Below are 113,675 nucleotides of genomic sequence, written 5' to 3'. Positions count from 1 at the left end.
CCGCGAGCGACGCCGTGTCCGTTCCGGGGGCGGGGGCCGATCTGCTGGCCGCGTTGCTGGACGGGATGGACGCGGCGCTGTGCGCGTTCGACGCCGACGGGACGGTCACGCACTGGAACCGGGAGGCGGAGCGGATTCTCGGCTGGTCGGCGGGGGAGGCCGTCGGGCGGCGGGGGTTCGAGGGGTGGGCGGCGCGGAGCGCGGACGCCGAGGAGACGCTCGGGCGGCTGATGGGGGCCATGAAGGGGCCCGGGCGGCAGGTCCACGAGTTCGTGCTGCTGCGGAAGGACGGCGGGCGGGTCCTCGTGCGGAGCCAGGCCGCCGGGGTGCGGGGCGCGGACGGCGGCCCGGCCGGGGTGTACTGCGCGTTCAGCGAGGTGCACGTACAGCTGGATCTGGAGCGGTCGGTCGCGCTGAGCGAGGCGCTGTTCGAGGACGCGTCGTGGGGGGTCGTGCTCGTCGACGCCGATCTGCGGCCGGCCGTCGTCAACGGCCACGCCGCCCGCGCCCTCGGGGCCGGGCGTACGGCCCTGCTCGGGCGGCCCCTCGGGGACGTCGTCGTGCAGGGGGTGGAGGAGCTGGAGGCCGCCCTCCAGCACGTGCTCGCGGAGGGCTCGCCGGCCTCGCCCGCCGAGGTCTGGGTGACGCTGCGGACGGCCGCGGGGGAGCGCCGCCGGTGCTGGCGCAGCGGCTTCCTGCGGCTGTCGTCGCCGATGGCGGAGGAGCCGGTGCCGCTGGGCGTGGCCTGGCTGTTCCAGGACGTCACGGAGGAGCGGCTCGCGGCGCGCGAGGCGGACCGGCTGCGGTTCCGGTGGAGCCAGCTGCACCGGGCGGGCGCGGCGGTCGCGGAGTGCGAGGACCCGGCGGAGGCCGCGGCGCTCCTGCTCGACTTCGCCCTGGCCGGGTTCGCCGACCACGCCCTGGTGGACCGCCCGGCGGGGGAGCGGCGGCTCACGCGGACCCTGGCCACCCCGGCGGGCGCCGCCCCCGGCCCGTCCTCGCCCGTCGTGGGCGGCGGCATCCCGCTGCGGTACGGGCCCCGGCATCCGGCGCTCCAGGCCTGGGACCGCATCGGCACGGTCCGGGCGAGCGCGGGCCGGACCGCCGAGGTGTGGGCGGAGGCCCACCAGTGGCCGGGGGACGCGGCGCATGCCCTGTGCGTGGTCCTGCGCTCCCGGGGCCGGACCCTCGGCGTCCTGACGTTCCTGCGGGCCGCCTGCCGCAAGCCCTTCGAGCGGGAGGACGTGGTGTACGCGGAGGCCGTGGCGTCCCGGGTGGCGGCGGAGCTGGACCTCGCCGACGCGGACGCCCGCTAGCACCCCCGTACACCCACTTTTTTGTGGGTACTTGTCCGCCGTCCCGGCCCCGGGAGAGGCTGAGGGCGAGCCCGGGGCGGAGAGGGGAGCGGCGGGGGCTCAGGAGGCGGTCCGCGCCTCCGTCAGCCGGTCGAGCCGGCGGTGGCCCCATTCCGACAAGGGGCCGAGCACGTCGGAGAGTTCGCGTCCGAACTCCGTGAGGGAGTAGACGGTCTTCGGCGGCACCACGTCGTGCACCTCGCGGTGGACGAGGCCGTCCGTCTCCATCTCCCGCAGCGCCTGGGTCAGCATCTTCTCGCTGATCCCGGGGATCTTGCGGCGCAGTTCGCCGGGCCGGTGAGGGCCCGACTCCAGCAGCCACAGCAGCCAGGTCTTCCACTTGCCGTCGATCACGGCGATCGCGGCGGACACCCCGCAGAGGTTCGTGTCCTGGGCCCGGAGGCGTGTCATGCGTGTCCCTCTCCGTCGTCGGTCATCTCTTTCCAACCCACGTATGTGCAAGGGAGTTCCGCCATGTCTTCTTCCAGCGACCAGGCCTCCGTCACCGTTCTCGGCCTCGGGCCCATGGGGCGTGCGCTCGCCGGCGCGTTCCTCGACGCCGGCGTCCGGACCACCGTGTGGAACCGGACCCCGGGCCGGGAGGGCGACCTCGTCGAGCGGGGAGCGGTCTCGGCGGCGAGCGCCGGGGAGGCGGTCGCGGCGAGTCCGCTCACGGTGATCTGCCTGGTCAACTACGACGCCGCGGACTCCGTGCTCAGGGACCCGGCCGTCACGGACGCGCTCAAGGGCCGGACCGTGGTCAACCTGAGCGCCGACGTCCCGGACCGGGCCCGCGACACCGGCCGCTGGGCGGCCGGGCACGGCATCGGCTACCTGGACGGCGCGATCATGACGCCGACCCCGACGATCGGGACGCCCGCCGGGGTGTTCCTGCACAGCGGCCCCGAGTCGCTGTACGGCGAGCACCGGGCGGTGCTCGACGCGCTCGGCGGCTCCCACACGCACCTCGGCGGGGACATCGGCCGGGCCGCCGCCTACGACGTCGCGCTGCTCGACATCTTCTGGACGTCGATGACGGGGTACGTGCACGCCCTCGCGCTGGCCCGCGCGGAGGGGATCTCGGCGCGGGAGCTCGCGCCGTTCGCCCAGGGCATCGGGGCGATCCTGCCGCCCCTGTTCCGGGAGTGGGCGGAGGACGTGGACGGCGGCTCGTACTCGGGCGAGGGCAATCCGCTCACCTCGGCCCTGTCGACGATGACCCACGTCGTGCATGCCGCCGAGGCGCACGGCGTCGACGCGAGCGTCATGCGCGCGGCGGAGACGTTGGCCCGCCGCGCGGTGGACCGGGGCCACGGGGCGGACGGCTTCACGCGGGTGACGCGGGTGATGGAGCGCGGCTGACGGGTGGCGGGTGACGGCTGACGGCTGGCGGGTGACGGGCGACGGGTGACGGGCGACGGGTGACGGAAAGGGGGCCGACAGCGTCGGGTCAGCGCCGGTAGAAGATCCGGTCGCCGTACTCCGTCATCACGCGGCCGTTCCACTCGTGCCCGCCGTCGACGTTGCCCGAGCGCAGCAGCGGCGGTTCGACGCCGAGGCGGACGAGTTCCTCGGCGGCGGCGGCCATCGTGGCCTGCATGAGGGCGCTGGTGACGACGGTGGAGGCGGGGGCGAAGGGGGCCTCGATGCCCTCGTGGGTGAGTTCGGCGTCGCCGATGGCGATCTTCGAGTCGAGGACGATGTCGCAGTGGTCCTTGAGGTACGTCCCCGAGACGTGCCGGGACTTGGTCTCGGTGGCGTACGCCACGGAGGTGACGCCGATGACGGTGAGGCCGAGCGCGCGGGCGTTCATGGCCATCTCGACGGGCAGGGCGTTGCGCCCGGAGAGGGAGATGATGATCAGGACGTCGCCGGCCTTGGCGGGGGAGGAGTCGAGGACCGCTCCGGCGAGGCCGTCGACGCGCTCCAGGGCGGAGCCGAGGGTGGCCGGCATGACGTCGACGCCGACGACGCCGGGGACGGCGAGCAGGTTCATCAGGGCGAGGCCGCCGGCCCGGTAGACGACGTCCTGCGCGGCGAGCGAGGAGTGTCCGGCGCCGAAGGCGAAGAGCCGGTTGCCGTTCGCGACGGCCTCGGCGATGGCCCTGCCCGCGGCGGCGATCTCGGTGGCGTCCCCGTCGCGCACCTCCTTGAGCAGGCCGATCGCGGCGTCGAAGAACTGTCCGGCCAGCTTGCTCTCGCCCATCGCGGCGGCTCCTTCTCGTCCTCGTGGTCGCCGATCACGGTGCGGTCTGGACCATTGCTCTGTCAATAGGGTCTCACCGGGCGCGGCCCGGTTGTCGGTCCGATGCGTCAGAATTGGGGCAGGGCCAGCGCACGACTCATCGAGGGGCACGTATGTCCGGACTGATCGACACTACGGAGATGTATCTCCGCACCATCCTCGAGCTTGAGGAAGAAGGTGTGGTCCCCATGCGTGCCCGGATCGCCGAGCGGCTCGACCAGAGCGGGCCGACGGTGAGCCAGACGGTGGCCCGGATGGAGCGCGACGGTCTGGTGGCCGTGGCGAGTGACCGCCACCTGGAGCTCACGGACGAGGGCAGGCGCCTCGCCACCCGGGTGATGCGCAAGCACCGCCTGGCCGAGTGCCTGCTCGTCGACGTGATCGGCCTGGAGTGGGAGCAGGTCCACGCCGAGGCGTGCCGCTGGGAGCACGTGATGAGCGAGGCCGTGGAGCGGCGGGTCCTGGAGCTGCTGCGCCACCCGACGGAGTCGCCGTACGGGAACCCGATCCCGGGCCTGGACGAGCTGGGCGAGAAGGCGGAGCCCGAGGCCTTCCTCGACGACTCGATGGTGTCCCTCGCCGACCTGGACGCGAGCGGCGGCAAGACGGTGATCGTGCGCCGGATCGGCGAGCCGATCCAGACGGACGCCCAGCTGATGTACACGCTGCGGAGGGCGGGCGTGCAGCCCGGCTCGGTGGTGTCGGTGTCGGAGTCGCCGGGCGGTGTCCTGGTGGGCAGCAGCGGCGAGGCCGCGGAGCTGGACTCGGAGGTCGCGGCGCACGTGTTCGTCGCGAAGCGCTGAGCTCCGCTCGTACGTGACGGGGGCGCCCCGTCGGTCGCTCCGGCGACCGGCGGGGCGCACCGTTTTACGCCGGAATCGCCACGCCCGCGCCCTTGCCGTGCCACGCTGGTGGGAGCGGGGCGATGAGCGGCTGCGGGGGTGGGGCCATGAGGGCTACGGGCGACAGAGGGCCCCGGCGCCTTCCGGCGCCGGGGCCTGTCCTCCCCTGTGCTGACCTGGAGCCCCGAGCTCTCAAGGTCATTCCCCTCGGACCGTTTTTCCCCGAGCGGTCCGCCTCCCGCTCAAGATCTCCCCTCGGCAGCGCGCGTCAATCCTTGAGCCCTGTCACTCGAACGAGGGGTGTTGTGTGGCAGGAGCGCATTTTCGAATGCGAGTTCGATAGTCTGGCGAGGTTCGACGGAAAAGAGGGGGTGCCGGATCCATGGCGCGACGACTCGACGTCACCGGGGCCGACGGCGTCCGGCTGACGGCCTGGGAGCACACGATTCCGGACCGCGAAGCTCCGGACCACGCGGCTCCGGCGGGCCGTACGGCTCCGTCAGGCCGTACGGCCTGGGGCGACACGCCCTCCGGCCGCACGGCCAGGGACCGCACCGCCGTGCCCGGGATCGTCCCGCAGCCCGGCCCCGAAACCGCCGCGCGCCCCGAAACCGCCGCGCGTCCCGGCGGCCGGTCCGTCCCCCGTCCTGTACGGGCCCCGCAGCCGCCCCGGTCCCCGCAAGCGCCTCCGGATTCGGGGGTGTTACTCCTCCACGGGCTGATGGGCCACGCCGGCCACTGGGCGCCCGCCGTCCGCCACCTCACCGGCGGCCACCGGATCGTCGCCCTCGACCAGCGCGGGCACGGCGCGAGCGAGAAGCCCGCCGCCGGCCCCTTCACCCGCGAGGCGTACGTGGCGGACGCCGCCGCCGTCGTCGAGCAGCTCGGTCTCGGCCCGGTGACCCTCGTCGGCCACTCCATGGGCGCCCTGACCGCCTGGCAGCTGGCCGCCGAGCGCCCGGACCTCGTCCGCGCCCTCGTCATCTGCGACATGCGGGCCTCGGCCCTGGGCGCGGCCTCGCAGCGCGCCTGGCAGGACTGGTTCCGCGGCTGGCCCGCGCCCTTCCCGTCCCTGGAGGCCGTCCACCGCTGGTTCGGCGACGAGGACCCCTGGGTGGAGACGCCGAACCCGGCGCGGGGCGCGTTCTTCGCCGAGGTGATGGCCGAGCACCCCGACGGCTGGCGCCCGGTGTTCGACCCGGAGCAGATGCTGACCTCCCGCGAGACCTGGGTCCACGACGCCCACTGGGACTCCCTCGCCCAGGTCCGCTGCCCCACCCTCGTGGTCCGCGGCCTCGACGGCGAGCTGGGCCGCGCGGAGGCCCAGGAGATGGTCCGGGTCCTGCCCCACGGGGCGTACGCGGAGATCCCCGACGCGGGCCACCTCCTCCACTACACCCACCCGGAGGCCTGGAGCGAAGCCGTGGAGCCCTTCCTGAACGGGGTGCTGACGCCCTGACGGCAGGTCCGGAAGGGGGCCGTCCGGCGGAACCGCCCCCTCCGATGACAGGAGGAAGCCCGCAGGGTACGGTCCCTCTCGCGGCGCGTCCGAGCTCATCTCCGCGCCGCCTCTTGGAGGGATTGAATGCGCACATCTCTGCTGCGGCGCGCGGTCGCGGCGGCCGCGACGCTGGGGCTCACCTCGCTCGGCCTCCTGGGCGCGAGCGTGGCGCCGGCGCAGGCCGCTGTCAGCGACTGCCCGGCCGGCTACTTCTGTGCCTGGAAGACCGACAACGGCACCGGCACCATGTACAAGACGAACGTGAACACGGCGACGCTCGGGAGCTGGGACAACACGTTCCGCTCGGTCGTCAACCGCACGAGCAGGATCGCCTGCCTGTACGAGGACGCCGGCTACGGCGACTCGGGCGCCGTCTACTCGATGCCCTCGGACCCGGCGGGCACCGAGTGGGGCGGCCCCGGCACCAACTCGGTCAGCTCGCTGAAGTTCGTACCGACCGAGCGCGAGTGCGTCCTGCCCGCGTACCCGGAGTGGCATGCGTCCACCGCGCCCAAGGCGGCGGGCTTCGGCGACCTGAACGCCGACAGGAAGTCGGACGTCCTCGTCCGCGACACGGCCGGGCGCCTGTGGTTCCTGCCCGGCGACGGCTCCGGCAAGCTCGTCGGCTCGGGCGGCTGGAACGGCATGAACGCCCTCACCCGGCACGGCGACTTCACCGGCGACGGCCGCGAGGACCTCATCGCCCGCGAGTCCGCCACGGGCAAGCTGTGGCTGTACCCGGGGACGGGCACGGGCGCCGTCGGCACCCGCAAGCTCATCGGCAGCGGCGGCTGGAACGCCATGGACAAGCTCACCGCCTTCGGCGACCTGACCGGCGACGGCCGCTCGGACCTCCTCGCGGTCGAGAAGTCCACGGGCAGGCTGTGGCTGTACCCGGGCACCTCGACGGGCACCGTCGGCGCCCGCAAGCTGATCGGCTCGGGCGGCTGGAACGCCATGAACGCCCTGGTCGGCGCCGGTGACCTCAACGGCGACAACCGCGCCGACCTGGTCGCCCGCGAGGGCTCCACGGGCAAGCTCTGGTTCTACCCGGGCACCCCGGCCGGCGGCGTCGGCTCGCGCGTCCTGATCGGCAGCGGCGGCTGGAACGTCATGGCGACGTTCCTCTCGGTCGGCGACTACAACGCCGACGGCCGCAACGACCTCGCGACGATCACCAACGCCGACTACGTCTCCTCGGCGTGCCGTGGCGTGGGCTGCCTCGTCCTCTACACGGGCAAGGGGACGGGCGCGTACAACGCGGGCGTCCTGGAGGACGGCGACTGGTGGGGTCTGAACGGCGCGTTCTGATCCGTACCGGATGAGTGCGCGAGGGCCTCCACCCCGACGGGTGGAGGCCCTTCGCGTGCCCGGCGGGGGCGGCGGGCGGGTCAGGCCACGGCGAGCCGGTCCACCAGCAGTTCCACCCCCCGCTCGGTGTCCTCCCTCGGCAGCCGTCCGGCCCGGGTCAGGGTGGCGAGGCCGTGCAGGGCCGCCCAGAACACCTCCGTGAACAGTCCCGGCTGGACACCGTCCCCGGCGACCTCGCCGAGGGTCTCCAGGAGGGCGGCGAAGGCGTCCTTCAGCGGCTCCGGGGTCTCCTCGTCCGCGAAGGCCAGGCCGCCGTCGAGCTGGAACATGGCGTCGTAGACCGCCGGGTGGCGCTCCGCGAAGTCGAGGTAGGCGCGGGCGAGGGCGGTGACGCGGGCGTGCGGTCCGTCCACGGCGGAGGCCGTGGCCCGCAGCGTCGCGGCCATCTCGGCGGCGCCTTCGAGGGCGACGGCGCCGATGATCTCGCGCTTGCCGCGGAAGTGGCTGTAGAGGACGGGCTGGCTGTATTCGATGCGCTCGGCGAGCCGGCGGGTGGTGACCGCGTCCCAGCCCTGCTGCTCGGCGAGTTCGCGGGCTGTCGCCACGATGAGTCGCTCGCGCTCCACCCGTTCGCGCTGCTTGCGTTCCTGTACCGACATGGCTGGATGCTAGCACTGCTAGACAATCGAGCGATAGCAGTGCTAGCTTTGCATCATTGGCTAGCGGCGCTAGATTCCCGAGGGGTCATCATGCTCGACGCACTCCAGGTCCTCACCACCGTGGCGGTCGGTCTGATGGTGGGGGTGGAGTTCTCCGTCTCCTTCGTCGTCAACCCGATCCTCGACGCCCTCCCCGGCGACAGCGGCCAACTCGGCCGCGCCCACGGAGGCCGGATGCTGGGTGCCGTGATGCCGGTCTGGTACGTCGCCTCGCTCGTCCTCGTCGCGATCTGGGCCGTCACCGGACGGCAGGACCAGGGCGCCGGCCTCGTCGTCGCCGCCGGAGCGCTGCTGATCCTCAGCGTGGTCATGTCGCTGCTGCTGCTCGTCCCGATCAACAACCGGAACAAGACGTGGACCCCCGAGAACCGGCCCGCCGACTGGAAGGAGCAGGTGAAGCGCTGGGACCGTTTCCACTACGCCCGCGTGGCCGTCATCATCGGCGCCTTCACCCTGCTGGTCACCGCCCTCGTCTGAACCGACGGGCCGCCCCGGTCGGAGCTCGCCCGCCGGCAGACGGGTGGGGCGGCCGCCCGGGACTTCGGCCGGCTCGGCGACGCGGCATCCGCGCGTCCCGGGGAACACCGGTCACCGGCTCAGGCGCCACACCCGGTCCTCGCCCGTCTCCCCAGGGGCGGTGGGCTCGTGGGGGCGGCGGAGGTGGTCGGTGAAGCCGAGGCGGGAGGGGACGGCGGCGCTGGAGTGGTTGGCGGCGTCGTGGACGATCTCGACGGCCGTGACGTCGGGGAGGCGGAAGGCCTGGTCGACGAGGGCGCGGGCGGCGCGGGTCGCGAGACCGCGGCCGGTGGCGGAGGGGTGGAGCCAGTAGCCGATCTCGAGCGTGCCGTCCGGGGTGTCGTCGTGGCGGTGCAGCCCGCAGGAGCCGACGAGGGCCCCGTCGAGCACGATCGCGTAGCTGTACGACGCGCCGCTCGCCCACAGCGCCGCCCGGCCGACGAGGAAGGCGGCGGTGCTCTCCCGGCTGTGCTCGGCGACCCACGGCATCCACGGGCGCAGGTGCTCCACCGACTCGTCGACCGTCCGGAAGTACTCCGGGAGGTCCGCCTCCCCTTCGAACGCGCGCAGCGTCAGCCCGCCGTCGAGCTCGATGCGGACCTCGGGGGCGGGCCGGGGCGGGGTCGGGGTCTGCGAAGGGGTCATGCGGGGAGGATCGTCCGTGTCGGTCACGGCGGGCAAGGGAATTCCGGGGCCGAGGGGATTCCGGTGCGCTGCCGCCTCCGCGCGTACGCTGCGAGCCGGTCGACGATGTGGGGGGACGCCGTGGAGATCGACGAGAGCCTCGTACGGGACCTGCTCCGGGACCAGCACCCGGACCTGGCGGAGCTGCCGGTCCGGGAGGTGCCGGGGGGCTGGGACAACCGGATGTGGCGGCTCGGCGAGGAGCTGGCGGTACGGATGCCCCGTACCGAACGGGCGCCGGAGCTGCTCCGCAAGGAGTACCGCTGGCTGCCCGCCCTGGCGCCGCTGCTCCCGCTGCCCGTGCCCGTCCCCGTACGCGCCGGGGAGCCGTCCGCGCGGTTCCCCCGGACCTGGGCGGTCGTCCGCTGGGTGCGGGGCGGGCCGGGTGACGTCACGCCCGTCACGCGCGGCGACCACGCGGCCGACGCCCTGGCGGGCTTCCTGCGGGCGCTCCACCGGGAGGCGCCCCCGGAGGCGCCCGCCAACCCGGACCGGGGCGTGCCCCTGGGGGAGTTCGCGGCGCGGACGGCGGGGTTCGAGGAGGGGCTCGCGCTGCTCGCCGAGCACGCCGACCCCGTGGCCGTACGGAGGACGTGGGAGGACGCACTCGCGGCCCCCGGCCGGCAGGGCCCGCCGCTGTGGCTGCACGGGGACCTGCACCCGGCGAACGTCGTCGTCGCGGACGGCACCCTCGCCGGAGTGGTGGACTTCGGCGAGGTCTGCGCGGGCGACCCGGCGACGGACCTCTCGGCGGCGTGGCTGCTGCTGCCGGAAGGGGCGGCCGCGCGGTTCTTCCGTACGTACGCGCGCGTGGACCCCGCCACCGTGCGCCGCGCCCGGGGCTGGGCCCTGCTCCGCGCGGCCGGACTCGTCGCCATCGGCCGCGCGGGCGACCGGGGCCTCCCGGGCGGCAAGCCGACCTGGGGGCCGGCCGGCCGCGCCGCCCTCGCGCGCGTGCTGGGGGAACCTATCCCTTGCTGACCGCCGCCAGGATCTCCGGCAGGCGCCCCGCCGCGCGCGGGGCCGCGATCTTGAGGCCCGCGAGGGTCAGGAGCGCGCCGTAGAGGGCTCCGGCCGGGAGGAGGAGCCACAGCAGGGACCGCTGGTCCGCGAGGTGGAGGTAGACCGTCGCGGCGATCAGCGGGGAGCAGAGGAGACCGGCCGTGAGCATGCCGCCCATGATCGAGATCCAGGCCAGGCCGCCCTGCCCCGGCGCGACGTTCTTGTAGCCGCTGTCCTGGGGGATCGAGTACGGGAAGCTCGCCGAGGTCACCGCGCCCGTGCCGACCATCGCGCCGAGCAGGCCGAGCGCCAGGCCGAGGGCCTCGGGGAGCTGGGACCAGGCGTCGAGCACGCCGGCGGTCACGGCCGTCACGAGCACCGTGAACGGCAGCGTGACCATGAGCAGGGCCTGGGTCCGCGACCGGAGTTCGGCGTAGGCGTCGGCGGGCGTCGAGATCGTCTGGGCGACCATCCAGAAGGCCGAGCCGTCCTGCCCGAACTGGTTGTACATCAGCATGCCGAGCATCCCGGAGGCGAAGACGGCGAAGTAGACCGAGCCTCCGCCCTGGATGGCGTTGAAGAGGGGGACGATCAGGCCGACGGCGAGCGAGGTCACCCAGGACGCCTTCGTCTTCGGGTCGCGCCAGATGTAGCGGAGGCTGCGCTCCATGACGGCGCCGGTCCGTCCGCCCGGCAGGATCCGGGCGAGCAGCCCCGAGCCCGCCTTGTCGGGGGTGCCCGCGTCCGGGGCCGCGCCGATCGTGGAGCCGTCCGGCTCGACCATCAGCCGCACCAGGCTCCGCTGCCACCAGTACAGGAGCGCCACGAGGGCCGCCGCCGTCAGCAGCAGCCGGGCCGCCGCCACCGCGTAGTCGCCGCGGCTCGCGGAGTCGACCGCGCCGATCGCGGCGGCCGGCGGCAGCCAGCCGACGACGGCCGTGGCCGGTTCGAGGGGGCCGAGGCCGCCGGCCTGGCCGAGGCGCTGGGCGGCGAAGTTCACGAACTGCATGCCGACCGCGACGACCAGACCGCTCAGCAGGGCCAGGTCCCGGCCCTTGCGGGAGGTGAGGAGCCGGATGTTCGCGGCGGCCACGGCCCGGGACAGCGCCACGCACGTCACCGCCGTGAGCGGGACGGCGAGGACGGCGAGGACGGTGCCGGCGGCGCCGTGCGCGACGGCCAGGGCGGCGCCCACGAGGAGGGCGGAGGTGAGGACGGGGCCGACGCCCACGAGGGAGGCCACGAGCAGCGCCCGGACCAGCGGCCGGGGCCGGAGCGGCAGCATCACGAGCCGCGAGGGGTCGAGGGTCTCGTCGCCGCTCGGGATGAACAGCGGCATGACCGTCCAGGCCAGGGCGAGCGCCCCGGTGAGGAGGATCGCGACGGTGGCGGCGTGTGCGTGGCCCCGCAGGAGGACGAGGGCCAGCACGAGACCGGCGGCGAAGACGGCGCCGAAGAAGATCGACGCGAGGAACGCGGCGGTCCGTCCGCCGGACTGTCGCAGTCCGTTCTTCAGGAGCGACAGCTTGAGCCGGACGAAGACGGACGTGAGGGACGGCGGTACGGGGGTGGTGGCGGCGCTCATCGCTGCGTACCGCCCTTACCCGTAGCGCCCGTGCCCGTACCGCCCGTGCCGCCCGGACCGGTCGCCCCGCCGCCCAGCCAGTCCAGCGAGTCCCCGGCCGCCGCGCGGCCGTTCGCGCCGACGAGCTCCAGGAACGCCTCCTGGAGCGAGGACGCCGAGCCCCGGACCTCGGCCAGCGGGCCCTGCGCGCGGATCCGGCCGGCCGCCATGACGGCGACCCAGTCGCAGAGGGACTCGACGAGCTCCATGACGTGGCTGGAGAAGACGACGGTCGCGCCGGAGGAGGTGTACCGCTCCAGGACGCCCCGGATGGTCTGGGCGGAGACCGGGTCGACGCCCTCGAAGGGCTCGTCGAGGAAGAGGACCTCGGGGTTGTGGAGGAGCGCGGCCGCGAGGCCGATCTTCTTCCGCATGCCGGTCGAGTAGTCGATGACCAGCTTGTTCTGCGAGCCGGTCAGGTCGAGCACGTCGAGGAGCTGCGCGGCCCGCTTGTCGACCTCGGCGCCGGGCAGTCCGCGCAGCCGGCCGGTGTAGGCGAGGAGTTCGCGGCCCGAGAGGCGCTCGAAGAGCCGCAGGCCCTCCGGCAGGATGCCGATGCGGGCCTTGACCTGGGCGACGGACTCCGGGTCGGCCCACACGTCGTGCCCGGCGACGAGGATCCGCCCCTGGTCGGGCCGGAGCAGGCCGGTGATCATGGAGAGCGTGGTGGTCTTGCCGGCGCCGTTGGGCCCGACGAGCCCGATGAACTTCCCCGCGGGCAGGACGAGGTCGATCCCGTTCACCGCGATCTGCTGGCCGAAGCGCTTCCACAGCCCCTCGATGCGCACGGCGGGCGCCGCACCGTCGCCCGGTGCGGCGCCCGCCGTGTCGAACGCCCCGTCAAATGCCTGGTCAGGCATGTTCCGTCAACCCTTCGATGGTCCCCGTAATGCTTACGGGGGCCACCCTACGGGCGGAACCGGCCAGGGCTCCCGGTCAGTTCGTCCGGTTCCTCGCCTCGGCCGCCTCCCGGCCGCACGCGTACGCGAGGGCGCTGATCAGCTCCTCCGCGTCCGGCAGCCAGCGGTTCGCGGGGGTGGGACGCCTGGCCCACTGCACCGCGCCGAAGCCGCCGACCCGGGTGGGCGGGGCCGCCACGTAGTGGCCCTCGCCGCGCGTGACGAGGTCGATGGAGGCGGGGGCCCAGCCGAGCTTGCGGACGAGGTCGGGCACCTTGGTCGCGGCACCGGGCAGGACGAAGAAGTACATGCGGCGGTCCGGGGTGCAGGTCACCGGGCCCAGCGTCAGCTCCATGCGCTCCATGCGGGCGAGCGCCAGGAAACCGGCGGTCTCCGGCACCTCGATCGCGTCGAAGGTCCGGCCGGTCGGCAGCAGGATCGAGGCCTTCGGGGTCTTGGACCACATCCGGCGCGCCCCGACGCCGCTGCCGGTCGCCTGGGTCGACCAGTCGGGCCTGACCGCGTGGGCGCCGGGCACGGCGCACGCGTCCGCTCCGCAGGAGCAGCGCTCCCTGCCCTCGACGACTTCCAGCCAGGTCCCGGGAAACACGTCCCAGTGCCGCTCTTCCGCATACCGCACGGCGCTGTCGAGCAGCTGCTCGCCCCGCTGCTTGGGGATCTGTGCGGCTTCCGTGACTCCCATGGTCTCTTCCACGGAGAGCACAACTGCCCCCGCCACCTGGGGTTACGGGCGTGGCGGTGGCCGTGTTGACGCATCGATCCTGCACGCGGGGCGCATGGATGCACTCGCGGGGGCGCGCGGCGGGCAGGGGAGCGGGGGCGGGTACGGAGAGAAGGGGGCGCCGGTGGCGGGGGCTCGATCCTCGCGGCCGACGTGTCCGGTTTCGCGTGTTCACATCTGCATTGACCGGATATCAGCCGGGCATTGATCAGTTCTCTCGTGATCACCGCACGGCCACAGGGGGTACTCATGGCAGCCAGGCCACTCGTTCCGCGTCAGCTCAACGAACGGCTCCAGGCGCTCATCCAGGAGGCCGGCTGCTCCAACGCCGGCCTCGCCCGCAGGGTCAACATGGTCGGCGCGGAGCGCGGCCTCGACCTGCGCTACGACAAGACGTCGGTGGCGCGCTGGCTGCGCGGGCAGCAGCCGCGCGGCCGGGCGCCCGGGATCATCGCGGAGGCCCTCGGCCGCAAGCTGGGCCGTACGGTCACGATCGACGAGGTCGGCATGGCCAACGGCCGGAACCTCGCAGCCGGGGTGGGCCTCCAGTTCGCGCCGACCGTGCCCGGGGCGATCGAGCAGGTCTGCGAGCTGTGGCGCAGCGACGTCGGGCGCCGGGACTTCCTGAGCGGCTCGGCGGTCGCGGCCTCGGCCCTCGTCGAGCCCAGCCGGGACTGGCTGATCACGGGCCCCGACGCGCACGTGGCGCGGATGGCGGGCGCGCGCGTCGGGGTCGCGGACGTGGCGGCCGTACGGGAGATGACGGCGGCGCTCGTCGACCTCGACCGGCGCTTCGGCAGCGGGCACGTCCGGCCGGTGGTCGTGCACTACCTCAACAGCGTGGTGTCGGGGATGCTGTCCGGCTCGTACCGGGAGGCGATCGGCCGGCAGCTGTTCGGGGCGGTCGCCCGGCTCACCGAGCTCGCCGGGTACATGGCGGTGGACACCGGTGAACCGGGGCTCGCGCAGCGGTACTACATCCAGGCGCTGCGGCTCGCGCAGGCGGCGGGGGACCGGGGGTACGGCGGCTACGTCCTCGCCGCGTCGATGAGCCACCTCGCCGCGCAGCTCGGCAACCCGCGGGAGATCGCCCAGTTGGCGCGGGCGGCGCAGGAGGGGGCGCGCGGGAAGGTGCCGCCGCGCGCGGAGGCGATGTTCCTCGCGGCGGAGGCGCGCGGGCACGCGCTGATGGGAGACGTGCCCGCCTTCGAGTCGGCGGCCGGCCGTGCCGTACGGGCCCTCGACCGGGCCGATCCGGAGGCGGGCGACGACCCGGCGTGGATCGCCCACTTCGACGCGGCCTACCTCGCGGACGAACTGGCGCACTGCTACCGGGACCTGGGGCAGGCGGAGGCGGCGGCGCGGGCGGCCGAGGAGTCGATCGCCGGCCACCCGGAGTCGCGGGCGCGGCGGCGCGCGATCGGCCTCGCGCTGCTCGCCTCGGCGCAGGTCCAGCAGCGGGAGGTGGAGCAGGCCTGCCGCACGGGCACGCGGGCGCTCGAACTGCTCGGCACGCTGCGGTCGTCGCGGGGCGCGGAGTACCTGGACGACCTGCGGGAGCGCCTGGAGCCGTACGCGGGGGAGGCGGTGGTGCGGGAGTTCGGCGCGCGGATGGAGCTGTACGCGGCCTGACGTGTCAACCGTGTAATGGGTCTCACACGTGTGTGCGGAGGTCTGGGCGCACCCGGTAGCGTGAGCCGACGATTCCGTAGGTTGGTCCATCAGTGGGAGTCCCGGTGACGCAGAACGGACAGGGTCCGGAGCATGGCGGCGGTCAGCCGTGGGGCGGCGCCTGGGGCCCCGCAGGTGGTCAGCCGGGAGGGCAGCCGCTGCCGCCCGCGCAGCCGCTGCCCCCGGAGGCGCCGCAGGGCGCCGCCGACATGCAGTCCACCCAGTACCTGCCGCCGATACCCCCGCAGCAGGCCCCGCCGCAGCCCGGCTACGGCTATCCCGGCCCCGGTGCCGCCGACATGCAGGCGACCCAGCACATGGCCCCGGTCCCGGGCGGGATGCCGCCGGCGCAGGGGATGCCGCCGCAGCAGCCCGGAACGCCCCCGCAGCCGGGAATGCCGCCGCAGCAGCCGGGGATGCCTCCGGCGCAGGCCGCCCCGCAGCCGGGGTACGGCTACCCCGGTCCCGGCGCCCCGGCCGCCCCGCAGCCCGGCTACGGCTACCCGGGCCCCGCCGCCCCGGCCGCCGCCGACATGCAGGCCACCCAGCACATGGCCCCGGTGCCGCCGCAGCAGGGCGGGGGCTCCGACACCCAGTTCCTCGGCACGGGCCCGCTCGCCCACCAGGGGCCCGCCCCGGCCGGCGCCTCGGACGCGACCCAGTACATCGCCCCCGTGCCGGCGCAGGCGCCCGGTGAGCGGCAGCCGCCCGCCGAGTTCGACAACCTCTTCCGTACGGAGACCCCGCGGGCGCCCCAGCAGCCGCACGCGCCGCAGGGCTACCAGCAGCCGGGCCCGGCCCCGTACCAGCAGCAGCACCAGCCTCCGCAGCCCCCGCAGCAGCAGTACGGCGGCTTCCAGGACGCCTACTACGAGGAGGAGCCCGAGCCGCGCCGCAAGTCGCCGGTCGCGCTGATCGCCGCCGTCGTCGTCGGCTGCGCGGTCGTCGGCCTCGGCGCCGGGGCGCTGCTCAGCGGCGGGGACGACGAGAAGGACCCCAAGGCCGGGGGCCAGAACGTCGCGGCGAGCTCCGCCGCGCCGTCCGCCTCGGCGGAGCAGCCCTCGGAGAAGCCCGCCGACCCGGCGGAGCCGCAGGCGCAGGAGCTCAGCAAGCTGCTCGCGACCAGCAGCAGCAGCCGCCAGACGGTGATCGACTCGGTCGCGTCCATCGACCGCTGCAAGAACCTCGACCAGGCCGCGACCGACCTGCGGGGCGCCGCCGAGCAGCGCCGGGGCCTGATCACCAAGCTCCAGGCGCTGTCGGTCGACAAGATCCCGGACAACGCGGCGCTGTCGGCGGCGCTCACCAAGGCCTGGCAGGCCTCGGCCGCCGCCGACGACCACTACGCGGCCTGGGCCGACCAGATGAAGGGCAAGAAGGCCTGCAAGGGCGGCCACGCCCGCTCCACCAGCCAGAAGGCCGCGGCGAACCAGAAGAGCGGCGAGGCCACCGCGGCCAAGAAGACGGCGGCCGGGCTGTGGAACCCGACCGCCGCGAAGTACGGCCTGGAGAAGCGGGAGTGGACGGAGCTCTGAGCGGGCCTACGGGGCGCTGAGGACGGTCTCGCCGACGTCGACGAAACCGGGCTTCTGCGCCACCAGCCGCCCCTCGCGGACCACCTGGAACGTCACCTCGTGGTTGACGATCCGGGTGAAGCCGGGGGCACCGAGCAGGTCGTCGTACTTCCAGCGCAGGCTGGGGGTGAGGCCGCCGGTGTCGATCCGCTCGCCCTGGTCGAGGGCGTGGCTGATCTGGTCGGCGGTGATGTCGTCCCGGTGGAGCGCCTCGACGACCTCCTTGAGGACCGTGTACGCGATCCAGGTGGTCTGGACGCCGGTGTCGGCCGGGTCGACGCGGTTGTCGGCGAAGGCGTACTTCTGGATCACCTCGCGCATCGGCGCCCAGCTCTTGTCGGCCGCCTCGGGGTACCAGCCGGTGACGTACGCGCCCTCGAAGGGGCTGTGGGGGCCGCCGGTGCGGTCGATGACGGGCTGGTCGACGCTGCCGAGGACCGAGGAGATCCGGACGCCGTTCTTGCCGCGCTTCCCCTCCTGCTCCTCCGGGAGGCGCCGGAAGGAGTCGAAGAAGGTCTGGGTGCGCTCGCCGAGGACGGCGGTCACGCAGCCCTTCTCGCCGCCGGCCCGCTTGCGGGCGCGCCCGGCCTGCTGGCTGTACTCGGCGGCGTCCTCCAGGGCCGGGATGTCGATGGCGCTGCGGTGACTGGCTTTGCGCAGGCCGGAGTTGAGGAGCTCGGGGAGCTTGTCCCCGGCGGTGGTGTCGGGGCGGACGAGGGAGACCCGCTCGCAGGAGTCGGCCAGCTGCATGCCGTGCCCGGCGACGAGCGAGGCCACCCCGCCGTTGACGGGGTAGGAGATCGGGCTGGTGAACTCGTCCTCCGCGATGCCGTAGCCGCCGATGTACGGGATGCCCGCGGCTTCCAGCGGGGCCATGAAGGCGCGGCCGTTCTGGCTGTAGGAGCCGACGACGGCCACCGCGTTCTCGCGCACCGCGCGGCGGGCGCAGGCGGCGGCGCCGGTGCTGGTGTTCTGTTCGTTGCAGGTGAGGACGCGCAGCTCGTGCCCGTCGATGCCGCCCTGCGCGTTCACCCATCGGGCGTACGTCTGCGCCATGGCGGGCATTCCGGGCATGTTGGTCGCCCGGGTCTGGTCGGGGGCCCAGGTCATCACCGTGACGGGCTCCCTGGAGCCCCCCGTGGCACCAGGGAGCACGCCACAGCCGGTGAGCAGCGACGCTCCGGCCGCCGCGGTGGTCACGTACGCGAGGAGTGGGGTCAGTCGCCTACCGGTCATGGACACGCACGTTTCCGCCTCACGGGTAACGCGGGAGTGAGCGAGGCTCAACGAAGGGTGACGTGAAGGTGAATTACGGGGGTCGGCGTCCGGATGGGGAGGGTGCGACTCCGCTTGTCGGACGGGGAACGTACGATCGAAACGTGTCCAGTCCCGCCCCCAGTCCCGCCTCCGGTTCGGTGAACTCTTCCCGTCGCGGCCGTCGCTCCTCCACCATGGGCGGCATGCCGCTCAACGACATGCCGTGGTGGCGCTGGCGCAGCAACGTGCGCTCGGCGCTGCACATGCTCTCCGACCCCGTCTTCCACGAGACCGCCTGGCTGACCGGCCAGGAGGGGTACGGCGACGTCACCGACGCCGTCTACCGCCTCGTCGAGGACACCTGGCTCGACAACTGGTCCGCCGAGAAGTACGTCGGCTCGATCTTCCGCGACACCGCCGAGGCCGCCCTCGTCGACGTCGCCGTCCTCCGCGTCCTGCGCATCATGCACCAGGTCGGCCCGGACGCCCCCGTCTCCGCCTACCTCCAGCACCCCGGCTGGCCCGAGGCCGTCCGCGCCGCCCGCGAGGCCCACGTACGCCTCTCCCAGGCCGACGGCGAGGACCCCGACACGCCCCCGCGCTCCCTCGACGTGCTCCGCATCATGACGCGGTCCTGAGCCGTTCCGTCCGTCTGCCGGACGGGGGGACCGCCCGGCGGGGCGCTTGTGGCAGGCTGTCGGGATGACCGACCAGTACGTCCTCACCATCTCGTGCCCCGACAAGCAGGGCATCGTGCATGCGGTGTCGAGCTACCTCTTCATCACCGGGTGCAACATCGAGGACAGCCAGCAGTTCGGAGACCGTGACACCGGTCTCTTCTTCATGCGGGTCCACTTCTCGGCCGAGGCGCCGGTGACCGTCGACAAGCTCCGGGCGAGCTTCGCGGCCGTCGGGGACTCCTTCGGGATGGACTGGCAGATCAACAGGGCCGACCAGCCGATGCGGGTCGTCCTGATGGTCTCCAAGTTCGGCCACTGCCTGAACGACCTGCTGTTCCGCTCGCGGATCGGCGCGCTGCCGGTGGAGATCGTCGCGGTCGTCTCCAACCACCGGGACTTCGAGGAGCTGGTGGGCTCGTACGGGATCCCCTTCCGGCACATCCCCGTCACCAAGGAGAACAAGCCGGAGGCCGAGGCGGAGCTCCTGGAGCTGGTGCGGGAGCAGGACGTCGAGCTGGTCGTCCTCGCCCGCTACATGCAGGTCCTCTCCGACGACCTCTGCAAGGCCCTGTCCGGGCGGATCATCAACATCCACCACTCCTTCCTGCCGAGCTTCAAGGGCGCCAAGCCCTACCACCAGGCGCACGCCCGCGGCGTGAAGCTCATCGGCGCCACCGCGCACTACGTGACCGCCGACCTCGACGAGGGCCCGATCATCGAGCAGGAGGTCGAGCGGGTGGGCCACGAGGTGACCCCGGACCAGCTGGTGGCGATCGGCCGCGACGTCGAATGCCAGGCCCTCGCCCGCGCCGTCAAGTGGCACGCGGAACGCCGCATCCTCCTGAACGGCCGCCGCACGGTCGTCTTCGCGTAGAGCCTGCCGCCGCCGACCGCTCCGGCGCCCGACCCGGCGTGTGATCCGGATCACCGGAACCCGGGGCGTCCGGCGGACAAGGCAGGTCGTGGACTCATCACTGCACGCCCGGATACGCGCGGGGGACCCCGAGGCGTTCCGGGAACTCTTCCGCGACCACGCGCCCCTGGTCCATCGGCACGCCGTCCGCGTGAGCGGCGACCGGGGGCTCGCCGAGGACGTCGTCTCGCTCACCTTCCTGGAGGCGTGGCGCCTGCGCGAGCGGCTCCTCGACCACGAGGCCGGCCCGCGCCCCTGGCTCATGGGCATCGCCGTCAACGTGCTGCGCAACACGCGCCGCGCCGCGCGCCGCCACCAGGCGGCCCTCGCGCGCCTGCCGGCCCGGCACCCCGTCCCCGACTTCGCCGAGGAACTCGCCGGACGCCTGGCCGACGCCGAGCAGCTCGCCGCCGTCCAGCGCGCCCTGAAGAAGCTGCGCCGCAGCGAGCGCGAGGTGTTCACCCTGTGCGTCTGGTCCGACCTGGGGTACGCCGAGGCCGCCGCCGCGCTCGGCGTCCCCGTCGGCACCGTACGGTCGCGGCTCTCCCGCGCCCGCGCACGGCTGCGCGGACTCGCCGAAGACGAACTGCGGAAGAACCGCGCGCCGTGGAGGAACCGCGAGTCGCAGACGGGACCCGAGCCCGGGGGAAAGGACAGGGAACCGCTTCCGCGCCCCGGACAAGTACCGGGCGGCCGCACTTCCGCGGCCCGGTCGTACGAGCCGCACGAGGAGGAGACGTACAGATGATCCGCATGTTCGGGAAGCGGACCGAGCCCCTGGACCGCACGGAGCTCGCCCGGCTGCTGCCGGCCCCGTCGACCCCCGCGATGCCCTCCGGCCGTCAGTCGCAGCTGGAGGAGCACCTGTTGAGCGAGATCCGCACCCCCGCACCCGCCCCCGAGGCCCCCGCGCGGCCGGTCCGGCGCGCCCTGCTGATCGGCGTCCCGGTCACCGCCGCCGCGCTCACCGCCGCCCTCGCGGTCGGCACGCTGACCGGCGGCGGCACCGACGCACCGCCCACGGCCGCCTCCCCGGTGGAGGCGCCGGTCGTCCGGATCGAGGAGGGCAGCACCGTCCAGCTCGCCTCGACCGTCCAGCGGATCGCCGCCGCCGCGAGCGCGCAGCGGATCCCGGAGCCGAAGCCCGGCCAGTACGTCTACATCAAGAGCAAGGTCTCCTTCCTGACGTCCATGTTCAACGGCGACACCAACGAGTCCCGGACGTGGGTGCAGCCGCTGCACCAGCGCGAGGTCTGGAAGTCCCCCGACGGACGCGAGGGCTGGCTCGACGAGCCCGGCTACCAGCCGGCCGGCGGGATCACCCTCGACCTGGACGGCGGGCAGGAAGCCCTGCCGTACCTGACCTACGACTGGGTCAGGAAGCAGCCGGCCGACCCCGACCGGCTCCTCGCCGCCATCCGCGCCACCGCCACCGACGGCGGCTCGCACGACCGCGACCAGCAGACGTTCGAGGCCATCGAGGAGATCATCAACGAGCAGCTCGTCCCGGCCCCGACCGCCGCCGCGCTCTACCGCGCCGCGGCGAAGATCCCCGGTGTGTCCGTCGTCTCCCACTCCCAGGACGCCGCCGGCCGCACCGGTCTCGCCCTGGCCCGGCTGGACGAGCAGAGCGGCGAGCGCACCGAGCTGATCTTCGACCGCAAGACCTTCGTCTACCTCGGCAGCCGTGGCGTCCAGGTCAAGCCGTCCGGCGACGTCGCGCCCGGCACGGTCGTCGAGCGCACCGCCGTCCTGGAGCGGGCCGTCGTCGACGCCCGGAAGGAGCGGCCCGGAAGGAGCGGGACCGGGACCGCCTGAGCGGGGTCGCGGGAACAGCGGGGTACGGCCGGGAACGACCGGTCGTACCCCGTACGCCGTTACAGGCGGCTCAGGGACGCCGCGGCCGACAGGACGTCCCTGATGGCCTCGCGGTCGCCGTCCTGGCCCGCGGCCGCCTCCTCCGGTGTGATGTGGCCGGCCACCAGTTGGCAGAACTCGACCCCGTCCATGGCGACCTGGGCGACCGCGCGGTCCGGCGAGCCGACGGCGGCGGGGGAGTCCAGGGCGATGTACCAGTGGCCGCCGCCCGCGCCCTCCACCTCCAGGTGGAGCGAGCGGCCCGGCGCGCCCGCGGTGACGAGTTCCCGGGCGGGGGCGGCCAGGCCCGTGCGGCGGCGGTTGGCGAGGGCTCCGGGGAGCAGGCGGGCCGCGAGGTCGATCATGTCGTGGAGGTGGGTGCCGCTGGGCGGCGCGTACGGGTAGGCCACCGCCGTCGCGATGTCGTCCGCGTGCAGCCAGCACTCGAAGGCCCGCTCCAGGAGGGAGTCCCGGAGCGGGAGGGAGAAGCACTTGTAGGTGACCGTCAGGTCGGCCACGCTCCGGCCCGCGAACGCGGCCGTCCGGACCAGCGTGTGCGACTGGTTCCGCCAGGGCTCCCGGATGGAGCGGTTCGGCGGCCGGTCCAGGGCCGCCCAGAACGCTTCGGTCCGTTCCGTCGGGGACAGTTCCGGCACGTCCGCGCCGAGCGGGTCCTCCAGGCCGAGGGCCGTCGACACCAGGCCGTCCACCGCCATGAGGTGGCCGATGACCGAGGCGACGGTGGCCTTGCGGCGCACCGTGCGGTCCTCCTCGTACCACTTGAGCCGTACCGGCGCGTGCCACTCGGACTCGCCGATGTCCCGGAGCAGCGCGTCGAGCCGGGCGGTCTCCGCGTCGTACGGCGTGACCCAGTCGGGGACGGGGATGCGGGCGGGGCGGCGGCCCAGGCAGGTCTCCAGGACCCGGGAGCGCAGCAGCGGGTCGAGGTCCAGGTCGCGGTCCTCGTGGAGGAGGGTGACGGCGTCGCGGAGCCGGAGGGCCTCGTCCGCGCAGGGGGCGCAGGTGGTGAGGTGGTTCTCGACGGCCGCGGTCTCGCCGGCGGAGCACGCCGAAAGCGCCCAGGCCCCGAGCAGGGACTTGAGCACGTTGTGGGTGAGGACCGGTACCTCCGGTTCCTCCGCCGCCGCTTCCATCTCCTCCTTTTCCGTCTCCTCCTTCGGTGGTTCCGCCGGTCGTGCCGTCAGGTCCGCGTGGTCGTCGGCCGCCTTGCGCGGCCCCGGTATCCAGGGGGCGCGGGCGACGTCCTCCGGCTCGCCGGTCGCCTCGCTCACGGCGTCCGTCCGTAGCCGTTCGCGGAGGAGAGCAGCTGGAGTCCGAGCCGGAGGCGCCGGCGGGCCTCGTCCTCGGTGACGCCGAGGTCGGCGGCGGTCTGGCGGTAGTCGCGCCGCTGGAAGTACGCCAGTTCGAGCGCGGCCCGCAGGGGTGCGGGCATGGACGTCACGATGTAGTCGGCGCGGGCCGCGACCCAGGCCCGGCGGACCTTCTGCTCCAGCTCCTCGGCGGAGCCGATCCCCGTCTCCTCGTACGCCGTGGCCTCGGTCTGCCGCAGCCGCTGCACGGCCTGCCGCTGGGTCAGCCGGGCGACCCACGCGCGCATGCTGCCCTGCTTCGGGTCGTACGAGTCGGGGTTCTCCCAGATGTGGCCGAAGACCTCGCGGGTGACCTGGTCGGCCGCCGCGTCGTCGTCGAGGACCCGGTGGGCGAGGCTGTGCACGAGGGAGGCGAACCGGTCGTAGAACTCGCCGAGGGCAGCGGCCTCCCCGCGCGCCAGCCGCTGCTGCATCCTGCGGTCCCAGCGCCGTGGTGTCTCCATCGCCATGCGGCTCTCCGCCCCTTCCCGGACACCGGATCCCCGGTCCCGGCACACCGGTTCTCCTCCAAAGTAATGCGCCGATCCGACAACTCACGCCTGTTTGCCGCAAGTGCGACCTTGACGCGGATGTGGATGGTAAGGAAAGCGTCACCCTCGGGCCAGGGGGTTTCGGGCGGGCGTGGCGGGGCAGGCGCCCGTCCGTGACGACGATCGAGGTCGACGAGGACGCGTACGGCTCCTGGACGGTGTTCCACGTCCGGGGGGAACTGGACCTGGTCACCTCCCCCCGGATACGCCGCCGCGTCCACGAGGCCGTGGCGGGCGGCCGCCGCGACCTGGTGATCGACCTGTCCGCCGTGCGGTTCTGCGACTCCAGCGGCGTCGGCGTGCTGATCGCCTCCCGTCGGCTGCTCCGCTCCTGCGGCGGCCGGCTCCGCCTGATCCTTCCCGAGGACTCCGGCACCCGGGACGGTCACGTCGGACGGGTGCTCTCCGCGCTCGGCGTCCGGCGCCTCTTCGACGTGTACGAGGACGTGCCGGGGGCCCTCACGGAGCCGCCGGGGATCCTCCCGGAGCAGCCGGGTCCCCTCACGGAGCCGTCGTACCGAAACGCTCCCTGAGCCTGTACTTGAGGACCTTCCGCAGGGTCTCGTTGCGGGGCAGGGCCTCCACCACCTCCAGCTGCTCCGGCAGCTTGTGGACGGAGAGCCCGGCCGCCCGCAGGAAGGCCGTGACCCGCGGGAGGTCCAGCGGGGCGGCGCCCGGGGGCTGTTCGACGACGGCGCAGACGCGTTCGCCGCGCTCGGCGTCCGGGAGGCCTATGACGGCCGCGTCGCCCACGTCCGGGTGCGTGTGGAGGAGGTCCTCGATCTCCTTGGCCGAGATGTTCTCTCCCTTGCGGATGATGATGTCCTTGACGCGGCCGGTGAGGACGAGGTGGCCGCTCGGCGTGAGGTGCCCGACGTCGCCGGTGATGAGGAAGCCGTCCTCGTCGAAGGCGGCGGCCGTCTGCGCCGGGTCGAGGTAGCCCCGGCAGACGGCCTCGCCGCGGAGCCGGACCTCGCCGTCGCCGGTGATGCGGATCTCCATGCCGGCGGGCGGGCGGCCCTCGGTCGTGGCGAGGTTCTCCTCGGTGTCGTCGGGGGCGCCCATCGTGATCATGGGGACCTCGGTCATGCCGTACCCGTGGGTGAGTTGGCAGCCCAGCTCCTCGCGCACCGCGTGGTAGATCTCGGGCGGCTTGGGCGCCCCGCCGCCCGCGAGCAGGCGCAGGGTGGGGATGACGGGCTTCCCCGGCTGCTTGCGCTGCTCGGCGAGGAACATCGAGTAGAAGGCGGTGGAGCCGCCGGCGACGGTCACGCCGTGCCGGTTGTACGCGTCGAGGGCCTCCGGCAGCGCGAACTGTTCGAACATCACGGCGGGGAACCCGTACAGCAGGAGCATCACCGTGTAGTCGGGCCCGGCGATGTGCGCGTACGGGAAGGCCATCGAGCCGACGTCCTCGGCCGTGAGGTGCAGGGCGTGGGCGAGGCAGGAGCCGCCGGCGAGGAGCGAGCGGTCGGTGTGCAGGACGCCCTTGGGGTCGGAGGTGGTCCCCGAGGTCCAGTAGATCCAGCGGACGTCCGTGCCGGAGGCGGGGGGCGGGGGCAGGACGGCCGGGTCGCCGTCGGGCAGGCCCTCCGGGGAGTACGCCTCGAAGATCCCGCGCGCGCCGAGCCTCCGGGCCATCTCCGCATGGTCGAATCCGCGCCAGATCCCGGGGACCGCGAAGTACTCGGCCTTCGACTCGCGCAGCGCGAAGCCGACCTCCTTGTCGCGGTAGAAGGGGATCACCGGGGACTGCACGGCGCCGATGCGGGCGAGCGCGAAGGTGAGCACCGCGGTCTCGATGCGGGTGGGCAGCTGCCAGGCGACGACCGTGCCGGGGCGCACGCCCATCCCGTACAGCCCGGCGGCGCAGCGCTCGGCGCGCTCGCGCAGGCCCCCGAAGGTGAGGACGCGGTCGTCCTGGAGGAGGACGGGCCGGTCGGGGGTGAGGGCGGCGCGGCGCTCGACGAGCTCCCAGAGCGTGCGGGACTCGCCCAGGGCGTGCGCGGTCTCGCCGGGAGTGCGTGCGGTTTCGCCGGGAGTGCGTGCGGTCTCGTTCATCCCGTACTCCTCATGGCTGACGTTCCGTCAGATGGTGCGGTGAGCGTAGAGGTCCGGCGCTTGTCGGTCCAGGGGTCCGGGGCTAGCCTGATGCCGTCAGATCTGACGGGTCATCAGAAACGGGAGAAGGCTCCATGACGGAACTGCCCCGCATCATCAGCGTCGACGACCACGTGATCGAGCCCGCGCACCTCTTCGAGACCTGGCTCCCGAAGAAGTACCGGGATCGCGGACCCCGGCCCCTCACGGCCGGCATCGGAGAGCTCGCCTACGTCGGTGGCAAGTACCAGATCACGATGGACCCCGAAGGGCCGCCCACCGACTGGTGGATCTACGAGGACCTCAAGTTCCCGTACAAGCGCAACATCGCCGCCGTCGGCTTCGACCGCGACGACATGACCCTGGAGGGGATCACCAGGGAGGAGATGCGCCGGGGCTGCTGGGACCCGAAGGCCCGCCTCGCCGACATGGACCTCAACCACGTCGAGGCCTCCCTCTGCTTCCCCACCTTCCCCCGCTTCTGCGGACAGACCTTCGCCGAGGCGCACGACAAGGAGGTCGCCCTCGCCTGCGTCCGCGCCTACAACGACTGGATGGTCGAGGAGTGGTGCGGCGACAGCGGCGGCCGGCTGATCCCGCTGTGCATCATCCCGCTCTGGGACATCGACCTGGCCGTCGCCGAGATCCGGCGCAACGCCGCCCGGGGGGTGAAGGCGGTGACCTTCTCCGAGATCCCCACCCATCTGGGGCTCCCGTCGATCCACTCCGGCTACTGGGACCCGTTCTTCGCCGTCTGCCAGGAGACCGGGACGGTGGTGAACATGCACATCGGCTCCAGCAGCCAGATGCCGGCCGCGTCCCCGGACGCCCCGCCCGCCGTCCAGGCCTCGCTGAGCTTCAACAACGCGATGGCATCGATGATGGACTTCCTCTTCAGCGGGGTGCTGGTGAAGTTCCCCCGGCTGAAGCTGGCGTACAGCGAGGGCCAGATGGGCTGGATCCCGTACGCCCTCGAACGCGCCGACGACGTCTGGGAGGAGCACCGGGCGTGGGGCGGCGTCCGCGACCTCATCCCCGAACCCCCGTCCACGTACTACTACCGGCAGATCTACTGCTGCTTCTTCCGCGACAAGCACGGCATCGCCTCGCTCGACGTGGTCGGCCGGGACAACGCCACCTTCGAGACCGACTACCCGCACGTCGACTCGACCTTCCCGCACACCAAGGAGGTCGCCCTCGACCACGTCCGGGGCCTCGACGACGAGACGGTCTACAAGCTGATGCGGGGCAACGCCATCCGCATGCTGGATCTGGGGATCGTCTGATGGACCTCTCCTGCACGGACGAGGAGGAGGCCTACCGGGCTCGTCTGCGCGAGTGGCTCGCCGCCACCCTGCCCGGCCTTCCCGAGCGGCCCGACCCGCTCGACTGGCCCGCGCGCCGCGCCTACGACTGCGGCTGGCAGCGCCGCCTGTACGACGCCGGATACGCCGACACCCACTGGGACGCCTCCCCGACCCAGCGCCTCGTCTTCCTGGAGGAGACCGAACTCGCCGGCGCCCCCTACGTCGGCGCCAACTTCGTCGGCCTCCTCCACGCCGGACCCACCATCGCCGCCGAGGGCACGGAGGAGCAGCGCGCACGGTGGCTGCCGCCGATCCTGCGCGGCGACGAGGTCTGGTGCCAGGGCTTCAGCGAGCCCGACGCCGGCTCCGACCTCGCCTCCCTGCGGACGAGGGCCGTACGGGACGGGGACGCGTACGTCGTCACCGGACAGAAGATCTGGACCTCGCATGCCGAGGTCGCCGACTGGTGCGAGCTGCTGGTGCGGACGGACCCGGACGCCGTCTCGAAGCACAGGGGCATCACCTGGCTCGCCATGCCCATGGACGCCCCCGGCATCACCGTACGGCCGCTGCGCACCCTCGCCGGGTCCACCGAGTTCGCCGAGGTCTTCCTCGACGAGGTGCGGGTGCCGGTGTCCCACCGGGTCGGCGAGGAGAACGACGGCTGGCGCGTCACCATGGTGACCCTGTCCTTCGAGCGCGGCACCGCGTTCGTCGGCGAGGTCGTCGCATGCCGCCGGCTGCTCGGCGAACTCGCCCGTACGGCCCGGAAGAACGGCACCTGGGACGATCCCGTCCTGCGACGTCGGCTCGGCAGGCTCTCCGCCGAGTTCCAGGCGCTGTGGCGGCTCACGCAGGCCAACGTCAGCGAGGCCCAGGCGACGGGCGGGGTGCCGGGGGCGGGCGGTTCCGTCTTCAAGCTGCACTACTCGCATGCCCGCCAGGAGCTGTACGACGCGGCCGCCGCCGTCCTCGGGCCCGACGCGCTCGACCTCGGGCGCGACTGGACCCTCGACCGGCTGTCCTCGCTCTCGTACACGATCGCGGCCGGCACCTCCCAGATCCAGCGCAACATCGTCGCCGAGCGCATCCTCGGCCTGCCGAAGGGGCGGTGAGCTTCTCATGGACTTCCGGCTCACGGAGGACCAGCGGGCGCTGCGGCGGGGGGTACGGGAGCTGCTCGCGCGGCTCTTCGACCGGGAGGCGCTGCGGGCCGCGGTCGATGCCCGCTCCCTGGACAGGGACCTGTGGCGGGAGCTGGGTGCCGCCGGGTTCTTCGCGCTGCGGCTCCCCGAGGCGGAGGGGGGCGTCGGGCTCGGGCTGCCCGAGGCGGTGCTCGTCTTCGAGGAGGCGGGGAGGGTGTTGCTGCCGGGGCCGTTGGTTTCCACGCACTTGGCGGCGGGGACCGTGCCGGGGGCGGCGGAGGGGGCTGTCGTGGTGACCGGTGCCTCGGAGGGGCTTGTTCCTTGGCTGGACGAGGCCGATGTGGTGGTCGGTGACGTGTCGGGCGCGGTCCCGGTGCGGTCGGTCGATCCGCTCACGCCGCTCCATCGGTTGCCCGGCACCGGGGGTCGTGCCCACCCGTTCCTCCCCCAAGGACTTCGTCCAGGGGGGACCCCCGCCGCGGAACGATTGCCCACGACGGCAGTGCTGCTCACCGCCGCCGAGCAAGTGGGCAGCGCCGGGGCCACCACCGACATGGCCGTCTCCCACGCCCGTACGCGCGAGCAGTTCGGGCAGGTCGTCGGGGGGTTTCAGGCCGTCAAGCACCTGTGTGCCGGGATGTTGGTGCGGACCGAGCTCGCGCGGGCGGCGGTGTGGGCCGCCGCGGTCACGGGGGAGGCCGTCGAGATCGCGGGGGCGAAGCTGTTGGCGGACGAGGCGGCGACGCGCAACGCGAGGGACTGTCTGCAGGTGCACGGGGGGATGGGGTTCACCTGGGAGGCGGACGTGCATCTGCATCTGAAGCGGGCGTGGGTGCGGGCGGAGCTGGGGATGACCGTGAGTCAGGCGGAGGAGGCCGTGGCGGCGGCGCTGTAGCGCAGCGCGCGCGGCGGGTCACGGAATGTTGATATCGGGTTGTGTCCTTCGGCGGGGCCGTCACGGCCCGGAGTCGGCCCCCGCCTCCGGTACGCTCCGTGGGATGCGAGTGCTGATTGGCCCGGATCGTCCCGGTGTCGCCCCTGCGGCGGCCCCGCGGCCGGGGATGCCCGCCGCTCGCGCCCGGCGTTCGACTACCCGCAGCGTGCGTCGCACAGTATGGACCATGCGTACTCCTTCGCGCTGGAATATGCCCGAAGCGCTTGTTGCGGTGACTGTACGTCAACCATGCTGTCCCATAAGGGAATCACGTTCCGTAAAGGTGTGTCCGCCGGTTCGGATGGTGTGAGCGGTGCAGGTGCTTCAGGTGCAGTTGGAGGTCGGGCCGGACCCGGCCGAGGTGGGACGAGCCCGGAGGTGGGCCCGCTCGCGGCTCGCCGGGTCGGGCATACGGGATGACGAGCCGCTCGCCGAGACGCTGGTGCTCCTCATCTCCGAGCTCGTGACCAACGCCGTGGTGCACACGGGCTGCCCGGCCGTCCTGCGGATGCTGTTCGCCGCGGGGGGCGGGGTGCGGGTCGAGGTGGCCGACACGAGCGCCTGCCCGCCGCAGCCCCGGCACGCGGAGGGCGACGACACCAACGGGCGCGGCCTGGAGCTGGTCGACGGCCTCGCGGACCGGTGGGGCTGGCAGCCGGAGGGCGTCGGCAAGAGCATCTGGTGCGAGGTGGACCCGGTGGCGCCCGCGTCCGCCGTGTCGTCCCTGTCGCCCGCTCGGGTGCGCTGTTGACGATTCGTTCCGTTTTGCCCACTCTGGGGTGAGCGATTCGTGGCGAGCGAGGGGAGCCGAGGGCCGTGTGTCCTCGGCATGTGCGGGTCGCGGCCGGGTGGCGGCGGGCCGTGCCGTGCTCGGGGCGCGCGCGAGCGCGCCGCCGCCCGAAGAAGCGTCAGAGGACGGCCACCGGTGCCACCGGGGTGCCCGTGCCGCCGACGAAGGGCTCGGGCATCGCGGAGAGCAGGAAGGCGTGGCGCCCTTCCTGCGCACAGGCTGTGGACAGGCCCTCCAGGTTCCAGTTCTGTCCCTGGAGCATCCCCATCTCGACCAGGTGGAGGGCGTGTACGGGCAGCCAGAGGTCCTCGATCTCGGGCGGGAAGATCTCGAAGGTGAGCGTGTCGTTGGCGACGGCCGCGACGTCGTGCGCGTGGAACCACTCCGGCGTACGGACCGAGAGGCCCGGTGACGGGAACGCGTAACCGTGCTTGTCCCCGGCCAGGTACACCTGCATCTGCCCGGTCCGTACGAGGACGATGTCCCCGGACCGCACGGTCACCCCGCCGAACTCCGCCGCCTCGTCGAGGTCCTCGGGGGTGACGGCGTGGTCGCCGGGCAGCCGGTCGACGCCCTTCGCCGCCGCCACGTCGAGGAGCACCCCGCGGCTGACGATGTGGCGGGCCGTGTGGATGCCGCTGAACTCGGAGCGGCCGTGCGGGGTGATGGTGGCGGCGGGGCGGCCGTTGTAGATGCGGCCCGAGTGGGAGACGTGCGTGAGGGCGTCCCAGTGGGTGCCGGCCTGGAGGCCGAGGGTCACGGCGTCGTCGCTGGTGGCGACCGTGCCGGGGCCGAAGAGCTCCTGGTTGACCTGGACCATGGTGTGGAGCGGGTTGACCCGCCCGGGGATCATGCCCGTCTGCACTCCGTCCTGCTTGAGGTCGACGGCGAGGGGGACGCGGCGGCCGCTGCGGACGGTGGCGACGGCCTCCCGCACGACCTCGTCGGTGACGAGGTTGAGCGTGCCGATCTCGTCGTCCTGGCCCCAACGGCCCCAGTTGTTGACGCGCTTGGCGATCTCGTGGAAGGCGGGAGGAAGAGACATCGGGGCCTCCGGGGTCTTGTTTTCCGGTATCTGACGGACCGTAGAATCCTGACGACGAACGAATCTAACGGACCGTCAGAAAGTGCGGGAAGGGGCCGGGCGTGGGGAACTTCTTGGCTGGCAAGGTCATCGCCGTGACGGGGGCGGGGCGCGGCATCGGCCGCGCCGTCGCCCTCGCCTGCGCGGCGGAGGGCGCGAAGGTCGTCGTCAACGACTACGGGGTGTCGATCGAGGGCGGCGAGCCGACCTCGGAGGTCGCCGCCTCGGTCGTGAAGGAGATCGAGGCGGCGGGCGGGACGGCCGTCGCCGTCGCGGACGACATCTCCACCATGGCGGGCGGGGCGAGGGTCGTCGAGACAGCCCTCGGCGCGTACGGGCGGATCGACGGGGTCGTCTGCGTCGCCGGCATCCTGCGCGAACGGATGCTCTTCAACATGTCCGAGGAGGAGTGGGACCCCGTCGTCGCCACCCACCTGAAGGGCACCTTCACCGTCTTCCGGGCGGCCTCGGCCGTCATGCGCAAGCAGGGCACCGGGACGCTCATCGGCTTCACGAGCGGCAACCACCAGGGGTCCGTCGCCCAGGCCAACTACTCGGCGGCGAAGGGCGGGATCATCTCGCTCGTACGGTCGGCGGCCCTCGGCCTCCACAAGTACGGCGTCACCGCCAACGCGGTCGCGCCCGTGGCCCGTACCCGCATGTCCGCGAACGTCCCCATGGAGCTCAAGGAGATCGGCGAACCGGAGGACGTGGCGGCGCTCGTCGTCTACCTGCTGTCCGACCGGGCCCGCGCGGAGAAGATCACCGGCCAGGTGTACACGATCGCCGGACCCAAGATCGCCGTCTGGGCGCAGCCCCGGGAGCTGCGGGCCGGATACGCCGAGGGCGGCGCCTGGACGCCCGAGCGCATCGCGGACTTCCTGCCCGGCACGGTGGGGACGGACCCGATGCCGATGCTGGCGATGCTGGAGGAGATGGCGAGGGCGGCCGCCGCCGGCGAACGCCCCAACACCGGCCGGGGGAGCGGATCATGAGGGGCGTCGTCTTCGACGGGAAGCAGGTCCAGGTCGTCGACGACCTGGAGGTACGGGACCCGGGCCCGGGGGAGGTGCTCGTCGGGATCGCCGCCGCCGGGCTCTGCCACAGCGACCTGTCCGTCATCGACGGGACCATCCCCTTCCCCCCGCCCGTCGTCCTCGGCCACGAGGGCGCCGGGGTCGTCGAGGCCGTGGGCCCCGGCGTCGTCCACGTCGTCCCCGGCGACCACGTCGCCCTGTCCACCCTCGCGAACTGCGGCGCCTGCGCCGACTGCGACCGGGGCCGTCCGACGATGTGCCGCAAGGCCATCGGGATGCCGGGCCGGCCCTTCTCCCGGGGAGGGCAGCCGCTCTTCCAGTTCGCCTCCAACTCGTCCTTCGCCGAGCGGACCGTCGTCAAGGCCGTCCAGGCCGTGAAGATCCCGAAGGACATCCCGCTGACCTCAGCCGCCCTCATGGGCTGCGGCGTCCTCACCGGCGTCGGAGCCGTACTGAACCGCGCGAAGGTCGGCCGCGGCGAGACCGTCGTCGTCATCGGCACCGGCGGCATCGGCCTCAACGTCCTCCAGGGCGCCCGCATCGCCGGCGCCCTCACGATCGTCGCCGTCGACACCAACCCGGACAAGGAGGCGGTGGCCCGGCAGTTCGGGGCCAGCCACTTCCTGACCTCCGCGGACGGGGTGCGGGAGATCCTCCCCACCGGCGCCGACCACGTCTTCGAATGCGTCGGCCACACCGGCCTCGTCCGCACCGCCGTCGACCTCCTCGACCGGCACGGCCAGGCCGTCCTGCTCGGCATGACCGCCCCCAAGGCCGAAGCGACCTTCCTCCCGGCCGCGATGTTCCTCGACAAGTCCATCCTGGGCTGCCGCTACGGCTCCTCCCGCCCCCAGAAGGACATCGCCCTCTACGCCGACCTGTACCTCTCCGGGGCCCTGCTCCTCGACGAGCTGGTGACCGCGACGTATCCGGTGGAGGAGTTCGCGCGGGCGGCGGAGGACGCGGAGGGGGGGAAGGTGGCGCGGGGGGTGCTGACGTTCTGAGGGGTACGGCTAATCCGCTGGGAGCCGGTGTCACCAGCGGGTTACCGTCCCGGGCATGTCCTACCGCGAGCTCGCCACCCGTCCCGTCCTCGCCTGGTGCGCCGTCACCGTCGCCAGTCGGCTGCCCGTCGCCATGGCGCCGCTCGCGCTCGTGTTCCTCGTGCGCGAGCGGCCAGGCGGGTACACGCTCGGGGCGGTGCTCGCCGCCGCGTACGTCCTGGGGGAGATCGTCGCCGCGCCCGTCCTCGGCATGCGGCTCGACGCCGAGCGGGCCCGGCCGCAGCTCGCCGCCGGACTCGCGGTCGGGGCAGCCGGGTTCGCCGGGCTCGGGCTCGCGCCCGGTGCCCACCCCGCAGTCCTCGCCGTGCTCGCGTTCCTCGCGGGCGCGGCCCCGGGCGCCGTGCCCGGCGGACAGCGGGCCCTGCTCACCAGCCTCGTCCCGGAGGGGGCCGTCACCCAGGCCATGAGCATGGAGTCGGTGCTGGTCTTCGGGATCTGGGCGGCCGCGCCCGCGCTCACCACGGGCCTGGCGCTCGGCGTCGCCCCCGCCGGACCGCTGCTGCTCCAGGGCGCCCTGATGGGGATCGCGGTCGCCGGGCTGTGGACGCTGCCGGCCGGCTGGCGGAAGGCCGCCGAGGAGGACGGGGCCTCCGTGCGGCGGGCGCTGCTGCGGGCCTGGCCGGTGTACGTCCTCGGGGCCGCCGGCCTGACCCTGCTCGCGCTCGCCGAACTGATCCTGCCCGCGCTCCTCGAACAGCGGGGGATCGACCTCGGCTGGGCGGGGCCGCTGCTCGCCGGGTTCTCGATCGGATCGGCGGCCGGAGCGTTCGTGTACGGCCTCCGGGGCCGCTGGCCCGGCCCGCTGGCCGTGCAGTCCCTGGTCCTCGTCCTCGCGGTGGCCTCGGGGGTCGCCCTCGTCGCCGTCCTGCCCTGGGCGGCGGCCATCGCGATCGCCCTGGTCCTCGCCGGCCTCGTCCAGGCCCCCGCCGGCCTCACCCGGAACCTGGCCCTGCGCGAGCTGCTGCCACCGGGCGCGCTCGCCGCCGGCTACTCGGTCATGTACGCCGCGGTGGGCGCCGGTTACGCGGCCAGCGGCACCCTCGCCGGCGGGCTGCTCAAGGTGGTCGCCCCGTCGACGGCGATCCTCTGCGGGGTGGGCCTGACGGTGCTGCTCGCGGTGGTGGGGGCGGTGGGGGAGCGACGGCTGACCCGACGGACGCACGCGTCTCAGGGCCCTCAGGACCCTCAGGCCGAGCCCGCCCCCGTCGACGTGCGGAAGGTGCGGCGGTAGGACGTCGGGGTCACCCCGATCGCGGACATGAGGTGGACCCGTAGGGACTGGGCCGTGCCGAAGCCGGCGTCCTGGGCGACGCGGTCGACGGGGAGGGAGGTGGATTCCAGGAGGTGGCGGGCGCGTTCGACGCGCTGTTGGGTGAGCCATTGGCCGGGGCTGATGCCGACCTCGTCGCGGAAGCGGCGCGTGAAGGTCCGTACGCTCATGGCCTCCTGGTCGGCGAGGTCCCGGAGCTGGATGGGTTCGTGGAGGTGGGCGAGGGCCCAGGCGCGCGCGGCGGTGGTGGTGTGGGTGCCGGTCTCCGGGAGGGGCCGCTCGATGTACTGGGCCTGGCCGCCGTCCCGGTGGGGCGGTACGACGGTCCGGCGGGCGACGTCGTTGGCGACGGCCGTGCCGTGGTCGCGGCGCACGATGTGCAGGCACAGGTCGAGCCCGGCGGCCACCCCGGCCGAGGTGAGGACGTCGCCGTCGTCGATGAAGAGGACGTCCGCGTCGACCCGTACGCGCGGGAAGAGGCGCTGGAAGTGCTCGGCGGAGGCCCAGTGCGTGGTGGCCGGGCGCCCGTCGAGGAAGCCGGCGGCGGCGAGCACGTACCCGCCGGTGCAGATGGAGACGAGCCGGGTGCCGGGCCGGATGTGCGCGAGCGCGGCGGCCAGCTCCTCGGGGAGCCTGCCCTCGTCGTAGACGGGACCGAGCTCGTACGAGGCGGGCACGACGACCGTGTCGGCGGTGGCGAGCGCCTCCGGGCCGTGCTCGACGTGGATCGCGAAGTCGGCGTCCGTCTGCACCGGCCCGGCGACCGGGGCGCAGGTCGCGATCTCGTACAGCGGCCGTCCCCCGGCGTCCTTCGCGCGGCCGAAGATGCGGTGCGGGATGCCCAGCTCGAAGGGGAGGAGGCCGGGCAGGGCGAGAACGGCGACGCGGTGCGGCGACGGCGGCACGGGCGGCTCTCCCTCCGTAAATCGGTGGTGGTCCAGACCACCTGCTGGTAGCTCTACTTGTCCGTGACGGACAACACGTACAAGTCTGAGGCCGCCGGGCGGATTCCCGCCCCGGTTGCGCCGCCCGTACAGCAGCCGCCCGCGCTGTGGAACCGTAACTTCCGGCTCTTCTTCGTCGCCCGGGGCGTCGCCGTCTTCGGCGAGGGCATGGTCCCGGTTGCCTTCGCCGCCGGACTCCTCGGGGCCGGCCACCCCGGCTCCACCGTCGGCTACGCGCTCGGCGGCTGGACCGCCGCCTTCGCGTGCTTCGTGCTCTTCGGCGGCGTCCTCGCCGACCGGTTCACCGCCCGCCGCATGATGATCCTCGCCGACCTCCTGCGGCTGCCCGGCGCCGCCGTCCTCGCCGTCTCCTTCACCCTCGGCAGCCCGCCGCTCTGGGCCGTCTACGCCCTGTCCGTGCTCAGCGGGATCGGCGCCGCCCTCTTCCAGCCGGGCGTCGCCTCCACCATCCCCCGCATCGCCCCCGACGTGCAGCGCGCCAACGCCGTCCTGCGGGTCGTCGAGGCCCTCATGACCATGGCGGGCCCGGCCGCGGCGGGCCTGCTGGTGGCCGTGTGGAACGCGGGCGCGGCCTTCGCCGTCAACGGCGTCACCTTCGCGGTCAGCGCCGTCTGCTTCCTCCTGATACGCCTCGTCCCGATCCCCTCCGACACGGCCCGGCGCGACTCCCTCGCCACCGAACTCGTCGGCGGCTGGCGGGAGTTCCGGTCCCGGAGCTGGCTCTGGGGCGTCATCTCCATCTGGACGGTGTACGGGCTGACCGTCGCCGGGCCCATGGTCCCGCTCACGGCGAGCCTGGTCACCGAGGAGCACGGCTCGGCCGCGTACGGGGTGCTCATGGCCGTCAACGGCGCGGGCAGCGCCGTCGGCGGCCTCCTCGCGATCCGGCTGCGCCCGCGCCGCCCCCTCGCGGCGGGCGCGGTGGCGCTGACCGGCCTGCCCGTGAACCTGTTCCTGCTCGGGACGGGCGCGCCGGTGGCGGTGCTCGGCGCGGGCCAGTTCATCGGCGGGGCGGCCTTCGCCTTCTGGCTGGTGATGTGGTCGACCTCGGTCCAGACGCACGTGCCGCAGGAGGCCCTGAACCGGATGCATGCGTACGACGTGGCCGGCTCGCTCCTGATGATGGGCGTCGGCCGCACCCTGTCGGGCCCGGTGGCGGCGGCGGTCGGCACGGAGACGGTGCTGCTCACGGGGGCGGGGATCGCGGTGCTCGTGGTGACGGCGCTGCTGCTGGCGCGACCGATCAGGACGCTGCCCCGCGCGGCATAGCGGGGCATGGCCCGATCTGTTGGAAACCTGTCATCCGGGCCAATGGCGGGGCGGGGGCCGGGGCCGGGATGCTCGATGGCATGGCCCAGACAACCGAGGCGGGTACGCGTACACCCGCAGCACAGTCCCGTACCCCCCGTGTCCACCGCGCCTGGTTCGTCGCGGCGGTCACCTTCGTCACGATCATCGGCGCCGCGGCCTTCGCCTCCCTGCCGGGCCTGCTCATCGAGCCGCTGCACGAGGAGTTCGACTGGTCGCGGGGGACGATCGGCTTCGCCGTCTCGGTGAACCTCGCCCTGTACGGCCTGACGGCGCCGTTCGCCGCCGCCCTCATGGACCGCTTCGGCATCCGCAGGGTGGTGGCGGTGGCCCTGACGATCATCTCGGCGGGCTCGCTGCTCACGGTGTGGATGACGGCCGCCTGGCAGCTCGTCCTCTACTGGGGCGTCCTCGTCGGCCTCGGCAGCGGCTCCATGGCCCTCGCCTTCGCCGCGACGGTCACGAACCGCTGGTTCGTGGCCCGGAGGGGCCTGGTCACGGGCATCCTCACGGCGGCCGGAGCCTCGGGCCAGCTGATCTTCCTGCCCCTGCTCTCCTGGCTGGTCGAACACCACGGCTGGCGCCCCGCCGCCGTGACGGTCTCCCTGGCCGCCCTCACCGTCGTCCCCTTCGTCTGGCTCCTCCTCCGCGACCACCCGGCGGACGTCCGCCTCGCCCCGTACGGCGGCGAGTACACCGAGAAGCCGGCCCCGGTCACGGGCGCGGCGCGGCGTGCGGTCACCGTCCTCCTCCGCGCGGCCCGCACGGGCCCGTTCTGGCTCCTCGCCGGCTCCTTCGCGATCTGCGGCGCCTCCACGAACGGCCTGGTCAAGACGCACTTCGTACCGGCGGCCCACGACCACGGCATGCCGGTGACGGCCGCGGCCGGACTCCTCGCGGTCATCGGCGTCTTCGACGTCGTCGGCACGATCGCCTCGGGCTGGTTCACGGACCGCTTCTCGCCGCGCCGCCTGCTGGCGGTCTACTACGCGCTGCGGGGGGTCTCGCTGCTGTTCCTCCCCATGCTCCTGGCCCCGTCGGTCCACCCCCCGATGCTCTTCTTCATCGTCTTCTACGGCCTCGACTGGGTCGCCACCGTCCCGCCGACCATCGCCCTCTGCCGCGAGCACTACGGCGCCGACTCCGCCATCGTCTTCGGCTGGGTCCTCGCCTCCCACCAGGTCGGCGCCGCCGCCGTCGCCTTCGCGGGCGGCGTCGCCCGCGACGTCTTCGGCACCTACGACGTCGTCTGGTACGCCTCGGGCGCCCTGTGCGCGGCCGCCGCCCTGATGGCCCTGGTCATCAGCCGACCCCGGACGGAGGCGCCGTCCCTGGCAGGAGCATGATGACCGTCAGGGGGTGATCGCGATGAGCGGTCCTGACAACGGGCGGAGCCTTGCCCGAATGCTGCGGGTCTCGATGCTCGCGCTGTTCCTGGAGGCGGCGTTCGCCGCGGTGCTCGTGGTGATGTCCGGGTCGGTGCTCGGCTCGGCGCTCGACGAGGCCTGGCGACCGGAGCCGGGCACGGAGGGCCTCAGCGGCTGGAGCCTCATGATGCTCCCGCTCCTGCCGCCGCTCCTGCTCCTGCTCACCGCCGCCGTCTCCGCCTCGCTCGTCCTGCCGGCGGTCCTGCTCGGCGAGGACCTGGCCCGCCGCCTCGGAGGCCGTCCGCTCGCCTGGCAGCTGCTCCTCTCCGCCGCCGCCGGAGCCCTCCTCCTGCCCCTCGCGGGCTGGCCGGGCTGGCTCGCGGGCGCCGCCTGCCTCGCCCTGGCCGCCCTGCTCACCCGGCCCGCCCGCCGCGGCTACTTCGTCTCCCTGCTCCTGTGGGGCACGGTCGCGGTCCTGACCGCGTTCCTGCTGGGCGGCGCGGGCGTCTACACGGGCGTCATCGGCGCCTGACCGGGCCCGGGCGCGGCCCGTCACGGGGTCGGTGGGGTGACTACTCGCTGAAGCGGCCGAAGCGGCCGCGGTAGAACAGGAGGGGTTCGCTTTCCTCCTCCGCGCCCAGGTGCTCGACCCGGCCCACCACGATCAGGTGGTCGCCGCCCGTGTGGACCGCGGTGATCGTGCAGTCGATCCAGGCGGGCGCGCCGGCGAGGCGCGGGGAGCCGGTGGCGGGGGCGGGGGACCAGTCCACGCCGGTGAACTTGTCGGCGCCGCTCACGGCGAAGGAGCGGCACAGGGCGCCCTGGTCGGCGCCGAGGACGTTGACGCAGAAGGTCCCGGCGGCCGCGATGCGGGGCCAGGTCGTCGAGGTCCGGGCGACCATGAAGGCGACCAGGGGCGGGTCGAGGGAGAGGGAGGCGAAGGACTGGCAGGCGAAGCCGGTCGGTCCGTCCGCGTCGAGCGCCGTCATGATCGTGACGCCGCTGGCGAAGTGCCCGAGGACGCGGCGGAACTCGCCGTGGTCGACGGGGGCCCGCTCGTCGTCCCCGACCGCGCGCAGCGCCGGCCGGGGCAGTGGTTCGACGGCCGTCGGTGAACCGGCCGCTCTCAGGTGTCGGACGGCGGTGGCCGCCATCCCCGCGTGTCCCATCACACCGTCCATTGAAACTGACGGTTCGTCAGATGGGAAGCCTTCGGGGACGACGGCCACCGGCTCCCGCTATCCGGCGACCACCACCGTCGCCCGGGTCCACGCGACGCCCGCCGTGTGCCCGGTCCGGTAGGCCGTCACCCGGACGGTGATCCTCAGCCCGCGCTGGGCCTTCGTCAGCAGGAACGTCGACTTCGTCGCCCCGCTGATCGCCCGCCCGTTCGCGTACCACTGATACGCGTACGAGCTCGGCGCCGGCGTCCACGTCCCCCGGTTCAGGGTGAGCGTCCGCCCGACCCGTACCGTGCCGGTGACGTACGGAGCGGCCGTCGCCTTCGGCGCGAGCCCCACGGCGACGGTGACGCCCGCCGTCGTGTACGCCCCGCTCAGGTGCCCGGTCCGCAGCGCGGTCACGGTCACCGTCAGCTTCTTGCCGAGCGTGGCGGCGACGGGCACGTACGAGGCCCCCGTCGCGCCCGGGACCGCCACGCCGTTCGCCCGCCACTGGTAGGCGTACGAGGTCGGCGCGGGCGACCAGGTCCCGACGGCAGCCGTCACCTTGCCGCCGACCCGCGCGGTCCCGGAGACGTACGGAACCTTGGTGGGCTTGGGCGCGACGCCCTTCACCACCACGGCGGCACTGGTCGCGGTGACGACCGGATGTCCGGTCTTGCGGGCGGTCACGGCCACGGAGAGCTGCTTGCCCTGGAGGGTGGAGGGGATCGTGTACGTGGAGGCGGTGGCCCCGGCGAGGGCGACGCCGTCGGCCCGCCACTGGTACGCGTACGACTCGGCCGAGGGCGTCCACGAACCGGTGGTCGCCGTCACCTTCCCGCCGACGACGGCGGTGCCGCTCACGGTGGGGGCGGTGGTGGCGCGGAGGGGGGCGACGACGGTGAAGGTGCCCTTGTCGTACTCCCAGCCGTTGTGGGTGAACACGCTCAGGCCGCGCGCGCCGAGGCTCACGCCCGTCAGGTCGAGGGCCGCCGTCAGGCTGTGCCGGTCAGGAGCGACCGACACGGTCGTGGACCGGCGCCACTTGCCGTCCTGGCCGAGGACGGCCACCTGGTCGTTCTCGTGCAGAGCGGTACCGGTGAGCGTGACGGTGATCTTCCCCGCGCCACCCGTGGTGGGGCTCACGGTGCCGATGGCCGGCTTCTCGGTGCCGCAGTACGTGTCGGTGCACGCGGCCGTGACCCGCACGGCCGTGGACGCCTGCGCGGGCTGCGCCGGGAGCCCGATGACGAGCGTCGACGGACGGGAGACCCGTGGGGAGGAGGACCCCGACACGGAGCAGCGGTACTTGTCGCCCTCGCTCGTGTACGACCCGCGGCAGGTGTTCACGGAACTCGACTCGGCGTAGAGCACGGGAGTCGGGGACTGCTCGAAGGAACCCTCCGGCGTGAACGCCAGGTCGAAGTCGTCGCCGCCCGCGGTGGGCAGCACCGCGCAGATCGCGGTGTGCTCCTCGCTCAGGGTGCCGACGAGCGGCCCGAAGCCGTAGCTGACGTTCGGGACCTTGACGCACTCGGGCGCCGGACCGGCCGCCGTGCCGATGCGCAGCGCGTCGAACCGGTAGGTGGGCGCGGTCGCCCAGTCCGTCCTGATGAGCACCTGGTAGGCGGTGGAGCCGGTGACGGCGCAGCCCGGGTCGTAGGGGCCGCAGACGGCCTCGCCGTTCGCGTCGTACGCGAAGAACTGCGCCCTGCCCTGCGCGTCGCGCAGGCCGAGGTGCAGGGTGTCCCCGGCGTCGGCCGTCGTCACGCGCAGGCACAGGAACGTGTCGTTCGCGGGCATGGCGCCGCCGGTGGACGGGCCTCCGACGGCCGTGGCCGGGGTCGTGACGCAGCCGCGCGTGGTGGCGCCGAGGTCGTGACGGGCCACCGTGCGGGTGGTGCCCCAGTACGTGCCGGAGAGCAGGACCGTGTGCGCGAGTCCGGGAGTGAGGGCGCACGAGGTCCACCCGCCGGACGTCATGAAGCAGACCCGCTCCCCGGTCTCGTCGAAGACCGACAGCTTTCCGGACCAGTGGGACGGGCCGAACTCGATGAGCTCACCGGCCGTGTGGTCGTCGGCGGGGATCGAGAGGCACTGTGCGAAGTCCCCCTGCCCGATGGTGACCTGCGCCCGCGGGCTGTCGGCGGTGAAGTCGCCCGCCGGGAGCACCGGGCAGGAGCTCTCGCCGTCGGTGCGCTGGAACGCGACGTGGTACGTGCCCGTCATGGTCGGGGAGCCGATGGGCGTGCCGTTCATGGTGACCAGGGCGCGGTACGGAGCGGGGCCGGTCAGCACGCACACCCCCGCCTCCGCGCTCTCGGAGGCGCAGATCTGCCGGCCCGTCGCGTCCACGACCGTCGCTTCGGGGTACGGCGTGGAGCTGCCGTACGCCTTCAGCGCGGCCAGGTGGGCGCCGGAGGGCAGCGGCAGGGTCAGGCAGTCGACCTCGCCGGCTGCGTCGAACGTGCCGTTCGTGTTCGCGCCCATGGCGGCGGTGGCACAGCCCGCGAGGGAGGAGCGGTCGAGGATCAGGACCGGCTTCTCCGTGACCACGGTGTAGCGGGTCCCGGCGGTGAGGGAGCAGGTGCTCGCCCACGCCTCGCAGGCCGTGCGGCCGTCGGGGGCGTACACGGTGAGCCGCCGCGCCCAGGTGCCGTCGGTGTCGTAGACGTCGTGCGGGGCCGTGGCGGTGGGGGTGAAGGTCGCGCACGCGGATCCCGGCGAGGCGGTGGGGGCCGAGCCGAAGGCGTGGACCGCCAGGGCGGTGCATCCCGCGGGGTCGGAGAGGCGGCGGATCTTCTGGGTGTACGCGACGGGGTAGGCCGAGTCGTCGGTCCGCACCTCGGTCAGCACCCGGTAGGGGCCCTGTCCGGGGAGGACGCAGCCCGTCGAGTCGTCCGGGTTGAACTGGGGGCAGATCTGCTCCCCGCTCGCGTCGGTGATCCAGGAGTACGTCCAGCGACCGGCCTCGGCCTTGGTGTCGACGGTGATGCGCTCGCCCGGCAGGCCGGTGAAGTTCTGGCAGAGCAGGGCGAACCGGTTCGACGCCGTTCCCGTGACGGGCTCCGCGTCGTAACGGGTGCTCACCTCGGTGCCGCAGGCCGCCGTCGCCGCGAGCGGCGTGACGGCGAACGCGGCCGAGGCCCGGCTCGTGCCGCCGTTGGTGAGTCGAAGGGTGAACGTGCCCGCGTGGCCCGGTCGGCACCAGTCGTTCGCGTAGGTGCGCCGGTTGAAGCAGTCGAGCGGCGTCTCGCCGTCGTAGAGCTTGGCCTGCATGCTGCCGGCCCCGTCGTGGCGCAGCAGGTGCGGACCCGGACGCTCCACCGTGACCGTGAAGCAGGCGGTGCCGTTCGGCTCCAGGGAGACCCGTCCGATCGCGTCCCCGGGATCGCCGCCCAGCGGGGCGAGAGGCAGGGCCGGGCAGGAGTCGGCAGTGGGTTCCGTCGGGGTCGGCGTCGGGTCGACCGTCGGGGTCGGCGCGGGTGTCGGGTCCGTCGTGGGTTCCGGCGTCGGGTCCGTCGTCGGCTCGGACGCCGACGAGGGCGCCGACGAGGACACAGACGAGGGCGGCGACGCCGCCAGCGCCGTGCCCGTCGGGAGCAGGGGGCCCAGGAGGGCCGTCAGCAGGGTGGGGACCAGAAGAAGGGATCTTCCGGATCTTCGTGATTTTTCGCGCGAGCGCGCGGAGTTGAGCATTCCGTTCCCCCCGGAGCGGCAGTGTGTGGCATATGCGGCTCACACCCTAGGGCCCCGGTACGACACGTTCCGCTACCGCCCCTCGTACCGCGCCTCCCGCCGCTCCACGAAGCTCGCCACGCCCTCCTGGGCGTCCCGCGTCGTCATGTTGATCTCCTGGGCCGTCGCCTCCGCCGCGAAGGCGACGGAGCGGTCCACGTCGAGGGAGGCGTTGACCAGCTGTTTCGTGAGGGTCAGGGCGCGGGTCGGGCCCTGGGCGAGGCGTTCGGCCCACTCGCGGGCCGTCTTCGCCAGCTCGTCGGAGGGGACGACACGGTTCACGAGGCCCATGGCGAGGGCCTCCGTGGCGGGCAGGGCGTCGCCGAAGAACATCAACTCCTTGGTCCGCTGGGGGCCGATCAGGCGGGGGAGGAGGTACGCCCCGCCGCCGTCCGGGACCAGCCCCCGCCGGACGAAGACCTCGATGAAGCGGGCGGAGTCGGCGGCGAGGACCAGGTCGCAGGCGAAGGCGAGGTGGGCGCCGATGCCGGCGGCCGTGCCGTTCACCGCGGCGATGACCGGCTTCTCGCAGTCCAGTACGGCGGAGACGAAGCGCTGGGCGCCGAGGCGGATCATGCGGGAGACGTCGCCCGCGACCCGGTCGCCGGTGGACGGGGCGCCCCGCAGGTCGGCGCCGGCGCAGAAGCCGCGTCCGGTGGCGGTGAGGACGACGCAGCGGACGGCCGGGTCGGCGGAGGCCTCGTCCAGGAGGCGGATGATCTGCTCGCGCTGGTCCCAGGTGACCGCGTTCATGGCCTCGGGGCGGTTGAGGGTGATCCAGGAGACGCCGTTGTCGAGGGAGTGGAGGACGTCGGGCACGGGGACTCCTATCGGCAGACGGCCAGCGCGTCCAGGGCCACCGCGCCCTGTCCGCGCGGCAGCACCATCAGCGGGTTGATGTCCAGTTCGGCGAGGTCGCCGTCGAGTTCGAGGGCCATCCGCTGGACGCGGAGCACGACCTCGACGAGGGCGTCGACGTCGGCGGGCGGGGCGCCCCGTACGCCGTCGAGGAGGGCGCGGCCGCGGAGTTCGTCGAGCATGGAGCGGGCCTCGCGTTCGCCGAAGGGCGGGACGCGGACGGCGGTGTCGTCGAGGACCTCCACCAGCACCCCTCCCAGGCCTACCGTGACCGTGGGGCCGAAGAGTTCGTCGTGGGTGACGCCGACGACCATCTCGACGCCGCGGCCGACCATCTGGCAGACGAGGATGCCGTCGAGGTCCACCGACTCGTACCGGGCGATGTCCGTCAGCTCGCGGTAGGTGTCGCGGACCTGGCTGGCCGAGGTCAGGCCGACCTTCACCAGGCCCAGTTCCGTCTTGTGGGCGAGCTGGGCGCCCGAGGCCTTCATCACCACCGGGTAGCCCACGAGCCCCGCGGCCCGCACGGCCGCCGCCGCGCTGGTCACGAGCTGCTCGCGCGGCACCCGTATCCCGTACGCCCGCAGCAGCTGCTTCGCCGCGTGCTCGCTGAGCCGCCGGCCGGGCCGCACGAGGGCCTGGGCCTTGCGGAGGGAGGGGGAGGGGGTGCGGGGGGCCTCGTCGAAGGGGGAGCGGTAGGAGGCGGTGAAGCGGTGGTGGTCGAGGTAGGCCTTCACGGCGCCGATGCAGTTGGCGAAGGTGCGGAAGGTGGCGACGCGGGAGGAGCCGAGGAGGGTCGTGCGGTAGGCGTCCTCGGTGCCGACCGGGGAGCCCCAGACGACGCACACCAGTTTGTCCGTGGCCTCGGCGGCGTCGACGAGGTCCTGGGCGAGCTTGTCGCTCATCGGGGGGAAGGGGCCGGTGATGGGACAGATGAGGACCCCGACGGACGGGTCGGCGAGGATCGCGTCGATGATCTTCCGGCCGCGCCAGTCGCCCACCGGGTGCCCGCCGTTGTCGACGGGGTTGGCGACGTTCAGGTACTCCGGGATCCACTGGTGGAGCTCGTCCTGCTTGGCCTGCGGGAGTTCCGGCAGGGAGAGGCCCGCCGCCGTCGCCAGGTCGGCGAAGTGGGCTCCCGTGCCGCCGGAGATGGAGTACACGACGACGCCCTCGGCGAGCGGCTTGCGCGCGCGGGCGAGGAGGGCGGAGGTGTCCTGGAGCTGGTCGAGCCCGTCGACCCGGATCACCCCGTACTGCCGCATGGCCGCGTCGACGACCCGGTCGGCGCCGGTGAGCTTGCCGGTGTGGGAGGCGGCGGTACGGGCCCCGGTCTCGGTCCTCCCCACCTTCACGGCGACCACGGGCACGCCCTGGCGTGCGGCCCGGTCGGCGGCGAGGAGGAAGGACCGGCCGTCCTTGAGCCCCTCCACGTAGCAGGCGATGGCCCCGACCTCGGGGCGGCCGGCGAAGTACGAGAGGAAGTCGGCGGTCTCCAGGTCGGCCTCGTTGCCGGTGGGCGCCCAGTGGGAGAGGCGGACGCCGAGCTCCTGGAGGGTGAAGACGGGCCGTCCCTGGTGGCCGGACTGGGTGATGAGGGCGATGGCGGGGCCTTCGAGGTCCTCGCGGAAGCGCTCGAAGGCGTTGAGGTTGGTGTTGGGGCCGAGGAGGCGGAGCCCGGAGCGGCGCACGGCGGCGGCGAGCCGTTCCTGCGCGGCGGCGCCGCTCTCCCCGGTCTCGGCGAAGCCGGAGGCGAAGGCGACGGCGAACCGCACCTTGGTCTCGGCGAGTTCCTCGATCACCGGCAGGGGGTCGGCGACGAGGAGGACGGCGAGGTCGACGGGTTCGGCGAGCGCCCGGACGGACGGCACGCAGTCGATCCCGAAGACGCTCGTACGGGTCGGGTGCACGGGCACGAGCCGCGCCCCGACCCGCTCCGCCCAGGCGAGCAGCTGCCGCGTGATCCCGGTGTTGGGCCGCCCCTCGGTGTCGGAGGCCCCGATCACCGCGACGGACTCCGGCCGGAAGAACCGGTCCAGGTCGGGCACGGGCAGGTGCAGCGGCCGCCCGCTGACGTCCCGGTCGCCCGCGACGGCGGTGACGCCGTGCACGGCGTCCCTGGGTTCCTCCCCGCAGGCGACCACGCGGGCGCGGAGATCGGTGGTGAAGGTGCCGTGAGTCGATCCGAGCATCGTTCCGCTCCGCCCTTTCCGCCCATGACTTTTTACTGACGCATAGTCAGATTACAGAACTGACGCTCAGTCAGGAATGGGTGGACGGGGATCGGATCGGTCGGCTCCCCCCGGGGCGGGGTCGGAGGCGTCCGGTCGGTTCCCCCGGGGCGGGGTCGGAGGCGTCCGGTCAGTTCCCCCGGGGTGAGGCCGCAGGCGTCCCGCGGTCCGCCCGCGCGATCCGGCGCGCGATCTTCTCCGCGTCCCTCGCCATCTCGCGGAACATCCCGCTGATGGGGTTCGTGAAGCCCGTGAAGTACAGGCCCGGGGCCTCGCGCGGGCTGCGGGCGCCGTGCGCCACCGGCAGGCCGCGGGGGTCGAGGACGTTCAGGTGGCCGAGGAGGGGTTCGAGGGCGCGGCGGTAGCCGGTGGCGGCGATGACGGTGTCGGGGGTGATGCGGGTGCCGTCGGCGAGGAGGACCTCGTCGGCCTCGAAGCCTTCGACGGCGGCGACGATCTCGACCTTGCCGGCGCGGAGGGCGTCGATCAGGCCGACGTCCTGGACGGGGACGGCGCCCTCGCGCTGGCGGGTGGCGAGGCCCTTGTCGGGGCGGGGGAGGCCGTAGGGGGTGAGGTCGGGGGCGGCGAAGCGGGCGAGGAGGGCGCCCAGGCGGTCGACCACCGCCACGGGGAGCCGCCGGACGAGGATGCCGGAGCGCTGGGCGGGCCAGCCGAGGGTGGTGCGGCGGACGATGTGGGGGACGGTGCGGACCGCGAGCCGCACGCGGGCGGCCCCGCCGCCGGCGAGGTCGGCGGCGATCTCGGCGCCGGTGTTGCCGATGCCGACGACGAGGACGTCCTTGCCCTCGTACGGCCCGGGGGAGCGGTACGCGCGCGCGTGGACGAGCCGTTCGCCGTACGCGTCGAGGCCGGGCCACTCGGGCAGGTGCGGGGTGTGGTTGTAGCCGGTGGCCACGACGACCGCGCGGCCGGTGAGCCGGCGCCCGCCGGTGGCGTGCAGGATCCAGTCCGCGCCGGACCGCTCGACGCGGTGGACCTCGACCCCGGTCACGATCTCCAGCTCGTGCTTCTCCGCGTACGTCTCCAGGTAGCGGACGACGTCGGCGCGGGCGACCCAGCGGCCGAAGGAGCGGGGCATCTTCAGTCCGGGGAGGGCGGAGAGCCGCCGGGTGGTGTGCAGCCGCAGCCGGTCGTAGTGCGCGCGCCAGGAGGCGCCGATGGCCTCGGACTTCTCCAGGACGACGGCCCGGACGCCCCGCGCGCGCAGGGCGGCGGCGACGGCGAGTCCGCCGGGTCCGCCACCGATGACGTACACGGGGTGGACGGGAGGTGCGGGAGAAGTGGTGACCATGAACGCTGAGCGTAATGACGTGTACACGCAGTGGGTCTCGGTCATGAGGGGATTTCGGTTGCGAATCGGTCACGCGGGCCGGGGCCTTGCGGCGGAGCCCGGTCTGCGCTGAACTGACGTACCGTCAGATCCCCTCGTCGAGAGGACGCGCATGCAGACCGTCTGGCTCACCGGCGCCGAATGGCTCGCCGTCCTCCGCATCGGCCTCGGCCTGTGGTGGCTGGAGAGCTGGCGCCACAAGGACAAGAAGGGCTGGTTCGAACGCGGCACCGGCATCGCCTGGGCCGCGGACGTCGCCGGCAAGCACCGGTGGGCGGCCGTGAAGAGCGGCTTCGACACCGTCGTCGCCCCGCGCCCCAAGCTCATGGCGTACGTCGTCGTCTACGCCGAACTCGCCCTCGGCCTCGGCCTGGTCACCGGCCTCCTCACCCCCGTCGCCCTCGTCGGCGGCCTCCTCCTCAACCTCCTCTACCTCGTCCTGATGATCCACGACTGGGCCGAGCAGGGGCAGAACGCGATGATGGCGCTCATCTCCCTCGTCGCCCTCCTCGCCATGTCCTGGCAGACCTGGTCCCTCGACTCCGCGATCGGACTCTTCTGATGACGGCCACCCCGGCGAACCTCCCCGACATCGATTCGTTCACCCGCCCCTACTGGGACGCCGCCGCGGACGGACACCTGCTGCTCCGCCACTGCGCCGCCTGCGACCGCGCCCACCACTACCCGCGCGAGTTCTGCCCGCACTGCTGGGGCGAGGACGTCGAGTGGCGGCGGGCGAGCGGCCGCGCGACCCTCTACACCTGGTCGGTCGTCCACCGGAACGACCTCCCGCCCTTCGGCGAGCGCGTCCCGTACGTCGCGGCCGTCGTCGACCTCGCCGAGGGGCCGCGCATGATGACGGAGGTCGTGGGCGTGGCGGAGGGCGACCTGCGGATCGGGATGGAGCTGCGGGTCGCCTTCCGCCGGGACGGGGACGTGACGGTCCCCGTCTTCGGGGTCTAGAGGGCCGGGATGTTCCGCCAGAGCTGGCTGGAGTCGGAACCGCAGGCGTAGTCCATCGCGAACGAACCGGCCGTCAGGCACTGCCCGTCACTCATGTTCTTGAAGGTCCGGCCGGAGGACGAGGAGGAGACGACCTTCCAGGACTGGAGGCTCGCTCCGTTGCAGGCGGCGGTCGTCACCGTGGTGTTGCCCGCGGGCTGGAGGCAGCGGCCGGACTTCTTGTTGACCAGGCGGAAGGTGCCGTTCGCGCCGGACACGTAGGTCCAGGAGAACCGGTAGGCGGTGCCGTTGCTGCCCTGGGAGCCGCACTCGGCCGTGGTGACGAGATCGCCGAAGCCCGCGTTGTACTCCGCCAGGCAGTTGCCGGTGTTCGCGTTCTCCAGGGAGTACGTGCCCGAGGGCGCCGACGTGGTGGGCGGCGGGGGCGCGGGCCTGGTGGTCGTCGGCCGCGGGGCGGGCTGCTGGGGCGTCGACCCGCCGGAGGAGCCGGAGGTGGAGCCGGAGCCGGAGGTGGAGCCGCCGGAGGAGCCGGACCCGGACCCGCCGGAGGTGGTCGTGCTCGAACCGCCCCCGCCGGTGGAGGAGCCCCCGCCGGCGACGGAGCCGCCGCCGCCCGTGGCGGCCGGGGGCGGGGCGCCGGGCGACGGCTTCCCCGACGGCTTGGCGGACGGCTTCGCCGAGGGCTTCGCCGACGGCGTCCCCGTCGTCCCGGTCGCCGGCGGTACGGAGGCGGGCTGCGAGGCCACCGTGGACGGAGACGACGCGGGCGGGCTCGCTCCCAGGTGGCCGACGTACGGACTGAGGGCGACGGTCAGCGTGGTGCCGGTCGCCACGACGACGGGCACGGCGAGCACCACGAACCTGTTCCGCCGCCACCGGGGCTTCTCGGGGACGGCCTGACCGGTGACGGCCAGGGGGTCCGGGGAGCCGGTCGCGGGCTCCTTCGGGGCCTGCGGGGTCAGCGGGGCCGTCGCCACGTCCTGCGCCGGGTCCGTCCGCTCCAGCTCCGCGAGCTGCTCGGCGGTGGGCGCCCCGGCGGCGAAGGCGGCCCGCTCGGCGATCCGCCCGGCGACGGCCTCGGGCCAGACGGCACCCGCCGCCCGCTCCTCGGCGAGCGCGACGAGCTCCTCGGCCGTCGGCCGGTCCGCCGGATCCTTGGCGAGGCACTTCCGTACGAGCTCCGCGAGCGCGGGGTCGCCGTCCGCGAGCCGCCCGAAGTCGGGCTCGCCGTGGACGACCCGGTAGAGCAGGTCGGGCCCGGAACCGTCCCCGAACGGAGGCCGCCCGTTCGCCGCGTACAGCAGCAGGCTGCCCAGGGCGAACACGTCGGCGGCGCCGGTCAGCCGCCGGTCGGCGACGGCCTGCTCGGGCGCCATGTAGGCGGGGGTGCCGATGACCATGCCGGTCTTGGTCAGCCGGCTCTGGTCGGCCGCGCGGGCCACGCCGAAGTCGATGAGGGAGAGGCCGCCGCCGGTCAGCATCACGTTCGACGGCTTGAGGTCGCGGTGCACCATGTCGGCGCCGTGCACCACCCGCAGCCCGGCCGCCGCCTCCCGGAGCAGCCGCCACAGGGCGTCGCCGGTCAGCGGGCCGCCGTTGAGGCGGATGGCCTCGTTGAGGGTGATGCCGGGGATGAACTCGGTCGCGAACCACGGCGGCTTCGCCGTGCGGTCGCTCGCGAGGAGCTTGGTGTTGGCCCCGGCGGGCAGCCGGGCCAGGTTGTCGAGCTCGTGCCCGAAGTGGCTGAGGAAGTCGGCGTCCTCGGCGAGCACGGGAAGCACCCGCTTCACCGCCGCGAACTTCCCGGGCACGGCCCCCAGGTAGACCCGCCCCATGCCGCCGGACCCGAGCACCCCGAGGAGCCGGAACGCCCCGATCTGCCGGGGGTCGCCCGGCTCAAGGGGCATTGCCCCGCTGCCGCTCAAACTGTCCGAAGTGGATCGGTCTTCCGGTTCCCCCTGCATGGGCCACACAGTAGCCGAGCGGGTTTGCGATCTGAATGGAGGCCAAGTGCCCGTTTCCAAGCCGTGGTTGGGGCGCTGCGGGCCATGAGGGAAAAACCGGTTGGAGGGCCGGGGCGACCGCTGCTACTTTTCGGACAGCCGTGCAAGAGAACCTGGAGGTGGTACCCGTGAACACATCGACGACATGGGTGCTCCTCTCCGAGGTCACGGTCGGGCGGTAGGTCGTCGCCCGGGAGCGCCGTTTTCGAGCATTCCCGAAAGGCATGACCATGCACTTCACCTCTGAGCAGCGTCTCGACGGCGACGTCCTTGAGCGCGCGTTCACCCTCGGCGACGCCTCCGACACCCCCGACGCCTCCGGCATCCCCGGCATCCCCGGCATCCTGTGGACGCCCGCGTCCGCCTCCGCAGCCGCCCCCGTGCCGCTGATCCTGATCTGCCCCCCTCCGCTCGGACTGGACAGGGTGTACCCCCGGCTGGCGGGGCGGGCCCGGTACTACGCGGCGGAGCACGGCTTCGCCTCGGCGACCATCGAGCTCCCCGGGAGCGGCGAACGCCCCCGGTGGGAGGAGGCCGAGCAGGCGCGCGCCGAGATGCGCCGGGTGCTGGAGGCCGGGGAGCCGGTCACCGACGAGATCATCGACCGCGTCGTCCTCCCGCTGGTCGAGAGGGCGGTGCCGGAATGGCGGGCCGCCCTGGACACCTTCCTCTCCCTGCCCGAGATCGACGGCCCGGTCGGGTACGAGGGCGGGATCATCTCCATCGGCGTCCGCCTGGCGCGGGTCGAACCGCGCATCAAGGCCGCCGGCCTCTACGCCGGGAGCTTCATCCCGCGCGCCGTGTTCGAGGAGGCCCGCCAGGTCACCGTCCCGCTGCACGTCCTGCTCCAGTGGGACGACGAGGTCAACGACCGGCAGGCGTCCCTGGACCTCTTCGACGCCTTCGCCTCGAAGGAGAAGACGCTCCACGCCAACACGGGCGGCCACGCCGGCGTCCCGCAGTTCGAGCTCGCCCCCGGAGCCGGGTTCTTCGCCCGGCACCTGAAGTAGGACCGGCGGCGGACGCCGCCCCGGCCGGCACCACCGCCGGCCGGGGCGGGTCGGGTCACGGCGCCCAGGGCGCCGACAGCAGCTCGGCCACACTCCGCCGCCCCCGCCCCTCGGGCGCCTCCTCGGCCGCCCTCCCCAGCGCGACCATGGAGACGATCGCCCACCCGGGGTTCGGGTCCAGCTCCTTCGTCAGGCCCTCCATGTCGAAGGCCCGGAACTGGTGCGCGGACAGCCCCGACGCCTGCGCCTGTACGGTCATGTGGGCGACGGCCTGGCCGAGGTCGTAGTCGGAGAACTCCGAGTACTGCAGCTCCGTGTCGTCGACATGACGTCGCGTCAACGTGACGACCAGCAGTCCCGCGTCCGTCGCCCACCGGGCCGCGCTGGGCGCGAGGTGCGGCAGCACCCGCTCGTGGTCCGCCTCGCCCGGCCGGCTCACGAAGAAGCCCCACGGCTGGGAGTTCCCGGCGGACGGCGCCCACCGCGCGGCTTCGAGGAGCAGGCCGAGGGTGTCGTCGTCGACGACCGCCGACGGGTCGAACCGGTAGGGGCTGAACCGTCCGGCCAGCAGGGGGTGTATGCCGCCGGACGGCTCCAGATCACGTCGCATGTCCCGGTCCAACCGGCCCCCTGACAGGCGTATTCCGGCCAGGTGGACCAGGTGGGAAAACCAGGTCGGTCAGTAGCCGACGGCCTCGCGCAGCAGCAGGACGGTGCCGCGCCCCGGGTACGGCTCCGCGTTGAGGACGAGCAGGCGGTTGACGGCGCTGTCCGAGCCGTACACCGCCTGGCAGCGGGCGTTCTCCAGTCCGAGGCAGTGCTCCTCGACGCGCCGCAGGGCCGTGCCCAGGTCCGGCACCACCTTCTGCGCGCCGACGACCCAGACCGCGTGCGCGGCGCCGCCCGCGTTGGCGGGGAGCTGGCTGCCGCTGCCCGAGGCGAGGACGAGCGAGCCCGTCTCGGTCACCGCCGCGACGCTGTTCACGACGAAGTCGGGGCAGGCGGCGAGCCGCCGGATCTCGTCGCCCTCGGTGGCCCGGTCCATCGCCAGGAGGCGCGGCCTGACGGCGTCGTACCGGCCGGAGGCGTTGAGGTCCTCCTCGATGCCGGACAGCCGCAGGGTCTCGCTCGCCCCGGTGAAGACGCTCGCCCCCTCGGGGATCAGCTCCCTCACGCGCGCGCGTGCCCCGGCCGTGTCGTCGAGGACCTCGACGGCGAAACCGTTCGCCCGCAGCGCGGCGGCCACCCGCTCAAGCCGCTCGCCCGTCGCCGGGTCCGCGAAGGAGACGCCGGAGGAAACGGAGCCGGGCGCCGCCCCCGCCAGCGGGGAGGTGTCGAGATACCTGACCTCGTACTCCCGCTCGGCGAACCGCCAGCCCTCCCCGGTCCGCTCGTACCGGTCGTGGTACACCGCGAAGTTCATCCCCTGGCGCCCGTCGAGCGTCCGCGCGAGCTCCTGGATGTACGCGCGGCCGGTCGCCCTGTCGCCGTCCACCTGGATCGTGCCGGGGTGCGTGGTCTGCACGAAGAAGTCCCACTGGCTCTGGAGCCGCTCGCCCCCGGCGAGGATCTCCTCCCGGCCGACCTGCTCCACCGGGATGTTCGGCATCCGCAGGACCCCGTCCGGTGTGAACAGCGCCGCCAGACGCGCCCGGTCGCGCATCATCGCCGCGTCGGTGAACTCCCCGCGCAGCGCCTCGATCTCGACGCGGTCCGCGATGGCCTGGAAGTCGTTCATCGGTGTTCCCTCTCGGTCGTGTCACCGCCTTCACCGAGACGACAAGGCAGCCCTCCGGAATGTGAGGCGGCGCGGCGGCCTCACATTCCGGGGCGCTGTCCGGTCGTACACGGTGGAAGCAGGCACACGAGCGCGCACCGACACGAGCGAGGGAGACGCCGGACCATGACCACAGGAGCCGAGATCATGAACGAACGGCGCCGGCTGCTCAACCTCGGCTACCGGCTCCTCGGCTCCCTCGCCGACGCCGAGGACGTCGTCCAGGAGACGTACGCCCGCTGGTACGCCCTGTCCGCGCGCGAGCAGCAGGCCATCGAGTCCCCCGGCGCCTGGCTGACGACCGTCGCCGGCCGCATCTGCCTCAACCTGCTCGGCTCGGCGCGGGTCCGGCGCGAGACCTACGTCGGCGACTGGATCCCGGAACCCCTGCCCGAACCCGCACAGAGCGCCGACCCCGCCGACCGGATCACCCTCGACGAGTCCGTGACCATGGCCTTCCTGGTCGTCCTCGACGCCATGACCCCCGCCGAACGCGTCGCCTTCGTCCTCCACGACGTCTTCCGCTACCCCTTCGGCGAGGTCGCCGAGATCGTCGGTCGAACGCCTGCGGCCTGCCGCCAGCTGGCCTCCTCCGCCCGCCGCCGCCTCCGTACGGCCACGGCGCGGGGCCCGGCGGGCCCGGGCGCCGCCACCGGGCAGGCGGGCGTCGTGCGGCGGTTCAGGACGGCCTGGGAGGCCCAGGACATCGAGGCCCTCATCGGCCTGCTCGACCCCGCCGCCGTCGCGACCGCCGACGGCGGCGGCCTCGCCGTCACCCACCCGCGCCCGCTCGTGGGCGCCGAGCGGATCGCACGGGGCTACGCCGAGATCGCCCGCCTGTGGGACGGCCGCACGACCTTCCAGGAGCGCACGGTCAACGGCGTGCCCGGCCTGGTGGCCTGGCAGGACGGCGACCTCGCGACCGTCTTCGCCTTCGAGATCGCGGGCGACCGGATCCGGCGCATCTGGGCGGTGCGGAACCCGGAGAAGCTCCGCCCCTGGAGGACCGGCTGACGGCGCCCGCGCCTGCCGGGAGCGACCGTCTCAGGAGAACTCGTTGAACTTCCCGGTCTCGCCCGCGTAGAGCGAGGTGGTGGAGCGGGGCAGGAAGGGAGCGTCCCAGGCGCCCTGGCTCTCGTAGAGGTAGGAGCCGTTCGGGCCGATCGCCAGGAGGTCCTGGCGGGCCCACCTGTTGGCGTCCCCGACCGGGACCAGGTGGGTGTACTGGTTCCAGCCCGACCCGACCCTGATGCGCTTCGTGAGGGTTCCGTCGCCGTTGCCGAGGTACAGCCACAGGACGCCGGCGGCGTCGCGGGCGACGAGGTCGCCGGGCGTGGCTCCCGCGACGTTCCCGGTGGCCACGAGCTGGTTGTAGATGCCGTAGCCCCAGCCGATCTTCTTGCGGGCGGAGAAGGGGGCGTTGAGGTTCCCGGTGCCGGGGAGGAGCCAGAGGTCCCCGGCCTTGTCCGTGGCGAGGAGGTCGGGCTTCCCGTCGCCGGTGAGGTCACTGCCCCCGGCGATCTTGTTGTAGATCCCCCAGCCGCCGCCGACCTTGCGGCGCGGCGCGAACGTGCCGTCCCCCTTGCCCTCGTGGAGCCAGAGCACGCCGTCCTTGTCCCGGGTCACCAGGTCGGGCGCCTTGCTCCCGCCGAGGTTCCCGGCCGCCTCGATCCGGTCGTACGCCTGCCAGCCGCTGCCCACCAGGGAACGCCCCGCCGGGTAGAAGATCCCCCCGCGGTAGTACGTGTCGTCGCGCCAGAGCCGGCCGGCGGAGTCGCGGGCGAGGACGTCCGGCGAACCGTTCGAGGTGTAGTCGTGGAGCTCCGGGTTGTAGGCGAGGGTGAACGTCCCCGTGCCGTGCACGGGCTCGCCGATCCCGTTGCGGGAGGTGGCCTCGACCTCCCACGTGTAGGTGCCGCTGGGCGCGGCGGAGCTGTCGAAGAGGCCGTCCCAGCCGATGTAGAGGCCCGTGCGGTGGACGTATCCGCCGGAGTACGTGAACTTCTTCTCCTGGCCGGTCGCGTTGTGGCGCAGGGTGATCCGCGCGTTCACGTTGGTCCGGTTGAGCTTCCAGGAGAGCCCGACGTTCCGGATGTTGCCGAACATCGTGAGGGTGTCGGCGCCCGTGTACTGGGGCACCCCGATGCCGGTCTCGTCGCCGCTGGCCGCGACGAGCGCGGCGGCGGGCACCCCGTCGGCGTCCGGGGCGATCCGGTACAGCCCTTCCCCGTGCTCCTCCGTGCCGCCCCGCACGAGCAGCGCCCCGTCGGGCGCGACGACCGAGGAGGCGCGGTGGGTGAGGACCGGCAGGACGGTGGCGCCGCCGTCCTTCAGGGACCGCGCGACCAGCGGGGCCGTCTCCGGGGACACGGCCTCGTCGAGGCCGCGCCGCTGCCCGGTGAGCGCCCAGTCCCCGAGCAGGTCGACCCGCATCTGCTCGGTGGTCGTCACGAGCTGCTTCCTCGTGGTCGCCCCGGTGGCCCGGTCGCGGACGACGAGGGTGCCCGCCTCGAACCAGGCCAGGGTCTTGTCCGTGGCGGCGACGCGCTCCAGGGAGGAGGGGGCCGCGAACGACTGGGTGACCTTCCCCGTGGCGGTGTCCACGATGTCCATCTGCTCGATGCCGTGGGTCTCGCCCGGCTGGACGGAGGACACCCCCAGCTCACCGTCGGCCATGTACACGACGGCGCGCGTCGCCCTGTACTGCCGGTCCACCGTGGTCTGCGAGACGGCGTCGCCCTCCTTGCGGACCAGCCGCAGCTCGCCGAGGTACCACAGGGCCAGCGTCGAGCCGTTGACGGCGGCCGGCGTGTACGTCGAGGAGTCGGCGGACAGGTCGACGGTCACCGGCTCGCCGCCCGCGGCCATGTCGTACAGCTTGAAGACGTTCCGCGCGGTGGTCACGGCGACGACGTCCGACCGGCTGTTCCCCACCGGCTTCCCCGGCAGCTCGACCGTCGACCCGTCCGCGTACCGCGTCCAGAGCAGCTTCTCGCCCTGCGTCAGGAAGCCGGTCTTCCCGGCGCTCACGATCTCGCTCTCGGCGGGGAAGGAGAGCGGGACCTCCTGGCCCGCCTCCACCCCCGCGCTCACGGACGGGCTCACGGCGGCCTGCGCCGGTACGGCGGTCAGTGCGGCGCCCGCCGTCAGCGCGAGAACGGTCGCGACGGCGGCGGACAGGGCTTTCCGGGCATGGGCCACAGCGGGTTTCCTCCCCTGGTGGAGCCGAGCGGGGCTCACGAGGCGCGGGGCGCGCCGAGTGCGCGCACCACACCCCGTGGGACCCACGAGGGGAACGGGAGGTTGTACGGGAATCAACCCCGCGTGTACGCGAGGATCTCCGCGGCCGCCTCCGCGAGGGTGAGGAAGTGGCGGTGGGCGTCCGGATGCGGGCCCGGGGTGTTGACCGTCCACACCGTCATCCCCGCCGCCAGCCCGGAGCGCACCCCCGACGGCGCGTCCTCGATCACGAGGCACTCCGCCGGGTCCGCGCCCAGCTTCTCCGCGGCGGTCAGGTACGGGACGGGGGACGGCTTCCCCTCGGCCACCGAGCCCGCGTCGACGATGAGCCCCGGCAACGGCAGCCCGGTCCGCTCGAACCGCCCCCGCACCCGGTGCTCGTAGTTCGACGTGACCAGCGCCCACCGGTCCGCCGGGAGCGCGTGGAGCAGCTCTGCGGCCCCCTCGAAGGCCTCGTACGAGCCCGTACGGACGTCCTCGTCCTCCAGCGCATGCAGGAGGGCGAGGCACTCGTCCGGATCCTCGTCCGGCACGACCTCCGCGAACGTCTCCACCGGCCGCGTCCGCAACGCCGTCGCGTACACCTCCGCGCCGTCGAGCCCGTACCGCGCGGCCCACTCGTGCCAGACGCGGCGCTGGTTCTCGACGGCGTCCATCAGAGTGCCGTCGACGTCGAAGAGAACGAACTTTATGGAGGTCACGCCCCGGATGCTACGTCCAGGAACGCCGCCCAGGAGGTGGGGGAGACGGCGAGCTGGGGGCCGTGGGGGTTCTTGGAGTCGCGGATGTGGATGAGGGTGGGGTGGGCGGCGACCTCGATGCAGTTGCCGCCTTCGGAGCTGCTGTAGCTGGACTTGCGCCAGTCGTAGGCGACTTCGATGCACTCGCCGCCCTCGCCGCTGCTGTAGCTGCTCTTGAACCAGGCCAGACCGGTGGTGCTCATAGCTCTCCCAGCATCTTCTCGATCAACTCCAGGGACTCGCGGGGCGTGAGTGCCTGCGACCGCAGGATCCCATAGCGCTCGGTGTACACGCGCACCTCTTCCGGGGCCGTGATCAGCCGGGGATGCCCGTAGATCTCGGTGTACGCGACCTCGCGTCGGCCCGGGGGCGTCAGGAGCGTGAACGCGCCGTCGAGCGAGGGGTGTTCCTCCCACTTGAGCGGCATGACCTGGAGGTGGACCGTGCGCCGACCGGCGATGTCCAGGATGCGGCGCAGTTGCTCGCGGAGGACGTCCGGTCCGCCCGTGGGGCGGCGCAGGATGGCCTCCTCCAGTACGAAACTGATCGTCGTCGGCGGCCACTTGTCGAAGATCGACTGGCGGGCGAGACGGTCGGCCACCCACTTCTCGATCGTCTCCTCGTTCCACACCGGTCGCCGGTGGCGCATGACGGCCCGCGCGTACGCCTCCGTCTGCAGGAGGCCGGGAACGGCCTGCACTCCGTAGTAGTGCAGGGCCACCGCATCGGCTTCGGCCTTCGCGAAGTTCCGGAACCAGTCCGGGTGCCGCACCCGCGCCTGCGCCAACGCCTTCTGCACGTCCTCCACCGCCGCCGCCAGCACGCCCCCCGCCCCCACGGCCGGGTCCACCCGCAACAGGAAGTCCGGCTGAGGCGTCCGCACCCCTCTCTCGACCGCCGAGATCAGGTCCTCGCTGCAATGCGTGATGTCCGCCAGCTCCGCCTGGCTCAGGCCCGCGTTGTTCCGCAGCACCTTGATGATCTTGCCGATCGCACGGAAGAGATGCGCCGTGCCGTCCGCCTCGGAGGGCCGCTCCGGCCGCTCCTCCTTGTTCCCCGACATCCGTACCGCCTTCTTGGCGTACCCGTACAGTTACCCAGCGTCGTCGCGTCGCTGCTGGTCAGCGTACGGGCGGGGGCCCAGGCTCGGAGGCATGAAATCTGAAACTGCCACTCCAACCGGTGAGTTCACGCTCCGGCTCTCGGCAACGCGCCGGGGCGCACGCCTGGCGCGGTTACTGGCTGTGCAGCAGCTGCATGACTGGGGGGTGACGGGGGCCCCGGCCGAGGCGGCGGAGCTGGTCGTCGCCGAGCTCGCGAGCAACGCCGCCCTTCACGGGCGGGTGGCGGGGCGGGACTTCGAGGTGCGGATGGAGCTGGACGAGGACCACGTGCGGATCGAGCTGTCCGACGCGCGGGGCGAGCGGAGGCCCGTACCGGCGCGGGAGCAGGACGAGGGCGGGTACGGGCTGCTGCTCGTCGCCGCCCTCGCGACGGCGTGGGGGGTGAAGGACCGGTCCGTCGGCAAGACGGTCTGGGCGACCGTGCCGACGGACCGGCGGTGGACCGTGGGGCCCGGTCAGAACAGGGTCACGGAGCCCGTGCCGAGCGGGTCCGGGTTGTAGACGTTCAGACGGGCCTTGAAGGGCCAGCGCCAGTCGCCCGTGCCCCGGTAGACGGCGAGGGTGTCCAGGGCGCCGCCCGAGACGCCCTGGACGACGAGGTCGGGGCGGCCGTCGCGGTCGGTGTCGCCGACGCCGACGATGTCGATGTACTGGTTCCAGCCGGAGCCGATCTTGATGCGGGGCGCGAAGGTGCCGTCGCCCTTGCCGAGGTAGAGCCAGAGGACGCCGGCGGAGTCGCGGGCGACGAGGTCCCCGGCCTTGCCTCCGGCGATGTTGCCGGTGCCGGTGATGCGGTTGTAGATGCCCCAGCCGGTGCCGACCTTCTTGCGGGCCTCATAGGGGGCGTTGGTGTTGCCGGTGCCCTTGTAGAGCCACAGGGCGCCGGCGTTGTCGGTGGCGAGGAGGTCGATGCGGCCGTCGCCGGTGAGGTCGCTGCCGCCGGTGAGGTGGCGGTAGATGCCCCAGCCGGTGCCGATCTGCTTGCGGGGGGCGAGGGCCGTGCCGGTGCCGGAGTGCAGCCAGAGGCGGCCCTCGCGGTCCCGGGTGAGGACGTCGGCCTGCGGGGAGCCGTCGAAGTTGCCGGGGGCCACGACGCGGTCGTAGATCTGCCAGCCGGTGCCCATGACGACGGTGGTGCGCTTGGAGGGGTCGCCGTGCTGCCCGGTCTCGTACAGCGTCTGGCGGGCGTCGTAGTTGACGACCTGGCCCGTGCTGTCCCGGACGAGCAGGTCGGGGGCGCCGCTGTCGGAGAAGTCGTGCGGGATGGACTTGGACGAGAAGGCCTTCATCGTGCCCGTCCGCTCCACCGAGGGCCCGATGCCGTTGGCGGGCGCGGCGGTCAGCTTCCAGGTGTAGTCGCCGAGCGGGGCGGAGGTCTTGTCGTCGAGCATCCCGTAGAAGAACGCGCTGGTGCCCGAGGGCCAGACTTCCGAGGTGTAGGTCTTGCCGGTGGCGTTGTGGGTCCAGACGAAGGAGACCTTCGCCTTCCTGCTGAGGTCCCACATGGCGGCCGCGTCCGCGCCGCCCCCGAAGTCGACGGTCGGGGGGACCCAGCGGATCTTCACGTCGAGCGCGGTGGGCACGCCCGTGCTCGCCAGCAGCGTGGCGGCGGGGACCCCGTCGGCCCCGAGGCCGATCCGGTAGATGCCCTTGCCCTGCTCGATCGTGCCGCCGGTGGCGAGCGCGCCGCCGTCGGCGGACGTGCTGGAGCCCGAGACCTCGTCGAGGAGCTTGACCGTGCGCTGCGGGTCGCTGAGGGAGCGGGCGGTGAGGGAGAACAGCGGGCTGGGGGATTCGGCCGTCGCCGCGTCGAGCCGGGCGTAGGCGACCCAGTCGCCGACGAGCTTGACGGTCATGACGGCCGCCCCCTCGCCCAGCGGGGTGCGGGTGATCTGCTTGGTGTCCCGGCGGGCCACCGCGAGGGTCGCCCGGTTGGTGTCGGACCATTCGAGCCAGGCCAGGTGGGTCGCCGACACGGCGGAGGCGGAGGAGGCGTTGGTCTCCAGGGAGTCGTACGTCTCGGTGACCGCGGCGGTGGCGATGTCCACGAGCGCGACGCGGTTGTCGTACACGCCGTCCACCTTGACGCGGTAGTGGACGACGAGGGTGTTCGGGTCGCTGTTCTCGGTCCGGACGAGGACGGCTCCGGAGGGTATGCCGGCCACCGGGCGGTCGACGGTGGCCGCCTGCTCCTTGGTGAGCAGGTGCAGTTCGCGGACGCTGCCCACGGTCTTCGCGGCGACGAACGTGGTCCCCATGTAGCGGAGAGGGGAGTAGGCGGTGCCGTTCGTGTCGAAGGAGGCGACCTCGGTGCCCGTGGACATGTCGGTGTACGTGTAGGTGCCGTTCTCGATCCGGACGATGATGTCCGTGCCGACGCTTCCCGCGTACCTCGTCCCGGGCAGCGTGGTCCGGACGCCGTCCTTGTACCGCGTCCAGGTGTAGACGGAGGCCCCGTTCTCGGTGTGGAACGTCAGGAAGCCGGTGGGGCCGTTGGTGCTGACCGACGTGCCGGCCGGCACGGTCGGGACGTCCTGCTGCTCGGCCGTCGCGGAGGCGGTCGCGGAGGTGGCGTGGATGTCCGACGGAGCCGCGACGGCCGGGGTGGCCAGCCCGGCGGCGGTGACGGCGAGGACGGCGGCGACGGCTGCGGCGAGTCCGAACCGGGGCGTACGTGCGTGGAGCAAGGTGGTGCCTTCCTGGGAACGGTCGGGACGGTCAGAACAGGGTCACGGCGCCCGTGCCGAGCGGCGCCGGGCTGTAGACCTCGGTCCGGGACCCGAAGGGGGCCTTCCAGTTGCCGGTGCCCTTGTAGAGGGCGAGGGTGTCGTACGTGCCGCCCATGACGCCCTGGACGACCAGGTCCGGGCGGCCGTCGCGGTCGGTGTCGCCGACGCCGACGATGTCGGTGTAGCGGTTCCAGCCGGAGCCGATCTTCACGCGGGGTGCGAAGGTGCCGTCGCCCTTGCCGAGGTAGAGCCAGAGGACGCCGGCGGAGTCGCGGGCGACGAGGTCCCCGGCGGGGCCCCCGGCGATGTTGCCGGTGCCGGTGATGCGGTTGTAGATGCCCCAGCCGGTGCCGACCTTCTTGCGGGTCGCGAAGGGAGCGTTGGTGTTGCCGGTGCCCTTGTAGAGCCACAGGGCGCCGGCGTTGTCGGTGGCGAGGAGGTCGGCCCGGCCGTCGCCGGTGAGGTCGCTGCCGCCGGTGAGGTGGCGGTAGATGCCCCAGCCGGTGCCGATCTGCTTCCGGGCGGCCAGGCCCTTGCCGGTGCCCGAGTACAGCCACAGGAGGCCGCCGCGGTCCCGGGCGATGACGTCGGCCTGCGGGGAGGCGTCCACGTTGCCGGGGGCCACGACGCGGTCGTAGATCTGCCAGCCGGTGCCCATGACGACCTGCGTGGGCTGCGCCGGGATGGCCCAGTGCCCCGTCTCGTAGAGGGTCTGGCGGGCGTCGTAGTTGATGATCCGGCCCGCGCTGTCCCGGACGAGCAGGTCGGGGGTGCCGCTGTCCGTGAAGTCGTGCGGGGCGGGCTTCGCCGTGACCTTGAGCGTGCCGGTCCGCTCCACGGAGGGCCCGATGCCGTTGGCGGGCTCGGCGGTCAGCTTCCAGGTGTAGTCGCCGAGCGGGGCGGAGGTCTTGTCGTCGAGCAGGCCGGTCCAGGTCGTTCCGCTGAGGTAGGGGCGGTCCAGGTGGACGCGCTCGGAGGTCCAGCGGCGCCCGGAGGCGTTGTGGGTGATGACCACGCTGAAGTTCGCGGCCTTGCTGAACTCCCAGAGCAGGGTCGCGTCCTGGCCGCGCGCGAAGTCGACGACGGTGGGGAGCGGGCTGGTCGCGCTGTCCCCGACGAGGAGCGCGGTGCTCCTGTCCTTGTCGGCCGTCTTCGTGACGACCGGATCGCCGTCCGTGCCGACGGAGATCCGGTAGATGCCCTCGCCCTGCTCGACCGTGCCGCCGGTGGCGTACAGGCTGCCGTCGGCGCCCACGGTGGTGTTCGAGACGTGGTCCAGGAGCTTGACCGTGCGCTGCGGGTCGCTGAGGGAGCGGGCCGTGAGGGGCCAGAGCGGGTGGGGGAAGGCGGCCGTTCCGCCGCCGGGCTGGGCGTAGGTGACCCAGTCGCCGACGAGCCCGACCGTCGGGGAGTTCGCCTTGCCCAGCGGGGTGCGGGTGACCTCCGTGGTGCCCCGGCGGACCACCGCCAGGGCCGCCTGGTCGGCGGAGGGCCATTCGATCCAGGCCACGTGGGTCGCCGACACCGCGGAGGCGGCCCGGGAGTCCGTCTGCTGCGTGTCGTACACCTCGGTGACCGTGGCCGTGGCGACGTCCACGAGCGCGACACGGCTGACGTAGACGCCGTCCACCTTGGCACGGTAGTGGACGACGAGGGTGTCCGGGCCGACGCTCTCCAGCCGCCTGTAGGCGGCTTCGGAGGGGATGCCGGCCACCGTGCGGTCGACCGTGGCCCCCTGCTCCTTGCGGAACAGGTGCAGTTCGCGGACGCCGTTCACGTAGGTCATCGCGGCGAACGTGGTGCCCACGAAGGCGAGTCGATCGTAGGTGTCGCCGAGGAGCGTACTGGTGTCGAAGGAGCCGACTTCGGCGCCCGTGGACATGTCGAGGTAGGTGTAGGTGGTCCCGGAGATCCGGACGACGACGTCCGTGCCGGGGCTTCCCGCGTACGAGCTCCCGGGCAGCGTGGTCCGGACGCCGTCCGCGTACCGCGTCCAGGTGAAGACGCGCTGCATTCCGTTCTCGAAGTGGGCCGTCAGGTAGCCCGTGGGGCCGCTGCTGAAGATCGCCGTGCTGTCCGGCACCGTCGGCACGTCCTGCTGCCCGGCAGCCGCGGTCACGGCGGTGGCGTGGATGTCCGACGGAGCCGCGACGGCCGGAGTGGCCAGTCCGGCGGCGGTGACGGCGAGCACGGCGGCGACGGCCGCGGCGAGGCGCGGACGGGGCGTACGGGGCGTACGGGCGGAGCTCAAGGTGTGGTCCCCCTCGGAGTACGGGCACGGCGGATGATCAGCCGTGCCCGTACTCGACTCGCGAGGGGCCCGAATGGTTGTACGGAGCGTCAGAGGACGTTGGTGTACTTGATGCTCGTGTGGGTCAGGGCGTCGGTGGGGACGCGGGCCGCGAAGGGGGCGCTCCAACTGCCCGTGCCGTAGTAGACGTACGAGGTGTTGTCCGGACCGTAGACGTACAGGTCGGAGCGGCCGTCGCGGTTCGCGTCGCCGATGCCGGCGATCTGGCTGTACGCGTTCCACCCGGCGCCGACCTTCACGCGGGGCGCGAAGGTGCCGTCGCCCTTGCCGAGGTAGAGCCAGAGGACGCCGTCCTTGTCGCGGGCGACGAGGTCTCCGGCGGTGCCGCCCGCGATGTTCCCGGTGGCGGTGATCTGGTTGTAGATCCCCCAGCCGGTGCCGATCTTCTTGCGGGCCGCGAAGGGCGCGGCGTCGTCGCCCGTGGCCTTGTAGAGGTAGAGACCGCCGGCCTTGTCGGTGGCGAGGAGATCCGGCCGGCCGTCGCCGGTGAGGTCGGAGCCGCCTGCCAGCTTGTTGTAGATCTGCCAGCCGAAGCCGATCTTCACGCGGGCGCCGAGGGGGTTCTGCTCGTCGCCCGTGCCCCGGTGCAGCCAGAGCGAGCCGGCCGAGTCGACGCCGAGCACGTCGGGGGCGGTGGTGCCCGCGACGTTGCCGACGGACTCCATCTGCGGGTAGTTCCAGCCGGAGCCGACGGGCGTCGGGTCCCCGACCGGGAGGACCTTCTTCTTCCCCTGGTCGTAGACGGTGTCGGTCCGGAACAGGACGCCGTCGGAGCCGCGGGCGAGGAGGTCCGGCGAGCCGTTGTCGTTGTAGTCGTGGACCTTGGGGGAGCGGGTGACGGTGAAGTCGCCGGACTCGTGGAGATCCGGGCCGATGCCGTCGGTCGGCTCGGCGTCGAGCTCCCAGCGGTACTGGCCGTTGTAGGCGTTCACGCCGACCTCGTCCCGCGAGGAGGCGAAGTTCCCCGGCCAGGCGAGGTCGACGCCCGACCAGCCTCGCGTGTCCTCGTAGTGGTAGCGGAACCTCTGCCCGCTCTTCTTGTGGACCAGGGTCACGTCGGCCTTGAAGTAACCGTGGGAGAGCTCCCAGCTCAGGCGGGCCGAGTTGTGCCCCGGGTCGAGGTCGACGACGGGGGCGACGTTCGCCTTCTGCAGGGTGAGCGTGATGCCCTCTCCGCTGGAGGCGATCTGTTCGGCGCTGGGCCTGCCGTCCGCGCCCGGGGTGACCCGGTAGACGCCCTTGCCGTGCTCGATGGTGCCGCCCTGGAGGATGAGGCTGCCGTTCGGGCCCGGGAGGACGGTCGACAGGCTGTCGAGGAGCTTCACCGGCTCGCCGCCCGCGATCGGGCGCGCGACGAGCCCCACGGCGGTGCCGGTGGTGCTCCGTTGGCCGTGGACGACCCAGTCGCCGAGGAGACCGGCGACCGGGTACACGGTCGGGTCGAACGCGATCGTCTTCGAGGTGCCGGTGGCCCGGTCGGTGACGACGAGGGTCGTCTCGTCCTGCCACCAGGCCATGCGATCGGCGTCGATCCAGAACGAGCTGGAGGCCGTGGTCCGTTCGGCACCGGCGGTGGCCGTGGCGAGGTCGACGGTGAAGAGGCGGTACGTGGTGCCCGTGCGGTACTGGAACAGTGCGGTGTCACCGGCGGCGCGGACCTTCGGGACGATGTCGAGGTCGTCGGGCAGACCGGTGATCTTCTTGCCGGGGTCGCCCGGCTTGGTGAGGAGACGGAGCTCCTGCGGGCCGCCGGTGGGTTTCACCCGGACGAGGGGAGTGGAACCGATCGTGGTGACGTACGTGTACGACAGGGTCGGCGTGCTCAGCTTCTTCAGGTCGAAGACGACGGGCGCGGTGCCGGCCGGGGCGGACATGTCGCGGAGCCGGATCGCATCGAAATACGGGTTGAGGATCGGCACGATGTCGGACACCGCGGCGTTGGGCTCCGGCCACGCGCTGTCGGGGGGCACCACGAACTCGGACGTACCGTCCGGGCGGTGCCAGCGGTACTCGTAAGAGGTGGTGTCCCTGTCCCAGAGGAACTTCGAGAGGCCCGTGAGGTAGCCACTCGGTCCCACGCTCTCGACCCCCGCGCCGACCGGCAGCTCGGCCACGTCCTGCGCGTTCGCCGTGTTCCCGGCGGCGGCGGTCGCGGCGGTCGCGGCGGCCGGGGCGGGCGCCGGGGCCGCGCCCGCCGGCGGGGCGGCCACGAGTGCCGTACCCGCCGTGAGGGCGAGGACCGCGGTGATCGCGGTGGAGAGCCGGCGCCGGGCCGTGCGTGAATCCACCTGCTTCTCCTCGAATGTCAGAGCGTTAGAGGACATGGGTGTACTTGATGCTCGTGTTGATCAGGGCGTCGGTGGGGACGCGGGTCGCGAAGGGAGCGCTCCAGCCGCCGGTGCCGTTGTAGACGTACGAGGTGTTGTTCGGGCCGAAGACGTAGAGGTCGTTGCGGCCGTCCATGTTGGCGTCGCCGACGCCGACGATCTGGGAGTACTGGTTCCAGCCGGCGCCGATCTTCACGCGGCTGGCGAAGGTGCCGTCGCCCTTGCCGAGGTAGAGCCACAGGACGCCTGCGGAGTCGCGGGCGACGAGGTCTCCGGCGGCGCCTCCGGCGAGGTTGCCGGTGGCGGTGATCTGGTTGTAGATGCCCCAGCCGGTGCCGATCTTCTTGCGGGTCGCGAAGGGCGCGGCGGTGTTGCCGGTGCCCTTGTAGAGCCACAGGACGCCGGACTTGTCGGTGGCGACCAGGTCCGCGCGGCCGTCGCCGGTCAGGTCGGAGCCTCCGGCGAGCTTGTTGTAGATGCCCCAGCCGCCGCCGACCTTCACGCGGGCGCCGAGCGGGTTCCGCCAGTCGCCCGTGCCCGGGTGCAGCCAGAGCACGCCGCCGGAGTCGACGCCGATGACGTCGGGCGCGCTCGTGCCCGCGACGTCGCCGACGGACTCCATCTGCGGGTAGTTCCAGCCGGAGCCGATGTACGTCGGGTCCTCGGCCGGGGCGACCTTGCCCTTCCACGCGTCGTAGACGGTGTCGATCCGGAACAGGACGCCGTTGGAGCCGCGGCCGAGGAGGTCCGGCGAGCCGTTGTCCGTGTAGTCGTGGACCTTGGGGGAGCGGGTGACGGTGAAGTGGCCGATCTCCTGGAGGTCGCCGCCGATGCCGTTGGTCGGCTTGGCGGTGAGCTCCCAGCGGTACTCGCCGTTGTAGGCGTTCTCGCCGGGGTCGGCCTCCGAGGAGGCGAAGTTCCCCCGCCAGAGGAAGTTGAAGTCCGAGGAGTAGCTCGAATCCATGCTGTAGCGGTACCGCTTGCCGGTCGCCTTGTGGACCAGGCTCACCTCGTACGTGAAGCCCTTGTGCGACAGGTCCCAGGACAGCCGGACCCGGTTGTTCATCGGGTCGAGGTCGACGACCGGGCCGATGCTGGTCTTCTTGAACGTCAGCGCGGTGTCCTCGCCGGTGGAGGAGACGAGCGTGGCGGTCGGCTTGCCGTCGGCGCCCGGGGCGATCCGGTAGACGCCCTCGCCGTGCTCGACGGTCCCGCCGCGTGCGAGCAGGGTGCCGTTCGGGCCCGCGACGACGGTCGACAGGCGGTCGAGGAGCTTCACCGGCTCGCCGCCGGCGATCGGGCGCGCGGTGAGCGGCAGCATCGGGTCGCCGGCCGTGCCGCCGCCGACGCCGGTCGCCGTGCCGTAGGCGATCCAGTCGCCGAGGAGGCCGACGGTCGGGGAGTCGGCCTTGTCGAGGGCGATCGTCTGCGGGGCACCGCCGGTGGTGTCGGCGACCACGAGGGTGGTGTTGTCCTGCCACCAGGCCGTGTGCGCGGCGTCGACGGCGCCCGAGCCGTTCCAGCCGGAGGGGACCGCCGTGTGGGCGGTACCGGCGGTGGCCGTCGCCAGGTCGACGGTGACGGTGCCGTACTTGCTTCCGTCGGGCGTGCTCCGGTAGGCGAGGAGCGCGGTGCCGGCAGTGGCGCGCACGCTGTCGACGGTGTCGATGTCGGTGGGCAGGCCGCTGATCTTCGTGCCCTTGTCGCCGGGCTTGGCGAGGAGGCGGAACTCCTTCGGGCCGCTGGCGGGCGTCACCTGGACGAGGAGCGTGGAGCCGATCGTGGCGACGTACGAGTACCGGGCGGTGGCGGTCGACAGCGCGTTCAGGTCGAAGACGACGGCCGTCCCGATGGGGTCGGGGGCGGACATGTCACGGAGCCGGATGATGCGGTTGTCGTAGTTCTGGGGGACCGGCACGATGTCGGACACGGCGGCGTTGGGCAGTGCGGCCCGGTTCTCCGAGGCGGCCACCACGAGCGTGGAGGTGCCGTCCGGACGGCGCCAGTGGTAGTCGTACGAGTACATGCCCTCGGAGTCGTAGTGCTCGGTGGACGTGAGGTAGCCGCCCGGTCCCGCGCTCGTGACCTCCGACCCGACCGGCAGCTCGGCCACGTCCTGCGCGTTCGCCGTGTCTCCGGCCGCTCTGACGGCGGCCGGGGCGACCGCCGTGGCGGCGCCCGCGGAGGGGGCGGACGCAAGCGCCGTGCCCGCCGTGACGGCGAGGACTGCGGTGATCGCGGTGGAGAGCCGGCGCCGGGCCGTGCGTGAAGTCACGTTTGTTTCTCCTAAGCATCGAACGGCACGCACATGTGTGCGTGCCGTTCGATGAGACATGCGAGCGAGCCAAAGGGTTGTATTACCTCCGGTTCACCCAGGAGTGTCCGTCAGGACACGTGGTTGTAGGCGGTGGTGCCGGTGTTCAGGAGCAGCGTGGACGGCCGGCGGATCGTGAAGGGCATGCCCCAGTCGCTCGTACCGCCGTAGAAGTAGGCGGTCTTGTTCGGGCCGTAGACGTACAGGTCGTTGCGGCCGTCCTTGTTGCCGTCGCCGATCGCGACGATGTCCTGGTACGCGTTCCAGCCGGGGCCGACCTTCACGCGGGACGCGAAGGTGCCGTCGCCCTTGCCGAGGTAGAGCCAGAGGACGCCGTCCTTGTCTCGGGCGACGAGGTCTCCGGCGGGGCCGCCGGCGAGGTTGCCGGTGGCGGTCAGCTGGTTGTAGATGCCCCAGCCGAAGCCGATCTTCTTGCGCGGGGCGAAGGGAGCGGCGGTGTTGCCCGTGCCGTTGTAGAGGTAGAGGTCGCCCGCCTTGTCGGTGGCGACCAGGTCCGCGCGGCCGTCGCCGGTGAGGTCGGAGCCGCCCGTGAGCTGGTTGTAGATCTGCCAGCCGCCGCCGATCTTCACCCGGTCGAGGAAGGGCTTCGCCGCGCTGCCGGTGCCCTGGTGGAGCCAGAGCACGCCCGTCTTGTCACGGGCGATCGTGTCGGGCTCGACCGTGCCCGCGACATCGCCGACCGACTCGATCCGGTCGTAGATGTTCCAGCCCGTGCCGACGGCGACGGGGGAGCCGGCCGGCAGGGGCATCTGCCATCCGGCGGAGTCCCCGAGCACGCTGTCGGCGCGCCACAGCCTGCCCGCGGAGTCCCGCGCGAACAGGTCGGGCATGCCGTTCCCGCTGTAGTCGTGCGGCCGGTGGAGGTACGAGAGCGTGAAGTCGCCCGTGGCGTGCAGGTTCGGGCCGATGCCGTCGGCGGGGGCGGCGTCGAGCTCCCAGGTGTACGCGCCGGGGGGCCAGGCGCCGCCCTCGGCGGGGTCGAGGTTCCCGTACCAGGAGATCTTGAGGGTGTCGCGCTCCGAGATGCCCCGGAAGACCTTCTTCTGCCCGCTCGCCTTGTTCGTGAGCGTGACGTCGTAGCTGAAGTTCGGGTGCGAGAGCTTCCAGGTCAGCGGGGGTTCGGCCTCCAGCGGGTCCAGCGCGACGGACGGACCGAACCCGGTCCTGGTGAGGGTGAGGGAGGTCGACGTGCCGTCCCAGTACGCCAGCCGGGCCGAGGGGGCGCCGTCGGACCCGACCGTGATCCGGTACAGCCCCTCGCCGTGCGCGGCGGTCCCGCCCTGCACGTACATCGCGCCGTCGGGCCCGGTCACGGGCGCGCTCGTCACGCGGTCGAGGACCTTGACCAGCGTCCCGTCCTTCAGGGACCGCCCGGTGAGCGGCAGCAGCGGGTCCGTTGCGGAACCCGACCCCGGTGCGCCGTAGGTGCCGTAGAGGACCCAGTCCCCGAGCGGCGCCGACAGGGTGTTCCTCCTCGGCTGGTCGGGGAAGTCGAAGCGCTGGGTCTTTCCCGTCGCGCGGTCGGCGACGACGAGGGCCGAGGTGGTGGCGGTGTGCTCCCACCAGGAGACCCGCGCGGCGGAGAGGAAGGGCCTGTCCAGGGCGATCTGGCCGGTCGGACGGGCGTACGTCTCGGTCACGGCCGCCGTGCGGGTGTCCACCAGGGCCACCGCGCTGCCCGCGGCGGACGTGTAGGAGACGAGCGCGACGCCGTTCCCGTCGGCCGTCTCCACGCGGAAGGCGGTCAGCCCCGTCGGCAGCCCGGCGACGGTCCGGGCGGTCTGCTCGCCGCCGGACCTGCCCAGGAGGAGCGGGGTCCGCGTCCCGTCGGCCTCGTCGCGCCGGATGACGACGGTGGAGCCGACGGCGGTCTCGTAGCGGACGGACCCGGCCACGGCGGCCAGGTCGATCAGGACCGGGGAAGCGGCGGGCGCGGCCATGTCGCGCAGCAGGACGCGCCGGTCGTCCCGGTCGCGGTAGGTCGGGACGACGTCGGACGGGGCGGACGCGGCGAGCACGCCGTCCCCGCTCCCCGCCTCGGCGAGGAAGGTCGCGTACCCGTCGGAGGGCCGGTGCCACACGACGTCGTACGACGAGGTGGATCCGTAGACGTACTCCTTGGACGTCACATAGCCGCTGGGGCCCTGCTGCCACACCTTCGCGCCCGGCGCGAGGACGATCGGGTTGCTCGTTCCCGGCGTGACGGCGGCGGGGGTGGCGACGGCGGTCGCGGTGGTCTGCGGTGCGGCGGCGACGGCCGGCGCCGCCACCGCCGCGCCCGCCGTGACGGCGAGGACGGTGGTGACGGCGGCGGCGACCCACCGGGGACGGGGGTTCATCAGGGGCTCTGCTTCCGGTGGGTGGGGTGGGGTCAGGAGACGTGGTTGTAGGTCGTGCCGCCGTTCAGGAGGATGCCGGTGGCCTTGCGCAGCCAGAAGGGCGCACGCCAGCTGTCGTTCCTGCCTTCGTAGACGTACGAGGTGTTGTTCGGTCCGTACGCGTACAGGTCGTTGAGGCCGTCGCCGGTCACGTCCCCGACGCCGACGAGCTGGCTGTACTGGTTCCAGCCGGCGCCGATCTTCACGCGGGTGGCGAAGGTGCCGTCGCCCTTGCCGAGGTACAGCCAGAGGACGCCGTCCTTGTCGCGGGCGACGAGGTCTCCGGCCTTGTTGCCCGCGAGGTTGCCTGTGGCGGTGAGCTGGTTGTAGATGCCCCAGTTGGTGCCGATCTTCTGGCGCGAGGCGTACGGGGCCGTCAGGTAGCCCGTGCCCTTGTACAGCCACAGCACGCCGGACTTGTCGGTGGCGACCAGGTCCGCGCGGCCGTCGCCGGTGAGGTCGGAGCCGCCCGCCAGCTTGTCGTACACCTGCCAGCCGCCGCCGATCTTGACCCGGGTGCCGAACGGCTTCTGCGCGTTGCCCGTGCCCGGGTGCACCCACAGCACGCCGGCCGCGTCGACGCCGAGCACGTCCGGGGCGCTCGTGCCGCCCACGTTTCCGACGGACTCGATCTGCGGGTACTTCCAGCCGGTGCCGACCTTGACGGGCGTGCCCGAGGCGCGGCCCTCCAGGGTGTCGGCGCGGAACAGCTCGCCCGCCGCGTTCCGCGCGAGGAGGTCCGGGGTGCCGTTGTCGCTGTAGTCGTGGAGCTTGGGGGAGCGGGCGATCTTGAAGGCGCCCGTCTGCTCGACGACCGGCCCGATGCCGTTCTGCGGGGTGGCGCGGATCGACCAGGTGTAGTCGCCGTTGGGGGCGGGCGTACCCGGCCGCGTGCCGTCGAAGTCCTCCAGGACGCCGTCCCAGACGTACCAGAAGCTGGTGTCGTCGTAGACGTACCCGGACTCGCGGCTCAGCTTCAGCATGCGGGTGAAGGTCTGGCCGGTCTTCTGGTTCGTCAGCTTCATGAAGACGTCGGCGTTGACCCGACTCATACGCCACTTCAGACCGGCGACCCCGCCCTTGAAGTCGATGACGTCCGGCACCTCGTCGCCGAGGTAGGTGAGCGCGGTCGGCTTGCCGGTCGTGGCGACCAGCTCGGCCGTGGGGGTGCCGTCGGCGCCGGGGGCGATGCGGTAGAGGCCCTCGCCCTTGTCGAGGGTGCCGCCGCGCGCGAGCAGGGTGCCGTCGGCGGCGGGCTTCACGGAGGTGGCGTACGCGAGGAGTTCGACCGGCTCGCCGACGGTCGTGCGGGACACCGCCCGCAGCGGGCCCAGGGGCGCCTTCCAGCCGTCGGTGAGCGCGGTCGGCTGCCCGTAGACCAGCCAGTCGCCGACCAGGCCGGTGAGGGTCTCCTCGGGGTGGCCGAGCGGGAGGGTCTTCTTGGCGCCGGTCGTGCGGTCGACGGTGACGACGGCGCGCTCGCCGCCGGTGGAGGTGCCCTCCTCCCAGCCGACCTGGGTCGCGGAGAAGAGGAGCGGGTTGCTGAGGTAGCCGGAGGTGGCGGAGGTGTACGTCTTCTCGACCTTGCCCGACAGCAGGTCGATGACGGCCCGGCCGCCGGTGGGCAGGTTCTCCTCGGGGACCGGGGTGACGCCCAGGTCGTAGCCGACGAGGACCTTGCCGTCGATGACGGGCGCCGAGGTGAAGAAGTCGCGCGCGTCGGCGGAGAGCCCGGTGATCGGGCGCTCCGAGACGCGTCCGGCCTCGGAGACGACGAGGTGCAGCTCGCTCAGGCCGTCGGCCTTGGTGACCCGGACGAGGGCGGAGTTCGGGCTGACGGCCTTCACGTACGTGGCGGTGGTCTGCGGGAAGACGGAGCCGAGGTCGAAGTGGACGGACCCGGCGTCCGGGTGGCCCATGTCCCGGAGCGTGAACGTGCGGAACTGGTTCGGGAAGCGCGAGTCCCCGATGACGAGCACGTCGGTGCCGGTGACGTCGATGCCGCCGCCCTGGGCGTAGGTCACCTCGGTCGAGGTGCCGTCCGCGTACCGCGTCCAGCGCAGCTCCTGCGCGCTGTCGTTGGAGCGGGTCAGGAAGCCGGTGGTACCGGCGCCCGCGATCTTCGCGTCGCCCGGGTACGGGACCGGGGCCGCCGCCGTGTCCGACACGGCGGCCGCGGTGTGCGCGGCGGCCGGGGCGGCGGCGAGGGCGGCGGGGCCTGCGGCCAGTGTGCCGGCGGTGACCGCGAGGACGGCGGTGACGGCGGCGGCGAGGCGACGGGCCGAAGGACGGTGCTTCACGTTTGGGTTCTCCCCCCAGAGACCGGGTGCGGCGCGGTTGCGGCGCCACACCCGGTTCGACTCAAGATCGGGGCCGATGGTTGTACGGGATCTTGGAGCCGGTTCCCAGGATCCTCAGGAGAGGAGGTCGTACCTGAGCTCGTCGGAGGAGAGGGAGTTCCAGGTGACCGTCTTCCCCGGGAGGAACGGCGCCTTCCAGGAGCCCGTGCCCTTGTAGAGCACGGCCTCGGTGCGGTTGCTCACCCTGGCGTACAGGTCGGGGCGGCCGTCGCGGTTCGCGTCGCCGATGCCGAGCAGCTGGTCGTACGCGCCCCAGCCCGCGCCGATCTTCGTGCGGGCGGCGAAGGTGCCGTCGCCGTTGCCGAGGTAGAGCCAGAGGACGCCGGCCTTGTCGCGGGCGACGAGGTCTCCGGCGGGGCCGCCGGCGATGTTGCCGGTGGCGGTCAGCTGGTTGTAGACGCCCCAGCCGTAGCCGATCTTCTTGCGGGCCGCGTACGGGGCGGTGGTCGAGCCCGTGGCCTTGTAGAGCCACAGGTCGCCCGCCTTGTCGGTGGCGACCAGGTCGGGGCGGCCGTCGCCGGTCAGGTCGCTGCCGCCGGTGAGCTGGGTGTACGCGTTCCAGCCGGAGCCGATCCGGACCCGGGTGGCCAGCGGGGTCTTGGCGAGGCCGGTGCCCTGGTAGAGCCAGAGGACGCCGGACCTGTCCCGGGCGACGACGTCGCTCACGGCCGAGCCGGCGATGTTCCCGGCCGCCTCGATCCGGTCGTAGATCCCCCAGCCCGCGCCCACGAGCAGCCCGGGGTTCTGGTCGACCTGGTCGGAGTAGGGCTTCTCCGTCAGCGGGTCGAGGCCGGGGGCGGGGAAGGTGTCGTGGATCCACAGGCGGCCCGAGGTGTCCCGCGTGAGCACGTCCGGCGAGCCGTCGGCGTCGTAGTCGTGCGCGCCGGGCTTCCGGGTGACGGTGAACGAGCCGGAGGTCTTCAGCTCCGGCCCGATGCCGTTCATCGGCTTGGCGGTGATCTCCCAGGTGTACGGCCCGCTCTGCGCGCCGGTCCACAGGTCCGGGGTGTTGTTCCAGGCGAGCTGGCCGTTCCAGGCGTACGGCGCCCGGTGCGGGTCGTACTCGTAGACGTTGAGCGGGTAGACCCCGTCGGTCAGGGTCTCGCCCGTCCGGGTGTTGCGGATCCTGACCGTCATCTCCACCTCGGACCGGCTGAGCTGCCAGACGATCCTGAAGGGGAGGGGGGTCTTGTCCAGGTCCAGGACCGCCGGGATGTTGTGCGAGAGCAGCGTGACCTTGGTGGAGAGGCCGGAGGAGGCGACCTGGGCGGCGGCCGGGACGCCGTCCGCGCCGGGGGCGATCCGGTACAGGCCCTCGCCGCCCGCGACGGTGCCGCCCTGCACGTACAGCGTCCCGTCGGGGGCCACGGCCGAGCCGGCCATGTCGTCCATGAGCTTCCGGGTCGTGCCGTTCCCCAGGTAGCGCGCGGTGACGGCGTACGCCGGGGACGGGTTCCGCTCCTCGTACCCGTCGGCCTGCGCGTACGTCAGCCAGCTGCCGACCAGGCCGATGTGGGTGGTCGCGCCGGGCACGGGGACCCGCTGGATGCCGGTGGCGGGGGCCCGCTCGGTGACGATCACGGTCGACCCGCCGGAGGTGCCGCGCTCCAGCCAGGCGACGTGCTTGCCCGTGAGCGCGACCGCGGGCTGCTGCTGCGTGCCGCCCGCGATGGCCGCGCTCTGCGTGACGGCGGCGGTGGCGAGGTCCACGGTGGCCCAGCGGAGGCCCGTGGCGGTGGTGTACGTGAGGAGGGCGGTGTCGGCGGTGGCGGCCCGGACCTGCGGGTCCTTGGCGTCGCCCGGCAGCTTGGTCACGAGCCGGTCGGCGATGCGGCCGTCGTCGCCCTTGGCGAGCAGGTGGACGTCGCGTCCGCCCTGGGCGTTGGTCGCCCTGACGAGCGCGGTCCGGCCGACGGCTCCGATGTACTGGGCGTCGAGTCCCACGGCCCTCGACGAGAAGGACAGGACGTCCTGGCCGTCCTGGCCGGTCGTCATGTCCCGGAGCGTGACCCAGCCGTCGGGCTGGGAGCGCACGAGGACGTCGGAGGCGCGGGACAGGCTGATGTAGTCCTGGGCCAGGGACCACGGTTCGGCCGTCGAACCGTCGGCGTACCGGGTCCAGACGGCGTGCTGCTCGCCGTTCTTGCCGAGGGTCCAGGTGAGGTACCCGGTGGTGCCGGCCCCGGCGATCTCGGGCCGGTCGGTCGGGTAGGGCAGGACCGTCGACGCGGCGGTCCCGGCGGCGACGGCGGCCGGGGCGGGGGCCGCCGTGGCGGGAACGGCGGCGGCCAGGCCGCCCGCGGTGACGGCGAGCACGGCGGCCACGGCGGTGCCGAGCCGCACGCGGGCGGTGCGCGTGTGCATCAAGGTGTGTCTCTCCCCCAGGGATGCGGGCGTGGCGGTTGATCGCCACGCCCGCAGGACTCCCCAGGGCGTCGAATGGTTGTACGGGCGGTTAGAAGACCGCGTTGAACTTGGTGCCCTCGCCCGCGTACAGGTTCGTCGTCTGGCGGACGAACGGGGAGGTGGAGGAGCCCGTCGAGGCGTAGATGTACGTGCCGCCCGCCCCGTACGCGATCAGGTCGGGACGGCCGTCGGCGGTGACGTCGCCGCCGCCGACGAGCTGGGAGAACGCGCCCCAGCCCGCACCGATCCTGATGCGGCTCTCGAAGCCGGCGCCGCCCGTGCCCCGGAAGAGCCACAGGACGCCGGCGGTGTCGCGGGCGACCATGTCGCCGGCGCCGAGGTCGGTGACCGGCGAGTTCGCGATGTTGCCGACCATGGTGATCTGGTTGTACGAGTTCCAGCCCGAGCTGACCCGGAGCCGGGGCCCGAACGGCTTCGTGTAGCTGCCGGTGCCCTTGTAGAACCACAGGTAGCCGGCGCTGTCGGTGGCGACCAGGTCGGCCTTGCCGTCGCCGTCGAGGTCCGAGCCGCCGGTGATCTTGTTGTAGATCTGCCAGCCGGTGCCGACCTTCACGCGGGGCGCGAAGGTGCCGTCGCCCTTGCCGAGGTACAGCCACTGCACGCCGGAGCCGTCGACCGCTATCAGGTCGCCGGTGGCGCCGCCGCCGACGTTGCCGACGGACTCGACCTGCTTGTAGATGCCCCAGCCGGTGCCGATCCTCGTCCGCTTCGCGACCTTGGACTGGCCGCCGACCGGCGCGTCGAAGAAGTCGTCCCGCCACAGCTCGCCCGCGGCGTTCCGCGCGAGGACGTCGGTGGAGCCGTTGTCGTTGTAGTCGTGCGGGTTGGCCAGGCGCTTGACCTGGAAGGAGCCCGAGGCGGTCGCCGGGGCGCCGACGCCGTCGGCCGGGGTGGCGGTGAGCTGCCAGGTGTAGGCGCCGTTCGGGGCGCTGATGCCCTCCAGGACGCCGTTCCACGTGTAGCCGAAGACGCTGCTGGTGAGCGGCTGCGACGGCTTGTACGTGAACTTCTTGCCGGTGGCCGTGTGCGTGAGGGTCAGCTGCACGTAGGCGCTGTCACGGGACAGGGACCACTGCATCGGGACCGTCGAGCCCGGCTTCTCCAGGTCCGCGGTGGCGGGGACCTTCGACTCGACGACCTGGAGGCCGAGGGACCGGCCCGTGTCCGCCTTGAGCTCGGCGTCCGGGCGGGCGCCGCCGACGCCGCCCGAGATCCGGAACACGCCGTCGGAGGCCGTCGTGGCCCCCCGCACGATCAGGGAGCCGTCCTGGGAGTGGGCCACGCTGGAGAAGGTCTCCAGGAACTTGTACGGGGCGGCGGCGGGGTCCTTGAGGTTCCGCGCGTACAGCGGGCTCAGCGCGTCGCTCCCGGCCGTGCCCGGGACGCCGTACAGGATCACGTCGCCGACGATGCCGGCGACGACGCCGCCGCTGAGCGCGCCGGTCAGCGGGATGCGCAGGGCGCCGCCGTCCACGGAGATCTCGGGGGTGCCCTCGGACTGCGACTTGATGACGACGGCCCGGTGGGTGGCCGTGAGGGCGCCGGTGGACGTCGGGTACCACTCGCGGGTGCCCGACGAGCCGCCCCAGTCGATGACCGAGTTGCTGATGGCGTTCGTGGTCGCGGTCCACCACGAGGGCACCATGCCGGACGTCCCCTGCACCATCTCGGTGCCGAGGACGGTCAGGTTGGTGCCGTTGGAGGCGACGACCTTGTAGTCCACGTTGCGTTCGCGGGACGACAGCTTCGCCTTCTGGAGGACGCCGTTCACCATGGCGATCTTCCACAGCTCGCGGTAGTTCAGGGTGCCGCTCGGGACGCTGACGAAGAGGTTGTCGCCGACGACGCCGACGAGCTGGGAGCCGGGCTTGAGCTGGGAGTAGAGGTCGAAGAACGTGGTGGACCAGTTCGTACCGGCCTTCATGTCCCGGACCTGGACCGAGGCGCCGCCGTTGCTCATCACGGCGAAGTCGGAGTGGCTGTCGTGGCCCTGGAGATCGGCGCCGACCTGTGTCACCGACCCGTCGGCGTACGCATGCCACTCCAGGACCGGAGTGCCGGCTTCGTTCTTGCGGGAGGTGAGGTAGCCGGTGGTGCCGGTGCTGACGACCTCGGCGTCCAGCGGCAGGTTCGCCTCGGCGACCGCCTGCACCCCGGCGACGGCGGCCGGGACGGCCGCGACCGCCGGGACGGTGACGAGCGTGCCCGTCACGGCCGTGACCGTGGACAGGGTGAGCAGCGCGGCGGCCAGGCGGCGGCCGGAGATGTGGGTGTGCTTCACGTTCGCTTTCCTTAGAAGGTCGAGTCGTAGCGGGCCGCGTCCGAGTTCACCGAGGTGAAGACACCCGGCTTGAACGGGGCGGTCGTGCTGCCGGTGCCGGGGTAGAGGCGGGAGCCGGAGGCGCCGACGGCGTAGAGGTCGTTCAGGCCGTCGCGGTCGGCGTCGCCGACGCCGATGAGATGGGTGAAGGAGCCCCAGCCGCCGCCGACGCGGACCCGGGTGGCGAAGGTGCCGTTGCCGGTGCCCTGGTAGAGCCAGAGGACGCCGGAGGCGTCACGGGCGACGAGGTCCCCGTGGGCCGTGCCGGCGACGTTCCCGACGGCGGTGATCTGGTTGTAGACGCCCCAGCCGCCGCCGACGCGGATGCGGCCGGCGAACGGCGCCCGGTAGTCGCCCGTGCCCTTGTAGAACCACAGGACGCCGGAGGTGTCGGTGGCGAGGAGGTCGGAGCGGCCGTCGCCGGTCAGGTCGCTGCCGCCGGTGATCTTGTCGTACGCGTTCCAGCCGGCGCCGATCCTCACGCGGGCGGCGAAGGTGCCGTCGCCCTTGCCGAGGTACTCCCAGAGGACGCCGGAGGAGTCCCGGGCGACGAGGTCGGCGGCGGGGGCGCCCGCGATGTCGCCGACGGCCTCCAGCCGGTTGTAGATCTGCCAGCCGGTGCCGATCTGGAGGCGCCCGGGCGAGTACACCTCGGAGGACGACGGGACCTTGACGGTGTCGTCGCGGAAGAGGCGGCCCGAGGAGTCGCGCGAGAGCAGGTCCGGGCTGCCGTTGTTCGTGTAGTCGTGCAGACCGGTCTTGCGGACGACCTTGAAGGTGCCCGACTTCACCAGGTCGGGGCCGATGCCGTTGAGCGGCTTGGCCTTGAACTCCCAGGTGTAGTCGCCGCTCGGCGCGAAGCCGGCCATGCCGCCGACGGACGGGGCGAGCAGGCCGCCCCAGTCGAAGGTGACGACGCCCGTCTCGCGGACCTGGCCGTCGTAGCCGGACCAGGTCTTCTGGGCCACCTTGCCGGTGGCGGTGTGCCGCAGGGTCACGGTGCCCTGGGCGTTGGACCGGTTCAGGGCCCAGGAGAAGGAGGCGGTGCCGCCGCTCGCGTCGAGGTCGACCGTGGCCGGGACGTTCGGGGCGCTCGCGAAGGCGAGCTCCGTCTTCGTGCCGGCCGTCGAGACGAGGGTGGCCTCCGGGAGGCCGTCCAGGCCCATCGCGATGCGGTAGACGCCCTCGCCGCCGCCGAGCCCCACCGAGCCGCCGCGCACGAGCTGCGAACCGTCGGGGGCCGAGGTCATGGAGTCGACGTGGTCGAGGAGCCTGACCGTGACGGACGGGTTGCTCAGGGAGCGGGCGACCAGCGGGAACTGGGAGGAGGCGTACGTGGCGGTGCCGCCGCCCGCCTCGCTCGTCAGGGCCCAGCCGCTCAGGAGGGCGACGTCGAGCGAGGAGCCGGGGAGGGCGGCGCCGAGCGGGACCGTGCTCCGCTGCCCCTCCTCGCCGCGCGGCACCGTCACGAGCTCGGCGGTCGTGTCGGTCGGCTTGGAGACCCAGGCGACCTGGGTGGCCGTCAGGTAGATGCCGTTCCGGGGCGGCCGGGTGCCGACGGGGACGGTCTGGGTGATCGCGCCGGTGGCGAGCTCGACGGTGGCGAGGAAGTACTCGGCCGGCTCGGGGTAGGTGCCCGTCTGGTACTGGATCAGCGCCGTGTCCGGGGTGGTGGCCGCGACGCGCAGGTTGTGCGCCGCGACCGGCAGCGCCAGGTCGCGGGTGACCGGAGAGGTCGACCAGCCGTCCGGGCGGGTCATGAGGAACGCGTCGAGCGCGTTCACGCGGTTGCGGTCGTAGTACGCCATGACCAGGGTCTCGCCGGCCACCCCGGCGAGGGAGTAGTTCCCGTCGCCGTACGTCAGCCCGACCGGCGCGGCGTCCGGGTGGGCCATGTCGAGCAGCTGGTAGCGGGTCTCGGTCGGCTTGTGCGCCACGACGAAGTCCGAGCGCCCGCCGTCGTACACGTAGGCGGGGTCCAGGGCCCTGGTCGTGCCGTCGGCGAAGTTCGTCCAGTAGTACGTGGTGACGAAGTTGGAGCTGGTCCGGCGGCTGAGGTAGCCGGTGGCGCCCGCGCTGACGAGGTGGGCGTCCCCGGCGATGACGCCCACGGTGTCGGCGGCCCGGACCGGGGCCCGGACGGCCGCGGGGGCCGCCGTCGCCGGGACGGCGGCGGTGAGCGACGCGCCCGCCGTGACGGCGAGGACGGCGGTCACGGCGGCGGTGAGCCGGTGCCGGTAGGCACGTGCTGTGTTCAAGTTTTCCCCCGATGAGAACCGAACGTCGTCGCACGCGCGCGCGTGCGACGTTCGGTCAGACAAGCCAGGGGATCAAGAGGTTGTACGCCGAGAGGCCGAAAATCCGCCCGGGGTACGGCTGTTGTCCTATCCGCGCCGCTCCACCACGCCCCGGACGTACGCCGCCTGCCCCGCGTGCTGGAGGTCGTCCGCGATCACCGAGACCAGCCGGACGCCGAGGGTGACCGGCGGGTCCCAGCGGGTGTCGACGACGCGGTCCAGGTCGGCGTTGGTGACCGTGCGGACCAGCTCCTCCGTACGGGCGTGCACGGCGTCGTGGTAGCCGAGGAGCAGCTCCGCGGGGGCGCGGACGGCGCCGACCTGCGCGCTCGTCATCCCGTATCCGGTGGCGTGCTTCGGGAAGGGCAGGGCGAAGCGGTCGGCCCAGCCGTCCGAGGTCCACAGCTGGTCGGTGTCGAAGGCGTCCGCGAGGTGGTCGTCCTGGATGCGGGTGAGGTGCCAGACGAGCCAGGCGACGGTGTTGGCGTCGGGATCGACACGGGCGGTGAGCTCTTCCTCCGTGAGGCCCTCCACGGTGTCGTGGACGACCTCACGGATCCGGCCGAACGAGTCGAGCAGCAGAGCGGCGCTGTTCATGGGGGCTCCTCGGGGTCGGGACCTGTACACCTGTGCGTCGGGCCGGGGACGCCGGGCCGGAGACGTCTGGCCGGGGACGCCGGGCTAGGGGTGCTCCGCCTTCCACCGCTCCACCACGGCCTCCACGTCGAAGGGCCGCAGGTTCAGCGGGGGACCGGCCGGCGGGCGGGCGAGGGCTTCGGCGATCCGGGTGTTGATCTCCCCGAGGATGCGGCGCACCTGGCGCTCCGAGACGGCCGCGGCGACCGCCGCCTCCGCGTCCTCGGCCGCCTTGCGCAGGGCCAGGGAGGGCGGCAGGACGGACGCGCCCTCGCGGTGCATCTTCCCCTTGATCCACCACAGCTCGTCGTAGGGCGCGGTGTCGTCCGGGAGGGGTTTGCCGAAGCCGGGCAGGCTCCGGAACTCGCCGCGCTCCGCGGCCTCGCGGATCTGTTTGTCGACGAACGACTCGAAGCTGACTCCGGGCGGCTTGCGTTCGGTCATGTGTCCAGACTACGTAACCACCGCGGTGCGGGTGTGGTTCTCGCGGACTACTGCGACCCGCGATCTTCCGGCACTCTGTGGTCCGTTCAACGCGCGTCGACCCATGTCCCATCCCCCCTCACCGGAGGACGCATGCGTGCACGGATCACCCCTCTCGGCACCCTCCTCGCGCTCGTCGCGGGCCTGCTCACCGCGCTCGTCACCGCCGGCCCCGCCCAGGCCGCGCCGCTCTTCAAGGCGCCCTTCCCCTGCGGGCAGACCTGGACCTACAGCCACCACTCGGCCGAGGTCCGCCAGGCGCTCGACTTCGTCCGCTCGGACGGCGGCACCACCGCCGGCACCCCGGTCCTCGCCTCGGCGTCCGGCACCGCGTACCGCTACTCCCAGCCGACCGGCGCCGGGAACTACATCGTGATCGACCACGGCGGCGGCTGGAAGACGTACTACTTCCACCTCAGCGCCTACTCCGTCGCCGACGGCGCCCAGGTCTCCCAGGGGCAGCAGATCGGCACCACCGGCAGCACGGGCAACAGCTCCGGCGCCCACATCCACTACGAGCAGCTCTACAACGGCGTCGGCCAGACCATCGTGATCAACGGCGCCTCCCTCGCCCCCTACCCCTCCTCCTACGGATCCAAGTCCCTGACCAGCGACAACGGCTGCTCGGGCGGGGGAGGCGGAAAGTACTGGGTCGACACCTTCGCCAACGCCACCGGCTACGCCCAGGCGAACACGAACGACCCGCAGGGCGTCCTGAACGCGGGCACGAACTACGTGTACTGCAAGGTCTGGGGCGCCGAGGTCCGCGACGGCTCCGGGAACTACAACCACTGGTGGCTGCGGACCGACCTCGACACCGTCTACGCCGGGAAGAACGGCTACGGGGCGTACGTCTCCGCGTACTACCTGTCCCGCTGGGGCAACGACGAGGCCCGGGACAACAACGGGACCGTGATCCCCAACTGCTGAAAGCCCTGCGGAAAGGGCAGGAGCCCCGCTCGTGCCGCGAGGCACGGAGCGGGGCTCCTTGGGTACTGCGCTAGATCAGCGTGTCAGCCGACCCGGGCAACTTAGGCCGGGGTGACGTTCTCCGCCTGCGGGCCCTTCGGGCCCTGCGTGACGTCGAAGGTCACGAGCTGGTTCTCCTCGAGCGAGCGGAAGCCGTTCGCGTTGATCGCGGAGTAGTGGACGAAGACATCCGGGCCGCCGCCGTCCTGGGCGATGAAGCCGAAGCCCTTTTCAGCGTTGAACCACTTCACGGTTCCGGTAGCCATGAGCCCTCCTATGGGCCAAAGGGTCGCCCTGCTCCAGAACCTGCAAACAAGTCTGAAAACTACAAAAGCCTGCGGGTCACATGCTCCGCAGGCTCTGTACTGCAAGGGAAACCAAACTGCAACTTGCGTCGAGCCTAGCACGCAGGACGCTCGGGGCGGTAGAGGGAAAGATCACGTCACCCGCATGTTTGATTCCGTTCCGTGTGCTGACGCGCGCGCCCCGGCGATGCCCACACCGTGAGACGGGTCTAGCCTCGCGATGTGGACAAAGCAACCGACGACCAGCGCAGCCGGCCCCGCGTCGGGCACATCCAGTTCCTGAACTGCCTCCCCCTCTACTGGGGCCTCGCCAGGACCGGGACGCTCCTCGATCTCGAGCTCACCAAGGACACCCCGGAGAAGCTCAGCGAGCGGCTCGTCCGGGGCGATCTCGACATCGGCCCCATCACCCTCGTCGAATACCTCCGCAACGCGGACGACCTGGTCGCGCTCCCGGACATCGCCGTCGGCTGCGACGGCCCCGTCATGTCCTGCGTGATCGTCTCCCAGCGGCCCCTGGCGGAGCTCCACCACGCGCGCGTGGCCCTCGGCTCCACCTCCCGCACCTCCGTGCGCCTCGCCCAGCTGCTGCTCTCCGAGCAGTACGGGGTCGAGCCCGACTACTACACCTGCCCGCCCGACCTCGGCCTGATGATGCAGGAGGCGGACGCCGCCGTCCTCATCGGCGACGCCGCGCTGAGGGCCTCCCTGCACGACGCGCCCCGGCTCGGGCTCCAGGTCCACGACCTGGGGCTCATGTGGAAGGAGTGGACGGGCCTGCCGTTCGTCTTCGCCGTCTGGGCGGCGCGCAAGGACTACCTGGCGCGCGAGCCGGAGACCGTCCACGAGGTGCACCAGGCGTTCCTGGCCTCCCGCGACCTCTCCCTCGAAGAGGTCGCCAAGGTCGCCGAGCAGGCCGCCCGCTGGGAGACCTTCGACGCCGAACTCCTGGAGCGCTACTTCCGCACGCTCGACTTCCGTTTCGGCCCCGAGCAGCTCGCCGGCGTACGGGAGTTCGCCCGCCGCACCGGCCCCACGACCGGCTTCCCGGCGGACGTCGCGGTGGAACTCCTGCCCCCTCCGGCGCGATAAGCGGCGGAGTCGGCGGGAGCCGCCGAGGAAAGGCGCGGGAAAGAAATACCGGTGCGTCCGCCCGGTGCTCCGGACGCGCCTTTCCCGACGGCTCCGTTAATACCGCGCCCCGGCCCCCGCCGGCCGCACCCGCAATTCACCGGATATTCACCGGACGCCCGTACCGACACCCTGCGGAAGCGGCGCGGAGCCCTGGCGTACGCTGGTTCGGTCGATCAGAACCCCTCCGAAAGGGACGCACCCGGTGACCGAGAAGGCCGAACTCCAGTCTGTTCTCGACCGCGCCGCCGCGGGTGGCCGGATCACCCCCGAGGAGGCGCTCGACCTCTACCGCTCGGCGCCCCTGCATGCGCTGGGCGCCGCCGCCGACGCGGTGCGCCGCCGCCGGTACGCGGGGACCGAGCACATCGCGACGTACATCATCGAGCGGAACATCAACTACACGAACGTCTGTGTGACGGCGTGCAAGTTCTGTGCCTTCTACGCCGCCCCGAAGGACACCGAGAAGGGCTGGACCCGCGACCTCGACGACATCCTGCGCCGCTGCGCGGAGACCGTGGAGCTCGGCGGCACCCAGATCATGTTCCAGGGCGGCCACCACCCGGACTACGGCGTCGAGTACTACGAGAAGCACTTCGCCGCCATCAAGGCCGAGTTCCCGCAGCTGGTCATCCACTCCCTCGGCGCCTCCGAGGTCGAGCACATGGCCCGCATCTCCGGCGTCTCCGTCGAGGAGGCGATCACCCGCATCCACGCCGCCGGTCTCGACTCCTTCGCGGGTGCCGGCGCCGAGCTGCTCCCCGAGCGGCCCCGCAAGGCCATCGCCCCGCTCAAGGAGAGCGGCGAGCGCTGGCTGGAGATCATGGAGATCGCCCACAAGCTGGGCGTCGAGTCCACCTCCACCATGCTCATGGGCACCGGCGAGACCAACGCCGAGCGGATCGAACACCTGCGCATGATCCGTGACGTGCAGGACCGGACGGGCGGCTTCCGGGCCTTCATCCCGTACACGTACCAGCCCGAGAACAACCACCTCAAGGGCCGCACGCAGGCCACGCTCTTCGAGTACCTGCGCATGATCGCCATCGCCCGGATCTTCCTCGACAACGTCGCCCACATCCAGGGCTCGTGGCTGACCACCGGCAAGGAGGTCGGCCAGCTCTCCCTGCACTACGGCGCCGACGACCTCGGCTCGATCATGCTGGAGGAGAACGTCGTCTCCTCCGCCGGTGCCAAGCACCGCTCCAACCGCCTGGAGATCATCGACCTCATCCGCAAGGCGGGCCGCGTCCCGGCGCAGCGCGCCACCACGTACGAGCACCTCGTCGTCCACGACGACCCGGCGAACGACCCGGTCGACGAGCGCGTCGCCTCGCACATCTCGTCCGTCGCGTTCGATGGAAACACAGCGGCGCGAAGCGCCTCCGGCAAGGGCGGTGGTGGGCGACGGGAGGGCGGCACGGCGCACCCCGAGCTGAAGCTCCTCGACGCGAACTGACGCGGACCGGCGCCACTGATGCTCACGCTCCACGTCGCCGAGGCGACCCCCGAGAGCGCCGTCCTGGTGGACGGCGCCCTCGTCGCGGCCGTCGGCCCGTACGAGGAACTGGCCGAGGCGCACCAGGACGCCCGGCTGCGGCGCTGGCCCGGCATCCTCACCCCCGGCCTCCTCAACCCGTACGGGCCGGAGCTCCTGGAGGAGACCTACCACCCGGACCCCCGGGAGGCGGCGGAGTTCGGCACCGAGCCGATCACGGGGGAGCGGGCGCGGGAGATCTTCCGCGCCGACCCCGCCCGGCGCGGGGCGAGCGCGCGCCGCGGGGTGCAGCGGCTCCTCGCGCACGGGACGGTCGCCATCGCCGGCGAACTGCGCGGCCGGCCCGCCGTGGACGCCGTGCGCCGGGCGGGTCTCGCCGTCGGCCGCCGCCCGGAGCGGCTCCCCGGGCCCCCGTCCCTCTCCCCGGTGCCGCTGGTGCTGCTGCCCGCCCTCGTGCCGGGAGGTCCTGCCCGCTTCGCCGTCTTCGACGTCCCCGACCGGGCGGCCCTCGTCCGCCTCGGCGCGTCGACCTGCGTCGCCACCGTCGTCGACGGCCGCATGGTCTTCCGGCGGCGCTGAGGCCCGCCCGGCTCAGCCGCCCTGGACCGTGGCGTCCTTCGCCTGCACCGGGTACGCGTCCGCGTACTTCAGCAGCTCGGTGAAGCGCGCGTCGCGCACGACGGTCAGCAGCTGGTCCGGGGTCACGGGCGCCGAGACGGTGTCCGAGGGGCTGACGGACAGCAGCACGCTGCTCCTGCCGTACCGCGTGACGGCCATGGACCCCAGGGTCTCCGGCCGGTTCACGGCCATCGCGTACAGCTGCGCGGTCCTGCCCCCGCCCAGCCCGGCCCTCTCGCAGGTCGTCCGCTTCGCCGGGACGTCCCGGCACTCCTGGAGGCGCTCGCCCTCCGCGGGCCGGATGGACAGCTTCACGCGGAAGTTCCGCCCGCCGGCGGTGATCCGGTAGTCGGAGACCTGGTCCGCGACCGGCCGGACGTCCGTGACGGACGCCGGGAGCAGCTCGTCGAGGAGCGCCGACACCTGCTGCTGGAACTGGGCGCGGCGGGCGCTCTCGGCGTCGGAGAGCTTCTCGGGCGGTGCCTGGCCCGGGGTCGGCTGCGCCGCCACCGGCGTGTGGTAAGCCGAGGGGAAGGCGGCCGGCGGCGCGCCGGGCACCGCGGCGCCGGTGCCGTCCGCCCCGGACAGCAGGGAGAGCCCGAGCGCGGCCGCGGTCACCGTGCCGAAGACGCCGCCGGCGACGGCGGTCCGGGCCCGCGCGCGGCGCCTGCGGCCCAGGCGTACGGCGACGGGCGCGAGGTCGGGAAGAGGGGGCAGCTCCTGCGTCGTCCGGTCCATGGCACGGCGGAGCATCGTGACGTCGTCCACTCAGGGCCTCAGCTTCCGATGGCGTGGTGGTGGTGGAGGTGGGGATCGGCGGCGTAGAGGTGTGCCTCGCCGAGGTGCTCCCGGAGCCGGGCCAGGGAGCGCGAGCACTGGCTCTTGACCGTCGCCTCGCTGCAGCGCAGGAGCGAGGCGACGGTCTCCACGCTCAGGTCCTCCCAGTACCGCAGGACGACCATGGCGCGGGCTCTGGGCGGGAGCTCGGCCAGCGCGGCGAGCAGCGTGACCCTGAGGTCCGGCTGCTCCGTGCTCCGCGCCGGGCCGAGCCCGCCGGTCCTGGTGAAGGCGAGCAGATCGCGCAGCCCGCGTCGCCGTTCGGTGAGGAACGTGCGGGTGAGCACGGTCTTGGCGTAGGCATGCGGATGCTCCGCCGCCCCGGCCCGCCGCCAGTGCTGGAAGAGTTTCGCGAGCGTGGTCTGCGTGAGGTCGCGGGCGTTCTCCGCGTCCCCGCACAGCAGGTACGCGGTGCGGTACAGCCGCGTCTGCGCGGAACGGGCGAACTCCTCGAACCCGATGTCCGAGCCCAGCGGTGACGGCATCTCGCTCCCTTCGTCTGCACTGTCACCCGTCCTTGAGCGCGCTCGCCGGGAAAAGGTTGAAGGGAGATTCCGGGGAATCCTCCGGGGGCCGGGGCCGGTCCCCGCCCGGGAGGGGGGTGGCTGCCACAATGGCCTGGTGAGCCGAGCATCCCTGGACAAGCAGCCGCACGAAGTCGCCTCGATGTTCGACGACGTGGCGGCGAACTACGACCTGACCAATGACGTGCTCTCCCTCGGGCAGGACAGGCGCTGGCGCAAGGAGGTCGCGAAGGCGGTCGACGCGCGGCCCGCGCAGAAGGTCCTCGACCTGGCCGCCGGGACCGCGACCTCCTCGCAGCCCTTCGTGAAGGCGGGGGCGTACGTCGTCCCGTGCGACTTCTCCCTCGGGATGCTGCGGGTCGGCAAGAAGAACCACCCGTGGATGCCGTTCACCGCGGGCGACGGCACGAAGCTGCCGTTCCGCGACGACGTCTTCGACGCCGTCACCATCTCCTTCGGGCTGCGGAACATCCAGGACACCGAGCAGGCGCTCCGCGAGCTGCACCGGGTGACGAAGCCCGGCGGCCGCGTCGTGATCTGCGAGTTCTCGCACCCCACCTGGGCGCCGTTCCGCACGGTGTACGAGGAGTACCTGATGCGCGCGCTGCCACCGGTGGCCCGCGCCGTCTCCTCCAACCCCGACGCGTACGTGTACCTCGCCGAGTCCATCCAGTCCTGGCCTGACCAGCCGACCCTGGCGGGCATGATGCGGAAGTCCGGCTGGTCGCGGGTGGCCTACCGGAACCTGACGGGCGGCGTGGTCGCCCTGCACCGCGGCTTCAAGGCCTGAGCGCCCCGCACCGCGGCTTCAAGGCCCGAGCCCCGCGCTCCTAGACTTTCCCCACCCTTTTCCTCACCCTTTTTTCCTCGACCCCTTCGGGAGACCCGCCGTGACCGAGCAGCCCCTCTCCGAGCACAGCGCCGATGTGATCGTCGTCGGGGCGGGCCCGGCCGGCTCCACCACCGCCTACTACCTGGCGAAGGCCGGACTCGACGTCCTGCTCCTGGAGAAGACCGCGTTCCCGCGCGAGAAGGTCTGCGGCGACGGCCTCACCCCCCGCGCCACCAAGCAGCTCGTCGCCATGGGCATCGACATCTCCGAAGAGGCCGGCTGGCTGCGGAACAAGGGCCTGCGGATCATCGGCGGCGGCGTCCGGCTGGAGCTCGACTGGCCGGAGCTCGCCTCGTACCCGGACTACGGACTCGTCCGCAAGCGCGACGACTTCGACGAGCAGCTCGCCCGGCAGGCGCAGAAGGCCGGCGCCCGGCTGTACGAGCGCTGCAACGTCGGCGCCCCGATCATCGACGACCGCACGGGCCGGATCACCGGCGTCCACGCCAAGCTCGGCGAGGAGAAGCGCGAGGTCACCTTCCACGCGCCGCTCGTCGTCGCCGCCGACGGCAACTCGACCCGGCTCTCCCTCGCCATGGGCCTGCACCGGCGCGAGGACCGGCCGATGGGCGTCGCCGTCCGCACGTACTTCACCTCGCCCCGCCACGACGACGACTACCTGGAGTCCTGGCTGGAGCTGTGGGACCGGCGCGGTCCGCAGGACCGGCTGCTCCCCGGCTACGGCTGGATCTTCGGCATGGGCGACGGCACCTCCAACGTCGGCCTCGGCATCCTCAACTCCTCCTCGGCGTTCAAGGAGCTGGACTGGCGCGAGGTCCTCAAGGCCTGGTGCGCCTCGATGCCGGAGGACTGGGGCTACACCCCGGAGAACATGACGACGCCGATCCGCGGCGCCGCCCTCCCGATGGCCTTCAACCGCCAGCCGCACTACACCAAGGGCCTGCTGCTCGTCGGTGACGCGGGCGGCCTCGTCAACCCGTTCAACGGCGAGGGCATCGCGTACGCCATGGAGTCCGGCCAGATCGCGGCCGACGTCATCGTCCAGGCGCACGCCCGCACCACCCCGGCCCAGCGCGAGCTGGCCCTGCGGAACTACCCGCAGATCCTCAAGGACACCTACGGCGGCTACTACACGCTGGGCCGCGCCTTCGTGAAGCTCATCGGCAACCCGAAGGTCATGAAGATCGCGACCCAGCGCGGTCTGACCCACCCGCTGCTGATGAAGTTCACCCTGAAGATGCTGGCGAACCTCACGGACCCGACGGGCGGCGACGCGATGGACCGCATCATCAACGGCCTGTCGAAGGTGGCGCCGAAGGCGTGACGCCCGTGCCTGACGCCTGCGCCTGACCCCGTCAGGCGCAGCGGGTGAGGAACGGCCGGGTCAGCAGGGACCGGGGCACGAGGGCGCGCAGCTCCGGGAGCCGGCCGGCGTACTCGTGGCGACAGGGACGGGCCGGCCAGATCGCCTCCGCGAGCAGGGCGAGCAGATGGAGCTGGGCGCGCGACAGGCCGCCCAGCTTCTCCCGCATGTTGGTGACGTGGAACTTGACGGTGCGTTCGGTGATGCCGAGGCACTCGGCGAGATCCGTGTTCGACTCGCCGCCGGGCATCGCCGACAGGACCTCGATCTCGCGGTCCGTCAGGGTGTCCAGGTGGCGCAGGGCGGTGGTGACCGGGTTGATCCGGGCGGCCCTCGATCCGTCGGCCTCGACCGGCGCGGAATCGCAGTACTGGCACTGACGAAGCATGTGTCTCCCCCCAGAGAATGCATTCGCTGAACCGCAGCACCTGGTTTCCGGCGGGAACGGTGAGCGGACGCATCACCAAACCACGCCCACGGCCGGATCGGAACGCACCGGGGAGGCCCCGGCGGCCGGAAAACACCGGAGCCGCCGGCCCGGGACCCGCGGCCCGGCGGCTCAGCCGGCGAGCGTGGCGGCCAGTCTCAACCGTTCGTTGAGCTCGGTCTTCGCCTGGTTCAGGGTCTCCGCGTTCTGCTCGATGTTCCGCTTCTGGTAGGCGCTCTCGACGGTGTACCAGACGCCGACGAGGTTGGCCTTTTCCTTACAGGCGACGTCCTGCTTCGCGGCGGCGATCGCCCGGGGGCTGCCGAAGGTGTTCGGGTCGAGGCCCAGGTCTCTCTGCGGGCTGACGGGATTGTTCGCCTTGTAGCCCTTCTCGGCCATGCAGGCCGACCAGGCCTTCACGGCGGCGACGACCCGGGAGTCCTCGCGGGAACGGGCGTACGCGTCCCCCGACACGCTGAAGACGAACATGGCGTCCACCGCGCCCTTCTTCGGCGCGTAGACCGTGAGGAAGCCCTCCCGGATGCAGCCCCCGATGGGCACCTTCTGCCCGTTCAGGGTCTTGCCGCTGTCCTTGGCCTTCGCCTCCTCCAGGCTCATCGGCTGGGGGCCCTTGTACGCGGGGCCGTTGAGCGCGAGGTCGCCGCTCGCGCCGAGGTCCACGGTGGCGGGCTTCGCCGGCCGCTGGGCGCCCTGGTTCGGGGTGTAGCCGTAGCGGGCCGCGGCCGTGGCGTCGGTCAGGCCGTACCGGCGCGCGTTGGACCGGCCGCCGGGGGCGGGCGACAGCGGCATCTCGTACGTGAACCCGAAGCGCTTCATGCAGTCGCCGGTCACCCGGGCCTGGGCCTGCTCCAGCTTGCGGCGCTGGTCGTCGGTGGTCTCGTAGGCGTCCAGCGGGTACGAGAGGCCGGTCGTCGACAGCAGCCGGGGGACCGTCCCGATCCCGGGCTCGCGCGCGGAACCGCCGCCACCGCCGTCGGGCCCGGAGGAGCAGGCGGTGAGGAGCGCGGCGCTCAGCAGGAGAACGGTCGCGCGGGCGGCGGGTGGACGCATGGGGCTGCTCCAGGGACGGGGGCGTGTCTACGATGGGAGCAGCCGTTGCTCCGCCCGCTTCTCTCGGGCGGAGCAACGGCTGCCGTGTCTCAGCGCGTGTGCCGAGGACCGCTCAGGCGGGTCAGCTGGCCTCGTAGTAGTACGCGGAGGAGATCCTGTTCTTGAAGGTCGCGGTCGAGGTGCCGATGTAGCCGGCCGGCAGGCTGCCCTCGTCGCCGCCCGCGTAGGCGTCGGTGTAGACCCACCAGCGCACGGAGTCGCGGTTGTTGTAGCCGGCGGTGTTGTCGTTCACGAGCTCGCCCGTGCCGTTGCCCGGGCCCGGGAACCGCTGGTTGCCGGCCGAGAAGTCCGGGTCCTCGTAGTAGAGGTCCCAGACGGCGCCGGCCGGACCGGAGTTGTAGTACAGCCCGAACTCGCCGCCTTCCAGGTAGCCGTTCCTCTCGGTGGCCGAGGCCGAGCCCGCCGTGGCGAGTGCGCCCAGGCCGAGGGCGGCGAGCGCGATAGCCGTGGTGGCGACGCGACGGAGTGCAGTGCGCTGCATGTCGTTGCCTTTCCCGTAGCTGTTGCGGAGGTGGTCACTGCGGCCCGGAGCGGGCCGGTGCCCCATACGAACACCGTCAACTCCGGTGCGTCCACTGTCCGTTGAGACAGTTACCGGCCGGGCCGGCGCTGGCTATGCTCGGCCTTGTCGAGGCGCCGCAGGGTGCCGGAGACCTCTCGCGCGGGGGCTTTGCACGTGGCGGAGCGCACCGCCGCGTCGGCCCCCTCCCGCGCGTTCCCTGACGCCCCCTGGACGGGGACTCCCCGTCGGAAGGACCGTTTCTGATGAGACGCCTCATGGCTGCTCCCGTACTGATCGTCGCCCTCGGGATCGGGGGGTGTTCGAGCGGCGGGGACGGCGCGACCCCGCCGGCGCCGAGCACCGTAACCCCCGCCGCCTCCGCGACTCCCTCCGCGACCCCTTCGGCGGGGGCCTCCTCGGCCGCCGCCGGCTGGTCCGCCTACTACGACTGCCTGGGCGCCCAGGGCCTCAAGCTCCAGGGCAGCGGCGGTGTGAGGCGCGTCGACAAGGACGCCAACACGAGCGAGGCGATCGGCGCGGCGGAGAAGGCATGCGGGTCGCTCCTCCCCGGGAAGGAACCGCTCGACCCGGCGCGCCTCGCGGAGGCCAGGAAGTTCACCGCCTGCATGAGGGAGAAGGGCATCGCCGACTACCCGGACCCCGACCCGGCGACCGGCGACATCCCCGTCGAGGGCGGGCTGGGCGCGCGGCTGAAGAGCGACCCGAAGGTGATCGCGGCCCTGCGGGAGTGCCACCCGACGGCCCCCGCCGCCGACGGCGGGACGGTCGAAGGTGGCTGACGCCGGCCCGGTCGACACGGCCGCGCCCGGCGGCACCGGGACGGAGGAGGACTCCCGGGCCCCCGGCGGCGACGCCGGGGGCGCCCGGATGAACCGGCGCCGCTTCTGGGTCGCCGCCCTCGTGGCGGGGGCGGTCGTCCTGACCGGCGCCGGCGTCGCGGCCACCTCGCTGATCCGCTCGCCCGCGCAGGTCGCGGCCGACGCGGAGCCGCCACCGCAGGACGTGCTGGTCGCCCGGGTCGAGAACCGGGTCCTCGCGGAGACCGTCGTCCTGCGCGGCACCGTCGTGGCGGGCCAGACCGTCCAGGTCGCGCCGGTCTCCGCGGGCGGGGAGGGCGCCGTCGCCCCCGTGATCACCAAGGTGCCCGTGAAGAACGGGGACGCCGTGCACCCCGGCCAGGTGCTCCTGGAGGTCTCCGGTCGGCCCGTCTTCGTCCTGCGCGGCGGCCTGCCCGTCTACCGGGACCTCAAGCCCGGCGCCACCGGCGAGGACGTGAAGCAGCTCCAGGGCGCGCTCGCCGCGCTCGGCCACGGCCGCGGCGGCGACGCCAGGGGCACCTTCGGCCCCGGCACGAAGGAGGCCGTCGAGGAGTTCTACTCCTCCATCGGCTACGACCCCAGGCCCGCCGTCGACGACGACGGCGCCGCCGTGGACGGCGCGAAGACCTCCGTCACCGGTGCCGAACGGGCCCTCGTGGACGCCCGCGACGCCCTCGCGGCCAACACGGACGACGCGCAGAAGAAGACGCTGAGGAAGGCCCGCGACCGGGCCGCCGAGGACCTGGACACCGCCCGCGAGGCGCTCGCGAAGGCCGAGGCGGCCGCCGGGCCGATGGTCCCGGCCGCCGAGGTCGTCTTCGTACGGACCTTCCCCGCACGCGTCGCCACCGTGACGGCCCGGCCGGGGGCGCAGGTCTCCGGCACCGCGATGACCCTCTCCTCCGGCAGGCTCATGGCCCAGGGCTATCTCCAGAACCACCAGAAGGGGATGGTCCGCGCCGGACAGAAGGTGCGGATCCTCGCCGAGACGACCGGACAGGAGGCCACCGGCCGCGTGGTCTCGGTGGCGGACACCCCCTCGCAGCAGCAGGACCAGCAGCCCGACACGCAGGGATCCGGACCCGACGGGAACGGCGCCACCGGCGGGGGAGGGGGCGGCACGCAGGGCAACGGCGCCACCGGCTACCTCTTCACCGTCGACCCCTCCCGCGAACTTCCCCCGGGCCTCGCGGGCCAGGAGGTGCGCCTCACCATCGAGGCCGCCTCCACCGACGGCAAGGCCCTCGTCGTCCCGGTCACCGCCGTCTCCGCGGGCGTCGACGGCAGGACCGTCGTCACGACCGTCGACGGCACCGGCCGGCAGCGGCGGATCGAGGTGCGGACCGGCACGACCGGCGACGGCTTCGTCGAGGTCCTACCGGCCACCCCAGGCGCGCTCAAGGAGGGCGACGAGGTCGTCACCGGGGTGAACCCGGGCGCGGCCCCGGGCGGTCCCGAGGGGGCGCGGTGAGCGGGACGGGAGACCGGGACGCCCCCGTCATCGAGTTCCGCGAGGTGGCCCTCACCTACCCGGGCCCGCCGCCCGTCGCCGCCCTCAAACCCTGCGGACTCACCGTGCGCAGAGGCGAGTTCATCACCGTCGTCGGCCCCTCCGGATCGGGCAAGTCGACCTTCCTGAACGTCGCGGGACTGCTCGACGCCCCCACCGGCGGCACGTACCTCCTGGACGGCATCGACACGGCGGCACTGCGCGACGCGGAGCGCACGGCCCTGCGCGGGCGGCGGATCGGCTTCGTCTTCCAGGCCTTCCACCTCCTGCCGCACCGCAGCGCCACGGAGAACGTCACGCTCTCGATGGTCTACTCGGCGGTGCCCCGCGCCGAGCGCCGCGCCCGGGCCCGTACCGCCCTCGAACGGGTGGGACTCGGCCACCGGGCCGAGGCGCTGCCCGGCCGGCTCTCCGGCGGCGAACGCCAGCGGGTGGCCATCGCCCGCGCCCTGGCCGGCCGCCCCTCGCTGCTCCTGTGCGACGAACCGACCGGCAACCTCGACTCGGACAACGCCGGATCCGTCCTCGACCTCCTCGGCGAACTGCATGCCTCCGGCATGACGATCCTCGTGATCACCCACGACGCGGAGGTGGCGGCGCGCGGCGGGCGCACCGTGACGATCCGCGACGGCGTGCTGAGCGAGCCGGCATGAGGGGCCCCGGGAAGCGACTGGTCGAACCCTCCCGGCTCGCGGCCCGCGACGTCCTCGCCGAGGCCGTCGCCGGAATGCTCCAGCGCCCCGGCCGCTCGGTCCTCACCGCGCTCGGCACCGTCCTCGGCGTCGGCACCTTCGTGGCGATCCTCGGGCTGACCGCGACGACCTCCTCGCAGATCGACGCGCGGTTCAACCTGCTCACGGCCACCGAGGTGACCGTCGAGGACATCGCCCGCGACCAGGACGAGTTCGCCGACCCCGCCTTCCCCGCCGACGCGGACGCCCGCGTCGAACGGCTCGGCGGGGTCGAGGACGCGGGCGTCTACTGGCCCGTCCGCCTGCCGCCCGGCACGGCCGTCCGCTCCGCGCCGGTCGGCGACGGCGCGGGCGGCGAGCGGACCGAGGTCGTCGCGGCGTCCCCCGGCGCGCTGCGGGCGGCGGCGCCGACCCTCGCCCAGGGCAGGCTGTACGACGCGTTCACGTCCGGGTCCGGGCAGCCGGTCGCGGTGCTCGGCAGGTCCGTGGCGGCCCGGCTCGGCATCACCACCCTGGAGACCCGGCCGGCGGTGTTCATCGGCGACGAGCCCTTCACCGTCGCCGGGATCATCGACGACGTGAAGCGCAGACCCGACGTCCTGATGTCGGCCACCGTGCCCCGCACGACCGCCGAGAAGCTCTGGGGGCCGCCCCAGCAGGGCGACGCGAAGATGCTGATCACGACGGCGACGGGCGCGGCCCGCCAGATCGCCCGGGAGGCGCCGGTCGCGCTGCGCCCGGACCACCCGGAGTACCTGAGGGCGATACCGCCGCCGGACCCCAGGACCCTGCGCGCGGGCGTGACCGGCGACCTCGACCAGCTGTTCCTGCTCCTCGCGGCGATCTGCCTGGTGATCGGCGCGGTCGGCATCGCCAACACGACCCTGGTCGCCGTCCTGGAGCGGACCGGCGAGATCGGCCTGCGGCGAGCCCTCGGCGCCCGGGGACGGCACATCACCGTCCAGTTCCTCACGGAATCGGGTGCTCTGGGCGCGGTGGGTGGGCTCGTCGGCACGGCGCTCGGGGTGTCGACGGTGATCGGGGTGGCGCTGGTGCGGCACTGGACGCCGGTGATGCACACGGGGACGGTCGCCGCGGCCCCGGCCGTCGGCCTGGTCACGGGCGTCGTCGCCGGCCTTTACCCGGCCTGGCGCGCCTCCCGGATCCAGCCGGCCGAGGCGCTCCGCCGCTGAGGCGACACGGCGAAGGGCCGTCCCTCCCCCGAGGAGTGACGGCCCTTCGTCGTACGAGAGGGGTGGATCAGAGGATGCGGACCGCGCCCGAGGGGGTGTCCCAGTCCATGGTGTGCTCGACCACGCCGCTGGAGGGGTTCTGCGCGCCGACGTACTTGCCGCCGCCCACGTAGATGGCCACGTGGTACGAGCCGCTGCGGCTGCCCCAGTACAGGACGTCGCCCGGTTGCAGGTTGCTCAGGGAGACCTCGGTGCCCATGCTCGACTGCTGGTACGAGATGCGGGGCAGGTCGATGCCGGCCGCGCGGTAGGCGGCCTGGACGAGGCCGGAGCAGTCCCAGGAGTTGGGGCCGGTGCCGCCGGAGACGTAGGCGTCGCCGATCTGGGCGCGGGCGAAGGCCACGATCGTGGCGGCGGCGCCGGAGGGGGCCTGCGTCCGGGTCTCGTTCTGCGAGGCGGTGGAGCCGCTGTCGGAGGACGAGGAGCCGCTGTCGCTGGACGCGCTCGTGGTGGAGAGCTGGGTGCGGGCGGCGTCGCGCGAGGCGCGCTCCGCGGCGTCCCGGCGCTCCTGCTCGGCCTTGAGGCGGGCCTTCTCGGCGCGCTCGGCCGCGGCCTTGCGCTCGGCCTCGGCCTTGGCCTTCTTGGCCTCCTGCGCGGCCTTGTGCAGCGCCGCGTCCTCCTGCGTCTGGAGGCTCTGGTCGAGGGCCTCCTGCTGGGAGGCCTCGGCGGAGGCGGCCACGGCGCTGGCGAGGCCGGCGCCGTCGGCGAGCGAGCCCAGGGTGGGCATCTCGATGGTCTCGGTCACCGGCTCGGCATTCGCCGGCCCGGCAGCACCGGCCACCGCGATGGTGCCGAGGACGCCACCGGCAACTCCGGCGCGGAGCGCCATCTTCGAGGCGCTGCGGCGGGGCTTCCGGTGGCTGGGTATGTGAGCGGTGTGGGACATGGGACAACCGCTATCAGGGCTTCGCGGTTCCCTTCAAGAAACGTGGAGTGCGCCACAGTTGCCACCGGAACCGTTGAATCCGCCGCCGTGACGCCCTTATTGACGCCGTAACGGGCATATCGGGCACGGCTCATCTGGCCCTTGATCACGGGTTTTCATTGAAACGCCCGAATTGCCCGACGCTTACCACCTCTTGACGCCCTTGGCCAAGCCCTCTTTTTTCGGCCTTCCCGAGAGGTGACGCAGGTCACACTCCAGCTCGTGAACGCGCGCACGCGTCCACCTCCGTACGCCCAACCCCCCTACCGGGCGAAGGCGGTTCCCTTATCACCCGGACGCATCCATCGCCAATTTGCCTGTAGCTGCCAACACTTGATAGTGCAACACCCCCTCCGAGCAGCGATTTCCGGTACGGATGTCACATCTGGTGATCACCTGGGTGCTTCGCGCGACAAGATCACCGCTCATCCGGCTTCATGATCCTTCGTCAGGTGGTGGAGATCACAAAGTCCGCGCTGTACCCCGTGTCGCAGATCACAGAGGGGCGGGCATAAGATGCGGGGCAGCCGGGCTTGTGAACTGCCTCACATGGGGGCGATCTTTCACGGTCCGGCGGTGCGGTCCAACGGTCAAGGACGACTGGAAGGAGCGAGGAGCGTGAATGCGTACGCGCCCGTCCTCGTGCTCGGTGCCCTGGGTGCGGGGTTTGCGATCTTCTCCGTGGTCATGGCCACGCTTATCGGGCCAAAGCGGTACAACAGGGCGAAACTAGAGGCGTACGAGTGCGGCATCGAGCCGACGCCCACTCCCGCCGGGGGCGGCCGCTTCCCGATCAAGTACTACCTGACGGCGATGCTCTTCATCGTCTTCGACATCGAGATCGTCTTCCTCTACCCCTGGGCCGTCACCTTCGACGCCCTGGGGCTTTTCGGGCTCGTGGAGATGCTGCTCTTCGTGCTCACCGTCTTCGTCGCCTACGCGTACGTGTGGCGGCGCGGCGGCCTGGAATGGGACTGAGGGGCTGAGGAGCACCCAATGGGACTCGAAGAGAAACTCCCGAGCGGCTTTCTGCTGACGACGGTCGAGCAGGCCGCGGGCTGGGTCCGGAAGGCCTCCGTCTTCCCCGCGACCTTCGGCCTCGCCTGCTGCGCCATCGAGATGATGACCACCGGAGCCGGCCGGTACGACCTGGCCCGCTTCGGCATGGAGGTCTTCCGCGGCTCGCCGCGCCAGGCCGACCTGATGATCGTGGCCGGCCGGGTCAGCCAGAAGATGGCGCCCGTCCTGAGGCAGGTCTACGACCAGATGCCCAACCCCAAGTGGGTCATCTCCATGGGCGTCTGCGCCTCCTCGGGCGGCATGTTCAACAACTACGCGATCGTGCAGGGCGTCGACCACATCGTGCCGGTCGACATCTACCTGCCCGGCTGCCCGCCGCGTCCGGAGATGCTCCTGGACGCGATCCTCAAGCTCCACCAGAAGATCCAGTCCTCCAAGCTCGGCGTGAACGCCGAGGAGGCGGCCCGCGAGGCGGAGGAGGCGGCGCTCAAGGCACTGCCGACCATCGAGTTGAAGGGTCTGCTCCGTTGAGTGACGAAACCCCGAACCCCGAGAAGGAGCTCAGCGGGCAGAACCTGCCGGGCCAGCGCGGGGACCACGGCGAGGAGGTCCGCGTCCAGCGCGGCATGTTCGGTGCCCAGAGCGGCGCCGACACCTCCGGCTACGGCGGCCTCGTCCGCTCGATCCGGCTCCCCGGCCCGGCCGCCCGCCCCTACGGCGGCTGGTTCGACGAGGTCGCCGACGAGCTGGAGGGCGCCCTGGAGGAGCAGGGGCTCCTCCCGGAGAACGCCATCGAGAAGACGGTCGTCGACCGCGGCGAGCTCACCTTCCACATCGAGCGCGAGCACCTGGTCCGCGTGGCCCGCACCCTGCGCGACGACCCCGCGCTCCGCTTCGAGCTCTGCACCGGCGTCTCCGGCGTCCACTACCCCGGCGACAAGGGCCGCGAGCTGCATGCCGTCTACCACCTGCGCTCGCTGACCCACGGCCGGCTGATCCGCCTGGAGGTCTCGGCCCCCGACGCCGACCCGAGGATCCCCACGCTCACCGCCGTCTACCCGACGAACGACTGGCACGAGCGCGAGACGTACGACTTCTTCGGCATCGTCTTCGACGGCCACCCCGCCCTCACCCGGATCATGATGCCGGACGACTGGCAGGGCCACCCGCAGCGCAAGGACTACCCCCTCGGCGGCATCGCCGTCGAGTACAAGGGCGCCCAGATCCCGGCTCCGGACCAGCGGAGGTCGTACAGCTGATGTCCACCGAACACGCGTCTCCCCGAGAGACCACCGAAGGCGCCGTCTACACGGTGACCGGCGGCGACTGGGAAGAGGTCGTCCAGTCCGCCGCGAAGGCCGACGACGAGCGCATCATCGTCAACATGGGCCCCCAGCACCCGTCCACCCACGGCGTGCTCCGCCTGATCCTGGAGATCGACGGCGAGACCGTCACCGAGGCCCGCTGCGGCATCGGCTACCTCCACACCGGCATCGAGAAGAACCTCGAATACCGGACCTGGACGCAGGGCACCACCTTCGTCACGCGCATGGACTACCTCACCTCGTTCTACAACGAGACGGCGTACTGCCTCGGCGTGGAGAAGCTCCTCGGCATCACCGAGCAGATCCCGGACCGCGCCAGCGTCATCCGCGTCCTGCTCATGGAGCTCAACCGGCTCTCCTCCCACCTGGTGTGCATCGCCACCGGCGGCATGGAGCTCGGCGCCACCACGATCATGATCTACGGCTTCCGGGACCGCGAGATGATCCTGGACCTGTACGAACTGATCACCGGCCTGCGCATGAACCACGCGTTCATCCGCCCCGGCGGCCTCGCCCAGGACCTCCCGCCCGGCGCCGTCGACGCCGTGCGCGAGTTCGTGAAGACCATGAAGAAGAACCTGCCGGAGTACGACAAGCTCGCCACCGGCAACCCCATCTTCAAGGCCCGCATGCAGGACGTCGGCTACCTCGACCTCACCGGCTGCATGGCCCTCGGCGCCACCGGACCGATCCTCCGGTCGGCGGGCCTCCCGCACGACCTGCGGAAGACCGACCCGTACTGCGGCTACGAGAACTACGAGTTCGACATCCCGACCGCCGACACCTGCGACTCCTACGGACGCTTCCTCGTCCGCCTGGAGGAGATGCGCCAGTCCCTCCGGATCGTCGAGCAGTGCCTCGACCGCCTGGAGCCCGGCCCCGTCATGGTCGGCGACAAGAAGATCGCCTGGCCGGCGCAGCTCGCCCTCGGCCCGGACGGCCTCGGCAACTCGCTCGACCACATCAAGAAGATCATGGGCACCTCCATGGAGGCCCTGATCCACCACTTCAAGCTGGTCACCGAGGGCTTCCGGGTCCCCGCCGGGCAGGCCTACGCGGCCGTCGAATCGCCCAAGGGCGAGCTCGGCGTCCACGTCGTCTCCGACGGCGGCACCCGCCCCTACCGGGTCCACTTCCGCGATCCGTCCTTCACCAACCTCCAGGCCATGGCCGCGATGTGCGAGGGCGGCCAGGTCGCCGACGTCATCGTCGCCGTCGCCTCCATCGACCCCGTGATGGGAGGCGTCGACCGATGACGGAGAACGTCAGCCTCGGGATGCCCCAGCTTCCCGCGCCCCCGTACCCGGCGGACGTCCACGCCCGGCTCGCCGAGGACGCGAAGGCGATCGTCGACCGGTACCCGGACTCCCGCTCCGCGCTCCTCCCCATGCTGCACCTCGTGCAGGCGGAGGAGGGCCACGTGACCCGTACCGGCATGGCGTTCTGCGCCGAGACCCTCGGCCTGACCACCGCCGAGGTCACCGCCGTCGCCACCTTCTACACGATGTACCGGCGCAAGCCCTCCGGCGACTACCAGGTCGGCGTCTGTACGAACACGCTCTGCGCCGTCATGGGCGGCGACGCCATCTTCGAGGAGCTCAAGCAGCACCTCGGCGTCGGGAACAACGAGACGACGGACGACGGCAAGATCACGCTCGAACACATCGAGTGCAACGCGGCCTGCGACTTCGCGCCCGTCGTGATGGTCAACTGGGAGTTCTTCGACAACCAGACGCCCGAGTCCGCCAAGAAGATGGTCGACGACCTCCGGGCCGGACGCACCGTCGAACCCACCCGCGGCGCCCCGCTCTGCACCTTCAAGGAGACCGCCCGCATCCTCGCCGGCTTCCCCGACGAGCGCCCCGGCGCCGTCGAGGCCACCGGCGGAGCCGGCCCCGCCTCCCTCGTCGGCCTGCGCCTGGCCAAGGGCGAGACCCCGCACCACCGAATCGTCCACCCGCGCGGTGAGGCAGCCAGTCAGGAGGGGGAGTGATGACCTTGGCCGCCGAGATCAACAACAGCAGCCCCGAGAAGCTGCTCGCACCCGTCCTGTCGGCCTTCTGGGACCAGCCCGACTCCTGGACCCTGGAGACCTACCGGCGGCACGAGGGCTACGAGGGCCTGCGCAAGGCCCTCGCGATGAGCCCCGACGACCTCATCGCGTACGTCAAGGAATCCGGCCTCCGCGGACGCGGTGGCGCGGGCTTCCCCACCGGCATGAAGTGGCAGTTCATCCCGCAGGGCGACGGCAAGCCGCACTACCTCGTCGTCAACGCCGACGAGTCCGAACCCGGCACCTGCAAGGACATCCCCCTCCTCTTCGCCAACCCGCACTCCCTCATCGAGGGCATCGTGATCGCCTGCTACGCGATCCGCTCCAACCACGCCTTCATCTATCTGCGCGGCGAGGTCGTCCCCGTCCTGCGCCGCCTCCACGAGGCCGTCCGCGAGGCCTACGCCGCCGGCTACCTCGGCACGAACATCCTCGGCAGCGGACTCGACCTCGAACTCACCGTGCACGCCGGCGCCGGCGCGTACATCTGCGGTGAGGAGACCGCGCTGCTCGACTCGCTCGAAGGGCGCCGCGGCCAGCCCCGGCTGCGCCCCCCCTTCCCCGCGGTCGCCGGTCTGTACGCCTGCCCCACTGTGGTGAACAACGTCGAATCCATCGCCTCGGTTCCCGCGATCCTGAACAAGGGCAAGGACTGGTTCACCTCCATGGGGACCGAGAAGTCCCCGGGCTTCACGCTGTACTCGCTCAGCGGGCACGTCGCCTCGCCCGGCCAGTACGAGGCCCCCCTCGGCATCACCCTGCGCCAGCTCCTCGACATGAGCGGCGGGATGCGCCCCGGCCACCGGCTCAAGTTCTGGACCCCGGGCGGCTCCTCGACCCCCATGTTCACCGACGAGCACCTCGACGTCCCCCTCGACTACGAGGGCGTCGGCGCCGCCGGATCGATGCTCGGCACCAAGGCCCTCCAGTGCTTCGACGAGACCACCTGCGTCGTCCGGGCCGTCACCCGCTGGACCGAGTTCTACGCCCACGAGTCCTGCGGCAAGTGCACCCCCTGCCGCGAGGGCACGTACTGGCTCGTCCAGCTGCTCCGCGACATCGAGGCCGGCAAGGGCCAGATGTCCGACCTCGACAAGCTCAACGACATCGCCGACAACATCAACGGCAAGTCGTTCTGCGCCCTCGGCGACGGCGCCGCCTCGCCGATCTTCTCCTCGCTGAAGTACTTCCGCGCGGAGTACGAGCAGCACATCACGGGCAAGGGCTGCCCCTTCGACCCGGCCAAGTCGACCGCCTGGGCGGACAACCACAAGGAGGTGACCGCATGACCGTCACCACGTCCCACCCGGCGGGCGGCGGCAGCCCGGCCGTACCCCCGGAGGACCTCGTCACGCTGACCATCGACGGCGCCGAGATCTCCGTCCCCAAGGGGACGCTGGTCATCCGCGCCGCCGAACAGCTCGGCATCGAGATCCCGCGCTTCTGCGACCACCCGCTCCTCGACCCCGCAGGCGCCTGCCGCCAGTGCATCGTCGAGGTCGAGGGCCAGCGCAAGCCCATGGCCTCCTGCACCATCACCTGCACCGACGGCATGGTGGTCAAGACGCAGCTCACCTCGCCCGTCGCCGAGAAGGCCCAGCACGGCGTGATGGAGCTGCTGCTCGTCAACCACCCGCTGGACTGCCCGGTCTGCGACAAGGGCGGCGAGTGCCCCCTGCAGAACCAGGCCATGTCCCACGGCCAGGCCGAATCCCGCTTCGAGGGCGTCAAGCGGACCTACGAGAAGCCCATCCCGATCTCCACGCAGGTGCTGCTCGACCGCGAGCGCTGCGTGCTCTGCGCCCGCTGCACCCGCTTCTCCAACCAGGTCGCGGGCGACCCGATGATCGAGCTCATCGAGCGCGGCGCGCTCCAGCAGGTCGGCACCGGCGAGGGCGACCCCTTCGAGTCGTACTTCTCCGGCAACACCATCCAGATCTGCCCGGTCGGCGCCCTCACCTCGGCCGCCTACCGCTTCCGCTCCCGCCCCTTCGACCTGGTCTCCTCGCCGTCCGTCTGCGAGCACTGCGCCGGCGGCTGCGCCACCCGCACCGACCACCGGCGCGGCAAGGTCATGCGGCGGCTCGCCGCCGAGGACCCCGAGGTCAACGAGGAGTGGATCTGCGACAAGGGCCGCTTCGCCTTCCGGTACGCCCAGCAGCGCGACCGGCTCACCACCCCGCTCGTCCGGAACCCCGACACCGGTGAGCTGGAGGCCGCGTCCTGGCCCGAGGCCCTGGAGGCCGCCGCCCGCGGACTCGTCCGCGGCCGCACCGGCGTCCTCACCGGCGGCCGCCTGACCGTCGAGGACTCCTACGCGTACGCCAAGTTCGCCCGGGTCGCCCTCGACACCAACGACATCGACTTCCGGGCCCGGATCCACTCCGGCGAGGAGGCCGACTTCCTGGCCTCCGCCGTCGCCGGACGCGGCCGCGACCAAGGGGGCACCTCCCTGTTCGAGCGAAGCCGAGAACTTGGGGGAGGCTCGGGTGTCACGTACACCTCGCTCGAAGCCGCCCCGGCCGTGCTCCTCGTCGGCCTGGAGTCCGAGGAGGAGGCCCCCGGCGTCTTCCTGCGGCTCCGCAAGGCCTGGCGCAAGCACGGCCAGAGGACGTACGCCGTCGCCCCCTTCGCGACCCGCGGCCTGGAGAAGACGGGCGGCACCCTGCTGCCCGCCGCCCCCGGCACCGAGACCGAGTGGCTCGACGCCCTCACCTCCCGGGTCGGCCTCTCCGAGGACGGCGCCGCCGCGGCCGAGGCCCTCCGCCAGGAGGGCGCCGTCCTCGCCGTCGGCGAGCGGCTCGCGGGCGTGCCCGGCGCGCTCACCGCCGCGCTGCGCGCCTCCGTCGCCACCGGCGCCCGCCTCGTGTGGATCCCGCGCCGCTCCGGCGAGCGCGGCGCCGTCGAGGCCGGGGCGCTCCCCGCGCTGCTGCCCGGCGGCCGGCCCGCGACCGACCCCCGCGCGCGCGAGGAGGTCGCCGCCGCCTGGGGCGTCCGCGAACTCCCGCACCGCTACGGCCGCGACACCACCCAGATCGTGGAGGCCGCCGCCGCCGGCGAACTCGCGGCGCTGCTCGTCGCCGGCGTCGAGGTCGCCGACCTGCCGGACCCGGCACGCGCGCGCGAGGCCCTCGCATCGGCCTTCGTGGTCTCCCTGGAGCTGCGGCCGAGCGAGGTCACCGAGCACGCCGACGTGATCCTGCCGGTCGCGGCCGTCGCCGAGAAGCCCGGCACCTTCCTCAACTGGGAGGGCAGGGCCAGGCTCTTCGAGGCCGCGCTCAAGCCCGAGCAGATGACGAGGCCGCTCGCCCCGACCGACGCCCGCGTCCTCCACATGCTCGCCGACGCCCTCGACGTCCACCTCGGGCTGCCCGACCTGCGGTCCATCCGCGGGGAGATGGACCGGCTCGGCGGCTGGACCGAGGAGCGGGCCCTGGAGCCCACCGCGCACGGGGTGCCCGCGCCCCGGCCCGGCGACGGCGAGGCCGTCCTCGCCGGACACCGGCTCCTCCTCGACCTCGGCAGGCTCCAGGAGGGCGACGCCGCCCTGGCCGGCACCCGGCACGCCGCCGTCGCCCGGCTCTCCGCCACCACCGCCGCCGACACCGGCGTCAAGGACGGCGACGTCCTGGAGGTGACCGGCCCCGCGGGCTCCGTCACCTTCCCGCTCCAGGTCACCGAGATGCCCGACCGCGTCGTCTGGCTCCCGCTGAACTCGGCCGGCCGCGGCGTCCTCTCCGACACCGGCGCCCACCCCGGCGACCTGGTCCGCATCGGCCCGGCGACCCCGCAGGAGGTGCAGGCATGACCACGCCGCTCGCCGCCGAAGACCTGTCCATGTTCGGCACGGACCCCTGGTGGCTCGTGCTGATCAAGGCCGTCTTCTGCTTCGCCTTCCTGATGGTCACCGTGCTCTTCTCCATCGTGTGGGAGCGCAAGGTCGTCGCCTGGATGCAGCTGCGCATCGGCCCCAACCGGCACGGCCCCTGGGGCCTCCTCCAGTCCCTCGCGGACGGCGTCAAGCTGATGCTCAAGGAGGACGTGATCGTCCGGAAGGCCGACAAGGTCGTCTACGTCCTCGCCCCGATCATCGCCGCGATCCCCGCGTTCATGGCCATCGCCGTGATCCCCTTCGGCCCGGCCGGCAACGAGGTCTCGATCTTCGGCCACCGCACCGCGATGCAGCTCACCGACCTGCCGATCGCGATGCTGTACGTCCTCGCGGTCGCCTCCGTCGGCATCTACGGCATCGTCCTCGCCGGCTGGTCCTCGGGCTCCACGTACCCGCTCCTCGGCGGCCTGCGGTCCTGCGCGCAGATGATCTCCTACGAGATCGCCATGGGCGCGGCCTTCGCCTCGGTCTTCCTCTACTCCGGGTCGATGTCGACCTCGAAGATCGTCGAGGCGCAGGCGGACCGCTGGTTCGTGATCCTGCTGCCGGTCTCGTTCATCATCTACATCGTCACGATGGTCGGCGAGACCAACCGCGCCCCCTTCGACATGCCGGAGTCCGAGGGCGACCTCGTCGGCGGCTTCAACACCGAGTACTCCTCCATCAAGTTCGCGATGTTCATGCTCGCCGAGTACGTGAACATGGTGACGGTCTCGGCCGTGTCGGTGACCCTCTTCCTGGGCGGCTGGCGGGCCCCGTACCCGGTCTCCACCTTCTGGGAGGGCGCGAACCACGGCTGGTGGCCGATGCTCTGGTTCGTCATCAAGGTGCAGCTGCTGCTGTTCTTCTTCATCTGGCTCCGCGGCACCCTGCCCCGCGTCCGCTACGACCAGCTGATGAAGCTCGGCTGGAAGGTCCTCATCCCGGTCGCCGTGGTCTGGCTGATGCTGGTCGCCACCGTCCGCGCGCTGCGCAACGAGAACATCGCCTTCTCCAACATCGTGCTGTACGTGGCCGGCGCCGTCCTCGCCCTGCTGCTCCTCTCCTTCCTGGTCGACACGTTCCGCGACCGGAAGGCGAAGGCGGCCGCGCCCGCACCCGCCGACGAGCGCTCCTTCGACCCGATGGCCGGCGGCTTCCCCGTACCGCCCAAGCCCGGGCAGTCCCTGCCGCCCGTGCCGCGGCGCAGGCCCCGGCACGAGCGGGACCTCGTTGTCAGTGGTGGCCCCGATACTGCTACAGAGAGTGACGAAAGGGGGACGGACGGTGTCTGATTTCCAGAATCCGGTGGCCGGCTTCGGCGTGACCTTCAAGGCCATGTTCAAGAAGCGGCTGACCGAGCAGTACCCGGAGCAGCAGAAGACGACGGCGCCCCGCTTCCACGGCCGGCACCAGCTCAACCGTCACCCCGACGGTCTGGAGAAGTGCGTCGGCTGCGAGCTGTGCGCCTGGGCCTGTCCCGCCGACGCCATCTACGTGGAGGGCGCGGACAACACCGACGAGGAGCGCTACTCGCCGGGCGAGCGGTACGGCCGCGTCTACCAGATCAACTACGCCCGCTGCATCCTCTGCGGGCTGTGCATCGAGGCGTGCCCCACGCGCGCGCTGACGATGACCAACGAGTTCGAACTGGCCGACTCCTCCCGCGAGGCCCTGATCTACACCAAGGAGCAGCTCCTCGCGGGGCTGACCGAGGAGATGGTCGACACCCCGCACGCGATCTTCCCGGGCATGACCGAGCAGGACTACTACCGGGGCCTGGTCACCGAGGCCGCGCCCGGCACCGTCCGTCAGGTCGCCGTGTCCAAGGGGGAGAAGGGCGAGCCGGAGGGGGCGGACGCATGAGCGCGAACCTCGCGGCGTACGCGACCTCCACCGGTGAGGCCTTCCAGTTCTGGGTCCTCGGCACCGTCGCCGTCGTCGGCGCGCTGTCCACGATCCTGATGAAGAAGGCCGTGCACTCGGCGCTCTCCCTCGCCGGGACCATGATCGTCCTGGCGGTCTTCTACCTCGCCAACGGCGCGTACTTCCTCGGCATCGTCCAGATCGTCGTCTACACCGGCGCGATCATGATGCTCTTCCTCTTCGTCGTCATGCTGGTCGGCGTCACGGCCGCGGACTCGCTGAAGGAGACCATCAAGGGCCAGCGCTGGCTGGCCGCCGCCTGCGGCCTCGGCTTCGGCATCCTGCTCGCCGCCGGCATCGGGAACGCCTCGCTGAAGGACTTCGCCGGCCTCGGCGCCGCCAACAGCGCGAACGGCGGGAACGTCGAGGGCCTCGCCGCCCTCATCTTCACCAAGTACGTCTTCGCCTTCGAGATCACCGGCGCGCTGCTGATCACGGCGGCCGTCGGCGCGATGGTGCTCACCCACCGCGAGCGCACCGAGCGGGCCCGCACCCAGCGCGAGCTGTCCGAGCAGCGCGTCCGCGAGGGCAAGCACGTGCCGCCGCTGCCCGCCCCCGGCGTGTACGCCCGGCACAACGCCGTCGACGTCGCCGGTCTGCTGCCCGACGGCACCCCGGCGGAGCTCACCGTCATGGGGACCCTGCGCAAGCGGGGCCAGATCCGGGACGTGTCCCACGAGGCCCTCTCGGACCTCAAGGCGCTGGAGCAGCGCTCGGCCGAGCGCCTGGGCCGCGAAGAGGAGGCTTCCCGGTGAATCCCGTCAACTACCTGTACCTGGCCGCCCTGCTGTTCACCATCGGTGCGGCCGGGGTCCTGATCCGGCGCAACGCGATCGTCGTCTTCATGTGCGTCGAGCTCATGCTCAACGCCTGCAACCTCGCGTTCGTCACCTTCTCCCGCATGCACGGCAACCTCGACGGCCAGATCATCGCCTTCTTCACGATGGTCGTCGCCGCCGCGGAGGTCGTCGTCGGGCTCGCGATCATCGTGTCCGTCTTCCGTGCCCGCCACTCGGCCTCGGTCGACGACGCCAGCCTGATGAAGCTGTGAGGGGCTGACCGTGGAAAATCTCATTGCGCTGCTCATCGGGGCGCCCCTGCTCGGAGCGGCCGTCCTGCTGCTCGGCGGGCGGCGGCTCGACAAGACCGGGCACTGGCTCGGGACGCTGCTCGCGGCCGTCTCCTTCCTGATCGGCCTGGCGCTCTTCGCCGACATGCTCGGCAGGAGCGCCGACGACCGGACCCTGCACCAGACGCTCTACACCTGGATCCCCGTCGGGACCTTCCAGGCGGACATGGGCTTCCGGCTCGACCAGCTGTCGATGACCTTCGTCCTGCTGATCACCGGGGTCGGCACGCTCATCCACGTCTACTCCATCGGCTACATGGAGCACGACGAGCGCCGCCGCCGCTTCTTCGGCTACCTCAACCTGTTCGTCGCGGCGATGCTCCTGCTCGTCCTCGCCGACAACTACCTGCTCCTGTACTTCGGCTGGGAGGGCGTCGGCCTCGCCTCGTACCTCCTGATCGGCTTCTGGCAGCACAAGCCCAGCGCGGCCACCGCCGCGAAGAAGGCCTTCATCGTCAACCGCGTCGGCGACATGGGCCTGTCGATCGCCATCATGCTCATGTTCACCACCTTCGGCACCTTCGCCTTCGGCCCGGTGCTCGAAGCGAGCGGCCAGGCCTCCGAGGGCAAGCTGACCGCGATCGGCCTGATGCTGCTCCTCGCCGCCTGCGGCAAGTCGGCCCAGGTGCCGCTGCAGTCCTGGCTCGGGGACGCGATGGAGGGCCCGACCCCGGTCTCGGCCCTCATCCACGCGGCCACGATGGTGACCGCCGGCGTGTACCTGATCGTGCGCTCCGCCGACATCTTCAACGCGGCGCCGGACGCCCAGCTCGTCGTCACCGTGGTCGGCGCGGTCACGCTCCTCTTCGGTGCGATCGTCGGTTGCGCGAAGGACGACATCAAGAAGGCGCTCGCCGGTTCGACGATGTCGCAGATCGGCTACATGATCCTGGCGGCCGGCCTCGGCCCCATCGGCTACGTCTTCGCGATCATGCACCTGGTGACGCACGGCTTCTTCAAGGCCGGACTCTTCCTCGGCGCCGGTTCCGTCATGCACGGCATGAACGACGAGGTCGACATGCGGAAGTACGGCGGCCTGCGGAAGTACATGCCGGTCACCTTCGTCACCTTCGGCCTCGGCTACCTCGCGATCATCGGCTTCCCGGGCCTGTCCGGCTTCTTCTCCAAGGACAAGATCATCGAGGCGGCCTTCGCCAAGGGCGGCACCGAGGGCTGGATCCTCGGCGCGGTCACCCTGCTGGGCGCGGCCATCACCGCGTACTACATGACCCGCGTGATGCTGATGACCTTCTTCGGCGAGAAGCGCTGGCAGCCGGACGCCGAGGGCCACGAGCCGCACCCGCACGAGTCGCCCAAGTCCATGGTCATCCCGATGATCCTGCTGGCCGTCGGCTCGGTCGCCGGAGGCGCGGTCTTCGAGTTCTCCGGGTTCGTCGAGTGGCTGGAGCCCGTCACCGGCTTCGAGCACGGCCACGCGCCGATCAGCGCCGCCGCCGTCACCGCCGCCACCGTCGCCGTCATGGTGATCGGCGTCGGCCTCGCGTACCTCCAGTACGGCCGCAGGCCCGTCCCGGTGGTCGCCCCGCGCGGCTCGCTCCTCACCCGGGCCGCCCGCCGCGACCTGCTCCAGGACGACTTCAACCACGCGGTCTTCGTCACCGGCGGCACGCACCTGACGCGCTCGCTCGTGTACCTCGACCACAGCCTGGTCGACGGCGTCGTCAACGGCACCGCGGCCGCCGTCGGCGGACTCTCCGGCCGACTGCGCAAGCTCCAGAACGGCTACGCCCGCACGTACGCGGTCTCCATGTTCGGAGGTACGGCGGTGCTGATCGCCGCGACCCTGCTGATGAGGGCGGTGTAACTCCCATGTCCTTCCCGCTCCTTACGGCGACGGCAGCGGTGCCGGCGGTCGGTGCGATCCTCACCGCCGCCGTCCCCGCCGCCCGCCGCACCGCCGCCAAGTGGCTGGCGCTGCTCGTCTCGCTCGCCACGCTCGTCCTCGCCGGGGTGGTCTTCGCCCGCTTCGAACCGGGCGGCGACCGCTACCAGCTCACCGAGAACCACGCCTGGATCAAGGACTTCGGCGTCCGGTACGAGCTCGGCGTCGACGGCATCGGGGTCGCGCTCATCGGTCTCACCGCCCTGCTGATCCCGTTCATCGTCCTGGCCGGCTGGCACGACGCCGACCCGCTGGAGACCGCCTCGAAGAGGTGGCGGCCGACGCAGGGCTTCTTCGCCCTGATCCTCATGGTCGAGGCGATGGTGATCCTCTCCTTCGAGGCCACCGACGTCTTCCTCTTCTACATCCTGTTCGAAGCCATGCTCATCCCGATGTACTTCCTCATCGGCGGCTTCGGCGACCGCGCCCACAGCGGCTCCGACGAGAACGCGGCGGCCCAGCGCTCGTACGCGGCCGTCAAGTTCCTGCTCTACAACCTCGTCGGCGGCCTGATCATGCTGGCCGCCGTCATCGGGCTCTACGTGGTCGCGGGGAACTTCTCGCTCACCGAGATCGCCGAGGCCCGCGCCAACGGCTCGCTCGACATGGCCACCAGCACCGAGCGGTGGCTGTTCCTCGGCTTCTTCTTCGCCTTCGCGGTGAAGGCGCCGCTCTGGCCGCTGCACACCTGGCTGCCGAACGCGATGGGGGAGGCCACCACCCCGGTCGCCGTCCTCATCACCGCCGTCGTCGACAAGGTCGGCACCTTCGCGATGCTCCGCTTCTGCCTCGGCCTCTTCCCCGACGCCAGCAAGTGGGCCACCCCCGCGATCGTCGTCCTCGCCCTCATCAGCATCGTCTACGGCGCGCTGGTCGCCGTCGGCCAGCGGGACATCAAGCGCCTGGTGGCCTACGCGTCGATCTCGCACTTCGGCTTCATCATCCTGGGCATCTTCGCGATGACCAGCCAGGGCCAGTCCGGCGCCACGCTCTACATGGTCAACCACGGCGTCTCGACGGCCGCGCTGATGCTCGTCGCCGGCTTCCTGATCTCCCGGCGCGGCTCGCGGCTCATCGCCGACTACGGCGGCGTGCAGAAGGTCGCCCCGGTGCTCGCCGGCACCTTCCTGATCGGCGGCCTCGCGACCCTGTCGCTGCCCGGACTCGCCCCGTTCGTCAGTGAGTTCCTGGTCCTGGTCGGCGCCTTCGAGCGCTATCCGGTGGCCGGGATCGTCGCCACCACCGGCATCGTCCTCGCCGCGCTCTACACCCTCGTCCTGTACCAGCGGACGATGACCGGGCCGGTGAAGGAGGAGGTGCGGGCACTGCCCGACCTGCGCGCGCGCGAGCTGGCCGTGGTCGCGCCGCTGATCGCCGTCCTGATCTTCCTCGGGGTCTTCCCGAAGCCGCTGACGGACGTCGTCAACCCGGCCGTGCGGCACACCATGTCCGACGTCCATCAGAAGGACCCCCAGCCCCAGAACGTGGAGGCGGCCAAGTGAGTTCCATGGCTGTCCACAGCATGTGGACGACGGCTGCCGAGCCGATCGCCAAGATCCCGGCACCGCACATCGAGTACACCCAGCTCTCGCCCGTTCTCATCGTGCTCGGCGCCGCGGTCGTCAGCGTCCTCGTCGAGGCCTTCGTGCCCCGCAAGGGCCGCTACCACAGCCAGGTCTTCCTCTCCGTCGCGGCGCTCGCCGCCGCCTTCGCCGCCGTCGTCGGCCTGGCCGCGGGCGGCTACGGCTCCACCAAGGCCCACATCGCGGCCATGGGCGCCGTCGCCGTCGACGGACCCGCCCTCTTCCTCCAGGGCACCATCCTCCTCGCCTCCATCGTGGCGGTCTTCACCTTCGCCGAGCGCAGGCTCGACCCGGCCGACCACGGCCACAAGGTCGACTCCTTCGCCGCCGAGGCCGCCGCCGTCCCCGGCAGCGACCAGGAGAAGGCCGCCGTCAAGGCCGGTTTCACCACCACCGAGGTCTTCCCGCTCGTCCTCTTCGCGATCTCCGGAATGCTGGTCTTCCCGGCCGCCAACGACCTCCTGACGCTCTTCGTCGCCCTGGAGGTCTTCTCCCTCCCGCTGTACCTGCTCTGCGCCGTCGCCCGCCGCAAGCGGCTGATGTCGCAGGAGGCGGCCGTCAAGTACTTCCTGCTCGGCGCCTTCTCCTCGGCCTTCCTGCTCTTCGGGATCGCCCTGCTGTACGGCTACGCGGGCTCCGTCTCGTACGCCACCATCGCCCGCGTCGTCGACGGCTCGATCGGCTCCGTCGACCCGGCGCTCGCCGACACCATGGGCAACGACGCGCTGCTGCTCATCGGCTTCGCCATGGTCCTCATGGGGCTCCTCTTCAAGGTCGGCGCCGTCCCGTTCCACATGTGGACCCCGGACGTCTACCAGGGCGCCCCGACCCCGGTCACCGGCTTCATGGCCGCCGCCACCAAGGTCGCCGCCTTCGGCGCGCTGCTCCGCCTGCTGTACGTGGTGCTCCCGGGCCTCACCTGGGACTGGCGGCCGGTCATGTGGGGCGTCGCCATCGTCACCATGCTGGGCGGCGCGATCGTCGCCATCACCCAGACCGACATCAAGCGGCTCCTGGCGTACTCGTCGATCGCGCACGCGGGCTTCCTGCTCGCCGGTGTCATCGCGGCCACTCCGAGCGGGATCTCGTCCGTCCTGTTCTACCTGGGCGCCTACTCCTTCGTGACGATCGGAGCCTTCGCCGTCGTCACCCTGGTCCGGGACGCGGGCGGCGAGGCCACCCACCTGTCCAAGTGGGCCGGGCTCGGCCGCCGTTCGCCGCTCGTCGCGGCGGTCTTCGCGGTCTTCCTGCTCGCCTTCGCCGGCATCCCGCTGACCTCCGGCTTCTCCGGGAAGTTCGCGGTCTTCAAGGCGGCGGCGGACGGCGGCGCGGGCGCCCTCGTCGTGGTCGGTGTGATCTCCTCGGCGATCGCCGCGTTCTTCTACATCCGGGTCATCGTGCTCATGTTCTTCAGCGAGCCGAAGCCGGACGGCCCCACGGTCGCCGTCCCTTCGGCCCTGACGAGCCTCACGATCACCGCGGGCGTCGTCGTCACCCTGGTCCTCGGCCTCGCCCCGCAGTACTTCCTGGACCTCGCGAACCAGGCGAGCGTGTTCGTCCGGTAGGACGGGCGGCACGCGCGAAGGGCCCGGCTCGGGGGCGAGCCGGGCCCTTCCGCGTACGTCCCCGGGTCAGGCCATCCAGAAGAAGACGGCGGTCATCCGCTTGTCCTCCAGGGTGGTGCCCCAGTAGCCCGTCGCGCTGTGCATGAGGTTGGCGGAGTAGAGGAGCAGGCGGTTGTAGCGGTGGGGGACGCGGATGTCCTCGGTGAAGGAGTCCGGGGGGACGAAGCGGGTGCCCAGGGCGTCGACCAGGTTGTTGTGCGGGGCCAGGACCTGGTTGCCGCCGAGCCGGCCGCCGGGCAGGTTCTGGCGGTAGAAGCTGGTGCCGCAGTCCTTGGGGGTGTCCGGGCTGAGGTAGAGCACGGCGGCGTAGCGGCACAGGCTGCGGGAGTCGGTGTGCGGGCGGGGCTCGCACTCGTCCTTGCCGACGGCCTGGACGCAGTTGTGGTTGAAGGTGCCCGCGCCCTCCGGGTTCTCGGCCCAGATCCGCGGGGCGCCGGTGGCCTTGCGCACCAGCCGCTCCACACGGGCGAGTTCGTCCGGCTCCAGGCCCGGCATGGCCCGCTGGCCGGGCCAGGGCTCGGGGTTGACCGGGGCGCCCTGGACCCAGTCGTCCTTGGCGAGGCAGCGGGCGCGCACCTCGTCGATGTTCGGCAGGACGTCGTCGATGACCCAGTAGTCGCGGCCCTTCGTCGGCTTCCGGTACGGGAGGACGGGCAGCCCGGCGCCTGGCGAGGGGGGACGGAAGGGGTGATGTGGGGGGTTCGGAGACATGCCGGGAACGCTAGTTCGGGCCCGGGAAGGGGCTTCCAAAGCGGTGGCCAAGTCTCCGACAAGAGTCGGTGTGCGCCTGCCCAAGAAACGGGAAGGGCGCCCCCGCCGCGCGGGGGCGCCCCTTGTGAGCGCACGTGATCAGGCGGAGGGGACGATCCGGCCGCGGACCTCGCCGAGCGCCACCCGGGTGCCGTCCGGGCCCGGCGCCCAGGCCGTGAGGACGACCTCGTCGCCGTCCTCCAGGAACGTCCGCTTGCCGCCCGGCAGTTCGAGGGCGTCGCGGCCGTTCCAGGTGAGCTCCAGGAGCGAGCCGCGCTGGTTCACCTCGGGGCCGGAGACCGTGCCGGAGCCGTACAGGTCACCCGTACGGAGCGAGGCGCCGTTCACCGTCATGTGGGCGAGCTGCTGGGCCGCCGTCCAGTACATGGTGGAGAACGGCGGCTCGGCCACCACCTCGCCGTTGATCTCCACCGAGATCCGCAGGTCGAAGCCGCCCGGCTCCTCCTCCGCCGCGTCGTCCAGGTACGGAAGGACGGGGAGGTCCCGCGCGGGCGGGGCCGTACGGGCCGCGTCCAGGGCCTCCAGGGGCGTCACCCACGCCGACACCGAGGTCTGGAACGACTTGCCGAGGAACGGGCCCAGCGGCACGTACTCCCAGGCCTGCACG

98 protein-coding genes (2 of these 98 cut by a window edge) are annotated in these 113,675 nt (G+C 72.5%); 53 read left to right on the top strand and 45 right to left on the bottom strand.

Annotated elements, in window-relative coordinates:
- A protein-coding gene (locus ACH4TP_RS05045; protein WP_398435722.1) for a PAS domain-containing protein crosses the window boundary here: on the top strand, positions 1-1,316 show its 3' portion. It extends 19 nt beyond the left edge of the window; 1,316 of the gene's 1,335 nt are visible here — the last part of the coding sequence; the start codon falls outside the window, past its left edge; the stop codon is at positions 1,314-1,316.
- Between the two features lie 99 nt (positions 1,317-1,415).
- On the opposite strand, the gene ACH4TP_RS05040 is transcribed toward ACH4TP_RS05045, so the two are convergent.
- On the bottom strand, positions 1,416-1,766 hold the full coding sequence (locus ACH4TP_RS05040) for a winged helix-turn-helix transcriptional regulator (RefSeq protein ID WP_389221351.1): 351 nt from the start codon (positions 1,764-1,766) through the stop codon (positions 1,416-1,418).
- Positions 1,767-1,829: 63 nt separating this feature from the next.
- On the opposite strand from ACH4TP_RS05040, the gene ACH4TP_RS05035 reads away from it, so the two are divergent.
- Positions 1,830-2,717, top strand: a complete 888-nt coding sequence (locus ACH4TP_RS05035; RefSeq protein WP_398435720.1) for an NAD(P)-dependent oxidoreductase — start codon at positions 1,830-1,832, stop codon at positions 2,715-2,717.
- Positions 2,718-2,805: 88 nt separating this feature from the next.
- Here ACH4TP_RS05035 and ACH4TP_RS05030 read toward each other — a convergent pair whose 3' ends face one another.
- Complete coding sequence (locus tag ACH4TP_RS05030; protein WP_389221345.1) at positions 2,806-3,561, bottom strand: SIS domain-containing protein; 756 nt, start codon at positions 3,559-3,561, stop codon at positions 2,806-2,808.
- Positions 3,562-3,713: 152 nt separating this feature from the next.
- On the opposite strand from ACH4TP_RS05030, the gene ACH4TP_RS05025 reads away from it, so the two are divergent.
- From ACH4TP_RS05025 to ACH4TP_RS05015, 3 genes are all read left to right on the top strand, one after another.
- Complete coding sequence (locus tag ACH4TP_RS05025) at positions 3,714-4,403, top strand: metal-dependent transcriptional regulator (protein ID WP_389221342.1); 690 nt, start codon at positions 3,714-3,716, stop codon at positions 4,401-4,403.
- A 421-nt stretch (positions 4,404-4,824) separates the two neighbouring features.
- Positions 4,825-5,901: an alpha/beta fold hydrolase gene (locus ACH4TP_RS05020; RefSeq protein ID WP_398435718.1), complete on the top strand. Its 1,077-nt coding sequence runs from the start codon at positions 4,825-4,827 to the stop codon at positions 5,899-5,901.
- A 126-nt stretch (positions 5,902-6,027) separates the two neighbouring features.
- On the top strand, positions 6,028-7,254 hold the full coding sequence (locus ACH4TP_RS05015; protein WP_398435716.1) for an FG-GAP-like repeat-containing protein: 1,227 nt from the start codon (positions 6,028-6,030) through the stop codon (positions 7,252-7,254).
- A gap of 80 nt (positions 7,255-7,334) precedes the next feature.
- Here the strand turns inward: ACH4TP_RS05015 and ACH4TP_RS05010 are convergent, their stop codons facing one another.
- The gene (locus tag ACH4TP_RS05010; protein ID WP_398183820.1) at positions 7,335-7,913 is read right to left on the bottom strand and encodes a TetR/AcrR family transcriptional regulator; all 579 of its coding nucleotides are present in this window, start codon (positions 7,911-7,913) and stop codon (positions 7,335-7,337) included.
- 90 nt (positions 7,914-8,003) lie between these two features.
- Here ACH4TP_RS05010 and ACH4TP_RS05005 point away from each other — a divergent pair, with 90 nt between their 5' ends.
- Positions 8,004-8,450, top strand: a complete 447-nt coding sequence (locus ACH4TP_RS05005; protein ID WP_398435713.1) for an anthrone oxygenase family protein — start codon at positions 8,004-8,006, stop codon at positions 8,448-8,450.
- Between the two features lie 111 nt (positions 8,451-8,561).
- Here ACH4TP_RS05005 and ACH4TP_RS05000 read toward each other — a convergent pair whose 3' ends face one another.
- Positions 8,562-9,134, bottom strand: a complete 573-nt coding sequence (locus tag ACH4TP_RS05000; protein WP_398435712.1) for a GNAT family N-acetyltransferase — start codon at positions 9,132-9,134, stop codon at positions 8,562-8,564.
- 105 nt (positions 9,135-9,239) lie between these two features.
- On the opposite strand from ACH4TP_RS05000, the gene ACH4TP_RS04995 reads away from it, so the two are divergent.
- Complete coding sequence (locus ACH4TP_RS04995) at positions 9,240-10,154, top strand: aminoglycoside phosphotransferase family protein (protein ID WP_398435710.1); 915 nt, start codon at positions 9,240-9,242, stop codon at positions 10,152-10,154.
- On the opposite strand, the gene ACH4TP_RS04990 is transcribed toward ACH4TP_RS04995, so the two are convergent.
- The 3 genes from ACH4TP_RS04990 to ACH4TP_RS04980 all read right to left on the bottom strand — a co-directional run bounded on the left by ACH4TP_RS04990 (position 10,141) and on the right by ACH4TP_RS04980 (position 13,401).
- Positions 10,141-11,760, bottom strand: coding sequence for a transporter (locus ACH4TP_RS04990; RefSeq protein WP_398435708.1), 1,620 nt, complete (start codon positions 11,758-11,760; stop codon positions 10,141-10,143). The two genes, ACH4TP_RS04995 and ACH4TP_RS04990, sit on opposite strands and share 14 nt — an antisense overlap.
- On the bottom strand, positions 11,757-12,659 hold the full coding sequence (locus tag ACH4TP_RS04985; RefSeq protein ID WP_398183835.1) for an ABC transporter ATP-binding protein: 903 nt from the start codon (positions 12,657-12,659) through the stop codon (positions 11,757-11,759). Before ACH4TP_RS04985 ends, ACH4TP_RS04990 begins: the two co-directional genes overlap by 4 nt.
- 76 nt (positions 12,660-12,735) lie before the next feature.
- On the bottom strand, positions 12,736-13,401 hold the full coding sequence (locus ACH4TP_RS04980) for a bifunctional DNA primase/polymerase (RefSeq protein ID WP_389221315.1): 666 nt from the start codon (positions 13,399-13,401) through the stop codon (positions 12,736-12,738).
- Between the two features lie 288 nt (positions 13,402-13,689).
- On the opposite strand from ACH4TP_RS04980, the gene ACH4TP_RS04975 reads away from it, so the two are divergent.
- The gene (locus ACH4TP_RS04975) at positions 13,690-15,072 is read left to right on the top strand and encodes a transcriptional regulator (RefSeq protein ID WP_398183839.1); all 1,383 of its coding nucleotides are present in this window, start codon (positions 13,690-13,692) and stop codon (positions 15,070-15,072) included.
- Between the two features lie 104 nt (positions 15,073-15,176).
- Positions 15,177-16,646, top strand: a complete 1,470-nt coding sequence (locus ACH4TP_RS04970; RefSeq protein WP_398435706.1) for a hypothetical protein — start codon at positions 15,177-15,179, stop codon at positions 16,644-16,646.
- A gap of 6 nt (positions 16,647-16,652) precedes the next feature.
- Here the strand turns inward: ACH4TP_RS04970 and ACH4TP_RS04965 are convergent, their stop codons facing one another.
- Positions 16,653-17,921 carry an ABC transporter substrate-binding protein gene (locus ACH4TP_RS04965; RefSeq protein ID WP_389221306.1) on the bottom strand — a complete coding sequence of 423 codons (1,269 nt, stop codon included), beginning with the start codon at positions 17,919-17,921 and terminating at the stop codon, positions 16,653-16,655.
- Between the two features lie 215 nt (positions 17,922-18,136).
- On the opposite strand from ACH4TP_RS04965, the gene ACH4TP_RS04960 reads away from it, so the two are divergent.
- From ACH4TP_RS04960 to ACH4TP_RS04945, 4 genes are all read left to right on the top strand, one after another.
- Complete coding sequence (locus tag ACH4TP_RS04960; RefSeq protein ID WP_389221592.1) at positions 18,137-18,580, top strand: hypothetical protein; 444 nt, start codon at positions 18,137-18,139, stop codon at positions 18,578-18,580.
- 64 nt (positions 18,581-18,644) lie between these two features.
- Positions 18,645-19,496 (top strand): formyltetrahydrofolate deformylase, encoded by an 852-nt coding sequence (gene purU, locus ACH4TP_RS04955; protein ID WP_389221303.1) that lies wholly within the window; start codon positions 18,645-18,647, stop codon positions 19,494-19,496.
- An 88-nt stretch (positions 19,497-19,584) separates the two neighbouring features.
- Positions 19,585-20,283: an RNA polymerase sigma factor gene (locus tag ACH4TP_RS04950; protein WP_398435704.1), complete on the top strand. Its 699-nt coding sequence runs from the start codon at positions 19,585-19,587 to the stop codon at positions 20,281-20,283.
- Entirely contained in the window at positions 20,280-21,353 is a 1,074-nt protein-coding gene (locus ACH4TP_RS04945; protein ID WP_398435702.1) for a CU044_5270 family protein, read from the top strand. Before ACH4TP_RS04950 ends, ACH4TP_RS04945 begins: the two co-directional genes overlap by 4 nt.
- Positions 21,354-21,412: 59 nt before the next feature.
- Here the strand turns inward: ACH4TP_RS04945 and ACH4TP_RS04940 are convergent, their stop codons facing one another.
- On the bottom strand, positions 21,413-22,684 hold the full coding sequence (locus ACH4TP_RS04940) for a maleylpyruvate isomerase N-terminal domain-containing protein (RefSeq protein ID WP_398183852.1): 1,272 nt from the start codon (positions 22,682-22,684) through the stop codon (positions 21,413-21,415).
- Positions 22,681-23,232 (bottom strand): sigma-70 family RNA polymerase sigma factor, encoded by a 552-nt coding sequence (locus tag ACH4TP_RS04935; RefSeq protein WP_389221291.1) that lies wholly within the window; start codon positions 23,230-23,232, stop codon positions 22,681-22,683. Before ACH4TP_RS04935 ends, ACH4TP_RS04940 begins: the two co-directional genes overlap by 4 nt.
- A 194-nt stretch (positions 23,233-23,426) precedes the next feature.
- On the opposite strand from ACH4TP_RS04935, the gene ACH4TP_RS04930 reads away from it, so the two are divergent.
- A complete protein-coding gene (locus tag ACH4TP_RS04930; RefSeq protein ID WP_398435700.1) occupies positions 23,427-23,846 on the top strand; it encodes an STAS domain-containing protein in 420 nt (139 codons plus the stop codon).
- Here ACH4TP_RS04930 and ACH4TP_RS04925 read toward each other — a convergent pair.
- Positions 23,815-25,374, bottom strand: coding sequence for a class I adenylate-forming enzyme family protein (locus ACH4TP_RS04925; protein ID WP_398435698.1), 1,560 nt, complete (start codon positions 25,372-25,374; stop codon positions 23,815-23,817). The two genes, ACH4TP_RS04930 and ACH4TP_RS04925, sit on opposite strands and share 32 nt — an antisense overlap.
- Positions 25,375-25,508: 134 nt before the next feature.
- On the opposite strand from ACH4TP_RS04925, the gene ACH4TP_RS04920 reads away from it, so the two are divergent.
- The 4 genes from ACH4TP_RS04920 (at position 25,509) to ACH4TP_RS04905 (ending at position 29,550) form a co-directional block, all read left to right on the top strand.
- Entirely contained in the window at positions 25,509-26,699 is a 1,191-nt protein-coding gene (locus ACH4TP_RS04920; protein ID WP_398183861.1) for an amidohydrolase family protein, read from the top strand.
- Positions 26,699-27,835, top strand: a complete 1,137-nt coding sequence (locus ACH4TP_RS04915; protein WP_389221279.1) for an acyl-CoA dehydrogenase — start codon at positions 26,699-26,701, stop codon at positions 27,833-27,835. Before ACH4TP_RS04920 ends, ACH4TP_RS04915 begins: the two co-directional genes overlap by 1 nt.
- A 7-nt stretch (positions 27,836-27,842) precedes the next feature.
- Entirely contained in the window at positions 27,843-28,760 is a 918-nt protein-coding gene (locus ACH4TP_RS04910; protein ID WP_398435696.1) for an acyl-CoA dehydrogenase family protein, read from the top strand.
- 352 nt (positions 28,761-29,112) lie between these two features.
- Positions 29,113-29,550, top strand: coding sequence for an ATP-binding protein (locus ACH4TP_RS04905; protein ID WP_398435694.1), 438 nt, complete (start codon positions 29,113-29,115; stop codon positions 29,548-29,550).
- A 157-nt stretch (positions 29,551-29,707) separates the two neighbouring features.
- Here the strand turns inward: ACH4TP_RS04905 and ACH4TP_RS04900 are convergent, their stop codons facing one another.
- A complete protein-coding gene (locus tag ACH4TP_RS04900) occupies positions 29,708-30,634 on the bottom strand; it encodes a cyclase family protein (RefSeq protein ID WP_398435692.1) in 927 nt (308 codons plus the stop codon).
- Between the two features lie 101 nt (positions 30,635-30,735).
- On the opposite strand from ACH4TP_RS04900, the gene ACH4TP_RS04895 reads away from it, so the two are divergent.
- The 3 genes from ACH4TP_RS04895 to ACH4TP_RS04885 are packed head-to-tail and all read left to right on the top strand — an operon-like array spanning position 30,736 to position 34,005.
- Complete coding sequence (locus tag ACH4TP_RS04895; RefSeq protein ID WP_398183873.1) at positions 30,736-31,668, top strand: SDR family oxidoreductase; 933 nt, start codon at positions 30,736-30,738, stop codon at positions 31,666-31,668.
- Positions 31,665-32,714: an alcohol dehydrogenase catalytic domain-containing protein gene (locus tag ACH4TP_RS04890; RefSeq protein ID WP_398435690.1), complete on the top strand. Its 1,050-nt coding sequence runs from the start codon at positions 31,665-31,667 to the stop codon at positions 32,712-32,714. Before ACH4TP_RS04895 ends, ACH4TP_RS04890 begins: the two co-directional genes overlap by 4 nt.
- A gap of 55 nt (positions 32,715-32,769) precedes the next feature.
- Complete coding sequence (locus tag ACH4TP_RS04885) at positions 32,770-34,005, top strand: MFS transporter (protein ID WP_398183879.1); 1,236 nt, start codon at positions 32,770-32,772, stop codon at positions 34,003-34,005.
- On the opposite strand, the gene ACH4TP_RS04880 is transcribed toward ACH4TP_RS04885, so the two are convergent.
- Positions 33,960-34,949 (bottom strand): GlxA family transcriptional regulator, encoded by a 990-nt coding sequence (locus ACH4TP_RS04880; protein WP_398435688.1) that lies wholly within the window; start codon positions 34,947-34,949, stop codon positions 33,960-33,962. The genes ACH4TP_RS04885 and ACH4TP_RS04880 overlap by 46 nt on opposite strands.
- A 57-nt stretch (positions 34,950-35,006) precedes the next feature.
- On the opposite strand from ACH4TP_RS04880, the gene ACH4TP_RS04875 reads away from it, so the two are divergent.
- The 3 genes from ACH4TP_RS04875 (at position 35,007) to ACH4TP_RS04865 (ending at position 38,216) form a co-directional block, all read left to right on the top strand.
- Positions 35,007-36,278, top strand: a complete 1,272-nt coding sequence (locus ACH4TP_RS04875; RefSeq protein ID WP_398435686.1) for an MFS transporter — start codon at positions 35,007-35,009, stop codon at positions 36,276-36,278.
- A gap of 80 nt (positions 36,279-36,358) precedes the next feature.
- Positions 36,359-37,663 carry an MFS transporter gene (locus ACH4TP_RS04870; RefSeq protein WP_389221252.1) on the top strand — a complete coding sequence of 435 codons (1,305 nt, stop codon included), beginning with the start codon at positions 36,359-36,361 and terminating at the stop codon, positions 37,661-37,663.
- Positions 37,664-37,685: 22 nt separating this feature from the next.
- A complete protein-coding gene (locus ACH4TP_RS04865; RefSeq protein ID WP_398435684.1) occupies positions 37,686-38,216 on the top strand; it encodes a hypothetical protein in 531 nt (176 codons plus the stop codon).
- Between the two features lie 40 nt (positions 38,217-38,256).
- Here the strand turns inward: ACH4TP_RS04865 and ACH4TP_RS04860 are convergent, their stop codons facing one another.
- The 5 genes from ACH4TP_RS04860 to ACH4TP_RS04840 all read right to left on the bottom strand — a co-directional run bounded on the left by ACH4TP_RS04860 (position 38,257) and on the right by ACH4TP_RS04840 (position 46,986).
- Positions 38,257-38,838 carry a flavin reductase family protein gene (locus ACH4TP_RS04860; protein ID WP_398435792.1) on the bottom strand — a complete coding sequence of 194 codons (582 nt, stop codon included), beginning with the start codon at positions 38,836-38,838 and terminating at the stop codon, positions 38,257-38,259.
- 84 nt (positions 38,839-38,922) lie between these two features.
- The gene (locus tag ACH4TP_RS04855; RefSeq protein ID WP_398435682.1) at positions 38,923-42,408 is read right to left on the bottom strand and encodes a hypothetical protein; all 3,486 of its coding nucleotides are present in this window, start codon (positions 42,406-42,408) and stop codon (positions 38,923-38,925) included.
- 210 nt (positions 42,409-42,618) lie between these two features.
- Positions 42,619-43,338, bottom strand: a complete 720-nt coding sequence (locus ACH4TP_RS04850) for an enoyl-CoA hydratase/isomerase family protein (RefSeq protein ID WP_398435791.1) — start codon at positions 43,336-43,338, stop codon at positions 42,619-42,621.
- A gap of 74 nt (positions 43,339-43,412) precedes the next feature.
- On the bottom strand, positions 43,413-45,635 hold the full coding sequence (locus ACH4TP_RS04845) for an acetate--CoA ligase family protein (RefSeq protein WP_389221240.1): 2,223 nt from the start codon (positions 45,633-45,635) through the stop codon (positions 43,413-43,415).
- A gap of 169 nt (positions 45,636-45,804) precedes the next feature.
- Complete coding sequence (locus tag ACH4TP_RS04840; RefSeq protein ID WP_398435680.1) at positions 45,805-46,986, bottom strand: flavin-containing monooxygenase; 1,182 nt, start codon at positions 46,984-46,986, stop codon at positions 45,805-45,807.
- Positions 46,987-47,137: 151 nt separating this feature from the next.
- Between ACH4TP_RS04840 and ACH4TP_RS04835 the strand changes: the two genes are divergently transcribed.
- Both ACH4TP_RS04835 and ACH4TP_RS04830 read left to right on the top strand, forming a co-directional pair.
- Entirely contained in the window at positions 47,138-47,587 is a 450-nt protein-coding gene (locus ACH4TP_RS04835; protein ID WP_398435678.1) for a DoxX family protein, read from the top strand.
- Positions 47,587-47,988: a Zn-ribbon domain-containing OB-fold protein gene (locus tag ACH4TP_RS04830; RefSeq protein ID WP_398435676.1), complete on the top strand. Its 402-nt coding sequence runs from the start codon at positions 47,587-47,589 to the stop codon at positions 47,986-47,988. Before ACH4TP_RS04835 ends, ACH4TP_RS04830 begins: the two co-directional genes overlap by 1 nt.
- Here ACH4TP_RS04830 and ACH4TP_RS04825 read toward each other — a convergent pair.
- The gene (locus tag ACH4TP_RS04825; protein ID WP_398435674.1) at positions 47,985-49,895 is read right to left on the bottom strand and encodes a protein kinase; all 1,911 of its coding nucleotides are present in this window, start codon (positions 49,893-49,895) and stop codon (positions 47,985-47,987) included. The two genes, ACH4TP_RS04830 and ACH4TP_RS04825, sit on opposite strands and share 4 nt — an antisense overlap.
- 326 nt (positions 49,896-50,221) lie before the next feature.
- On the opposite strand from ACH4TP_RS04825, the gene ACH4TP_RS04820 reads away from it, so the two are divergent.
- A complete protein-coding gene (locus tag ACH4TP_RS04820) occupies positions 50,222-51,001 on the top strand; it encodes an alpha/beta hydrolase (RefSeq protein WP_398435673.1) in 780 nt (259 codons plus the stop codon).
- Between the two features lie 55 nt (positions 51,002-51,056).
- On the opposite strand, the gene ACH4TP_RS04815 is transcribed toward ACH4TP_RS04820, so the two are convergent.
- Positions 51,057-51,611: a nitroreductase family protein gene (locus ACH4TP_RS04815; RefSeq protein WP_389221222.1), complete on the bottom strand. Its 555-nt coding sequence runs from the start codon at positions 51,609-51,611 to the stop codon at positions 51,057-51,059.
- 69 nt (positions 51,612-51,680) lie between these two features.
- The gene (locus tag ACH4TP_RS04810; protein ID WP_398435671.1) at positions 51,681-52,739 is read right to left on the bottom strand and encodes an LUD domain-containing protein; all 1,059 of its coding nucleotides are present in this window, start codon (positions 52,737-52,739) and stop codon (positions 51,681-51,683) included.
- Positions 52,740-52,904: 165 nt separating this feature from the next.
- Between ACH4TP_RS04810 and sigJ the strand changes: the two genes are divergently transcribed.
- Positions 52,905-53,792, top strand: coding sequence for an RNA polymerase sigma factor SigJ (gene sigJ / locus ACH4TP_RS04805; RefSeq protein ID WP_398435670.1), 888 nt, complete (start codon positions 52,905-52,907; stop codon positions 53,790-53,792).
- Between the two features lie 30 nt (positions 53,793-53,822).
- Here sigJ and ACH4TP_RS04800 read toward each other — a convergent pair whose 3' ends face one another.
- From ACH4TP_RS04800 to ACH4TP_RS04785, 4 genes are all read right to left on the bottom strand, one after another.
- Positions 53,823-55,979 carry an FG-GAP repeat domain-containing protein gene (locus ACH4TP_RS04800; protein ID WP_398435668.1) on the bottom strand — a complete coding sequence of 719 codons (2,157 nt, stop codon included), beginning with the start codon at positions 55,977-55,979 and terminating at the stop codon, positions 53,823-53,825.
- Between the two features lie 113 nt (positions 55,980-56,092).
- Positions 56,093-56,719 carry an HAD family hydrolase gene (locus ACH4TP_RS04795; RefSeq protein ID WP_398435667.1) on the bottom strand — a complete coding sequence of 209 codons (627 nt, stop codon included), beginning with the start codon at positions 56,717-56,719 and terminating at the stop codon, positions 56,093-56,095.
- Positions 56,716-56,961 (bottom strand): DUF397 domain-containing protein, encoded by a 246-nt coding sequence (locus tag ACH4TP_RS04790; RefSeq protein WP_398435665.1) that lies wholly within the window; start codon positions 56,959-56,961, stop codon positions 56,716-56,718. The genes ACH4TP_RS04795 and ACH4TP_RS04790 overlap by 4 nt, the downstream gene beginning before the upstream one ends.
- A complete protein-coding gene (locus ACH4TP_RS04785) occupies positions 56,958-57,821 on the bottom strand; it encodes a helix-turn-helix domain-containing protein (protein WP_398435663.1) in 864 nt (287 codons plus the stop codon). Before ACH4TP_RS04785 ends, ACH4TP_RS04790 begins: the two co-directional genes overlap by 4 nt.
- Before the next feature lie 91 nt (positions 57,822-57,912).
- Here ACH4TP_RS04785 and ACH4TP_RS04780 point away from each other — a divergent pair, with 91 nt between their 5' ends.
- Positions 57,913-58,383, top strand: a complete 471-nt coding sequence (locus tag ACH4TP_RS04780) for an ATP-binding protein (RefSeq protein WP_398183934.1) — start codon at positions 57,913-57,915, stop codon at positions 58,381-58,383.
- On the opposite strand, the gene ACH4TP_RS04775 is transcribed toward ACH4TP_RS04780, so the two are convergent.
- The 11 genes from ACH4TP_RS04775 to ACH4TP_RS04725 form a co-directional block, all read right to left on the bottom strand.
- Entirely contained in the window at positions 58,338-60,569 is a 2,232-nt protein-coding gene (locus ACH4TP_RS04775) for an FG-GAP repeat domain-containing protein (protein ID WP_398435661.1), read from the bottom strand. The genes ACH4TP_RS04780 and ACH4TP_RS04775 overlap by 46 nt on opposite strands.
- A 31-nt stretch (positions 60,570-60,600) precedes the next feature.
- Complete coding sequence (locus ACH4TP_RS04770; protein ID WP_398435659.1) at positions 60,601-62,862, bottom strand: FG-GAP repeat domain-containing protein; 2,262 nt, start codon at positions 62,860-62,862, stop codon at positions 60,601-60,603.
- Between the two features lie 89 nt (positions 62,863-62,951).
- Positions 62,952-65,210 (bottom strand): FG-GAP repeat domain-containing protein, encoded by a 2,259-nt coding sequence (locus ACH4TP_RS04765; RefSeq protein ID WP_398435658.1) that lies wholly within the window; start codon positions 65,208-65,210, stop codon positions 62,952-62,954.
- Positions 65,211-65,235: 25 nt separating this feature from the next.
- Complete coding sequence (locus ACH4TP_RS04760) at positions 65,236-67,524, bottom strand: FG-GAP repeat domain-containing protein (protein WP_398435656.1); 2,289 nt, start codon at positions 67,522-67,524, stop codon at positions 65,236-65,238.
- A gap of 110 nt (positions 67,525-67,634) precedes the next feature.
- Entirely contained in the window at positions 67,635-69,923 is a 2,289-nt protein-coding gene (locus tag ACH4TP_RS04755; RefSeq protein ID WP_398435655.1) for a VCBS repeat-containing protein, read from the bottom strand.
- A gap of 32 nt (positions 69,924-69,955) precedes the next feature.
- Positions 69,956-72,262, bottom strand: coding sequence for an FG-GAP repeat domain-containing protein (locus ACH4TP_RS04750; protein ID WP_398435654.1), 2,307 nt, complete (start codon positions 72,260-72,262; stop codon positions 69,956-69,958).
- A gap of 114 nt (positions 72,263-72,376) precedes the next feature.
- A complete protein-coding gene (locus ACH4TP_RS04745; RefSeq protein WP_398435652.1) occupies positions 72,377-74,686 on the bottom strand; it encodes an FG-GAP-like repeat-containing protein in 2,310 nt (769 codons plus the stop codon).
- A 91-nt stretch (positions 74,687-74,777) separates the two neighbouring features.
- Complete coding sequence (locus ACH4TP_RS04740) at positions 74,778-77,030, bottom strand: FG-GAP repeat domain-containing protein (protein ID WP_398435651.1); 2,253 nt, start codon at positions 77,028-77,030, stop codon at positions 74,778-74,780.
- Positions 77,031-77,041: 11 nt separating this feature from the next.
- On the bottom strand, positions 77,042-79,327 hold the full coding sequence (locus ACH4TP_RS04735; RefSeq protein ID WP_398435650.1) for an FG-GAP repeat domain-containing protein: 2,286 nt from the start codon (positions 79,325-79,327) through the stop codon (positions 77,042-77,044).
- A 126-nt stretch (positions 79,328-79,453) separates the two neighbouring features.
- Positions 79,454-79,963 carry a DUF664 domain-containing protein gene (locus ACH4TP_RS04730; protein WP_398435649.1) on the bottom strand — a complete coding sequence of 170 codons (510 nt, stop codon included), beginning with the start codon at positions 79,961-79,963 and terminating at the stop codon, positions 79,454-79,456.
- An 84-nt stretch (positions 79,964-80,047) separates the two neighbouring features.
- Positions 80,048-80,446, bottom strand: coding sequence for a DUF1992 domain-containing protein (locus ACH4TP_RS04725; RefSeq protein ID WP_389221168.1), 399 nt, complete (start codon positions 80,444-80,446; stop codon positions 80,048-80,050).
- 132 nt (positions 80,447-80,578) lie between these two features.
- On the opposite strand from ACH4TP_RS04725, the gene ACH4TP_RS04720 reads away from it, so the two are divergent.
- The gene (locus ACH4TP_RS04720; RefSeq protein ID WP_398435648.1) at positions 80,579-81,415 is read left to right on the top strand and encodes a M23 family metallopeptidase; all 837 of its coding nucleotides are present in this window, start codon (positions 80,579-80,581) and stop codon (positions 81,413-81,415) included.
- 101 nt (positions 81,416-81,516) lie between these two features.
- On the opposite strand, the gene ACH4TP_RS04715 is transcribed toward ACH4TP_RS04720, so the two are convergent.
- Entirely contained in the window at positions 81,517-81,720 is a 204-nt protein-coding gene (locus ACH4TP_RS04715) for a cold-shock protein (RefSeq protein WP_030208785.1), read from the bottom strand.
- A 261-nt stretch (positions 81,721-81,981) separates the two neighbouring features.
- Between ACH4TP_RS04715 and ACH4TP_RS04710 the strand changes: the two genes are divergently transcribed.
- The 3 genes from ACH4TP_RS04710 (at position 81,982) to ACH4TP_RS04700 (ending at position 84,967) form a co-directional block, all read left to right on the top strand.
- A complete protein-coding gene (locus ACH4TP_RS04710) occupies positions 81,982-82,851 on the top strand; it encodes a menaquinone biosynthetic enzyme MqnA/MqnD family protein (RefSeq protein WP_398183970.1) in 870 nt (289 codons plus the stop codon).
- Positions 82,852-83,095: 244 nt separating this feature from the next.
- On the top strand, positions 83,096-84,349 hold the full coding sequence (gene mqnC, locus ACH4TP_RS04705; RefSeq protein WP_389221159.1) for a cyclic dehypoxanthinyl futalosine synthase: 1,254 nt from the start codon (positions 83,096-83,098) through the stop codon (positions 84,347-84,349).
- Positions 84,350-84,367: 18 nt separating this feature from the next.
- A complete protein-coding gene (locus tag ACH4TP_RS04700; protein ID WP_398183976.1) occupies positions 84,368-84,967 on the top strand; it encodes an imidazolonepropionase-like domain-containing protein in 600 nt (199 codons plus the stop codon).
- 12 nt (positions 84,968-84,979) lie between these two features.
- Here ACH4TP_RS04700 and ACH4TP_RS04695 read toward each other — a convergent pair whose 3' ends face one another.
- Both ACH4TP_RS04695 and ACH4TP_RS04690 read right to left on the bottom strand, forming a co-directional pair.
- Entirely contained in the window at positions 84,980-85,774 is a 795-nt protein-coding gene (locus ACH4TP_RS04695) for a hypothetical protein (protein ID WP_398435645.1), read from the bottom strand.
- A gap of 8 nt (positions 85,775-85,782) precedes the next feature.
- Positions 85,783-86,328: a SigE family RNA polymerase sigma factor gene (locus ACH4TP_RS04690; RefSeq protein WP_389221152.1), complete on the bottom strand. Its 546-nt coding sequence runs from the start codon at positions 86,326-86,328 to the stop codon at positions 85,783-85,785.
- Between the two features lie 136 nt (positions 86,329-86,464).
- On the opposite strand from ACH4TP_RS04690, the gene ACH4TP_RS04685 reads away from it, so the two are divergent.
- Both ACH4TP_RS04685 and ACH4TP_RS04680 read left to right on the top strand, forming a co-directional pair.
- On the top strand, positions 86,465-87,157 hold the full coding sequence (locus tag ACH4TP_RS04685) for a demethylmenaquinone methyltransferase (protein WP_398435644.1): 693 nt from the start codon (positions 86,465-86,467) through the stop codon (positions 87,155-87,157).
- A 100-nt stretch (positions 87,158-87,257) separates the two neighbouring features.
- Positions 87,258-88,544, top strand: coding sequence for a geranylgeranyl reductase family protein (locus ACH4TP_RS04680; RefSeq protein WP_389221146.1), 1,287 nt, complete (start codon positions 87,258-87,260; stop codon positions 88,542-88,544).
- A gap of 31 nt (positions 88,545-88,575) precedes the next feature.
- Here ACH4TP_RS04680 and ACH4TP_RS04675 read toward each other — a convergent pair whose 3' ends face one another.
- The 3 genes from ACH4TP_RS04675 to ACH4TP_RS04665 all read right to left on the bottom strand — a co-directional run bounded on the left by ACH4TP_RS04675 (position 88,576) and on the right by ACH4TP_RS04665 (position 90,622).
- Positions 88,576-88,971, bottom strand: a complete 396-nt coding sequence (locus ACH4TP_RS04675; RefSeq protein ID WP_389221143.1) for a helix-turn-helix transcriptional regulator — start codon at positions 88,969-88,971, stop codon at positions 88,576-88,578.
- A 171-nt stretch (positions 88,972-89,142) separates the two neighbouring features.
- A complete protein-coding gene (locus ACH4TP_RS04670) occupies positions 89,143-90,081 on the bottom strand; it encodes a hypothetical protein (protein ID WP_389221141.1) in 939 nt (312 codons plus the stop codon).
- A 121-nt stretch (positions 90,082-90,202) separates the two neighbouring features.
- Complete coding sequence (locus tag ACH4TP_RS04665) at positions 90,203-90,622, bottom strand: hypothetical protein (RefSeq protein ID WP_389221138.1); 420 nt, start codon at positions 90,620-90,622, stop codon at positions 90,203-90,205.
- 296 nt (positions 90,623-90,918) lie between these two features.
- On the opposite strand from ACH4TP_RS04665, the gene ACH4TP_RS04660 reads away from it, so the two are divergent.
- From ACH4TP_RS04660 to ACH4TP_RS04645, 4 genes are read left to right on the top strand one after another with little or no spacing between them, the layout of a single operon-like run.
- Positions 90,919-91,443: a hypothetical protein gene (locus tag ACH4TP_RS04660; protein ID WP_398435642.1), complete on the top strand. Its 525-nt coding sequence runs from the start codon at positions 90,919-90,921 to the stop codon at positions 91,441-91,443.
- The gene (locus tag ACH4TP_RS04655) at positions 91,436-92,953 is read left to right on the top strand and encodes a peptidoglycan-binding protein (RefSeq protein ID WP_398435641.1); all 1,518 of its coding nucleotides are present in this window, start codon (positions 91,436-91,438) and stop codon (positions 92,951-92,953) included. The genes ACH4TP_RS04660 and ACH4TP_RS04655 overlap by 8 nt, the downstream gene beginning before the upstream one ends.
- The gene (locus tag ACH4TP_RS04650) at positions 92,950-93,645 is read left to right on the top strand and encodes an ABC transporter ATP-binding protein (protein WP_389221130.1); all 696 of its coding nucleotides are present in this window, start codon (positions 92,950-92,952) and stop codon (positions 93,643-93,645) included. The genes ACH4TP_RS04655 and ACH4TP_RS04650 overlap by 4 nt, the downstream gene beginning before the upstream one ends.
- Positions 93,642-94,877: an ABC transporter permease gene (locus ACH4TP_RS04645; RefSeq protein ID WP_398435638.1), complete on the top strand. Its 1,236-nt coding sequence runs from the start codon at positions 93,642-93,644 to the stop codon at positions 94,875-94,877. The genes ACH4TP_RS04650 and ACH4TP_RS04645 overlap by 4 nt, the downstream gene beginning before the upstream one ends.
- Before the next feature lie 67 nt (positions 94,878-94,944).
- On the opposite strand, the gene ACH4TP_RS04640 is transcribed toward ACH4TP_RS04645, so the two are convergent.
- Positions 94,945-95,823 (bottom strand): C40 family peptidase, encoded by an 879-nt coding sequence (locus ACH4TP_RS04640; RefSeq protein ID WP_389221124.1) that lies wholly within the window; start codon positions 95,821-95,823, stop codon positions 94,945-94,947.
- A 657-nt stretch (positions 95,824-96,480) separates the two neighbouring features.
- On the opposite strand from ACH4TP_RS04640, the gene ACH4TP_RS04635 reads away from it, so the two are divergent.
- Genes ACH4TP_RS04635 through nuoN form a run of 14 tightly spaced genes read left to right on the top strand, consistent with a single transcriptional unit; the run spans position 96,481 to position 112,237 of the window.
- A complete protein-coding gene (locus ACH4TP_RS04635) occupies positions 96,481-96,840 on the top strand; it encodes an NADH-quinone oxidoreductase subunit A (protein ID WP_019888619.1) in 360 nt (119 codons plus the stop codon).
- A gap of 18 nt (positions 96,841-96,858) precedes the next feature.
- On the top strand, positions 96,859-97,413 hold the full coding sequence (locus ACH4TP_RS04630) for an NADH-quinone oxidoreductase subunit B family protein (RefSeq protein WP_030318842.1): 555 nt from the start codon (positions 96,859-96,861) through the stop codon (positions 97,411-97,413).
- A complete protein-coding gene (locus tag ACH4TP_RS04625) occupies positions 97,410-98,141 on the top strand; it encodes an NADH-quinone oxidoreductase subunit C (protein ID WP_389221121.1) in 732 nt (243 codons plus the stop codon). The genes ACH4TP_RS04630 and ACH4TP_RS04625 overlap by 4 nt, the downstream gene beginning before the upstream one ends.
- On the top strand, positions 98,141-99,463 hold the full coding sequence (locus ACH4TP_RS04620) for an NADH-quinone oxidoreductase subunit D (protein ID WP_389221118.1): 1,323 nt from the start codon (positions 98,141-98,143) through the stop codon (positions 99,461-99,463). The genes ACH4TP_RS04625 and ACH4TP_RS04620 overlap by 1 nt, the downstream gene beginning before the upstream one ends.
- Positions 99,460-100,200 carry an NADH-quinone oxidoreductase subunit NuoE gene (nuoE, locus tag ACH4TP_RS04615; RefSeq protein ID WP_398435635.1) on the top strand — a complete coding sequence of 247 codons (741 nt, stop codon included), beginning with the start codon at positions 99,460-99,462 and terminating at the stop codon, positions 100,198-100,200. Before ACH4TP_RS04620 ends, nuoE begins: the two co-directional genes overlap by 4 nt.
- Entirely contained in the window at positions 100,197-101,549 is a 1,353-nt protein-coding gene (gene nuoF / locus ACH4TP_RS04610) for an NADH-quinone oxidoreductase subunit NuoF (protein WP_398183994.1), read from the top strand. Before nuoE ends, nuoF begins: the two co-directional genes overlap by 4 nt.
- Entirely contained in the window at positions 101,546-104,068 is a 2,523-nt protein-coding gene (locus tag ACH4TP_RS04605) for an NADH-quinone oxidoreductase subunit G (protein WP_398435633.1), read from the top strand. The genes nuoF and ACH4TP_RS04605 overlap by 4 nt, the downstream gene beginning before the upstream one ends.
- On the top strand, positions 104,065-105,426 hold the full coding sequence (gene nuoH, locus ACH4TP_RS04600; RefSeq protein WP_389221107.1) for an NADH-quinone oxidoreductase subunit NuoH: 1,362 nt from the start codon (positions 104,065-104,067) through the stop codon (positions 105,424-105,426). The genes ACH4TP_RS04605 and nuoH overlap by 4 nt, the downstream gene beginning before the upstream one ends.
- The gene (nuoI, locus tag ACH4TP_RS04595) at positions 105,419-105,997 is read left to right on the top strand and encodes an NADH-quinone oxidoreductase subunit NuoI (protein ID WP_398184001.1); all 579 of its coding nucleotides are present in this window, start codon (positions 105,419-105,421) and stop codon (positions 105,995-105,997) included. Before nuoH ends, nuoI begins: the two co-directional genes overlap by 8 nt.
- Entirely contained in the window at positions 105,994-106,812 is an 819-nt protein-coding gene (locus ACH4TP_RS04590; protein ID WP_389221101.1) for an NADH-quinone oxidoreductase subunit J, read from the top strand. Before nuoI ends, ACH4TP_RS04590 begins: the two co-directional genes overlap by 4 nt.
- Entirely contained in the window at positions 106,809-107,108 is a 300-nt protein-coding gene (gene nuoK, locus ACH4TP_RS04585) for an NADH-quinone oxidoreductase subunit NuoK (protein ID WP_017239464.1), read from the top strand. Before ACH4TP_RS04590 ends, nuoK begins: the two co-directional genes overlap by 4 nt.
- Positions 107,109-107,118: 10 nt before the next feature.
- A complete protein-coding gene (gene nuoL, locus ACH4TP_RS04580; protein ID WP_398184007.1) occupies positions 107,119-109,011 on the top strand; it encodes an NADH-quinone oxidoreductase subunit L in 1,893 nt (630 codons plus the stop codon).
- Positions 109,012-109,016: 5 nt separating this feature from the next.
- Positions 109,017-110,591, top strand: coding sequence for an NADH-quinone oxidoreductase subunit M (locus ACH4TP_RS04575; protein ID WP_398435631.1), 1,575 nt, complete (start codon positions 109,017-109,019; stop codon positions 110,589-110,591).
- The gene (gene nuoN / locus ACH4TP_RS04570) at positions 110,588-112,237 is read left to right on the top strand and encodes an NADH-quinone oxidoreductase subunit NuoN (RefSeq protein ID WP_398435629.1); all 1,650 of its coding nucleotides are present in this window, start codon (positions 110,588-110,590) and stop codon (positions 112,235-112,237) included. Before ACH4TP_RS04575 ends, nuoN begins: the two co-directional genes overlap by 4 nt.
- A gap of 66 nt (positions 112,238-112,303) precedes the next feature.
- Here nuoN and ACH4TP_RS04565 read toward each other — a convergent pair whose 3' ends face one another.
- Both ACH4TP_RS04565 and fahA read right to left on the bottom strand, forming a co-directional pair.
- Positions 112,304-113,008: a DUF6445 family protein gene (locus ACH4TP_RS04565; protein ID WP_389221088.1), complete on the bottom strand. Its 705-nt coding sequence runs from the start codon at positions 113,006-113,008 to the stop codon at positions 112,304-112,306.
- A 138-nt stretch (positions 113,009-113,146) separates the two neighbouring features.
- Positions 113,147-113,675, bottom strand: partial view of a fumarylacetoacetase gene (gene fahA / locus ACH4TP_RS04560; protein ID WP_389221085.1) — the final stretch only. 698 nt of this gene lie beyond the right edge of the window; the window shows 529 of its 1,227 coding nt (coding positions 699-1,227); its start codon lies off the right edge, out of view; its stop codon occupies positions 113,147-113,149.

It is taken from the genome of Streptomyces sp. NPDC021012 (assembly GCF_044333355.1).
In the GTDB taxonomy this organism is placed as follows: Bacteria; Actinomycetota; Actinomycetes; order Streptomycetales; family Streptomycetaceae; genus Streptomyces.
The sequence above is the reverse complement of the archived record's forward strand: the minus strand, read 5'-3'. Positions and strand labels throughout refer to the sequence as shown.

Bases quoted from the DNA above. Each gene is read 5' to 3' on its own strand.
- ACH4TP_RS05040 (WP_389221351.1), bottom strand. From the start codon at position 1,766: ATGACACGCCTCCGGGCCCAGGACACGAACCTCTGCGGGGTGTCCGCC.
- ACH4TP_RS05035 (WP_398435720.1), top strand. From the start codon at position 1,830: ATGTCTTCTTCCAGCGACCAGGCCTCCGTCACCGTTCTCGGCCTCGGG.
- ACH4TP_RS05030 (WP_389221345.1), bottom strand. From the start codon at position 3,561: ATGGGCGAGAGCAAGCTGGCCGGACAGTTCTTCGACGCCGCGATCGGC.
- ACH4TP_RS05025 (WP_389221342.1), top strand. From the start codon at position 3,714: ATGTCCGGACTGATCGACACTACGGAGATGTATCTCCGCACCATCCTC.
- ACH4TP_RS05020 (WP_398435718.1), top strand. From the start codon at position 4,825: ATGGCGCGACGACTCGACGTCACCGGGGCCGACGGCGTCCGGCTGACG.
- ACH4TP_RS05015 (WP_398435716.1), top strand. From the start codon at position 6,028: ATGCGCACATCTCTGCTGCGGCGCGCGGTCGCGGCGGCCGCGACGCTG.
- ACH4TP_RS05010 (WP_398183820.1), bottom strand. From the start codon at position 7,913: ATGTCGGTACAGGAACGCAAGCAGCGCGAACGGGTGGAGCGCGAGCGA.
- ACH4TP_RS05005 (WP_398435713.1), top strand. From the start codon at position 8,004: ATGCTCGACGCACTCCAGGTCCTCACCACCGTGGCGGTCGGTCTGATG.
- ACH4TP_RS05000 (WP_398435712.1), bottom strand. From the start codon at position 9,134: ATGACCCCTTCGCAGACCCCGACCCCGCCCCGGCCCGCCCCCGAGGTC.
- ACH4TP_RS04995 (WP_398435710.1), top strand. From the start codon at position 9,240: ATGTGGGGGGACGCCGTGGAGATCGACGAGAGCCTCGTACGGGACCTG.
- ACH4TP_RS04990 (WP_398435708.1), bottom strand. From the start codon at position 11,760: ATGAGCGCCGCCACCACCCCCGTACCGCCGTCCCTCACGTCCGTCTTC.
- ACH4TP_RS04985 (WP_398183835.1), bottom strand. From the start codon at position 12,659: ATGCCTGACCAGGCATTTGACGGGGCGTTCGACACGGCGGGCGCCGCA.
- ACH4TP_RS04980 (WP_389221315.1), bottom strand. From the start codon at position 13,401: ATGGGAGTCACGGAAGCCGCACAGATCCCCAAGCAGCGGGGCGAGCAG.
- ACH4TP_RS04975 (WP_398183839.1), top strand. From the start codon at position 13,690: ATGGCAGCCAGGCCACTCGTTCCGCGTCAGCTCAACGAACGGCTCCAG.
- ACH4TP_RS04965 (WP_389221306.1), bottom strand. From the start codon at position 17,921: ATGACCGGTAGGCGACTGACCCCACTCCTCGCGTACGTGACCACCGCG.
- ACH4TP_RS04960 (WP_389221592.1), top strand. From the start codon at position 18,137: ATGGGCGGCATGCCGCTCAACGACATGCCGTGGTGGCGCTGGCGCAGC.
- purU (WP_389221303.1), top strand. From the start codon at position 18,645: ATGACCGACCAGTACGTCCTCACCATCTCGTGCCCCGACAAGCAGGGC.
- ACH4TP_RS04945 (WP_398435702.1), top strand. From the start codon at position 20,280: ATGATCCGCATGTTCGGGAAGCGGACCGAGCCCCTGGACCGCACGGAG.
- ACH4TP_RS04935 (WP_389221291.1), bottom strand. From the start codon at position 23,232: ATGGCGATGGAGACACCACGGCGCTGGGACCGCAGGATGCAGCAGCGG.
- ACH4TP_RS04925 (WP_398435698.1), bottom strand. From the start codon at position 25,374: ATGAACGAGACCGCACGCACTCCCGGCGAAACCGCACGCACTCCCGGC.
- ACH4TP_RS04920 (WP_398183861.1), top strand. From the start codon at position 25,509: ATGACGGAACTGCCCCGCATCATCAGCGTCGACGACCACGTGATCGAG.
- ACH4TP_RS04915 (WP_389221279.1), top strand. From the start codon at position 26,699: ATGGACCTCTCCTGCACGGACGAGGAGGAGGCCTACCGGGCTCGTCTG.
- ACH4TP_RS04910 (WP_398435696.1), top strand. From the start codon at position 27,843: ATGGACTTCCGGCTCACGGAGGACCAGCGGGCGCTGCGGCGGGGGGTA.
- ACH4TP_RS04900 (WP_398435692.1), bottom strand. From the start codon at position 30,634: ATGTCTCTTCCTCCCGCCTTCCACGAGATCGCCAAGCGCGTCAACAAC.
- ACH4TP_RS04890 (WP_398435690.1), top strand. From the start codon at position 31,665: ATGAGGGGCGTCGTCTTCGACGGGAAGCAGGTCCAGGTCGTCGACGAC.
- ACH4TP_RS04885 (WP_398183879.1), top strand. From the start codon at position 32,770: ATGTCCTACCGCGAGCTCGCCACCCGTCCCGTCCTCGCCTGGTGCGCC.
- ACH4TP_RS04870 (WP_389221252.1), top strand. From the start codon at position 36,359: ATGGCCCAGACAACCGAGGCGGGTACGCGTACACCCGCAGCACAGTCC.
- ACH4TP_RS04865 (WP_398435684.1), top strand. From the start codon at position 37,686: ATGAGCGGTCCTGACAACGGGCGGAGCCTTGCCCGAATGCTGCGGGTC.
- ACH4TP_RS04860 (WP_398435792.1), bottom strand. From the start codon at position 38,838: ATGGCGGCCACCGCCGTCCGACACCTGAGAGCGGCCGGTTCACCGACG.
- ACH4TP_RS04850 (WP_398435791.1), bottom strand. From the start codon at position 43,338: ATGAACGCGGTCACCTGGGACCAGCGCGAGCAGATCATCCGCCTCCTG.
- ACH4TP_RS04845 (WP_389221240.1), bottom strand. From the start codon at position 45,635: ATGCTCGGATCGACTCACGGCACCTTCACCACCGATCTCCGCGCCCGC.
- ACH4TP_RS04840 (WP_398435680.1), bottom strand. From the start codon at position 46,986: ATGGTCACCACTTCTCCCGCACCTCCCGTCCACCCCGTGTACGTCATC.
- ACH4TP_RS04835 (WP_398435678.1), top strand. From the start codon at position 47,138: ATGCAGACCGTCTGGCTCACCGGCGCCGAATGGCTCGCCGTCCTCCGC.
- ACH4TP_RS04830 (WP_398435676.1), top strand. From the start codon at position 47,587: ATGACGGCCACCCCGGCGAACCTCCCCGACATCGATTCGTTCACCCGC.
- ACH4TP_RS04825 (WP_398435674.1), bottom strand. From the start codon at position 49,895: ATGCCCCTTGAGCCGGGCGACCCCCGGCAGATCGGGGCGTTCCGGCTC.
- ACH4TP_RS04820 (WP_398435673.1), top strand. From the start codon at position 50,222: ATGCACTTCACCTCTGAGCAGCGTCTCGACGGCGACGTCCTTGAGCGC.
- ACH4TP_RS04815 (WP_389221222.1), bottom strand. From the start codon at position 51,611: ATGCGACGTGATCTGGAGCCGTCCGGCGGCATACACCCCCTGCTGGCC.
- ACH4TP_RS04810 (WP_398435671.1), bottom strand. From the start codon at position 52,739: ATGAACGACTTCCAGGCCATCGCGGACCGCGTCGAGATCGAGGCGCTG.
- sigJ (WP_398435670.1), top strand. From the start codon at position 52,905: ATGACCACAGGAGCCGAGATCATGAACGAACGGCGCCGGCTGCTCAAC.
- ACH4TP_RS04790 (WP_398435665.1), bottom strand. From the start codon at position 56,961: ATGAGCACCACCGGTCTGGCCTGGTTCAAGAGCAGCTACAGCAGCGGC.
- ACH4TP_RS04785 (WP_398435663.1), bottom strand. From the start codon at position 57,821: ATGTCGGGGAACAAGGAGGAGCGGCCGGAGCGGCCCTCCGAGGCGGAC.
- ACH4TP_RS04780 (WP_398183934.1), top strand. From the start codon at position 57,913: ATGAAATCTGAAACTGCCACTCCAACCGGTGAGTTCACGCTCCGGCTC.
- ACH4TP_RS04755 (WP_398435655.1), bottom strand. From the start codon at position 69,923: ATGAACCCCCGTCCCCGGTGGGTCGCCGCCGCCGTCACCACCGTCCTC.
- ACH4TP_RS04745 (WP_398435652.1), bottom strand. From the start codon at position 74,686: ATGCACACGCGCACCGCCCGCGTGCGGCTCGGCACCGCCGTGGCCGCC.
- ACH4TP_RS04730 (WP_398435649.1), bottom strand. From the start codon at position 79,963: ATGAACAGCGCCGCTCTGCTGCTCGACTCGTTCGGCCGGATCCGTGAG.
- ACH4TP_RS04725 (WP_389221168.1), bottom strand. From the start codon at position 80,446: ATGACCGAACGCAAGCCGCCCGGAGTCAGCTTCGAGTCGTTCGTCGAC.
- ACH4TP_RS04720 (WP_398435648.1), top strand. From the start codon at position 80,579: ATGCGTGCACGGATCACCCCTCTCGGCACCCTCCTCGCGCTCGTCGCG.
- ACH4TP_RS04715 (WP_030208785.1), bottom strand. From the start codon at position 81,720: ATGGCTACCGGAACCGTGAAGTGGTTCAACGCTGAAAAGGGCTTCGGC.
- ACH4TP_RS04700 (WP_398183976.1), top strand. From the start codon at position 84,368: ATGCTCACGCTCCACGTCGCCGAGGCGACCCCCGAGAGCGCCGTCCTG.
- ACH4TP_RS04690 (WP_389221152.1), bottom strand. From the start codon at position 86,328: ATGCCGTCACCGCTGGGCTCGGACATCGGGTTCGAGGAGTTCGCCCGT.
- ACH4TP_RS04675 (WP_389221143.1), bottom strand. From the start codon at position 88,971: ATGCTTCGTCAGTGCCAGTACTGCGATTCCGCGCCGGTCGAGGCCGAC.
- ACH4TP_RS04670 (WP_389221141.1), bottom strand. From the start codon at position 90,081: ATGCGTCCACCCGCCGCCCGCGCGACCGTTCTCCTGCTGAGCGCCGCG.
- ACH4TP_RS04665 (WP_389221138.1), bottom strand. From the start codon at position 90,622: ATGCAGCGCACTGCACTCCGTCGCGTCGCCACCACGGCTATCGCGCTC.
- ACH4TP_RS04660 (WP_398435642.1), top strand. From the start codon at position 90,919: ATGGCTGCTCCCGTACTGATCGTCGCCCTCGGGATCGGGGGGTGTTCG.
- ACH4TP_RS04645 (WP_398435638.1), top strand. From the start codon at position 93,642: ATGAGGGGCCCCGGGAAGCGACTGGTCGAACCCTCCCGGCTCGCGGCC.
- ACH4TP_RS04640 (WP_389221124.1), bottom strand. From the start codon at position 95,823: ATGTCCCACACCGCTCACATACCCAGCCACCGGAAGCCCCGCCGCAGC.
- ACH4TP_RS04630 (WP_030318842.1), top strand. From the start codon at position 96,859: ATGGGACTCGAAGAGAAACTCCCGAGCGGCTTTCTGCTGACGACGGTC.
- ACH4TP_RS04620 (WP_389221118.1), top strand. From the start codon at position 98,141: ATGTCCACCGAACACGCGTCTCCCCGAGAGACCACCGAAGGCGCCGTC.
- nuoE (WP_398435635.1), top strand. From the start codon at position 99,460: ATGACGGAGAACGTCAGCCTCGGGATGCCCCAGCTTCCCGCGCCCCCG.
- ACH4TP_RS04605 (WP_398435633.1), top strand. From the start codon at position 101,546: ATGACCGTCACCACGTCCCACCCGGCGGGCGGCGGCAGCCCGGCCGTA.
- nuoH (WP_389221107.1), top strand. From the start codon at position 104,065: ATGACCACGCCGCTCGCCGCCGAAGACCTGTCCATGTTCGGCACGGAC.
- ACH4TP_RS04590 (WP_389221101.1), top strand. From the start codon at position 105,994: ATGAGCGCGAACCTCGCGGCGTACGCGACCTCCACCGGTGAGGCCTTC.
- ACH4TP_RS04575 (WP_398435631.1), top strand. From the start codon at position 109,017: ATGTCCTTCCCGCTCCTTACGGCGACGGCAGCGGTGCCGGCGGTCGGT.
- ACH4TP_RS04565 (WP_389221088.1), bottom strand. From the start codon at position 113,008: ATGTCTCCGAACCCCCCACATCACCCCTTCCGTCCCCCCTCGCCAGGC.